The organism is Vibrio sp. Y176, assembly GCF_033438945.1.
The window spans coordinates 1-115,343 of the sequence record NZ_JAWOQS010000007.1 but is presented as its reverse complement, the minus strand read 5'-3'; the positions used below and the strand labels follow the sequence as shown (position 1 = coordinate 115,343).

At 44.4% G+C, this 115,343-nt stretch carries 98 protein-coding genes, 3 tRNA genes and 1 other RNA gene; 45 read left to right on the top strand and 57 right to left on the bottom strand.

The features are described 5' to 3' along the window. Positions 1 to 755: 755 nt before the first annotated feature. The 12 genes from R7O13_RS17860 to smpB all read right to left on the bottom strand — a co-directional run bounded on the left by R7O13_RS17860 (position 756) and on the right by smpB (position 15,990). On the bottom strand, positions 756 to 1,457 hold the full coding sequence (locus tag R7O13_RS17860; RefSeq protein ID WP_285339271.1) for a M48 family metallopeptidase: 702 nt from the start codon (positions 1,455 to 1,457) through the stop codon (positions 756 to 758). A 31-nt stretch (positions 1,458 to 1,488) separates the two neighbouring features. Next, positions 1,489 to 4,860 carry a type I restriction endonuclease subunit R gene (locus R7O13_RS17855; protein WP_285339272.1) on the bottom strand — a complete coding sequence of 1,124 codons (3,372 nt, stop codon included), beginning with the start codon at positions 4,858 to 4,860 and terminating at the stop codon, positions 1,489 to 1,491. Positions 4,861 to 4,961: 101 nt separating this feature from the next. Continuing rightward, positions 4,962 to 6,119: a restriction endonuclease subunit S gene (locus R7O13_RS17850; RefSeq protein WP_285339273.1), complete on the bottom strand. Its 1,158-nt coding sequence runs from the start codon at positions 6,117 to 6,119 to the stop codon at positions 4,962 to 4,964. 2 nt (positions 6,120 to 6,121) lie between these two features. Then, the gene (locus R7O13_RS17845; RefSeq protein WP_285339274.1) at positions 6,122 to 7,786 is read right to left on the bottom strand and encodes a type I restriction-modification system subunit M; all 1,665 of its coding nucleotides are present in this window, start codon (positions 7,784 to 7,786) and stop codon (positions 6,122 to 6,124) included. 105 nt (positions 7,787 to 7,891) lie between these two features. Further along, positions 7,892 to 8,332, bottom strand: a complete 441-nt coding sequence (locus R7O13_RS17840; RefSeq protein WP_029861036.1) for a hypothetical protein — start codon at positions 8,330 to 8,332, stop codon at positions 7,892 to 7,894. Positions 8,333 to 8,348: 16 nt separating this feature from the next. Next, positions 8,349 to 9,617: an N-6 DNA methylase gene (locus R7O13_RS17835; RefSeq protein WP_029861035.1), complete on the bottom strand. Its 1,269-nt coding sequence runs from the start codon at positions 9,615 to 9,617 to the stop codon at positions 8,349 to 8,351. A 4-nt stretch (positions 9,618 to 9,621) separates the two neighbouring features. After that, positions 9,622 to 10,215: a restriction endonuclease subunit S gene (locus R7O13_RS17830; RefSeq protein ID WP_049879909.1), complete on the bottom strand. Its 594-nt coding sequence runs from the start codon at positions 10,213 to 10,215 to the stop codon at positions 9,622 to 9,624. 225 nt (positions 10,216 to 10,440) lie between these two features. Then, positions 10,441 to 12,846, bottom strand: coding sequence for a hypothetical protein (locus R7O13_RS17825; RefSeq protein ID WP_285339275.1), 2,406 nt, complete (start codon positions 12,844 to 12,846; stop codon positions 10,441 to 10,443). Between the two features lie 137 nt (positions 12,847 to 12,983). Next, the gene (locus R7O13_RS17820; RefSeq protein ID WP_025506824.1) at positions 12,984 to 13,262 is read right to left on the bottom strand and encodes a helix-turn-helix transcriptional regulator; all 279 of its coding nucleotides are present in this window, start codon (positions 13,260 to 13,262) and stop codon (positions 12,984 to 12,986) included. A 398-nt stretch (positions 13,263 to 13,660) separates the two neighbouring features. After that, positions 13,661 to 14,887, bottom strand: a complete 1,227-nt coding sequence (locus R7O13_RS17815) for an integrase domain-containing protein (RefSeq protein WP_285339276.1) — start codon at positions 14,885 to 14,887, stop codon at positions 13,661 to 13,663. Between the two features lie 183 nt (positions 14,888 to 15,070). After that, positions 15,071 to 15,438, bottom strand: a transfer-messenger RNA (tmRNA) gene (gene ssrA, locus R7O13_RS17810). A 66-nt stretch (positions 15,439 to 15,504) separates the two neighbouring features. Next, entirely contained in the window at positions 15,505 to 15,990 is a 486-nt protein-coding gene (gene smpB, locus R7O13_RS17805; RefSeq protein WP_005381642.1) for an SsrA-binding protein SmpB, read from the bottom strand. A 119-nt stretch (positions 15,991 to 16,109) separates the two neighbouring features. Here smpB and R7O13_RS17800 point away from each other — a divergent pair, with 119 nt between their 5' ends. Next, positions 16,110 to 16,553 carry an SRPBCC family protein gene (locus R7O13_RS17800; RefSeq protein WP_005381641.1) on the top strand — a complete coding sequence of 148 codons (444 nt, stop codon included), beginning with the start codon at positions 16,110 to 16,112 and terminating at the stop codon, positions 16,551 to 16,553. Then, positions 16,543 to 16,902, top strand: coding sequence for an RnfH family protein (locus tag R7O13_RS17795; protein ID WP_005383746.1), 360 nt, complete (start codon positions 16,543 to 16,545; stop codon positions 16,900 to 16,902). The genes R7O13_RS17800 and R7O13_RS17795 overlap by 11 nt, the downstream gene beginning before the upstream one ends. Positions 16,903 to 17,002: 100 nt before the next feature. Here R7O13_RS17795 and bamE read toward each other — a convergent pair whose 3' ends face one another. The 5 genes from bamE to nadK form a co-directional block, all read right to left on the bottom strand. Then, a complete protein-coding gene (gene bamE / locus R7O13_RS17790; protein ID WP_005383748.1) occupies positions 17,003 to 17,362 on the bottom strand; it encodes an outer membrane protein assembly factor BamE in 360 nt (119 codons plus the stop codon). 242 nt (positions 17,363 to 17,604) lie between these two features. Continuing rightward, complete coding sequence (locus R7O13_RS17785; RefSeq protein ID WP_005381636.1) at positions 17,605 to 18,087, bottom strand: GNAT family N-acetyltransferase; 483 nt, start codon at positions 18,085 to 18,087, stop codon at positions 17,605 to 17,607. 21 nt (positions 18,088 to 18,108) lie between these two features. Continuing rightward, the gene (gene recN / locus R7O13_RS17780; protein ID WP_005383750.1) at positions 18,109 to 19,773 is read right to left on the bottom strand and encodes a DNA repair protein RecN; all 1,665 of its coding nucleotides are present in this window, start codon (positions 19,771 to 19,773) and stop codon (positions 18,109 to 18,111) included. Positions 19,774 to 19,939: 166 nt separating this feature from the next. Further along, positions 19,940 to 21,130, bottom strand: a complete 1,191-nt coding sequence (locus R7O13_RS17775; RefSeq protein WP_005383752.1) for a DUF3103 domain-containing protein — start codon at positions 21,128 to 21,130, stop codon at positions 19,940 to 19,942. Between the two features lie 265 nt (positions 21,131 to 21,395). Beyond that, the gene (nadK, locus tag R7O13_RS17770; protein ID WP_005381631.1) at positions 21,396 to 22,280 is read right to left on the bottom strand and encodes an NAD(+) kinase; all 885 of its coding nucleotides are present in this window, start codon (positions 22,278 to 22,280) and stop codon (positions 21,396 to 21,398) included. Between the two features lie 146 nt (positions 22,281 to 22,426). Here nadK and grpE point away from each other — a divergent pair, with 146 nt between their 5' ends. The 4 genes from grpE to dnaJ all read left to right on the top strand — a co-directional run bounded on the left by grpE (position 22,427) and on the right by dnaJ (position 28,330). After that, positions 22,427 to 23,023, top strand: coding sequence for a nucleotide exchange factor GrpE (gene grpE / locus R7O13_RS17765; RefSeq protein ID WP_021034134.1), 597 nt, complete (start codon positions 22,427 to 22,429; stop codon positions 23,021 to 23,023). Positions 23,024 to 23,441: 418 nt separating this feature from the next. Next, a complete protein-coding gene (locus tag R7O13_RS17760) occupies positions 23,442 to 24,716 on the top strand; it encodes a dicarboxylate/amino acid:cation symporter (RefSeq protein WP_005381625.1) in 1,275 nt (424 codons plus the stop codon). A gap of 347 nt (positions 24,717 to 25,063) precedes the next feature. After that, a complete protein-coding gene (gene dnaK / locus R7O13_RS17755) occupies positions 25,064 to 26,977 on the top strand; it encodes a molecular chaperone DnaK (protein WP_005381623.1) in 1,914 nt (637 codons plus the stop codon). Positions 26,978 to 27,181: 204 nt separating this feature from the next. Beyond that, positions 27,182 to 28,330, top strand: coding sequence for a molecular chaperone DnaJ (gene dnaJ / locus R7O13_RS17750; protein WP_005381620.1), 1,149 nt, complete (start codon positions 27,182 to 27,184; stop codon positions 28,328 to 28,330). Positions 28,331 to 28,399: 69 nt separating this feature from the next. Here dnaJ and R7O13_RS17745 read toward each other — a convergent pair whose 3' ends face one another. Further along, positions 28,400 to 28,831 carry a type IV pilin protein gene (locus R7O13_RS17745; RefSeq protein ID WP_053302986.1) on the bottom strand — a complete coding sequence of 144 codons (432 nt, stop codon included), beginning with the start codon at positions 28,829 to 28,831 and terminating at the stop codon, positions 28,400 to 28,402. 103 nt (positions 28,832 to 28,934) lie between these two features. Between R7O13_RS17745 and R7O13_RS17740 the strand changes: the two genes are divergently transcribed. From R7O13_RS17740 to tadA, 6 genes are all read left to right on the top strand, one after another. After that, positions 28,935 to 29,441 carry a GspH/FimT family pseudopilin gene (locus R7O13_RS17740; RefSeq protein WP_017635698.1) on the top strand — a complete coding sequence of 169 codons (507 nt, stop codon included), beginning with the start codon at positions 28,935 to 28,937 and terminating at the stop codon, positions 29,439 to 29,441. Next, positions 29,422 to 30,012, top strand: coding sequence for a PilW family protein (locus tag R7O13_RS17735; RefSeq protein ID WP_017635697.1), 591 nt, complete (start codon positions 29,422 to 29,424; stop codon positions 30,010 to 30,012). The genes R7O13_RS17740 and R7O13_RS17735 overlap by 20 nt, the downstream gene beginning before the upstream one ends. Further along, entirely contained in the window at positions 30,009 to 31,319 is a 1,311-nt protein-coding gene (locus R7O13_RS17730) for a hypothetical protein (protein WP_053302988.1), read from the top strand. Before R7O13_RS17735 ends, R7O13_RS17730 begins: the two co-directional genes overlap by 4 nt. Continuing rightward, complete coding sequence (locus R7O13_RS17725) at positions 31,309 to 31,722, top strand: prepilin-type N-terminal cleavage/methylation domain-containing protein (protein WP_017635696.1); 414 nt, start codon at positions 31,309 to 31,311, stop codon at positions 31,720 to 31,722. Before R7O13_RS17730 ends, R7O13_RS17725 begins: the two co-directional genes overlap by 11 nt. Before the next feature lie 394 nt (positions 31,723 to 32,116). Further along, on the top strand, positions 32,117 to 33,676 hold the full coding sequence (locus R7O13_RS17720; RefSeq protein ID WP_017635695.1) for an AbgT family transporter: 1,560 nt from the start codon (positions 32,117 to 32,119) through the stop codon (positions 33,674 to 33,676). A gap of 252 nt (positions 33,677 to 33,928) precedes the next feature. Then, positions 33,929 to 34,438 (top strand): tRNA adenosine(34) deaminase TadA, encoded by a 510-nt coding sequence (gene tadA, locus R7O13_RS17715; protein WP_412125718.1) that lies wholly within the window; start codon positions 33,929 to 33,931, stop codon positions 34,436 to 34,438. 588 nt (positions 34,439 to 35,026) lie between these two features. Here tadA and mltF read toward each other — a convergent pair. Beyond that, complete coding sequence (gene mltF / locus R7O13_RS17710) at positions 35,027 to 36,604, bottom strand: membrane-bound lytic murein transglycosylase MltF (RefSeq protein ID WP_181881277.1); 1,578 nt, start codon at positions 36,602 to 36,604, stop codon at positions 35,027 to 35,029. 299 nt (positions 36,605 to 36,903) lie between these two features. Between mltF and purL the strand changes: the two genes are divergently transcribed. Together purL and R7O13_RS17700 are read left to right on the top strand one after the other, a co-directional pair. Beyond that, positions 36,904 to 40,797, top strand: a complete 3,894-nt coding sequence (gene purL, locus R7O13_RS17705) for a phosphoribosylformylglycinamidine synthase (protein WP_182039812.1) — start codon at positions 36,904 to 36,906, stop codon at positions 40,795 to 40,797. A 279-nt stretch (positions 40,798 to 41,076) separates the two neighbouring features. After that, positions 41,077 to 41,385, top strand: a complete 309-nt coding sequence (locus R7O13_RS17700; RefSeq protein ID WP_025998700.1) for a DUF3622 domain-containing protein — start codon at positions 41,077 to 41,079, stop codon at positions 41,383 to 41,385. Between the two features lie 90 nt (positions 41,386 to 41,475). On the opposite strand, the gene R7O13_RS17695 is transcribed toward R7O13_RS17700, so the two are convergent. The 3 genes from R7O13_RS17695 to R7O13_RS17685 form a co-directional block, all read right to left on the bottom strand. Next, entirely contained in the window at positions 41,476 to 41,916 is a 441-nt protein-coding gene (locus R7O13_RS17695; protein WP_213866988.1) for a DNA-directed RNA polymerase subunit beta, read from the bottom strand. Positions 41,917 to 42,034: 118 nt separating this feature from the next. Next, the gene (locus R7O13_RS17690) at positions 42,035 to 44,221 is read right to left on the bottom strand and encodes a TonB-dependent receptor domain-containing protein (protein ID WP_213866987.1); all 2,187 of its coding nucleotides are present in this window, start codon (positions 44,219 to 44,221) and stop codon (positions 42,035 to 42,037) included. Between the two features lie 263 nt (positions 44,222 to 44,484). After that, positions 44,485 to 45,552, bottom strand: coding sequence for a succinylglutamate desuccinylase/aspartoacylase family protein (locus R7O13_RS17685; RefSeq protein ID WP_017820600.1), 1,068 nt, complete (start codon positions 45,550 to 45,552; stop codon positions 44,485 to 44,487). A gap of 330 nt (positions 45,553 to 45,882) precedes the next feature. Between R7O13_RS17685 and R7O13_RS17680 the strand changes: the two genes are divergently transcribed. Further along, complete coding sequence (locus R7O13_RS17680) at positions 45,883 to 46,422, top strand: DUF3332 domain-containing protein (protein ID WP_318304351.1); 540 nt, start codon at positions 45,883 to 45,885, stop codon at positions 46,420 to 46,422. A 64-nt stretch (positions 46,423 to 46,486) separates the two neighbouring features. On the opposite strand, the gene R7O13_RS17675 is transcribed toward R7O13_RS17680, so the two are convergent. Continuing rightward, a complete protein-coding gene (locus R7O13_RS17675; protein WP_053350265.1) occupies positions 46,487 to 47,959 on the bottom strand; it encodes an aminoacyl-histidine dipeptidase in 1,473 nt (490 codons plus the stop codon). 1,023 nt (positions 47,960 to 48,982) lie between these two features. Between R7O13_RS17675 and R7O13_RS17670 the strand changes: the two genes are divergently transcribed. The 14 genes from R7O13_RS17670 to pgpA all read left to right on the top strand — a co-directional run bounded on the left by R7O13_RS17670 (position 48,983) and on the right by pgpA (position 61,859). After that, positions 48,983 to 50,272 (top strand): NCS2 family permease, encoded by a 1,290-nt coding sequence (locus tag R7O13_RS17670; RefSeq protein WP_005381592.1) that lies wholly within the window; start codon positions 48,983 to 48,985, stop codon positions 50,270 to 50,272. Between the two features lie 264 nt (positions 50,273 to 50,536). Beyond that, on the top strand, positions 50,537 to 51,001 hold the full coding sequence (gene tet(34), locus R7O13_RS17665) for an oxytetracycline resistance phosphoribosyltransferase domain-containing protein Tet(34) (RefSeq protein ID WP_005381590.1): 465 nt from the start codon (positions 50,537 to 50,539) through the stop codon (positions 50,999 to 51,001). A 91-nt stretch (positions 51,002 to 51,092) separates the two neighbouring features. Then, the gene (gene frsA, locus R7O13_RS17660; protein WP_005381586.1) at positions 51,093 to 52,340 is read left to right on the top strand and encodes an esterase FrsA; all 1,248 of its coding nucleotides are present in this window, start codon (positions 51,093 to 51,095) and stop codon (positions 52,338 to 52,340) included. Positions 52,341 to 52,455: 115 nt separating this feature from the next. Beyond that, positions 52,456 to 52,845: a sigma factor-binding protein Crl gene (gene crl, locus R7O13_RS17655; protein ID WP_005381584.1), complete on the top strand. Its 390-nt coding sequence runs from the start codon at positions 52,456 to 52,458 to the stop codon at positions 52,843 to 52,845. Positions 52,846 to 52,966: 121 nt separating this feature from the next. After that, a complete protein-coding gene (proB, locus tag R7O13_RS17650) occupies positions 52,967 to 54,106 on the top strand; it encodes a glutamate 5-kinase (RefSeq protein WP_005383771.1) in 1,140 nt (379 codons plus the stop codon). Positions 54,107 to 54,123: 17 nt separating this feature from the next. Continuing rightward, positions 54,124 to 55,374 (top strand): glutamate-5-semialdehyde dehydrogenase, encoded by a 1,251-nt coding sequence (locus tag R7O13_RS17645; protein WP_104978847.1) that lies wholly within the window; start codon positions 54,124 to 54,126, stop codon positions 55,372 to 55,374. A 206-nt stretch (positions 55,375 to 55,580) separates the two neighbouring features. Further along, positions 55,581 to 56,030, top strand: a complete 450-nt coding sequence (nrdR, locus tag R7O13_RS17640; protein ID WP_005381578.1) for a transcriptional regulator NrdR — start codon at positions 55,581 to 55,583, stop codon at positions 56,028 to 56,030. Between the two features lie 7 nt (positions 56,031 to 56,037). Then, complete coding sequence (ribD, locus tag R7O13_RS17635; RefSeq protein WP_318304348.1) at positions 56,038 to 57,165, top strand: bifunctional diaminohydroxyphosphoribosylaminopyrimidine deaminase/5-amino-6-(5-phosphoribosylamino)uracil reductase RibD; 1,128 nt, start codon at positions 56,038 to 56,040, stop codon at positions 57,163 to 57,165. Positions 57,166 to 57,173: 8 nt separating this feature from the next. Next, the gene (locus R7O13_RS17630) at positions 57,174 to 57,827 is read left to right on the top strand and encodes a riboflavin synthase (protein ID WP_005383626.1); all 654 of its coding nucleotides are present in this window, start codon (positions 57,174 to 57,176) and stop codon (positions 57,825 to 57,827) included. 173 nt (positions 57,828 to 58,000) lie between these two features. Next, positions 58,001 to 59,110 (top strand): bifunctional 3,4-dihydroxy-2-butanone-4-phosphate synthase/GTP cyclohydrolase II, encoded by a 1,110-nt coding sequence (gene ribBA, locus R7O13_RS17625; RefSeq protein ID WP_005381573.1) that lies wholly within the window; start codon positions 58,001 to 58,003, stop codon positions 59,108 to 59,110. 169 nt (positions 59,111 to 59,279) lie between these two features. Beyond that, complete coding sequence (ribE, locus tag R7O13_RS17620) at positions 59,280 to 59,750, top strand: 6,7-dimethyl-8-ribityllumazine synthase (protein ID WP_005381572.1); 471 nt, start codon at positions 59,280 to 59,282, stop codon at positions 59,748 to 59,750. Then, positions 59,750 to 60,217: a transcription antitermination factor NusB gene (gene nusB, locus R7O13_RS17615; RefSeq protein WP_005381571.1), complete on the top strand. Its 468-nt coding sequence runs from the start codon at positions 59,750 to 59,752 to the stop codon at positions 60,215 to 60,217. The genes ribE and nusB overlap by 1 nt, the downstream gene beginning before the upstream one ends. 78 nt (positions 60,218 to 60,295) lie before the next feature. Then, positions 60,296 to 61,261: a thiamine-phosphate kinase gene (gene thiL, locus R7O13_RS17610; RefSeq protein WP_005381570.1), complete on the top strand. Its 966-nt coding sequence runs from the start codon at positions 60,296 to 60,298 to the stop codon at positions 61,259 to 61,261. Between the two features lie 91 nt (positions 61,262 to 61,352). Next, positions 61,353 to 61,859: a phosphatidylglycerophosphatase A gene (pgpA, locus tag R7O13_RS17605; protein WP_031780838.1), complete on the top strand. Its 507-nt coding sequence runs from the start codon at positions 61,353 to 61,355 to the stop codon at positions 61,857 to 61,859. 49 nt (positions 61,860 to 61,908) lie between these two features. On the opposite strand, the gene dxs is transcribed toward pgpA, so the two are convergent. Genes dxs through xseB form a run of 3 tightly spaced genes read right to left on the bottom strand, consistent with a single transcriptional unit; the run spans position 61,909 to position 64,943 of the window. Further along, positions 61,909 to 63,774, bottom strand: a complete 1,866-nt coding sequence (dxs, locus tag R7O13_RS17600) for a 1-deoxy-D-xylulose-5-phosphate synthase (RefSeq protein ID WP_318132294.1) — start codon at positions 63,772 to 63,774, stop codon at positions 61,909 to 61,911. Between the two features lie 20 nt (positions 63,775 to 63,794). Then, positions 63,795 to 64,679, bottom strand: a complete 885-nt coding sequence (gene ispA, locus R7O13_RS17595; protein ID WP_005383621.1) for a (2E,6E)-farnesyl diphosphate synthase — start codon at positions 64,677 to 64,679, stop codon at positions 63,795 to 63,797. A 21-nt stretch (positions 64,680 to 64,700) separates the two neighbouring features. After that, complete coding sequence (xseB, locus tag R7O13_RS17590; protein ID WP_005381566.1) at positions 64,701 to 64,943, bottom strand: exodeoxyribonuclease VII small subunit; 243 nt, start codon at positions 64,941 to 64,943, stop codon at positions 64,701 to 64,703. Positions 64,944 to 65,206: 263 nt separating this feature from the next. On the opposite strand from xseB, the gene pomA reads away from it, so the two are divergent. The 7 genes from pomA to rlmM all read left to right on the top strand — a co-directional run bounded on the left by pomA (position 65,207) and on the right by rlmM (position 72,101). Continuing rightward, the gene (gene pomA / locus R7O13_RS17585) at positions 65,207 to 65,968 is read left to right on the top strand and encodes a flagellar motor protein PomA (protein ID WP_005381564.1); all 762 of its coding nucleotides are present in this window, start codon (positions 65,207 to 65,209) and stop codon (positions 65,966 to 65,968) included. Positions 65,969 to 65,982: 14 nt separating this feature from the next. Beyond that, a complete protein-coding gene (locus R7O13_RS17580) occupies positions 65,983 to 66,930 on the top strand; it encodes a flagellar motor protein MotB (protein ID WP_005383619.1) in 948 nt (315 codons plus the stop codon). Positions 66,931 to 67,141: 211 nt separating this feature from the next. Further along, a complete protein-coding gene (gene thiI, locus R7O13_RS17575; protein ID WP_005383617.1) occupies positions 67,142 to 68,590 on the top strand; it encodes a tRNA uracil 4-sulfurtransferase ThiI in 1,449 nt (482 codons plus the stop codon). Between the two features lie 510 nt (positions 68,591 to 69,100). Then, positions 69,101 to 70,021 carry a transcriptional regulator GcvA gene (locus R7O13_RS17570; RefSeq protein ID WP_005383616.1) on the top strand — a complete coding sequence of 307 codons (921 nt, stop codon included), beginning with the start codon at positions 69,101 to 69,103 and terminating at the stop codon, positions 70,019 to 70,021. Next, complete coding sequence (locus R7O13_RS17565; protein WP_154204797.1) at positions 70,002 to 70,625, top strand: alpha/beta fold hydrolase; 624 nt, start codon at positions 70,002 to 70,004, stop codon at positions 70,623 to 70,625. The genes R7O13_RS17570 and R7O13_RS17565 overlap by 20 nt, the downstream gene beginning before the upstream one ends. Continuing rightward, positions 70,615 to 71,013, top strand: a complete 399-nt coding sequence (locus tag R7O13_RS17560) for a DUF423 domain-containing protein (protein WP_154204796.1) — start codon at positions 70,615 to 70,617, stop codon at positions 71,011 to 71,013. Before R7O13_RS17565 ends, R7O13_RS17560 begins: the two co-directional genes overlap by 11 nt. Continuing rightward, entirely contained in the window at positions 71,010 to 72,101 is a 1,092-nt protein-coding gene (gene rlmM / locus R7O13_RS17555; RefSeq protein WP_017820611.1) for a 23S rRNA (cytidine(2498)-2'-O)-methyltransferase RlmM, read from the top strand. The genes R7O13_RS17560 and rlmM overlap by 4 nt, the downstream gene beginning before the upstream one ends. Before the next feature lie 108 nt (positions 72,102 to 72,209). Here the strand turns inward: rlmM and xni are convergent, their stop codons facing one another. The 5 genes from xni to queF form a co-directional block, all read right to left on the bottom strand. Next, a complete protein-coding gene (gene xni, locus R7O13_RS17550; RefSeq protein ID WP_005381982.1) occupies positions 72,210 to 72,992 on the bottom strand; it encodes a flap endonuclease Xni in 783 nt (260 codons plus the stop codon). Positions 72,993 to 73,051: 59 nt separating this feature from the next. Continuing rightward, positions 73,052 to 74,428 (bottom strand): nucleotide 5'-monophosphate nucleosidase PpnN, encoded by a 1,377-nt coding sequence (ppnN, locus tag R7O13_RS17545; protein WP_318304343.1) that lies wholly within the window; start codon positions 74,426 to 74,428, stop codon positions 73,052 to 73,054. A gap of 291 nt (positions 74,429 to 74,719) precedes the next feature. Next, positions 74,720 to 76,285, bottom strand: coding sequence for a sensor domain-containing diguanylate cyclase (locus R7O13_RS17540; RefSeq protein ID WP_005381978.1), 1,566 nt, complete (start codon positions 76,283 to 76,285; stop codon positions 74,720 to 74,722). Positions 76,286 to 76,383: 98 nt separating this feature from the next. Further along, positions 76,384 to 78,666 (bottom strand): tetratricopeptide repeat protein, encoded by a 2,283-nt coding sequence (locus R7O13_RS17535; protein ID WP_017635678.1) that lies wholly within the window; start codon positions 78,664 to 78,666, stop codon positions 76,384 to 76,386. A gap of 164 nt (positions 78,667 to 78,830) precedes the next feature. Continuing rightward, positions 78,831 to 79,676 carry an NADPH-dependent 7-cyano-7-deazaguanine reductase QueF gene (gene queF, locus R7O13_RS17530; protein ID WP_318304341.1) on the bottom strand — a complete coding sequence of 282 codons (846 nt, stop codon included), beginning with the start codon at positions 79,674 to 79,676 and terminating at the stop codon, positions 78,831 to 78,833. A gap of 108 nt (positions 79,677 to 79,784) precedes the next feature. Here queF and syd point away from each other — a divergent pair, with 108 nt between their 5' ends. Both syd and R7O13_RS17520 read left to right on the top strand, forming a co-directional pair. Next, on the top strand, positions 79,785 to 80,330 hold the full coding sequence (syd, locus tag R7O13_RS17525; RefSeq protein ID WP_213868800.1) for a SecY-interacting protein: 546 nt from the start codon (positions 79,785 to 79,787) through the stop codon (positions 80,328 to 80,330). Between the two features lie 2 nt (positions 80,331 to 80,332). After that, positions 80,333 to 81,109, top strand: a complete 777-nt coding sequence (locus R7O13_RS17520) for a Zn-ribbon-containing protein (protein WP_158157279.1) — start codon at positions 80,333 to 80,335, stop codon at positions 81,107 to 81,109. Positions 81,110 to 81,235: 126 nt separating this feature from the next. Here the strand turns inward: R7O13_RS17520 and R7O13_RS17515 are convergent, their stop codons facing one another. From R7O13_RS17515 to metN, 3 genes are read right to left on the bottom strand one after another with little or no spacing between them, the layout of a single operon-like run. Then, on the bottom strand, positions 81,236 to 82,045 hold the full coding sequence (locus R7O13_RS17515) for a MetQ/NlpA family lipoprotein (protein WP_005381966.1): 810 nt from the start codon (positions 82,043 to 82,045) through the stop codon (positions 81,236 to 81,238). A 32-nt stretch (positions 82,046 to 82,077) separates the two neighbouring features. Next, positions 82,078 to 82,755 (bottom strand): methionine ABC transporter permease, encoded by a 678-nt coding sequence (locus tag R7O13_RS17510; protein ID WP_005383604.1) that lies wholly within the window; start codon positions 82,753 to 82,755, stop codon positions 82,078 to 82,080. Next, a complete protein-coding gene (metN, locus tag R7O13_RS17505; RefSeq protein WP_005381962.1) occupies positions 82,745 to 83,779 on the bottom strand; it encodes a methionine ABC transporter ATP-binding protein MetN in 1,035 nt (344 codons plus the stop codon). The genes R7O13_RS17510 and metN overlap by 11 nt, the downstream gene beginning before the upstream one ends. A gap of 341 nt (positions 83,780 to 84,120) precedes the next feature. Here metN and gmhB point away from each other — a divergent pair, with 341 nt between their 5' ends. The 4 genes from gmhB (at position 84,121) to treC (ending at position 89,068) form a co-directional block, all read left to right on the top strand. After that, positions 84,121 to 84,672 carry a D-glycero-beta-D-manno-heptose 1,7-bisphosphate 7-phosphatase gene (gene gmhB / locus R7O13_RS17500; RefSeq protein WP_005381961.1) on the top strand — a complete coding sequence of 184 codons (552 nt, stop codon included), beginning with the start codon at positions 84,121 to 84,123 and terminating at the stop codon, positions 84,670 to 84,672. 74 nt (positions 84,673 to 84,746) lie between these two features. Beyond that, entirely contained in the window at positions 84,747 to 85,694 is a 948-nt protein-coding gene (treR, locus tag R7O13_RS17495) for a trehalose operon repressor TreR (protein ID WP_256900435.1), read from the top strand. A gap of 176 nt (positions 85,695 to 85,870) precedes the next feature. Further along, on the top strand, positions 85,871 to 87,295 hold the full coding sequence (gene treB, locus R7O13_RS17490; protein ID WP_005381959.1) for a PTS trehalose transporter subunit IIBC: 1,425 nt from the start codon (positions 85,871 to 85,873) through the stop codon (positions 87,293 to 87,295). 87 nt (positions 87,296 to 87,382) lie between these two features. Then, positions 87,383 to 89,068 (top strand): alpha,alpha-phosphotrehalase, encoded by a 1,686-nt coding sequence (treC, locus tag R7O13_RS17485; protein WP_318304340.1) that lies wholly within the window; start codon positions 87,383 to 87,385, stop codon positions 89,066 to 89,068. Positions 89,069 to 89,157: 89 nt separating this feature from the next. Here treC and R7O13_RS17480 read toward each other — a convergent pair whose 3' ends face one another. From R7O13_RS17480 to R7O13_RS17470, 3 genes are all read right to left on the bottom strand, one after another. Then, on the bottom strand, positions 89,158 to 90,054 hold the full coding sequence (locus tag R7O13_RS17480) for a hypothetical protein (protein WP_213964611.1): 897 nt from the start codon (positions 90,052 to 90,054) through the stop codon (positions 89,158 to 89,160). A gap of 131 nt (positions 90,055 to 90,185) precedes the next feature. Beyond that, positions 90,186 to 91,706 carry a winged helix-turn-helix domain-containing protein gene (locus R7O13_RS17475; RefSeq protein WP_213880559.1) on the bottom strand — a complete coding sequence of 507 codons (1,521 nt, stop codon included), beginning with the start codon at positions 91,704 to 91,706 and terminating at the stop codon, positions 90,186 to 90,188. Positions 91,707 to 91,796: 90 nt separating this feature from the next. Then, positions 91,797 to 92,399: a YitT family protein gene (locus R7O13_RS17470; protein ID WP_017635671.1), complete on the bottom strand. Its 603-nt coding sequence runs from the start codon at positions 92,397 to 92,399 to the stop codon at positions 91,797 to 91,799. 347 nt (positions 92,400 to 92,746) lie between these two features. Here R7O13_RS17470 and glyA point away from each other — a divergent pair, with 347 nt between their 5' ends. Next, the gene (gene glyA, locus R7O13_RS17465; RefSeq protein ID WP_005381985.1) at positions 92,747 to 93,997 is read left to right on the top strand and encodes a serine hydroxymethyltransferase; all 1,251 of its coding nucleotides are present in this window, start codon (positions 92,747 to 92,749) and stop codon (positions 93,995 to 93,997) included. A gap of 461 nt (positions 93,998 to 94,458) precedes the next feature. On the opposite strand, the gene lipA is transcribed toward glyA, so the two are convergent. From lipA to leuS, 12 genes are all read right to left on the bottom strand, one after another. Next, entirely contained in the window at positions 94,459 to 95,424 is a 966-nt protein-coding gene (gene lipA / locus R7O13_RS17460; protein ID WP_005384139.1) for a lipoyl synthase, read from the bottom strand. Continuing rightward, positions 95,421 to 96,083: a lipoyl(octanoyl) transferase LipB gene (gene lipB, locus R7O13_RS17455; RefSeq protein ID WP_005384137.1), complete on the bottom strand. Its 663-nt coding sequence runs from the start codon at positions 96,081 to 96,083 to the stop codon at positions 95,421 to 95,423. The genes lipA and lipB overlap by 4 nt, the downstream gene beginning before the upstream one ends. A gap of 176 nt (positions 96,084 to 96,259) precedes the next feature. Continuing rightward, positions 96,260 to 96,538, bottom strand: coding sequence for a DUF493 family protein YbeD (gene ybeD, locus R7O13_RS17450; RefSeq protein WP_005384135.1), 279 nt, complete (start codon positions 96,536 to 96,538; stop codon positions 96,260 to 96,262). A gap of 139 nt (positions 96,539 to 96,677) precedes the next feature. Further along, the gene (locus tag R7O13_RS17445) at positions 96,678 to 97,856 is read right to left on the bottom strand and encodes a serine hydrolase (protein ID WP_005384132.1); all 1,179 of its coding nucleotides are present in this window, start codon (positions 97,854 to 97,856) and stop codon (positions 96,678 to 96,680) included. A gap of 91 nt (positions 97,857 to 97,947) precedes the next feature. Then, positions 97,948 to 98,751: a septal ring lytic transglycosylase RlpA family protein gene (locus tag R7O13_RS17440; RefSeq protein ID WP_017635670.1), complete on the bottom strand. Its 804-nt coding sequence runs from the start codon at positions 98,749 to 98,751 to the stop codon at positions 97,948 to 97,950. A gap of 2 nt (positions 98,752 to 98,753) precedes the next feature. Continuing rightward, a complete protein-coding gene (gene rodA / locus R7O13_RS17435) occupies positions 98,754 to 99,875 on the bottom strand; it encodes a rod shape-determining protein RodA (RefSeq protein ID WP_225492190.1) in 1,122 nt (373 codons plus the stop codon). Next, a complete protein-coding gene (gene mrdA / locus R7O13_RS17430; protein WP_005384126.1) occupies positions 99,875 to 101,791 on the bottom strand; it encodes a penicillin-binding protein 2 in 1,917 nt (638 codons plus the stop codon). The genes rodA and mrdA overlap by 1 nt, the downstream gene beginning before the upstream one ends. Before the next feature lie 29 nt (positions 101,792 to 101,820). Further along, entirely contained in the window at positions 101,821 to 102,291 is a 471-nt protein-coding gene (rlmH, locus tag R7O13_RS17425) for a 23S rRNA (pseudouridine(1915)-N(3))-methyltransferase RlmH (protein WP_017821762.1), read from the bottom strand. Between the two features lie 4 nt (positions 102,292 to 102,295). Continuing rightward, positions 102,296 to 102,613: a ribosome silencing factor gene (gene rsfS / locus R7O13_RS17420; protein WP_005373015.1), complete on the bottom strand. Its 318-nt coding sequence runs from the start codon at positions 102,611 to 102,613 to the stop codon at positions 102,296 to 102,298. 88 nt (positions 102,614 to 102,701) lie between these two features. Next, positions 102,702 to 103,721 (bottom strand): DNA polymerase III subunit delta, encoded by a 1,020-nt coding sequence (holA, locus tag R7O13_RS17415; RefSeq protein ID WP_005384123.1) that lies wholly within the window; start codon positions 103,719 to 103,721, stop codon positions 102,702 to 102,704. 5 nt (positions 103,722 to 103,726) lie between these two features. After that, the gene (lptE, locus tag R7O13_RS17410; protein WP_005384122.1) at positions 103,727 to 104,266 is read right to left on the bottom strand and encodes an LPS assembly lipoprotein LptE; all 540 of its coding nucleotides are present in this window, start codon (positions 104,264 to 104,266) and stop codon (positions 103,727 to 103,729) included. 152 nt (positions 104,267 to 104,418) lie between these two features. Continuing rightward, positions 104,419 to 106,992 carry a leucine--tRNA ligase gene (gene leuS, locus R7O13_RS17405; RefSeq protein ID WP_115385791.1) on the bottom strand — a complete coding sequence of 858 codons (2,574 nt, stop codon included), beginning with the start codon at positions 106,990 to 106,992 and terminating at the stop codon, positions 104,419 to 104,421. 153 nt (positions 106,993 to 107,145) lie between these two features. Here leuS and R7O13_RS17400 point away from each other — a divergent pair, with 153 nt between their 5' ends. After that, entirely contained in the window at positions 107,146 to 107,616 is a 471-nt protein-coding gene (locus tag R7O13_RS17400; RefSeq protein ID WP_005373024.1) for a zinc ribbon-containing protein, read from the top strand. A gap of 84 nt (positions 107,617 to 107,700) precedes the next feature. Here R7O13_RS17400 and lnt read toward each other — a convergent pair whose 3' ends face one another. From lnt to miaB, 5 genes are all read right to left on the bottom strand, one after another. Beyond that, a complete protein-coding gene (gene lnt / locus R7O13_RS17395; RefSeq protein WP_054576929.1) occupies positions 107,701 to 109,218 on the bottom strand; it encodes an apolipoprotein N-acyltransferase in 1,518 nt (505 codons plus the stop codon). Positions 109,219 to 109,251: 33 nt separating this feature from the next. Beyond that, a complete protein-coding gene (gene corC, locus R7O13_RS17390) occupies positions 109,252 to 110,151 on the bottom strand; it encodes a CNNM family magnesium/cobalt transport protein CorC (RefSeq protein WP_005384118.1) in 900 nt (299 codons plus the stop codon). Between the two features lie 105 nt (positions 110,152 to 110,256). Next, complete coding sequence (ybeY, locus tag R7O13_RS17385) at positions 110,257 to 110,721, bottom strand: rRNA maturation RNase YbeY (RefSeq protein ID WP_005373030.1); 465 nt, start codon at positions 110,719 to 110,721, stop codon at positions 110,257 to 110,259. 2 nt (positions 110,722 to 110,723) lie between these two features. Next, the gene (locus R7O13_RS17380; protein WP_005373033.1) at positions 110,724 to 111,821 is read right to left on the bottom strand and encodes a PhoH family protein; all 1,098 of its coding nucleotides are present in this window, start codon (positions 111,819 to 111,821) and stop codon (positions 110,724 to 110,726) included. A 73-nt stretch (positions 111,822 to 111,894) separates the two neighbouring features. After that, positions 111,895 to 113,319, bottom strand: a complete 1,425-nt coding sequence (gene miaB, locus R7O13_RS17375) for a tRNA (N6-isopentenyl adenosine(37)-C2)-methylthiotransferase MiaB (RefSeq protein ID WP_005373038.1) — start codon at positions 113,317 to 113,319, stop codon at positions 111,895 to 111,897. A 257-nt stretch (positions 113,320 to 113,576) separates the two neighbouring features. On the opposite strand from miaB, the gene R7O13_RS17370 reads away from it, so the two are divergent. After that, the gene (locus R7O13_RS17370) at positions 113,577 to 114,755 is read left to right on the top strand and encodes a 2-octaprenyl-3-methyl-6-methoxy-1,4-benzoquinol hydroxylase (protein ID WP_115385793.1); all 1,179 of its coding nucleotides are present in this window, start codon (positions 113,577 to 113,579) and stop codon (positions 114,753 to 114,755) included. Positions 114,756 to 114,890: 135 nt separating this feature from the next. Here the strand turns inward: R7O13_RS17370 and R7O13_RS17365 are convergent. The 3 genes from R7O13_RS17365 to R7O13_RS17355 all read right to left on the bottom strand — a co-directional run bounded on the left by R7O13_RS17365 (position 114,891) and on the right by R7O13_RS17355 (position 115,238). Then, positions 114,891 to 114,975, bottom strand: a tRNA-Leu gene (locus R7O13_RS17365). A gap of 53 nt (positions 114,976 to 115,028) precedes the next feature. Further along, positions 115,029 to 115,103, bottom strand: a tRNA-Gln gene (locus R7O13_RS17360). A 50-nt stretch (positions 115,104 to 115,153) separates the two neighbouring features. Next, a tRNA-Leu gene (locus tag R7O13_RS17355) sits at positions 115,154 to 115,238 on the bottom strand. Positions 115,239 to 115,343: the final 105 nt, after the last annotated feature.

Genomic DNA, 115,343 nt, shown 5'->3' with positions numbered 1-115,343 from the left:
TCGCAATCTTAAAATAGTAAAGATTGGTTATTTGAATAATCAATAAAAACTGTGTAGAAGAACAATGTTCCGAATGATAAGTAGGAGAATCTTCCTTTTAATAAACTAGGCTTCCAGAGTTAATCATTAAAACTCAAGAGATAATCTTCTAAAAATAGAATTAATTAAAGAACCTGAGAACAGTATTACAATTAATAATAAAAAGGCCGAGATAAACTCGACCTTTTTATCCAACGCTTAACCGCCAGTTGGCGCGGAAGTGTAACCATCTATTAGCGGATAAAATAGTGATACATTTACTTGTATTAAAACTAATTTTTCTTTAAGCCACCAGTGAGGTGGAAGGAATTACTTTTACTGTTAAAGTTGAAGTAATATTAGTTTAAATATATCTTTAAGCCACTTTCTAGATAGAAGCTCTGCTTCTTGCTACGGGATTTAATATATTAGATTGTTTTTTCTTAATCAAGAGTTTTTTCAACTTGACTAAAAAGTTTTTTATGTATAATGAAAAACATTAAAAACTATATTGAATTAAAATTTGTTAGTTGAGTGGTTTTAATTGGTGTGTATGTATCATAAACCTATTTGAACACCTAAGTTTGATACTGCGAGAACATTGTTCTCGCTAGGTTCCTAAAAGATGAAAGTTATTCAATTAAATTAGCGAATAAAAAGTCGTGAGTAGAGGGCGAGTGAAAGATTGAGATCAATGGGCAGTGCCTCCTGACATTTTTAAAGTGCAGTAGACTCCGCTAGATCCCCATCCCTGAACGCTCTACCTCTTCATGCAGCTCTTTCCAGTCAGGACAATACTTGGCGACTAGTTTCCAAAAGTTTTTGCTATGGCTTTTTTCTACGGTATGACATAGCTCATGAAGGATTATGTAATCCATCACCTTATTGGAAAACTCCATGCAACGAGGGTGGAACTCCAGAACATTGTTCTCGGTGCAGTTAGCCCAACGTGCATCAAACTTTCTTATGTGGAAAGTTGTGGCTTGCATACCCGTTTCCTGCTGCCAATAGCGTAAGCGAGAAGCAACTTTCTCTAGGGCTTTCTGTTTGTAGAAACGCTCCAACGCTGGTTTGAATCGCTCACGGCTGACGAAGTGGCCTTCGGGAGAAAGAACTTTAAAACGGCTTTGGTTAAACTTTACTTCTACCGTCGATAACTCTGGCGCTGGGATCACTTCACAATAGAAAGAACGGCCACGATAAGGCGCTCGGCTACCTGTGACTATTTCTTCTTTTAACGGTTGATTGACTTCCGCTAAGCGCTCTTTAATCCATCTTGCTCTGTAACGAATCAGCTCACGTTGCTCATCCTCAGAGACACTTGGGCCTCTGAGAAGAACAGTCTTACCTCGTTCTACAGTAACGTAGTGGTGACTGAGTTTTGAGTCGAGCTTAAATTCCCACTCGATTTCAGTTGTACCGTATTGAAAAATTGGCATGTGTTTCTTTCGTCATTGATGAAGCAAAGGATCAGTTGTTCAGCATAATACTGAAAATTTCAGCAGAGTGCTGACGTGCTACTGTCATATCCCAGCCTCCAAGACCACGTAAAATCGTTCTGATTGTTTTTTTGATCTCATTATGAATATCAGTCTGCTTTTTCCATATCGGTGACAACATGACTTCAGCGATATCAGGGTGGCTAAAGATGCCTTTAGTCCATGCTAGAGCTTCAGCTTCCTCTACCTGTTTTTCCAGATAGTTGAACACGGCTCGCTCTGTTGCTGTACCCAAGCCCATTTCAGATGGTTTCGCATCTTTATCACGTATACGCTGAGCAAAAAGCTCTAGCTGTTCTAGGAATAGTGCTTGTTCAATACGTCCTTCACGTTCATCTTGGATAAGCTTTTCTAGCTCTTCTTCCAAGTCACCAAAGAAGGCAGGATCTTTACCTTTACCCGTCTTAATGGTGTGCTTGAGTTTGTTCTTCATGACTAATGCTGCACTCCCTGCACTTTTTTGTTTGCGGAGTAGATCCATATCCGCAGCATCCAGTATTGAAACTTCACGGCCTAACAAGCTCTTAACTTCACTCGCTTCTATATGCTCGTCGAGCATGTTTTTAAGCAGCTCAGATTCAGATGCGGTGATGCGAACCGTATCAGCACTCTCAGGCATTTTGTTGCGCAGTTGGAGTTTTATCTCATTCAGCACTTTGAAGTAAGGCTGATATTTAGATGCGCGTTCGTCGGGTAACACGATATCTAAGCGGCTATTGAATCCAGCGAGAGCAACGAGGAAGTCTTCAACAATATCTAGGCGAGTATCTGGGTCTAGGTAGAGATCGGCATCCTCTTTGTAAGGTTCTGGTTGCTTCACGGGATTGTGCTTTTTCGGAAGAATGTCTAACACTTTTGTCAAAGCTGATTGAAGACGTGGTAACTCCGCTTCGACGTCCGTCCATACTTGATCGGGTTGTACGTCACCCCCATAAACTTTCAGCGCTTCATCTAGGTACTCAACCACCCCGAAGTAATCGACAATATAACCCGCTTTCTTGCCTTTTCGAGTTCGGTTTACACGAGCAATAGCCTGAAGCAAAGTATGTTCTTTGAGCGGTTTATCCAAATATAAAGTGCTGACAATAGGCGCATCCCAACCAGTTAACAGCATGTCCGAAACGATGATTAACCCAATGTTGTTAAACTTGGTTTCTTCTTTGGTATTAGCGGATTCATCACCATAAGGCAGCTTAAATTCATCATTCACCAAGCTTGGGATCTTTTCAGACGGTACGGCTATCGGTGTTTGGCCTTGTTGGAGTTCCCGCTTGATACGCTCTTCGATAGTTTCAAGTTTTGAGGTTGAGCCTGATGCATAGTGAGCTTGTTGTTCACTTATACCTGTGCGCTTATCTGTCATACTACCGAGAGAGATAATCACTCGGCTTTCAAAGGTCGGCAGACCTTTGTTTTGACGTTCCTGCATGATTTGGTTTAGTACGTCTTTATAGCGAACAGCCATATCACGCCCGTCACATACCAGCATGGCTTTAAAGCCGCGAGGCTTCACACTTGATAGAAAATGTTCGACGAGATGGCGAGCATTCTCCTCAATACGCCCGATAGCACCACGACGTTTTTTGAGTAACTCTTGCTTTAGCTTTTTCTTACGGGCTAAAGGTTCATTACCAAATTCATCCTCAAAAGCTTGTTTTAGCTTTCCGTCGCTACCCCATTGCGCCATACCTTCAAGATATTTAATAGGCAGTGTCGCGCCATCTGCAACCGCCTCGTCGAGGCGGTAAGTATCGATGTACTCTTTACCGCCGAATGTACCCAAGGTTTCTTTATCGTCTTTAAAAAGCGGGGTGCCAGTAAAAGCTATGAACTTCGCATTAGGTAAAGAAGCACGCATGAATGCAGCAAGGAATCCATACTGACTTCGGTGAGCTTCATCAACCATCACGAAGAAGTTTGGCTTGGTACTCAGAACTCGAAAATCAACTTTCTCTTCACTCACGAGTTCCCATTTGGCTTTTTTAGGGTTGCCATTGGCATCACTTTGGCCGTGAAGAACATTGTTCTCCTTTAAAATCCAGCATTGTTCTTGCCCAGAGTCATCCTTCCTCAAAACGCGTCTGACACGACTTTTAGAGTCTGCAATGGAATCCTCATCTTCAGACTCTTTTGCGGCCTGTATCTGCTTACCATCGCTTTCTTGAAACTTTTGAACGGTCGAAGTGAAAATCGTGCCGTAGTCATTGCTGAGCATGGCTTCTAGCCCAGCGACGGAATCTGCTTTAATCGATTCAAGGCCGACATTAGTAAAGGTATTGTGGATCTGACGGTCAAGGTCAGTGCGATCGGTAAGAATCAAAATACTTGGGTTATTGAAACCAGAAATTTCGGCTCGCATTAAACGGGCAAGTAGTGCCATCGTCAGTGATTTACCACTCCCTTGCGTATGCCAAACCACGCCGCCAAGTTCTTGGCCTAATAGTTGTGGGTCTTTACCCTGTAAACGGAGCAGCGTCTTCTCTACGGCACGCCACTGCTGGTAACGTGGAAGCTTCTTGATCATGACGCCTTTTTCTATTTCATACATAGGGTAGAAACAGACTAAGCGCACGAAGCGGGAAGGCTCGAACAATGCCCACAGTAGCTTATCTTGCTCTGTAGGTTTCTTTCCTAATTGATTTTCTAATTCGGTAAGAACAATGTTCTCGTCAGGCTTTTTCGGATCAAATTTGTAAGTCAGATAGAACTGTTCTGACGCATAGATAGCGCCATACTTGGCTTGGCTACGATTAATGGCAGCACAAACCATATTAAAGGCAAAGTGTTGAGTAAAAGTGCCTTGGTAGCCATCAATTTGTGCAATGCCTTTGCTGAGCTTAATTGAGCTGTTTTTACACTCAATCAAGCCAAGGGGTAAGCCATTAATGAATAAAAGTAAATCGGGTTTAAAAAGTTCATCGTTAGCATTTTTGCCAACGTACTGATCAACCACATGGAATAAGTTACCCTCGGCACCCGTTTGGTTAATGAAGCGGATGCTACGAGGTTGACCATATTTGTCTTTTTGTTGCAGGTTCGATTGAAACAGAACATTCTTCCAGAATGCATGGTTTGCCAGCATTAAGTCGCTGTTATGCTCAAACCATATGTCTCTGAGCTGTTTGATCGCTTTGTTTGCACCGTTCGGAACTTCGGCCAGCCAAGGGTTAAGGGCGTGTAACCTGTCAGTTAGCACAGATTCCAGAATAACAGGCTCGGTCTTGTGTGTTTGCTCTACATCTCGACCTTTAATGTGCTGGTAACCAAGAGTTTTTAACCATTCAATCGCTGGGCGTTCTACCCCGACGAGTTCTGGATTCGATGATTCAGCCTGACCTGACATACCTTGTTCCTTTATTTATTGTTATTCATTTTTTATTGTTCATTTAAATTACGTTTTTTGCTTTTTAGATGCCTTCGCTTGAAGGCATCATGAAGCAATCGCTAAGCGGCTTCAGTTTCCTCAACAGGAACTCGCCATTCACCAGTAAGTAGCTTCTGCATCAAGCCTTTTTTTAGTTGCTGGGTTTCAGCTTTTTGTTGTTCGAGTATTTGTTTTTTCAGTGAGACTGCATCCAAAATTTCAGTGATTTTTTCTTGTTCTATTAAAGGTGGAAAAGCTGCTTTTTGCCTATGAACAATATTTCTATTAAGAGTTGGGACGCCCGTTCCTGTTCCAAACCTTTTGAGGTTTAAGTTTTCTAGAAAGTAGAAGCAATATTTTTTACTGTTGCCTTTGAAGTCTTTAATATAAAGAGAAGTATTTAATGGCCAGAAACTACCTTCAGAAAAATAAACTTTCCCTAGAGTCCCAGATCTTCCTGTAATAACACCAGGCTCTTCTACTACTGCTTGAGAGTGATAACCTGCAATACCGTTCGAACCAATAATGGGAACACTACCGCCCATGCGACTCTGAACTGGTAAATCATGTCCTCTTTGAAGCTCTAAGAAGTCGATGACCTCTCCAACTTCCCATGAACTAGGCACAAGGTCAGAGGAAAACTCAGTATGTGGTTGCCAGTTCCCATTTTCGTCCTGAACCCCAACACCTTCTGAAAACAACTTTTGCATTAAGCTTGTTTTTAGCTTTTCGGTTTCTGCTATCTTTTGATCGATAAGGTCGATTTTTTTATCAACTGTCGAAAGGATATCTGCAATTTTCTGTTGTTCTTCGATTGTAGGGATAAGAATACTCATCTTCGCAATCATTTCCATTCGTACCGAATCTACAGAACCTTTTGCACTCATTCGTGATACACGCTGAAAAAAGCGATAGCGAAAAAACTGGTAGAAATACCTTCCTAAAACGTGAGGTTTAAAGTTATGGATGTTATAGACACGTTGATGGTAGTGAAATTTCCCATTCACATAGTGATAAATCTTACCAACTCCTACACCATCACCTGATGTCAAAACTCCCTCTCCATCAAACGTATATTTGTTTACTCTTTCAATAGTGTTTGAGCGTACAAAAAAGGGATATTTACCACCATCTTCTCGGTCTTGAGTATCTCCAGTGCCTGTTTTTATCGATGCAAAGTCTTCGATGTGCTCAACTTTCCATCCATCAGGAATGTTATTAATCTTATTACCAAGCATAATTAACCCTGTTTAATGATGGATGACAATTGTTTAGATAAAGATTGATCAACCTCAGCTAGTTTCGAATCAATATTTGTAAGATTGTTCAGTACATCTTGTATATCTACAATTTCTTCGGGTTCTGAAGTATCTACATATCGACTGATGTTGAGATTAAAGTCATTCTGTTTTATTTCTGCAATATCGACAACGCGTAGATATTTATCAACCGAGACAGAGTCCAGCAACTTAGAAAGTTTATCTTCCGTTTGCTCTCCTGCATCAACTAAAGTTTGTTTCGCTTTGCTGTACTCGGTCGTGATGCGCTTGATATCGCCTTCGCGAAGGAAGTTCATCGCTTTACCTTCGCCAAACTCGGCGGAAGCATCAACGAAAATAACCTTATTCTTCAGTGCGGCAGGTTTGTCTTTATTGATTATCAATACCGCAGCCGCGATGCCAGTGTTGAAGAAAAGTGCTGGCGGCAAACCAACGACACCTTCGATCAAGTCGCCTTTAAATTCATCGTTGCCGATAAGCATACCTTTACGAATTTTACCCTCATCACCTTCACGGAAAAGTACACCGTGAGGGACAACAACGCCGATGCGACCATCATCTTTCGTTGAGGCAACCATATGTTGAACAAAGGCTAGATCTGCTTTAGTCCTTGGTGCAACGCCAAGGCCAAATCGACCATAAGGATCTTTAAGGTCAGTGCTGTATTTAACATTTCTCTCTTTGCCGTTATCGCCAACTATCTTGCCGCCATTCAATTCCAACGGTTCCCACCAGTTTTTGATTGAAAATGGAGGGTTGGCAATCACACGGTCGAACGTTTGAAGGCCTTCGCCATCTTTATGTAATGGATTTACCAGTGTATCGCCGCGCTTAATGTCACCATCTAGGTTGTGCAAGAACATGTTGAGTTTGGCAATTGCCCATGTTCCTAGGTTCTTCTCCTGACCGTAAAGTTTACAGTTAGGTTTACCCATGATGGTGCCATTCTCGTAGTTCTCTTTGATGTGACGAGCGGACTCAACCAACATACCGCCACACCCACAGGTCAAATCGTAAATTTCATGACCTGGTTGTGGGTCAATCAGCTTAACAATAAGCTCTACCACTTCGTGAGGGGTGTAGAACTCGCCACCTTTCTTGCCTGCATCATCAGCAAATTTACCAATCAAATACTCGTATGCATCACCAAGTAGGTCGGCTTTGTAGAGGTTTTTATTGCCCAGCTTGTGTTGGTTAAAGTGGCGGAGCAGGCGAGTCAGTAGCTCATTGCTGAGCTTCTCTTTATCACCGAACTGAATGGCGGTAAGCACTTTTTCTAGTGATGGATTTTGATGTTCGATTTCAGCAAAGGCTTCATCGATGTACTCACCAATATTTTCCGTTCTTTCGATCAGCTTGTTCCAACGTGCATACACAGGAACGAATTGCTCTGGGTTATCTTCCTGAATGAGCGCCATTGCTTCTTCAGCGCTGCAACCTTCCTCTTCCATCACGGCTTCTACACGCTCGTCAAAAACGTCTGAAAGACGTTTTAAGAACAGGAGACCAAAGATATAGTTTTTGAAGTCTGAGCTATCTACGGTGCCACGCATGATGTTTGCGCTGCCCCAAAGCCATGTTTTTAGCTCTTCAAGGCTGATTTTTTCTACTGTTTCGGTTGTCATAGTATTCTGTCGTTCACTTCTCCGCGCTGCGGAGGTCATAGATGATTGTCGGTATTATACAGTAAGCAGCCTTGCTTAAGCTGCTTACTGTCATAAAGAGTCAAACTAAGGGTGTTTCGCTGCAAGCCATGCGTAGTAAACCAAAGCGTTCAAGATATACCAGCGCGACTTTGCATTCTTATCTTGCCTTACATCCTTAAACCAATGGAAAAACATTGACTTAACTTCAGGGGTTACTTTGAACGTCATCATCACGTTGTTATGACACAAGTACAGCTCTTCTGTTGCTTGAAGAGGACGTACACCCATAGCGCATAGGTAAGCCGCTTGTACGATTGCACTCAGAGCTTTTTTCCTCCTGCTTTGCTTTTCTCGTGTTCCTACATTCTCAAACTGGTGCTGAAAATCAGAAAAAAGCTTTTCTGGAACAGGGAGCCACTCAAAGGATTGATTCGCTGTTTTTATACGATAATGTTTGTTTCTTGCTAATGTATAAAACTCTGCTTTTGGTAGTTGTGTCTCAATAGATACAGTGATTTTTAACATTTAGTACCCCCTTACGTTATTGGTTTAGTAGTGCGAATAACTCCTCTTGAGTCTCTTCGAATTGTTGTTTTGATTGCTGAAGCGCCATCATCTGAACTTCAACGGAAGGCAATACAAGCTCTTCCTCAGCAGACAGGTAATGGGCTACATTTAGGTTATTGCCTGAGTTGTCATGCTCAAGTTGTCTGATTTCTCGAACCGTTACATTTCTTGCATTAGGACTATCTTCGGAACCATTCACAAGGCTTCGAGCTAACTTAAGATCCTCTGCATTTAAGGTGACTGTTGTTCTATTTCTATTGCCGATATCTCTCAAATCAACAAAACGAATAGGTGAGCCTTTTTCTTTAGATTTATCTAAGATCAGTAACACTGGCTCTATGCTGGTATGGTTTAGGGAACCAGATGGTAAAGCTACGACTTTGTCTACCAACTCGTTATCAAGGAGATACTCACGTACTTCAGCGTCATATCCACCTCTAAACAGACAGCCCTGAGGCAGCACTAGATAAGCTTTTCCTTTGCTCTCTAAATGATACAAAGCAAACTGAATCCATAATGCATCTCCCGCAGACGTTGGCAGTGCTTTATTCAAGTCAAGAACATATGGAAGTGTTGCTATCTGCTCTCTAATTTCACTATCTAACCGCAAGCCAAGTGGTGGCTCCATAACAACAAGGTCATACTTTTGTTTGGGATGGTTTAGCTCAAGTAAGCTGTTACCAATGGAAAGCTCTGCATTCTTGTTTTCGATGATCAAGAGGCGTTGAGCAAGGCTGGCAGTAGAAGCCACGTACTCTTGAAGAAAACTATGTTTTGTTTCAATCAATGAAGTCATACGTGCTAGGCCACAAGCTGCATCTAGTAGGCTCTTATCGTGAACATCGCCAATTAGTGCTGGCAACAATGCCTCTGTATAGCGAGAGCTGCCAAACTCTCCTGATGCTTTACCCACGTTCTCAGTCAACTCCTCTCGGATAGCCGATGCCAACGGTTTTAAGTCTTCTAATTCAGATAGCGTGTAAACAATATCAACAACAATTTGATCAGGTAGCCTCGATAAAGAGATGCTTGGTTCAAAGGTATGCGAGAGCACCCCATCAACCATTTTTTTAATTTCAGGAACCAGTGTACTGGCTCCCATATCTTTAATTTTATCGAATTGATCAGGTGCTAAGGATGCACCAGCGGCAATAGTCGCAATGACATCTAAACCATCACGTACCTCTACAGAACCTCGGCAGTGGTCTAACATTTTCCATAGTGATTTCTTATAGTTAACCATTACGTTATTCCTCCCACATCCAATTAAGAACCTTCGCCTGTACGGCTTTCTCTTGTTCCTCAATTAAAGACATTGCAGCTCTTTTCGCCTTTACATGCGAATGAAACAAAGTAGAGATTTGATGCTGTTTAACGATCGATGGGAAAGGTAGTTCCAGCTTCTTTAACGAGCCTAATGAAATACTCTTGACCGCATTAGTTGAAGAGGAAATGCTCGGACTATTTAAAGTTTGCTTTCCGATAGGAGAGTTAAAGTAAGTAACCAAAAACTCACCAGAATGCTCTTCCTTTAGGCGCAAGACTATGAAATTTGCAGTAACCACAAGGTTTAGTTTCGCTGCGTCTTCATCGACAATACAACAACGCATTGACTGACCACGAGCTAACAAGACGACATCCCCTGCTTTGAGCAGGAATTTACCTATCTGCTTCCCTTCCTTGATTTCGATATCTTGTAACCCTTCAGTCGCTATATAGCCATCCGAGCTAAGATCTGATGCGCGGAGTGCTTTATACGTTTCACGTGTTCCTGATACCTCTTTGTTGAAGAAAGAGTTGGGAGCGCCTGCAAACATAGCTGCACATTGCTTGGATAACATACCACCTCCTTGAATCGTAAATCGTTTAGTATTTATGTGTTAAAAGTATATTAGACATCACATTGCTAACAGTCAACTAATAAATACTAATTAAATTACGATTTTTTGTGTATGAATAATGATTGTGAGTGGGAGGCTCTCATTCGAATTAAGTAAGATTATGATTTGATAGGGGATATTCCCTGCTACCTTCTGAGTGTCGTGGTAGCAGGGCAGTGTTGGTTGTTAAGCTGCGGACTTGGTAGTTTCAGATGGGGCTGTATAGTAAGCATAATTACGAGCGTTTTTATGCATTTCTACTTTTGCTTTCTTGCTACTGCTGCGGAATGTCCCAACTTCGAAGCCTAATGAGTTTAAGAGTCTTTTCAGGTATGACGTCGCCTTGTTTGGTTTTGCCTCTTGATGAAGAGGCTTGCTAATGTGTAAGCCATCTTTAAAAGCCCAGTTTAATACCTCTTGCTTCAAATAGCAGGCTTTTACAATCTGGCGAACATCGTCTTTGTGAATCCAAAAAGCGTCGCGTTCGACAGAAAAGCCATACTTTCTCAAAATATTGTCATAGATGAACATCGCGGCACAATGGTGCTTGTCTTCGATTTCCACTTTGTCACTAGTGCGATTCACGAACGGGAATGAATCAAACACACTTCGATTAGCTAAGAACTTGAAGTGGAAGTTAACGTCATCTTCTGTAACTTTTTTCACTCCGTAATCCCGTTTGATCTGAAACTTAGTTAAAGAAGCGCTATCAGAAGATGTCCTTCTGTCTTTAGCCCATAACCAGGAAGCTTGCTCTTGAGTTAAATCAGGTGAGGATACAATCGCTTGCACTTCTAACTCTTTGTACGCTTTGGCTGCCAGAGTAGCACTCTTTTGAGCAAACAGTTGTGCTGTAAAAGAGGATGGGGCCGATGTAGTCATAAAACCGAGTTCTTCCAACGTTAAATGTAAATGCAAGGCTAAAGGAGCGAAGAAGCGCTTTTTAACGTTGTTGAATGCAATGTTCAACTTGTCAGTTGGTTGGACATGGACTGTTGGTTTGTACGTCGTCTCTTTGGCATGTGGCGTAATGAAATCTTTGTATGCATCAACGGCAAACCAAATTTGTTTTGCTGTACGAAATCGACGTGCAAAATTAATCAGTTCTAAGGGTGTCAACGTCTTATCGCAGAAAACCACAACTTTGTTAGTAAAGTGCGTAGTAATTGAGAATCCTGAACTTAAGCAAGGAGATGCCATGATTGCGTTATACTTATTAATCTCTTCGTTTGGATTCTCCAAAAAGGCTTTTTGAGCAGGCATGTCTTTATTGTGAGCGTGGATAATTAAGACACCGTCTTTTAGTGCTTCTTCTTCACTATCTAGCTTATTAGTATCTTTATAGCCTAGTGATTGGGTAACCTGACGAAGTGTGACGAGAGAATCAAACAGGAACACTTTATCTTCCTCAATGAGACGCTCTTTGAGATAAACGTTGGAGAGGTACTGGTTTTTATCTGTGATCACAGCTTTGATTGAAGAGTACGGATTTTCTTTACAATCCAATAGTGTCACTTCGCTTCTTAACTCTTTGATGTAACTCAAGCTAATATCTGAAAGATCAGCATCACCCACAATCAATTGTGGGACATTACGAATGGCTTCTGACAAGCTTTCAAAAACTTGTTGCTTTGGTAACTGTTTACTTGGTTCAGAACATACGACAGTCGTCAGTACTTTTTCGAACTCATCAATGATAAGGATATCCGCCTGATTAAGCACAGAGCGAATATGAGATTTCCAAATACTGTTTACAACAACCCCCATTGCATCCGCTTGTTCTAGTTCGCACAAATCTTGGTTGTAGCTGACTGCGAAATTGTCATTACAGTATTGTTCGACTAGGGCGGTCAGATAAGACAGGTAAACGATCTTCTTGCTTTTGCTACGAGCCGCTTTCGCTAATGGACCAAATAGATGCTTAGTCTTCCCTGTACCTGTTGCCGCTCTTACTGCAAGAGTTTTGCTGTCGTTGATAAGCTGTGAGCACAGCGGAGAACGCAATGAATCAACGGTGATGGTCTTAGTTTGAAGAGTTGGAGACATAAATTTTCTCACTCTATTGCGATTCTGTTCGAGTTGCTCATCAAGTGCAGCTCTCAATAACTCAATACTCTGAACGCCCTGTAAATCTGACAGAAAGGTGTTAACACATGCCTCGGTTGTGCTGTTTGTAAGCGGAACAGTACGAATCAATTGTCTGGAAAGCCACTGCGATGTCTCTTTGCACGGTGATAGAGAGTTGCAAAGGGTTAGATAAGTCACAGTGCTTCTAAAGTTCTCTAAGCTGTAGTAAATCCCTGTCGCGCTATCTAACATTGGAACACGACTTCCACAGTAGTTGCTTTTCATTAATCTAGCCGTTTGAGTCGGGAACAGCTTTGAATCGGCGACTAATGTAATCGTATAGCCAGCATCTAGATAATATCTGACGACATCCATCGCATTGCTTCTGTCGTTGCGTAGAGCAACGACTCGATGATCATTCGAGCGATGCTGAAGGCACGGGTCGAGCATAATGAAAACCGACTTAGCTTTTGAGGTTTGAAGTAGAGTGTGTTCTGTAGATTGAGATTGCGCGATGACGTTCATTTATTCTAATTCCTGCTTGAACGTAAAAGTGCAAAATTTCTAGATAATATATATAACTAAAAAATTCTGCACTTTTACCAGCATGCTAAAGCATGCAGTAAACAATTGATTTATTTGTGCTTAGTGAGAGTTTTTAGTTATGCGGCTAGTGCATAGAGACTGTTGTCGAAAAGAGACTGTCTTTGCTCAACAAGATGAGAAACGGTTTGATGTAGATCTTTGCCTAGTGCCATGGCTGCGATAATGGCATCGACCTCATGAGACAAGAAACCAACAGAGTTTGCACCAAGGGGAATTGAAGGTGGGAATGTTCCATCGTTAATTTTGCGGTGGAGAGTCGCTCTTGAGAAGGGTACGCGTTGTAGAACGTCAGATTTACGTACGATTTTTAGAAGAGGAGTTGTATTTACAGACATAACGATAACCTATGTTAATTCATGTCTAGCACCGCCTTCATATTCTAATACTTACACTGATCCACTGAAATTTAACTTCAGCAAAGCAATAATAACCTAGGACTGAAACCTTTATGTTGGTAACAGCCTCACCCTTCGCAACAGGAGGGAAGGTGTTGTGTATGTAATAAAATAAAGAAGTCTTAAAAAAAGACTCAGAAAATTAAGTTAGTGCTAAAACAATAAAAAATAGTTAAACCGAAGTTTAACGAGCATAAGGCTGTTGCCGCGGAGCGGACTTTAAATGTCTGTTTCCTATGTAAAAATTAAATATTTAGACGCGATTTAAAATAATGCGGGTGATTCTCATCGTCAATACAAAAACACCCGCATCTTATTGAAAGTGTGACTTGTATCACTTATTTTGATGGTTTTGCTATTGTGTTGGTGTTTTTAGAAGCATCAAGTATGAAATTACTCCACCAATCCATAATCTTTCGGCGTTCTTCCAAGTATTCAGCATTGTTGTAGATGTCACGAATCGTGTTCTTGTCTACGTGTGCTAGACACAGCTCAATAGCATCTTTGTTGAAGCCCTGTTCGTTGAGCGCTGTACTGCCGATGGAACGCATACCGTGACTTACCAGCTTTCCTTTCATTCCTGCACGTTTTAGAGCTGCGTTGACGCTCTGACTGTTCATGTGCTGGTCAACTGACTTTGAACTGGGGAAGACATAGCGTTGTCCGTAGGAGATGGGCTTCATAAAGTTTAAAAGCTGAATAGAAGCATCTGAAAGAGGGATTTTGTGGTCGCGCTTCATTTTCATTTTCTCTTTGCCAATGACCCAAAGTTTGTTTTCGAAATCAATTTCACTCCATTCAGCGGCAGCACACTCAACAGGACGGGTGAGGGTGTGGAGTTGGAATTCAAAAGCGCAGCGGGTAGCAAGCTTAATATTGGCTAACGACATCGCTTGCATAAGAGTATGAAGTTCGTCTGGGCTGATAGTACTCATGTGGTCAGCTTTTGGCTTTTTGAAAGCTTTGGAGATTTTTTCGAGCCGATTAACTTCAACTTTGCCACAGTGATGTGCATACGTCATAACTTCATTCAAGCGCTGACAGACGCGTCTTACTGTTTCTAAAGCTCCTTTCGCTTCAATAGGCCGTAATGTTTGAATCACTGTTGGAGCACTTAATTCGCTAACTGGCATATTTCCTAAATTAGGGAAAACATGAAGCTCAAGAGAGCGCCAAATGTCATCTGCATAATCATCTGATACATCATGTTTTTTCACTTCAAACCATTCTTCAGAGATAGCTCTTAACGTGTGAGACTGTGCTATCTGAGCATTAAAACGTTGGTTATCTCTGTGAGTCTTAGGATCTACTCTCTCTGCTACCAACTGTCGCATCTCTCTTGTTTTTTCTCTCGCGGACGCGAGAGTGATGTCAGGAAATGCACCAAGACTGATGTTCTTACGTTTTTTAGTCGTTGGGTGGATGTAGTTAAAAATCCAAAGTTTTGCACCATTCGGCTTTATACGTAAGTAAAGACCGTTGCCATCGGCAAGCGAATATTCTTTCTCTAAGGGCTTAGCTTTGGTTACTTGAGTTGGTGATAAAGGCTTGATTTGCTTAGCCATTTTAATAGTTCCTTTCTGATGTAACACCAATTTGTGTTGTTATTGGTTAGTGTTACGAGGAATGTTACTAAATGACTGAGATTAAGTGAATCTTGATGAGACGCCCTGAACCACTTAAAGCTAGATAGGACAAGGGCTTAGAAAAGAAAACGGGACGTCCTGAGACGTCCCGTTACTAGTGATTGGTGGAGCTGGCGGGAGTTGAACCCGCGTCCGAAAACCGTTCATCATTGGTACTACATGCTTAGTCGATCTTTAATTTCGCCACCCACCTGCGAACCGACACGCTAATGAATGACTAGCCTGAATTAAAATTCGCCGTTCATCTCTCAGGCGGGAGAATCCGGGCTAGCGCGTTTGGGTTTGATCCCTCGTTGATCCCCGTCTTACGTGCGGAAGCTAGGGCGAGAGAGCTCTTAGCAGGTTATTAAGCTGCTAGTGCGTAGTTTTCGTCGTTTGCGACTATTTTTTTGCGGTTTGTTAACGAGGCCTACCGCACCTCGGCATGCACCTCAGACTTCTGAATTCCCGTCGAATCCTAAATCAGCCCCAGGTAATATTCGCATAGTAACAGAAAAGCATTGGCTGTCCAGTACTATGCGTTTAAGTGGTCAAGATTAACGCAGCGCGCTCTTCATTACGCGTGCTTTTTCTCTTGCCCAGTCTTTTTCTTTTAGATCCGTACGTTTATCGTGCAGCTTTTTACCTTTTGCTACGCCAATTTTTAGTTTCACCCAAGAGCGAGACCAGTACAGTGAGAGGGCCGTTAATGTCATACCTTCACGGTTTACACGTCCGAATAGGTTATCCAGTTCACGACGACTCATTAGTAGTTTACGCACACGTGTGGGATTCGCCACAACGTGTGTCGATGCCTGATTTAAAGGAGTGATTGTCATGCCACTCACAAAGGCTTCACCGTCACGCATAAATACGTAACTTTCAGAAATATTGGCTTTACCTTGGCGAAGGGCTTTCACTTCCCAACCTTGGAGCTCCAAGCCAGCTTCGATTTCATCATCGATGAAATACTCGTGGCGAGCTTTTTTATTCAGCGCGATAGTATTGCTACCCGCTTTTTGTTTCGTTTTTTTCTTTGCCATAATAGCGTCATTATACGGGTTGGATATCGGATAGGAAATCCTTTTATTTGCGCAATCGTGGAATAAAAGTAAAATTGGCGAGTAGCTTTAAATCTGTACATGTATCGATAGGAGTATGTATGAAGCAAGTCAGCCGTTCTGCGCTTGTGTCTTTTAGCGCCGAACAGATGTTCAATCTGGTTAATGATGTTGCTAAATACCCTGAATTTCTGCCTGGTTGCTCGGGCTCTAGAATCATTGAGTCTTCGGGGAATGGTATGGTGGCTTCTGTCGATGTGGCGAAGGCTGGAATCAGCAAAACGTTTACGACTTCAAATGAGTTGATCCCCGGTCAGGCAATTATGATGAACTTGGTGGATGGCCCGTTTAAGACGTTGCGTGGTGGTTGGATTTTTACCGCGCTAGATGAGCAAGCTTGCAAGGTTGAACTAAAGCTTGAGTTTGAATTCTCAAGTAAAATGATTGAGATGGCCTTCGGTAAGATTTTTAACGAGCTTACTAGTAATATGGTAAATGCATTTACTAAACGCGCAAAACAGGTCTACGAGTGTTATGAGTATTGAGTCAGATATGATTCACGTTGAGGTTGTCTATGCTCTTCCTCATGAACAGCGTGTATTTAACTTAGTGGTAAATAATCACGCAACGGTAGAAGAGATCATTCGACAATCCGGTGTATTGGAGTTGTACCCTGAAATTGATTTGTCCAAGAACAAAGTGGGTGTGTTTAGTCGTAACGTGAAGTTGGATGTGACCGTTCGAGATCGAGACCGAATAGAGATTTATCGTCCGTTACTCGCCGATCCGAAAGAGATTCGCCGTAAACGGGCGGAGCAGGCTAAAGCCGAGGGAAGTGCAGACCCAGTCACCGGTGGCAAGCCTAGTTCTGTACGTAAAAATAAGCAGGATTAATATAAACCCAATAGCTCATGTGAGTTACTCAAAGTTTGACTAACGTGATTTCTATATAATAAAAAACCTCCCAAACGGGAGGTTTTTTGCAAAAGTCAGTTTACTGAATTTGCTCGTAAAATGCGTCACTTTTTGGAAAGTCACCACTGATGTCTGCGAGTGTGCCTTGGTCATTAAAGTTTACAATCAGATCTTTCTGTACTGGTTCGCCATGGCCAGGAGTATGATGATAGATGTAATACCAAGTGTTTGGATAGCCGTTTTCAATAAGCATTGGCGACCCTAATACGAAGCGAACCTGTGCTTTAGTCATCCCAAACTTTAATTTATCAACCGCACTTTGTTCTACATAGTTGCCTTGGTTGATATCAATACGATAAACCAGTTTTTCCAATACCGAACATCCTGTCAGCAATGTCATTGCTAATGGTACGGCAACTAACCACTTCTTTAATTGCATAATAATTTCTTAGTAACCTTTAAAATACTGCGCTGATAATAAACAAGCTCGACGCAGATGTAAAAAGCTATGCGTCGTATGGTAGACAATCTGACAACGAATTTTGAGTTGAGTTGCATTTATTCACCGATATTAGGCGGTAAATGTCACCACATGACGTATTAGTTAGGTGACGAAGAGCACATTTCAATCGGAGGTAGGGTGATGGACGCTTTCAGCGGTGAGCCAAGCCTAGTGACTCGTTAGTCGGTTTTGGCGAATTCGCGTAATGCATCACCTGAAAAACGATAATACTCTTTTTCATGAATTAGTGTTGCACCAATTGAGCGGTAAAACTGACCTGCGGTAGGGTTACTACTTTCAGCTGTCCAGTCCAACCTTTGGCATCCACACTTGATCGCCAAAGATGCCAGATACTTCATTAACTTGAGACCAACCCCTTTTCCTCGAACCTTCGAAGATACGAACAGATCTTTTAAGTACATCTGCCCTGAGAGTTTTGGGGCAGGGAACATGACGGTATAAGATGCAAAGCCTACGACGTCATCATTATCGTAAACCGCAATGATATTAACACCAGAATGTTCAGAGAAGACTTGGCTCTTTAGATAATGGACCAGATCGTGTTTTGATGAAGCTTTTTCTTTGAAGTAGTAATGTTCTAACTCAATAAAAATAGGGATGAGATCTAAGCAGTTGGTTTTGTGTATTGCTCTGATATCCATATCTCATCCCTTGTCGATTTATTAAGCGGCGATAAGCAGTTCTTTTGCGTTTGCCAACGTTGAGTCGGTTATTTGACTACCACCAAGTAAGCGAGCTAATTCTGCCACACGTTGTTGTTCATCTAATGCGTGCATTTGGGTTTCGGTTTGGCCTGCTTTGGTTTGCTTAGCTACAAACATTTGTTGATGGCCGCATCCGGCAACTTGAGGGAGGTGAGTGACACACAATACTTGAGTAGATTCGCCAAGCTTGCGTAGCATTTTGCCCACTACGGCAGCTGTTGGGCCACTAATACCTACATCCACTTCATCGAAGATTAAACTTGGTGTATCTACTTTCTGAGCGGTGATCACTTGGATCGCTAGAGAGATACGTGATAGCTCACCGCCTGACGCAACTTTTGCTATAGGTTGTAATGGTTGTCCCGGGTTGGTCGATACTAAGAAGCACACGCTGTCCATGCCAAGCGGCGATGGGTGCGTGTTGTCATTGCTAACTTCGATACTGAATACTGCTTTCTCCATGCTCAATTCGTGCATGCTTTGTGTGATCAGTTTGTTCAGTTCTTTTGCGTAACGGCTGCGTGATTTGTGCAGTTTTTCTGCTTGTGTTAGAAAGCTTTGGTACTTGTGTTCTACTTCTTGAGCAAGCTCATCTAAACGTTCATCGGAGCAATCTAACGCTTCTACTTGGGCCAGAAGATCTTGATGATGCTGGTAGAGTTCTTCTGGCATTACGTGGTGTTTACGAGCTACAGACATCACTTTAGAAAAACGTTCTTCTACATAAGCCATACGAGCTGGATCAACATCGATGCCGTCTAAGTAGCTGCGTAATTCATTCTTCGTTTCTTCAAGTTGAATCATCGCTTCTGACAGCATGTTAGGTAGCTCAGATAGCTTTTCATCTAATTCGGCTAATTGAATTAGGGAGTGATTGGCCGATTGCAAAATACCAAGCGCATTGACTTCTTCACCTTCGTAAATAAGTTCGATGGCTTGCTGACAGGTAGTGGCGAGTTCACCACTGTTGGATAGTCGTTTGTGCTCTTGCTCGAGCTCTGCAAATTCTTCTTCACCTAGCGATAACTCATTTAGTTCTTTGATTTGGTATTCAAGCAATTGTTTTTGCGCCTGGTTTTGCTGGCTATTTTCTTTTAGTTGCTTGAGGTTATTGTCTGCCTGACGCCAATGCTGGTAAGCACTTCGTGTGCTTTTTAGTAGGTTTAAATGCCCAGCATATTGGTCGAGCATGGCCATTTGGTGCTCACTTTTCATCAATTGATGATGAGCGTGCTGCCCATGGATATTGATAAGTAGCTGCCCTAGAGATTTGAGTTGTGATAGTGGAACAGGGCTGCCATTAATGAAGGCTCTTGAGCGGCCTTCTTTTGTGATAATACGACGCAAAATACACTCACTGCCATCTAGCAGATCGTTATCTTCTAACCAACGTGTTGCATGTAAGTTGTTGTCCAATAAAAAAGCGGCGCTAACTTCGGTTTTCTCTTCACCTTGTCGCACCATGCCGGCATCGGCTCGTCCGCCTAAGCAGAGCCCTAAAGCATCGATAGCAATGGATTTACCCGCGCCTGTTTCACCTGTAATGGTGGTCATGCCCTTAGAAAGCTCGAGTTGTAAAGACTTAACAATCGCAAAATTATTAACACTTAGATGAGCCAGCATTTTATTTACCTGTATAACTGAACAATACTGTATAAGAGAACAGTATATACTGTTTCTTTATACAGTAAAGTCAGGTGAGGCAAATTTTCTTTGTAGGCTGTTTTTTTGTGATGAAGTGGGAAAAATGAGCCGATGTGATTACAACGACTCATTAAAATTGAACAGGTTACGGACGAGTTGGGTTAATCGTTAGTGGTTCTAGTGTGACGACTGCATTCACACCTGCACCTGGGTGATCTACGTATGAAGTATCTTGCATTAGAGTGTAGTAAACGTCGACGAAGTCATCATCATTCGTGAGTACACCATCGGGGATAGTGTCGATGATCTTGTTCGTGATTTGCGGAATAATCGCGTAAGCCTGAACTTCTGGATCTGGAATCGCTTTCAATACTTCTTCGGCAACTTGAACAAGGAGTTTTGCCAATTGTTTATAGTCTGTGCCGTCATCTTGCTCCATGAGCACAATGTCTGCCGCACCCCAGCGGTAACGAGACCAGTGAATAATGATCTGATTTGGATAGTAATCTTGGTTATCGTAGTCTAAGTATGGAAGCTCCACCAAATCGAGAGTAGGTTCATCACGACTTGGATTGACGCCCGTTACGATAGCGTAGATTTCTGCCTTGCCAGAGATCCAAGGTTCTTTGTCATCGGCTAGACGGATCTTTTTCAACTGCGTGGTTTGAATTGGAGCCGCTTCGCCCACTGCGCTACTTGACAATAACGGTGTATTTTGGCGTTGTTCATCAGCAATATATGGTTGAACTAAAGCTGGTTGACCGAGTTTTTTCATCTCAGCTTGCATAGCTTGCAAGCCTGCTTTTAGCTCTGCAGAGCTATTGTTATCAACGACAAGTACAGGTACCTCAGGGAGCTGGTAAACATCGAGTTGATGGATGTTGCCATAAACATCAAATGCTTCGATGTATTGCCAATTCTCATCATCACCACTTGGTTCAAACGCAAATAATGGCTCGACCTCGCCACTTTGCCATGCTGTTATCATGGCTTCATTTGCCAAGCGAACTTCTAACAACTGATCTGAGTATTCAGAAATACCTTTCCAGCTACGAATTTGAGTGTCAGCTTGTACAAGCTGGCGGCTGAACTCTGAGTTAGGGTTTTGCTTAACAAATGCTGATACAGACACGTTAGTCTGTTGCGGAGTAATATCTCTTCTCAACATGGGTTCAATGGCAGCATAGTTCTCACTCAATTGTTGAGCTAGGGCACGCTTCGTCTTAGTGATATCTTCCGCTTTTGCGTTGGATACACTGTTGACTTGCGTTTCCTCTGATTGGCAGCCAATAAGTGCTAATGTACTGAGAACAGACAGAATGATGGTTTTCTTCATAATATGTCCTTTATTGATTGTATGAAATAGAGTTAATACTCTATTCATGGTGAGAATATCACCGGACATAGATCATTGAATTTGCTTTTCTATCTTTTGTGTAAAGTTTGCCCACAGGATCAAAATTTATAAGCTTCTCTTTAATGATGACAAATATCGTGTCGCCTCACTACTTTGTGTCTATTTCTTGTCTAAGAAAGCCAAAAGCCAGTAGCAATTGAGCTGCTGGCTTTTTTATTGAAGTTATTACCCTGAGTAACAAGTGTTAGAACAATTTACTAGACCAGCCAAGCTTATTCCGTAAGACGTGATAGTAGCTGTAGTCTTTTGGATGGATGAGCTTTAGTACATTTGGACTTTGATAGATGTGAATTTCGTCGCCAGGGGTAACTGGAAGTGAGACTTGTCCATCACAGCTAACTTCTTGTGTTCCACGGTTTTCTGGTGATACCACCAATTTAATTCGACGTTTTCCATCAACCACCAAAGGTCGACTCGACAATGTATGAGGGAACATTGGCACGAGTGAAATGGCATTCAAGCTAGGAGAAAGAATTGGGCCGCCGCCAGAAAGTGAATATGCCGTCGAGCCAGTCGGAGTGGAGACAATCAAACCATCGGCCCGTAAAGAGAAGGCGAAGCTTTCATCAATATACACTTCAAATTCAATCATATGAGCAATTTGCCCTGGGTGAAGTACGGCTTCGTTTAGCGCAGCGTTATGGCTCTTTATTTGTCCGTGGCGGTGTACTTCCGCCTCTAAAAGAAAACGCTCCTCTTCAATGTACTCACCGTCGAGTACCGCTTGCAGAGACGCTTGGAAGTCGTCTGGGTTCAAGTCAGTTAAGAAGCCCAAATTTCCGCGGTTCACGCCTATAACTGGTACATCAAATCGGGATAAAATTCTTGCTGCACCTAGCATGTTGCCATCGCCACCAACCACAATGGCTAGATCGGCATTTTTTCCTAGTTCAACTAAGCTAGCAAACTGACTCTGTGGGATATCATCCAGTATTGCGGCAAGGCGATCGTCAATGAATACTTTATAGCCCTCAGAGGTCAACCATTGGTACAACTCTTTATGAGTTTGAATTGCTTGTTGATCTCTTGGTTTTCCGATAATCGCGATCACGTTACATGGATTTTTCATAGCATTTCCGCATTAAAGAGGCTTGAATCAGGAATCTTCATCCCCATAATAATGGCAAGTCACCTAAATATGCGAATTTTTATGTGGTTAAAGCCCGCAAAAACGCGCATGGCTTTAAGGGCATTATGTTGAATTCTGGAGATATCATGAGCAACGAAGAAAACAAAGTTACAGAAGAAGAGCTTGATCAAATCATCGAAGAGGCTGAAAAAGTAGAAGCTGAAGCACAAGAAGTTGAAGCTGAGCTTGAAGAGCTTGGTGATGAGACAGACGCTAAGATTGCTCAACTAGAAGCGGCACTATTGTCTAGCGAGGCAAAAGTAAAAGAGCAACAAGATGCGGTGTTGCGTTCTAAAGCTGAAGTAGAAAACATGCGTCGTCGCACTGAGCAAGAGATCGATAAAGCACGTAAGTTTGCGTTGAACAAGTTTGCAGAAGAGCTGCTTCCTGTTATTGATAACCTAGAGCGTGCAATTCAAGCGGCAGATACAGAGAATGAAACTGTGAAGCCGTTCCTAGAAGGCGTTGAACTAACACATAAAACGTTTGTAGACGTTGTCGCGAAATTTGGCTTGAAAGCAATCAACCCTGAAGGTGAAGCATTCAATCCAGAGTTCCATCAAGCGATGTCGATTCAGGAGAGCCCTGATCATGAATCAAACACTGTTATGTTTGTTATGCAAAAAGGTTACGAACTAAACGGCCGTGTGATTCGTCCTGCAATGGTAATGGTTGCTAAGTAACTTTAACTCCCTGTTTTTTTAAATATAAAAGCGCCCATCATTTTTGATGGGCGCTTTTTTGTTTTAAACATAAATGACTGCATCGAACTTCGTTGTGTGTCGATAAATGAAAATTTGATCCCCTTCATATTTTTTCCTATTGGTTAATTATTTTCCTATAGGAGATTTTCTCTCATCTCGCTGCGTGTTTATTAACGGAAAGGGCTATAAGTGATTGTAATCATTCGCTGTGTGAATGTTTGTTCTGCATAGGAATGTAAATATAGTCATTTTTTCTAAAACAATTTCGTTAACAAAAATGTAAATTATCACTTTATTTTGTAACTTCGGTGTGTATGATTTGCGACTAATGCTTTAAAAGTAAGCATATATAACTACAAAAATGTAAATAGTAAACACAACATATCGGAGATTTATAATGGATAAATCGCTTTCTAGTAAGATTTTTATAGGCTTGTTTGCCGGCCTTGTGCTGGGGACAGCAATTCAGTACTTATTTAGCGGTATTGCGATTTTTGATACATACCTACTTGGAGCAGCAGAAGGTGTTGGCGGCATGTTCGTCTCACTGATCAAATTGCTTGTTGTTCCTTTAGTTTACGTTTCAATCGTATGCGGCATTGTTGACTTGAAAGACATCAGTGCATTTGGTCGTCTTGGTGGAAAAACCTTTACCCTTTACATTCTTAACACCATCATTGCGATTACGGCGGCTTTGACTGTCGGCTTGATCTTCCAGCCAGGAGCGGGTGCTAATCTAGCAGGAACGGTATCTGAGGCTGTACAACTGACAACGACAGAGACGCCGGACATTTTCTCTTTAGTTGTTAACATTGTTCCTAGCAACCCTGTACAAGCGTTTGCTAGCGGCGACATGCTGCAAATCATCTTTATGGCAATTTTGACGGGGCTTGCAATTCAAGCTTTGGATTCTCGTGGTGGCCCGGCTATTCGCACATTCAAAATGGCAAATGAAATCATGATGAAATTGGTTGGATTAGTGATGAGTCTTGCACCATATGGTGTGTTCGCACTAATGATTCAACTAGGTGCAACGCTAAACGCCAATACATTAATGTCCGTTGCCGGTTACGTGGCTTTGGTGGTTGCGATGTTGGTGTTCTGGATCTTCTTCTTCTACCCAATGGCAGTGAGTATTGCGACAGGAACCTCTCCAAAGACTTTCCTACGTGCAACTCGTGAGCAGATTCTTTTCTCTCTATCTACCGCGAGCTCAAATGCGACTATCCCGGTAACGATGCGCACACTGACAGAAAAGCTTCAGGTCTCTAAATCGGTTGCTGGCTTCGGTGTACCACTGGGCGCAACGATGAATATGTCTGGTGTGTCTATCTATATTGCTCTCGCAACGATGTTTGTTGCGAACGCTTTTGGCCAGCCAATTAACACCGCAGACATCTTTACACTTGGCTTAACTATTCTTCTGTTATCTATTGGTGCTGGCGGCGTTCCTGGGGGCGGCGTGGTAATGGTAGGCGTTTTGCTTCACCAGCTAGGTTTACCACCTGAAGGTTTGGCAATCATTGCAGCGGTCGACCGTATTAATGATATGTTCTGTACATCATCTAACGTTGTCGGCGACACGGCAGTGAACACCATTGTTGCAAAAACAGAAGGTGAGATAGGTAAAGAAGAAGGTGTTGATGCTGAGCCTGCTCAAGCGAACGCCTAATACCTTGAATAATTTATTTTAACCCTAATATTGAAGCGAGCTCTTATGAGCTCGTTTTTTATTTAGGAAGAGTCGGGCATAAATAAATTTATCTGGGAAATGACGTTTTGTTGCGCTACAGCAGTGTGACGAGTTCCCAACTAATCAGAAAGAAACACATAAATTTCGAAAAAAGACGCTTTTTTTTAATTCTGCCCTTGAAAAGCATTTTGCCGCCCTTATCTATGTGGCATAGAGAAGCAAACATTGATTATTTTTGTTTGTGAGCAAGGGTTGAAACCCGATTCTCCTCCCCCCACATTGGGGTTATAACCAAACGAAAATAGAATTTATTCGGAGATAGCCAGATGGGTAAAATCATTGGTATTGACTTAGGTACTACTAACTCATGTGTTGCTGTATTAGACGGCGACAAACCACGTGTAATTGAAAACGCAGAGGGCGAACGTACTACTGCATCGGTTATTGCTTACACTGACGGTGAGACGCTAGTAGGTCAACCAGCGAAACGTCAAGCAGTAACTAACCCAGAAAACACGCTATTTGCAATTAAGCGTCTAATCGGTCGTCGTTTTGAAGACGAAGAAGTTCAGCGTGACATCGAAATCATGCCTTACAAAATCGTTAAGGCTGACAACGGTGATGCTTGGGTAGAAGCGAAAGGCCAAAAAATGGCAGCTCCTCAGGTTTCTGCTGAAGTTCTTAAGAAAATGAAGAAAACTGCTGAAGACTTCCTTGGTGAGGAAGTAACTGGCGCAGTTATCACAGTACCTGCTTACTTTAACGATGCTCAGCGTCAAGCGACAAAAGATGCTGGCCGTATCGCAGGTCTAGAAGTTAAACGTATCATCAACGAACCAACAGCAGCTGCGCTAGCTTACGGTCTTGATAAGAAGGGCGGCGATCGCACTATCGCGGTATACGACCTTGGTGGTGGTACATTCGATATTTCAATCATCGAAATTGATGAAGTTGAAGGCGAGAAAACATTCGAAGTTCTAGCAACTAACGGTGATACTCACCTAGGTGGTGAAGACTTTGATAACCGTCTAATCAACTACTTGGTTGATGAGTTCAACAAAGAGCAAGGCATCAACCTTAAGAACGACCCACTAGCAATGCAGCGTGTTAAAGAAGCAGCAGAGAAAGCGAAAATCGAGCTTTCTTCTACTTCTCAAACAGACGTAAACCTACCTTACGTTACTGCAGATGCAACTGGTCCTAAGCACATGAACATTAAAGTGACTCGTGCAAAACTAGAATCTCTAGTTGAAGACCTAGTACAACGCTCTCTTGAGCCATTAAAAGTAGCTCTAGCTGACGCTGACCTATCAGTAAACGACATCACTGACGTAATCCTAGTTGGTGGTCAGACTCGTATGCCAATGGTTCAAGCGAAAGTTGCTGAGTTCTTTGGTAAAGAAGCGCGCCGTGACGTAAACCCTGACGAAGCAGTAGCAATGGGTGCTGCAGTTCAAGGTGGTGTACTTGCTGGTGACGTTAAAGACGTACTACTACTAGACGTAACTCCACTGTCTCTAGGTATCGAGACAATGGGTGGCGTGATGACTAAGTTAGTTGAGAAGAACACAACTATCCCAACTAAAGCGAACCAAGTTTTCTCTACAGCGGAAGATAACCAGAGCGCGGTAACTATCCACGTTCTACAAGGTGAGCGTAAGCAAGCGATGTACAACAAGTCTCTAGGCCAATTTAACCTAGAAGGCATCCAGCCTGCACCACGTGGTATGCCACAAATCGAGGTTACTTTTGACCTTGATGCGGATGGTATCCTACACGTGTCTGCGAAAGACAAGCAGACTGGTAAAGAGCAGAAGATCACTATCCAAGCTTCTGGCGGTCTAAGCGATGAAGACATCGAGAAAATGGTTCAAGAAGCAGAAGCTAACAAAGAAGCGGACAAGAAGTTCGAAGAGCTAGCGACTGCACGTAACCAAGCTGACCAAATGATTCACGGTACTCGTAAGCAAGTCGAAGAAGCTGGTGAAGCGCTACCTGCAGAAGAGAAAGAGAAGATTGAAGCAGCAATTTCTGAGCTAGAAACAGCACGTAAAGGCGAAGACAAAGAAGCTATCGATGCTAAAGTTCAAGCACTAATGACTGCTTCTCAAAAGCTGATGGAAATCGCTCAACAACAAGCTCAAGCGCAGCAAGCACAAGGTGCTGACGCAGGTGCACAGTCTAAAGAAGACGACGTTGTAGATGCTGAGTTCGAAGAAGTTAAAGACGACAAGAAATAATATTTCTTAACCAGATGGCTGCATAGCCATCTGGGGTCGATAAGACTTCGTGTGCGGGCGTTTGGGGCAACTCTTACGCCCGTCTGTTTGTAAACGCTGTCTTTCTAGTTAAGTATGTTGCAGACAAGTGCACTTACCTAGAACGATACAAATACCAAGCGGTGAATCGATGCCGTTTGTAGTAATTAACTGGTGACGAAGAACATGTCAAAACGTGATTTTTACGAAGTATTAGGCGTAAGCCGTGATGCCTCAGAGCGCGATATCAAAAAGGCGTATAAGCGTCTAGCGATGAAATTCCACCCAGACCGAAACCAGGGTGATGATTCTGCGGCGGACAAGTTTAAAGAAGTAAAAGAAGCGTACGAAGTTCTGACCGACCCTCAAAAGAAAGCGGCGTACGACCAATACGGTCATGCTGCTTTTGAACAAGGCGGCGGTGGTTTCGGTGGCGGCGGCTTTGGCGGCGGCGGTGCTGATTTCGGCGACATCTTTGGCGATGTATTCGGTGACATCTTTGGTGGTGGTCGTCGTGGCGGTGGTGGCCACCGTGCCCAGCGAGGTGCTGACCTACGTTACAACATGGAATTAACGCTAGAAGAAGCAGTTCGTGGTGTAACGAAAGAGATCGAAGTACCGACACTAGTACACTGTGATACCTGTGATGGTAGTGGCGCGAAGAAAGGTTCATCTGCTGAAACATGTGGTACCTGTCATGGTCATGGTCAAGTACAGATGCGACAAGGCTTCTTCGCAGTGCAACAAACCTGTCCTACCTGTCACGGTAAAGGTAAAATCATTAAAGACCCTTGTAATGAGTGTCATGGTCAAGGTCGTAAGCAGAAAACAAAAACACTTAACGTTAAGATCCCAGCAGGTGTTGATACTGGCGACCGTATTCGTCTATCTGGCGAAGGTGAAGCGGGAGAAATGGGGGCGCCTGCTGGCGACTTGTATGTACAAGTGCACGTGAAAGAGCACCATATCTTCGAGCGTGATGGCAACAACCTATACTGTGAAGTGCCAGTAAGCTTTGCGATGGCGGCTCTAGGTGGTGAAGTTGAAGTGCCAACTCTAGATGGTCGCGTAAGCCTAAAAGTACCTTCAGAAACGCAAACAGGTCGTATGTTCCGCATGCGTGGTAAAGGTGTGAAAGGCGTTCGCGGTGGCGGTGTTGGTGATCTTATTGTGAAGTTGGTTGTTGAAACACCAGTAAACCTAAGCTCACGCCAAAAAGAACTGCTCAAAGAGTTTGAAGAGTCTTGTGGTGGTGAAGCGGCGACAAAGCACAAGCCTAAATCAGAAGGCTTTTTCAACGGTGTGAAAAAGTTCTTTGATGATTTAACCAGCTAAGACGTTAGTGAAAAGCACAAATACAAAGGCCTGCTAAAATGCAGGCCTTTTTGCATCTCGGTGTTCTTGCTAGTTCCAGCAATCACTTGGTTCTTCGACATTTGTTGACGTTAAAGTAATCGTTTTAGAACCAGTCAAGCACTCGTCGTCGTCTTGTCCAAGAGGTGATTTTGCTGTTGCTGTAATGGTATAGGCCGTACTTGCAGAGCTAGCAATATCGAAAGAAAATCTATTTTTGTCTGAGTCACATAGAGTGCATGTTCCTCCAGAGAGAATATGACTCCAGTCGTACCCACCATCATAAGATGTCTCTAGCTCTAGCTGAATTCGACTAAGATCGCTCAAGGCAACCGTCCTATGAGACTTGATTACATGATTAGTGTAAGAAGGGTAGGCGATCGCAGCAATGATCCCGACAATCACGACAGCTATCAGTAATTCGATCAATGTCATCCCTCTCAATCCTTTTTTGTAGCCGTTACAACGAGAAATTCGAATCATCACGAGTAGTTTCCTTTTCACTTTTCCGCCTATTTTTGGCAGGTGATAGCATCTGTGCAAGATGAATTACGGCCCTTTTGCCGTTTACATAGGAATTTGGGAAATGCCTCGCGGGTTTACGTTGTTGGAGCTTCTTATTACTGTTGCTGTCTTGTCAGTGCTACTACTTTTTGTCGCCCCAAGTTTTTCAAAAGTTAGCCAACACATGAAAATAGTGAATTTAGCCAACGAATTACAGGGTTTTTTGATCCAAGCGAAATCGGAATCGGTGATGAGAAATCAAGATTTTTGGGTTCATATTCAAGGCTTGCCTTCATCCACCGGAAGCTGGAAGCTCACACTCTCGAGTGTATCGAATGTCACTGACATTACTTCAATGAATACTGTTGCTGAGCTGCAAGGTCATCTATATCGGGGTCTGGTGGTGTCGAGTAATATAACTAGCGTCAAGTTTGATCGTGTTATGGGGAATCCCAAAAATGCGGGAAGTATTCACCTGAAGAAATCTCAAGCGGATACCAGTCCGATAAAAGTAACTGTTCATAACGGAGCAGGGCGAGTAAAAGTGTGCGCTATGAATAAGGCAAAATATGGCTTTGAACAATGCTAAACAGCAGGGTAGTACACTTGTTGAGTTTATGATTGCTGCGTTGTTAGGACTTGTCGCTTTGGGCATTGTTGGCGCAGTGTTTCTTTCTAACCAAAAAACAGCTGTGCAGCGAAGCAAGGAAATAATGCTACTTCAGCAGATGAGTAGTGTAATTCAACAAGTGAAAGAGGATATTCAACGAGCAGGGTTTGATGGTATTACGACAAAATCAATGATGCTTTCCGGTTCTCCTAGCGTTCTATATCAACAATCCGAAAAAATCGGTTATGTTTATCGAAACACAGCAAGCTCTGTGAGTAATACGATATATCGGTTAAAGGATAATATGTTGGAATATTGCCAGGATGATTCACCATCACCTTTAAGTGTCGTGTCTGCTGCTAGTGGATGTTTTGATCTTTTTGATCCTAAGCAAATTAAAGTAACTCAATTTGGTGTTAGTCGAACATTACTATCAGGTTCGTCAATAGAGAGTGCGTTTATTTCTATTTCAATGGCCGCTGAATTAAAAAATGATCCGGCAATTTCTCACGCCATTTTATTACAAGTTCAGCAAAGGAATTGGCAATGATACGTAAGCATCAACAAGGAGTGGCCACGTTACTTATTACTTCCATACTGCTCTCTGTCGCTTTGGTTGTGACGTTAGGGTCATATAAGAATCTATTTTATCAAATTAAGCGTGCGCAGAATGAAGTTAGTTCTCGGCAACAGCACTGGGAAGCGGAAGGGGGGCTTGAGTGTCTATTTGCTTATGTCACAGATGATGTATCCATAGTGAACGAGCTCATCCCAATTAATCACAATAATTTAAATACCTTATGTAAGAGGGAATTAAACCTTAGCCAGCTGAACGTTACTGATATAGGGGCAGGAGTCTATCGTATTAATTCTATATCTCACAATGGTTGGGCCCAGCTCAATAAAACTTTCAGTACACTAAGTAATCGTGGAAAAGGAGCGATACAAACCACATCCAAGTTAACTACTTATGGTGATTTAAAGGTTCATCCAGATGCGAAAGGTGATCTTAATTCTGACAATCTGTATGAATGCATATCACTGACTTATCGGTATAGTTATACCATGGAAGGCGGAAGCACAGGATCAAAATATAACACTGCATCAATAAGAGCGAATAGCTTATATGATGGTTCTCCTTCTGGAGGGTGTACCGCTGCAACGACAACCAATGTTACAGTAAAAGCTGGGAATGCAATTACGAAAACTAATAAACCTGAAACTTCTGATCCGCAGCTAAAAGGCGATTTTGTTTATGACTCTGAAGTCGATCCATTCCAAACCTTTTTTGATTACAAAAAAACACCGGAAAATATTGATAAAGTCAAAGCTTCATTTCCGAAAGCTGGGAAAATCAATTTGTCAAATGCGACACAGTGTAAATCAGCTATCGAAAATGCTTTTAAGGAAGTAGATAAGGTTTGGATTACTGGTGACTGCGCCATTCACGGGAATTTAGCACTTCAAGGCAACCATGAGAAATATACGTTAGTTATTCAAGATGGTATTTTTATCAATACTGGTTCAACAACATTTCAGGGTTCGCTTTTTCATTTAGTCGATAAAACTAAACCACAGTTTGCTCCTAATGAGTTAAAAAGCTATTGGGAAAGTTTGTTCTCGAATGCTGATGGCTCACCGACTAATTTTACCATTGGTAAACAATATACTGATCTTACACAAACTGTTTATGTTGATGCAGGGGCATTTCACGCAACGGGTGGTTATGGTTTTGATACTGATGGGTTAAAAACCTCAATTGCGGGCTCAATGGAGTTACTATTTGATTCCAGCAAAAGACCTACAACAAGGAGAAATGATGTTCGTTGGCAAGAGGGAAGTTGGAATGCCAAGTAAACAACATGGTTTTAGTTTAATTGAAATAATGATTTCTTTTATTTTAATTGGTGTCGGTGCTCTTGGATTGGTTAAGTTGCAAGCTTACATTGAGCTGCGGGCAGATTACGCGATGCATAGCATTGAAGCGCTAAATCTTGCTGAGCAGAAATTAGAGTGGTTTCGTACGCGTGGGGCTATTTCTGCAGTCCCCTCGATGCCCGCCGCTAATTTTGATACAAATATTGTCTCTGGGGAAGATACTACGCACCCCTTGTATACTTTATCTTGGTCTGTGCCAACGGCAACTCTGTCGGGCGCACTTAAAACGATACATATGGAAGCTCTATGGCAAGATCGCCACGGTAAAATACAATCGGTAGAGCTGAAAACCATGATCTCTAAACATAGCGAATTTGATTAAATAGTCTAGGTTCCTGTTTTATGCCGATTCAATCAAAACCGATTGGAGTTCTGGATAAGGTGTTCACTGTCCGCGTTGCCCTTTTTATATTGAAGAGAATTATTTCTTGCTTCTCATCACGTATAGTTTCTTTTCTTAAAACTATCTATTCATCGCTCTATGCAACCTCTGTTTTTGCCAGCTCGTTTACTAAATGTATATGTTGATTTTTCCATAATGTTTCAGGCTTGTATCTTTGGTTTTGTTTTTTTGCAAAATATGTCTCCAATTATGAAAAAAAATATAGAACCTTGTGCTTTCTCCATTAGTGTTTACTAGAATACTCGTTGGATAGTAGGCCGTCATAATTACTCAAATAGGCCTTGGCACCAACATCATTCACTATGGAGTTACCATGAGTAACCAAGCTGTAAATAAGGCACCATCATCGAAGCCGAGCGGGATGGAGCGCTTTTTAAACTTTATCGAGAGGACAGGTAACAAAATTCCTGATCCTGCGATTTTGTTCTTCTGGGCATTGATCATTACTTGGGCGGCGTCAGCACTTTTGTCGAATGTATCATTCGATCTTCCAAACCCTCGAACGGGCGAAGCTCTTACTATCACCAACTTACTTACGGGCGAAGCGCTAGCAAGTTTCCTTGCTAATATGGTGACGACGTTTACTGGCTTTGCGCCACTGGGTATCGTACTTGTCGCAATGCTAGGTGTGGGTGTTGCAGATTCTTCGGGCTTTATTACGACGGGTCTTAAGAAGATGCTGAACTTCACGCCAGCTAAGCTTCTTACTCCAATGCTTATTTTGGTTGCCATTGTATCGCATACTGCGGCAGATGCAGGCTATGTTCTGGTTATTCCTCTTGGCGGTATTATCTTCCATGCGGCAGGTCGTCACCCTCTAGCAGGTATTGCGGCAGCATTTGCAGGTGTATCTGGTGGCTTCTCTGCAAACTTTATCCCTTCAGGTATCGATCCACTACTAGCTGGCTTTACGCAAACTGCGGCGCAGGTTCTTGATCCTGAATATGTGGTTAACCCATTAGCGAACATCTTCTTCACTGGCCTATCCTCTATCATTATTGTGGGGATTGGTTGGTACGTGACAGAGAAAATCATCGAGCCTCGTTTATCAAAAATGCCAATTGATGATGATGCGGAAACTGCGCCAAACCTAGGCTCATTTACTGAACTGGAATCAAAAGCATTTCGTTATGCTGGTTGGGCAATGATGGCGGGTATTGCCTTACTTGTTGCAGCATTAATTCCAGAAACATCAGCGCTACGCTCGCCTGAAGGTGAAATTACGGCCTTCTCAGCACCGATAATGAAGTCTATCGTGCCGTTGATCTTTATTCTGTTTATCATTCCTGGTTACGTTTACGGTAAAGTGTCTGGAACGTTCAAGACCAGCAACGACATTATCAAAGCGATGGCTGATACCATGTCGACCATGGGCGCATACATTGTTATGTCGTTCTTCTGTGCTCAGTTCTTATCTGCATTTGCTCAGTCAAACATCGGTACGATGCTAGCGTTGTATGGCGCAGAAGGCTTAAAAGCGATGAACCTACCAGGTGAAGTGACCATCATCGGTATGATCCTTCTAACCGCGTCTGTAAACCTACTTATTGGCTCGGCATCGGCAAAATGGGCTTTAATTGGTCCAATCTTAGTGCCAATGCTAATGGCGGTTGGTATCTCGCCTGAGCTGTCTCAAGCGGCTTACCGTGTGGGTGACTCTGTATCGAACATCATTTCGCCTCTAATGGTATTTTTCCCTCTTGTAGTGGTTTACTGTCAGCGTTATGTGAAGTCGGCTGGTATCGGTACGCTTGCGTCACTAATGATGCCATTCTCGATCGCAATGCTGATCGGTTGGTCTATCTTCCTAGTTGCTTATTGGATGGTAGGTATCCCGCTAGGCATTCAAGCTCCTTACACTTACACCATGTAAAAACGTGTAGGGTGTGAAAGCCGCTAATTGGCAGCCAAAAAGCGCAGGTCTTCGATCTGCGCTTTTTTGTTCTCGCAAAACGAACATCGATAGGTCTTGTAACTAGGTTTTTTGGAGTTGCAAACTTTGTCTCGTGATGTGTTGCTGTAGTGAAACCGAAGTTGGTGATAAAATTCCTGACTTCAATCGTTTTTTGTTTCTTTGGAGCCTCCTTTGTCTAACCATCCGTTTACCCCTCAAGATGAATTGTTTATGCGCAGAGCGATGGAGCTTGCTGAGCAAGCAGAAGCTGAGGGGGAAGTACCTGTCGGCGCAGTGCTTGTCAAAGATGGTGAAATTATCGCTGAGGGCTGGAACCGCTCTATTGGCACCCATGACGCTACCGCACATGCTGAGATCCAAACACTGCGTAAAGCAGGCCAAAAGCTAGAAAATTACCGTCTTCTGGATACGACGTTATATGTAACACTTGAGCCATGCCCAATGTGTGCCGGAGCCTTATTGCATAGCCGCGTTAAGCGGGTTGTTTTTGGAGCGCCAGATTTAAAAGCTGGAGCTGCAGGAACAGTGCTTAATTTGTTTGAAAGCCAAGCAGCTTACCATTACGCCTTCGTTGAAAAGGGGCTGCTAGAAGATGAGTGCCGCACTCAGCTACAAGCGTTTTTTAAGCGCCGCCGAAAGGAAATTAAAGCGAAGAAGCAAGCACAAAAAGCATTAGAAAATGGAGAGAGCGAACAAGGTAGTAGGAGTAGTGAGGGCTAGCAAACACCTACAACGTGGTAGATGTTTGCTTGGACGCACTAGTGATTGACTAAATGTACAAAAACACGATTACGTGAACTTACTTTCTTTTTCATACATGTCAGTTTACGTTTACGTCGGATAGCAGCTACTGTGTTATTTAAACGCTTTGACTGCACTCTACGTCTTCTCAGATTCAAAACCTCCTGCAGACAAGACTTATACCAGTAAAGCGCGGCTCATCGATGCTTGGCAATAGGCTCGATAATCGCACTAAACATTGTATGGTTTAAACGTTCTTCATTTGACTTCTGCATTGCACAGAGCCAGCAAACAATTTCAATACGATGCTTAATAATAGGAGTGACGTTATTTCGGCAGAGTGTAGCCGAAAGCGCCGCTTCATCAAGTGAGCTAAACCATGTGGTTGTAAAGTAATCTGTTACAAAGCAATCAGTTTTACTAACGATGAAGAAAAGGCGACCAACCAAAGGAATGGTTGAGTGTGGTTGGTGTCACTCAGAATATTGGAGTCTAGATAAGTTTTCGTTAGGACTCAACAAAAATGACGAGCTTCATAGGCTCGTCATTTTTTAGTTTACCGCGGGTTTATTCTTCAATGCTTTCTTGTTCGGTGTCTTCTTCAACCGTGACGTCAGAAGCGCCAGAGACTTGTTCTACGACGGTCTCTACTGCGCCCGATATCAAAATGTCGGGGTTGAGCGGCGGAATCACTTGCAAGTCATCGCTATTCTCATCAATCGCTGGCTGTTGGCTGACATGACCAATGATGGATTGGTAGTAACGTCGAATATTTTCTACGTAATTACGCGCTTCATCGCCTCTGGCGTACCCATAGCGAGTTTGACTGTAATAGCGCTTCTGACGCAGTAAAGGCAGCCTGTCTTTTACATCAGCCCAAGCGTTCGGATCGCCACCTTGTGCTTTGGTGAGTCGTCGTGCGTCCATCATGTGGCCGTAACCAATATTGTATGAAGCTAACGCAAACCATATTTTTTCATGCTCGTTAATGCTATCAGGCACGCGACTTACAATACGACGTAAGTACTCGACACCACCACGAACAGATTGCTCAGGGTCCAAACGGTCAGTCACCCCGACGCTTTTCGCCGTTGGCAGAGTCAGCATCATCATCCCCCTAACACCCGTTGGCGATTTTGCTGTTGGTTTCCAGTGTGACTCTTGATAAGCCAATGCTGCAATTAATCGCCAGTCGAACTCTTCGCTGTATTTTTGGAATAAAGGTGCCCATTTAGGCAATTTGTCATCCAGAGCTCGAATGAATGCGCGAGTATCAACGTAGTCAAATGCTTCAATATGACCAATGTACTTTTCTTCGAGGGTGGACAGTTCTCCTGATTGTTTGATGTTACCGAAAAACTCTATCAGCATTGCATACAAGCTTTCGTCTTCAGAACGTCGAGTAAACCAAGACACAGGTTGATCTTCTGTAAGTTCGAACGCGAGCGCAAGATCGGGGTAAAGGCGTTGAGCTAGGGAAAGTTCCACCGAATCAGTCACAGTAAAACGTAACTCACCCTTCGATACGTATTTGAGTAAGTCTCTCGTGTCAGCATCACCAACAATTTCAAACTGAAGTTCTGGATACTGCTTCTTTAACGCTGTTAGGGTCGGAACATATTGCGATTGTTCAACGATCTTTAATGTTTGAGCGCCTGCATTTGTATCTTCGTCGGACTCGTCGTCTTTCGAGGCTTGGTATTCAATGAGTTGTTCGATATCACGTGGTCGAAGTTGCCCTTTTTTATATACCACTTGTTGGCTTACATAATAATAGGCAGGGCCTGGTCTAAATCGTTTGACTGCTTGTGACGTTTGATTTAAACCCGTAGCGATGATATCGATATCTCCTTTCTTAAGAGCAGGAAAAAGCTCAGCCTGGCGAAAGGCTGGTTTAATCTCGAGTTTGACGCCGAGCTGCTCCGCAAACTGACGCGCCAATTCGTAATCCAACCCTGCGGGACCATCGGGACCTATGTAGTAGGAAAGCTGATTGTTTAGCGTGCCAACACGAAGCACACCACGTTCTTGAATTTTTTCAAATTCACTTTTGGGCTCCGACTCAATCTGGCAAGCAGAGAGTAAAAGAACAGAAACTAAAATTAGAGCACTGCGCTTGAGCCGGTTGAAGTGACTTATTTGCATTAATAGGTACATCTTGGAAAATTTCTATTTGCCTTTATATCAAAGCGAGCTCATGGGGCAAAGTGAATCACACACTTATAACGTGACATTGTGTGTTTTATCGACATTTTAGTTGTAATTCAAATTTGACAAAAAAAATGACGCAAACGGTTGCTTTTGATGTTACATCACAAAAACAATTACTATATAATGCGCTCGCAATGACGAGGTGGAATCGGCATAGGTTCGACAGGGCTTATTTTAAGTGTCTGAATTTATTCCAATATCACCTTAATCAATTGCATAAGAGACCTAAGCACATGAGAATTTTGCGTGGCTCCCCAGCTCTTTCTGAGTTTCGTGTTAATAAACTACTGGAACTTTGTCGTGAACAAGATCTGCCTGTAACTAGCATTTATGCCGAGTTTATGCACTTTGCCGATCTAAAGTCAGACCTTGATGACCAAGAGTTAGAAAAACTTGAAAAGTTACTAACTTACGGCCCAACCATCGAAGAGCATGAGCCTGAAGGTCTTCTACTTCTTGTCACGCCTCGTCCTGGCACTATCTCGCCTTGGTCTTCTAAATCTACCGATATCGCTGTTAACTGTGGTCTGGATAAAGTGAAACGTCTAGAGCGTGGTACGGCTTATTATGTCGAATCTTCAGTTGTTCTATCAGAAGCTCAAGCTGACGCTGTTAAAGCGTTAATTCACGACCGCATGATGGAAACAGTATTCACAGAATTTGAAGCCGCATCAGCATTATTTACTGTTGCAGAGCCTAAGCCTGTAGCACATGTTGATATCTTAGCTGGCGGTCGTCTGGCGCTTGAAGAGGCAAACGTTTCCCTTGGCTTGGCACTCGCAGAAGATGAAATTGATTACTTGGTAGAGAACTTTACTAAGCTTGGGCGTAACCCAAACGACATTGAATTGATGATGTTTGCTCAGGCGAACTCAGAGCATTGTCGCCACAAAATTTTTAACGCAGATTGGACTATCGACGGGGTAGATCAACCTAAGTCTTTGTTCAAAATGATCAAAAACACTTTTGAAACGACACCTGACTATGTGCTGTCTGCATACAAAGACAACGCAGCCGTTATGACAGGTTCTAAAGCGGGGCGTTTCTTCCCTGACCCTAAATCTCGTCAATACACGTACCACCATGAAGATACGCACATCTTGATGAAGGTAGAAACGCACAACCACCCAACGGCAATCTCTCCGTGGCCGGGCGCATCGACTGGCTCAGGCGGTGAAATTCGTGACGAAGGCGCGACGGGTATCGGCGGTAAGCCAAAAGCGGGTCTGGTTGGTTTTACAACTTCTAACTTACGTATTCCTGGTTTTGAACAGCCATGGGAAACCGACTTCGGCAAGCCGGGTCGTATTGTGAATGCGTTAGACATCATGCTTGAAGGCCCTCTTGGCGGCGCGGCATTCAACAACGAATTTGGTCGTCCAAATCTATTGGGTTACTTCCGTACTTACGAAGAAAAAGTCACTTCTCATGCGGGTGAAGAAATTCGTGGTTACCACAAACCAATCATGATTGCTGGTGGTATGGGTAACATCCGCGATGAACACGTACAGAAGAAAGAGATCCCTGTAGGTGCGAGCCTAATCGTACTTGGTGGTCCGGCAATGAACATCGGTCTTGGTGGTGGTGCGGCATCTTCCATGGCATCTGGTCAGTCAGCAGAAGATCTGGACTTCGCTTCGGTACAGCGTGAAAACCCAGAGATGGAACGTCGCTGTCAGGAAGTGATCGACCGTTGTTGGCAGTTAGGCGACGATAACCCAATCGCATTTATCCACGATGTGGGTGCAGGCGGTATCTCTAACGCATTGCCTGAACTTGTCGACGACGGTGAGCGTGGCGGTAAGTTCCAATTACGCGATGTACCAAACGATGAGCCGGGCATGAGCCCACTGGAAATCTGGTGTAACGAATCACAGGAACGTTACGTTCTAGCGGTAGCGCCAGAAAACATGGAAGCATTCGACGCCATCTGTAAGCGTGAACGCGCACCGTATGCAGTGGTGGGTGTGGCGACAGAAGAGCGTCATCTAACGCTAGAAGATTCTCACTTCGACAATACGCCAATCGATATGCCAATGGATATCCTGCTTGGTAAGCCACCGAAGATGCACCGTGACGCAACCACACTAAAAGTGGAAAGCCCTGCCATTGTTCGTGATGGTATTGAGCTTAATGAAGCGGTGGATCGCGTACTTCGTCTTCCTGCTGTTGCAGAAAAAACATTCCTAATTACTATCGGTGACCGAACAGTTACGGGTCTGGTTGCTCGTGATCAAATGGTTGGTCCTTGGCAGGTACCAGTAGCAAACTGCGCAGTAACAGCGGCAAGCTACGACACTTACTATGGCGAAGCAATGTCGATGGGTGAGCGCACGCCAGTGGCATTACTAGACTTTGGAGCATCGGCTCGCCTAGCCGTTGGTGAGTCACTAACGAACATTGCGGCAACAGACATCGGTGATATTAAACACATTAAACTGTCTGCGAACTGGATGTCTCCAGCGGGTCACCCAGGTGAAGATGCGGGTCTTTACGAAGCAGTGAAAGCGGTTGGTGAAGAATTGTGTCCTGCTTTAGGTTTGACTATCCCAGTTGGTAAAGACTCCATGTCGATGAAAACCAAGTGGGAAGAAAACGGCGAGAGCAAAGAAGTCACTTCTCCACTGTCGCTAGTTATCACGGCATTTGGTCGTGTGGAAGACGTACGTAAGACCGTGACTCCACAACTACGCACTGACAAAGGAGATACCTCTCTAGTTCTTGTTGACTTGGGTAACGGAAAAAACCGCTTAGGTGCGACAGCATTGGCACAAGTATACAAACAGCTGGGTGACAAACCTGCTGACGTAGATAATGCAGAGCAGCTAAAAGGCTTCTTTGATGCAATGCAAGCGTTAGTACGTGATGACAAGCTAGTGGCTTACCACGATAAAGGCGACGGCGGTCTTTTTGTTACACTGGCTGAGATGGCGTTCGCGGGTCACTGTGGCGTAAAAGCGAACATCGCAAAGCTGGGTGACGATGCGCTAGCCGTTCTATTTAACGAAGAGCTAGGTGCGGTTGTTCAAGTTAAGAATGATGATCTAGATTCAGTTCTATCTACTCTGGCGGCAAACGGCTTAGAGGCATGCTCACATGTGATTGGTTCTGTTGAAGCTTCAGACGACTTTGTTATCACTTCTGGTGATGCAGTTGTGCTTGAACGTTCACGTACCGAACTACGCGTTATCTGGGCTGAAACAACGCATAAGATGCAAAGTCTACGTGATAACCCATCGTGTGCAGACCAAGAGCATGAAGCTAAGAAAGACAACTCTGACCCGGGTCTAAACGTTAAGCTCAGCTTCGACGTAAATGAAGACGTTGCAGCACCGTACATTGCGAAAGGTGCTAAACCTAAGATGGCAATCCTACGTGAGCAGGGCGTTAACTCCCACGTCGAAATGGCAGCAGCGTTTGACAGAGCAGGCTTTGAAGCAACCGACATCCATATGAGCGATATCCTAACGGGCCAAGCGGTACTGGATGAATACCATGGCCTAGTAGCTTGTGGTGGCTTCTCTTACGGCGACGTACTAGGTGCGGGTGAAGGTTGGGCTAAGTCTATCCTGTTTAACGCACAAGCTCGTGAACAGTTCCAAGCCTTCTTCAACCGTGAAGAGACGTTCTCTTTAGGTGTATGTAACGGTTGTCAGATGCTATCAAACCTGAAAGAGCTGATCCCAGGTGCAGACTTGTGGCCACGTTTTGTGCGCAACGAATCTGAGCGTTTTGAAGCGCGCTTTAGTCTAGTTGAAGTTCAGAAATCTGATTCTGTATTCTTCGACGGCATGGCTGGTTCGCGTATGCCAATCGCGGTTTCCCACGGAGAAGGGCGTGTAGAAGTACGTGATGCAGAGCACCTAGCAGCGATTGAAGCATCAGGTACGGTTGCGGTTCGTTACGTGGATAACCTCGGTAACCCAACACAACAATACCCGAACAACCCGAATGGTTCGCCAAACGCGATTACCGGTTTAACAACAGCAGACGGTCGCGTAACTATCATGATGCCTCACCCAGAGCGCGTATTCCGCACAGTTGCAAATTCTTGGGCTCCGGAAGGTTGGGGTGAAAATGGCGCTTGGATGCGTATGTTCCAAAATGCCCGTAAGAATATCGGTTAATTAACCAAAGGTTAATCTAGCTTAAGTAAAGCGTTGGTTGAGAGACCAGCGCTTTCTTTTTTCTTCGTCGCTCTTTCTAGTGACTTGGCGAAACGTTGCTTTGTTCTGTCTCTTCTTTGTCATCTATTATCTAGCGTAAAAAACTTGCAGCGTTTAGATTACTTTTATGCTCTAATACCGCGCTTACCAAGGGATGGTGTTAAACAGCTCAGCTTAGATGGAGTTATCAAGTTGACCGAATCCCTGATTGATCCCTAAATCCCTTAGGAAATGAAAGAAATGTCTAAGAATCCAAAATTTGCTATCCGCGTCACTGAAAAACGTAACGGCTGGAGCGCAGAAATCACTCGCCAAGTGACATCTCGTAAGACTGTAGTATCAAAGCGTGAAACAGGCTTTGACAGCGAAGAGAAAGCACAAGCTTGGGCTGAACAAGAACTGGCTGGGTTTATCCAAAATCAAGTGGTTCGTAACGAGCGTAAAGCAGCGCAACGTCAAGAGCGTGAAGCAGAACAACTAGCGGCAAAAGTTCGTAAAGAAGAAGCCCGCAAAGCACGTGAAACCGAAGTAGACACTGACGAAGAATAAGTTTAAATCGGTGAGATGGTGACGTTACCCATCAAACAAATAGTGAAAATGCCCTGAGTTTTGTCTCAGGGCATTTTTTATTTATATCGGCTAAAAACAATCCGACGATACGGACAGGCTAAACGTGCCGTCTTCAGGGGCGGCAAATTGTTTATTGCCAGGAAGAAGGTGAGGGTTATTAGCATAAGTGCGATGTGTCGATTTGACCTTTGCAGAATGTCTCTCTGGTAAATCAAAGTGTTGTAAGCCGTCAGATAGATCGTTTGCTTCACCGTAGTCGAAATGTGTTGCGACGTCTTTGGGCTGCTTGGCGTAACGACAGTGATCCGGCTTACCATCTTCGTGCCAAGTTAAAGAGTTAGTTTTTGCATCTAGATTCAGGTTATTTGCTGCTGGCTGTGCGTAAAAATCTTCTGAAACTTGGTGCTTGCTTTGTTCTTGTAAGTAGTCTGCAATGTTCTCAGAAGCTTGCGCTAGGCTACCTACAGGGAAGAAGCAAATCAGAAGAAGCCGTGTTTTTAGATTGTTCATAATGTGTATGCAAGCAAAAGGAAATGATAATACTGATAAATAAAACAGCGTGCAATTATGGCCATTGGATACGATATAACAGGGCAGTTAATGTCTGCCCTGCATCTTTTAGGTATGGTTAGTATTGATAAGTGAGGTGCAGTTTGACTTCGCGACCAGGCGAAGGCACGCCATTAGATAGGTATGCTTCGTAGTAACGATCGGTTAAGTTTTTCACAACCGCGCCAATGCTCAAGCCTTCGACTTGTTGTATTTCCCAAACCACGTAAGCGTTTTGTAGCGTGTATTGCTCACTTGGCGATTTCACTTTTAAATTGTTACCGCTTGCCTTGGTTTTGGTTTGCGCATCATACCAACGGACTTCCCAGCCCGTACGTAAACCAGGAATCCATTCGTAACCTAAACCCAGATTAATGTTTAATGGCGGTACATCAGGATGATCATCATCTGAACCTGTAGAGTCAGATAGGCTACCTTTGTTTTTGCCGCGAATGTAACTTGCTGAGAAATTACTGTAGAAATCTTCAATCCGGTATTGTGAAATTAGCTCAAAGCCATAGTTTTTAAAGCCATCTAGGTTTGTATTCCAGCTTTGTAACTCAGTAGTATTTTTGTCGAGGTTTTCGCCCGTTCGTATATCAACTGTGTCGCTAACATCGTTATAGAACATAGTTAACTCTGTTGCGAGGTTATCGCGAGAGTTCACCAGCCCTTCCGTTAAGTTGATAACGCTTGCTTGATAAGCATGGATACGAGACACGTCCAGATTCAAAGCAGTAGCCGTAGCGGTAGCGCGCGCATATTGCACTGAGTAGATGTTATCAACGGTTGGTGCTTTTAGAGCGTAGGCGTAGGAGGCGTTTAAACGCGTATTATTGCTCGCATCAAAGTCGATATCCAAACGTGGGCTAAAGCCTTTATGCGTCGTTTCACCATAGTCATGTCCGGCAGCTGGATCATTATAATCCGGCGCTGCGTTCCCTTTTCCTTCACTCTTGATGTATTCGTAACGCAGAGAAGGTGTGATTGTTAGGCGGTCTGTTGCTTGATAGTGATCAGCAATGTAAGCGGCATAAATTGACTGCGTGCCAGATGGTTCGTAGTAAGGGGTGTACCAACCGTAGTTTTTCGCTTCATTACTGTCGTATGATGCGTTGAATACTAACGAGTCTCTATCGGTTTTTTGATATTGAAGCCCAGTGACTAGAGTGTGGTCTCCGAATTGTGCTTGGTTAAACACATCAACGTAGTCACGCTCGTAACTCAGCCATGACTCATGACCGTAACTGCCAACAGAAACGAACATTTTCTCGAATGCTACGTCAGGGCGAACCCAATGACGATCGTTTTCGGAACGTGCCATTTTGATATTGAAATCAATATACGGGTTAGTCGGCATGTAGTGGTAAGAGATGGTTGTGGTGTTGTCCGTGTATTTGTTATCGACGGTGTAAGCGTATTGGGCTTTTTCTAATGAGCCGTATTTCTTGATATTGTATTCGGTGATGTTAGGCATTTTTCCGCGACGGTTAGCCCAAGGTTTACGACCTTCATCTTTGTAGCGAGTATGGCTAATTTCAAACTCGTGATCGTTATTTTCATAACCGACCTTTACGAGCATGTTTTCTTGCTCATAACCTGAGTAATCTAGCGTTTCACCACCTCCGACTTTAATGTCATCAGAATCTTTTACCGAGCCATTCGCTAGAAAATAAAAACCAGTATCGTTTTTACCATAGAGTGTTAGCGTGTAGGCGTTCTCATCGCCGTTGGTGTTGTATGCACTTGAGATGCGAGCACCAAAGTTTCTTTCGCCGTACAGGAGATCATCGACACTTTTGGTTTTAATGCGAATGGAGCCACCAAACTTCCCGTTGAGTGCTCGATAGTCGTGCGCGCCCTTGATAATTTCTGCTTCGCCAATTAAGAACGGATCAAAAAAGAAGGTACCGTAGCGGTATTGTTGAAAGCCAATTGGAGCGCCATCGACAAAGACGGCGATATCGCTTGGATCATCAAAACCACGAATGTTAATACGTTCGCCACCAGAACGACCGCCACCATCTATTGATGCACCGGGAACGGCATCGATCATTGAGGCAAAATTAGAGTACTGTTGCTCTTCAATCTCTGACCAATTAATGGTGGTTTGCGCAGGCTCAGCAATGGTAATAGGTTTGGCATAACGAACGCCTATGACTTCAAGCTCTTCATTTGGCGCTGTCTCGGCATATGAATAAAGAGGGAAGAGCAAAGCCAGTGAAATGAGATTTACTTTGAATGGATGACTTTTTAATCGTTTCATATTGATGATTTATAGTGTTTTTATGAAGCTGGGATTATAAGAACATTATTACGATTAATAAATGATAATGAGATTAATTATCAAATGTGTTTTTGCGACGGATTGTAAAGTTTTTTATCCATTCGTGGAAACTACGATAAGTATCGTTAGCGTACATAAAACAAAAAGCCCAGCATCATGGACGCTGAGCTTATTGGCTTTAAACAAGATAGTGCGAGCACTGTTGCTCCTTTTGAGCTAATCAGGCGCCTATTTGATAGGAATTACTGAGTTTCTAACGGTATCTGTCCGGTTGTCAGCGGCTCGGCATCGAATTCAGTGAGGCCTTCAATATAGCTTTCGACTGCTTGCTCTAAAGCATTATCACCTTGGTTAAAATAGGCAAGGTGGAAAATTGCATCGCCTTCGTTCACCAATGGTAATGTTTGTTGACCGATAACCAAACCACGCTTCGGGGCTTTTAGTTCTATCTCATCATGACCAAGAGGAGAGCTAATATAAGCGAGCGTTTCCCCCTGTTCTACTTTGTCTCCCAGATTAACGACAGTACGCAAAATGCCGTTACCTGACGCGCGAACCCAGCTGGTGGACTTCGCTATGATAGGCTCAGGCAGCTTTTTCCTGCTCGCACGCAACATACCAATGGCTTGCATTACGCGCCGAACCCCGAGTACACCAGCGCTTATCGAAAGTGGATCAAAACGCAATGCTTCGCCAGCTTCGTAGGTGAGCACTGGAATATCGCATTTTTCTGCTTCACTGCGTAAAGAGCCATCACGCAATGCTGAATCAACAATCACTGGCGTCGCAAATGCTTGAGCAATACGTAGAGTTTCTGGGTTGCTTAAGTTTGCGCGAATCTGTGGCAAGTTCGTGCGGTGAATGGCTCCTGTGTGTAGATCCAAAATGTAGTCACAACGCTTGGCAATGTTGTTAAAGAACCCGTGTGCCATACGAGATGCAAGTGCGCCTTTTTCACTGCCAGGAAAGCAACGGTTGAGATCTCGTCGGTCGGGCAAGTAACGAGATTTATGGATGAAACCAAAAACGTTAACGATAGGTACTGCAATGACAGTGCCTTTCAGTTTTTGTGGATCCAGTTGGTTAATGATCTGACGAACGATTTCTACGCCATTAAGCTCATCACCATGGATAGCAGCATTCACCATTAACACTGGTCCTTCTTGTTTCCCATGGATGATTTCCACAGGAATAGATAAAGGCGAATGTGTATATAGCTTCGCTGCTTCAAATTCGATCTCTAATCGTTGTCCTGGTTGTATTTGATGTCCTAAGAGCTCAAACACTTTGCTTTTTTTACTTCTGGCCATAAACCATCTCTGTCAAATGCGTCATCAGCAATGTAACAATTGCTGCAAAATCGCACTAATCATTCTCATTAAGGACACGACAAATTACTTTAATCGTCATGCGTGAAATTTTGGTATGTGTGAAGTTTTTGTTTTCAATATGATCTTTTCTATCAGTTTAATACATAACAAGACATAGAGAAGAGTGCGCAATAATAGCCTTAAAAAATGTGACTGTATTAAAAATAATACTGTTCATGGAGGACAAAAAAACGGACTTTTAACCCTACTTTTTATCCGATAATATCCGCGCCGAATTTGAGGTTTCACACTTTCTAACTAGAGGTTTTGATGAAAAAGGCAATTGCTAAAATTGGTGCATTGACTGCGGTAGCAGTTCCACTTTCAGGTTGCGTAGGTAGTAATGCCGTGACAGGTTATGTTATGGGGTTTAACTTGAAAGCTGTTGACAACCGTTACGCTCGAGGTGGTCTAAATATGCTTTTAGCGCCTGTTTATGGTGTCGCGATCGCAGCGGATTATATCGTGTTTAACTCTCTAGAATTTTGGACGGGTAAGAACCCGTTAAATGGTAAGCCACATATCTTCGATACAAAGGTAGATACTTACATTGATGTCAATCACCAGTTAGATAAGTCGTTAACGACTGCACCAATCGCACCATTAGCGGATAACCGTGTCATTGAGCAGGGGCGAATGCAGCAAATCGATGAGAACACCGTTCAAATGGATATTACTTACAGTAACGGTGAAAAGGCGACACTCATGGGTGTACGCGATGGTGAGTTTGTTACTTACTACATTGATGGTGAAGTTGCTGCACAAACCTCAATGGATGAGTTAGCCGCTTACGCGCAAAACCGTGTGTAGTTGGGTTCAACTAAACCAAAAAAAGGGTGCCGTATGGCACCCTTTGTCGTTTTTCGTGATTGAATTATGCTTTCTCTGGAATCGCTTCTAAAAGCGCGACCATCTGTTCCCAGTACAACTGAACAGTATCAATCTTCACTTTCTCATCTGGAGAGTGAGGGAATTTTATTGTTGGACCGAAAGAAACCATATCCATGTGTGGGTATGGTTCTTTAAATAGGCCACACTCAAGACCAGCATGGATGACCATGATGTTCGGCTTATGACCGTAAATGCCTTCATACATATCACGGAAAATTGCCATGATCTCGGAATCTGCATCTGGCTTCCAGCCAGGGTAAGCGCCTGAGAACTGAATTTGTGCGCCTGCTAGCTCAGTAATCGAGCGCAGCATGCTTTCCACTTGGCTACGGCCAGAGTCAATGAGAGAACGAATCAAGCAAAGCACGGTGACTTTATTTTCTTCTGTGCTGATCACACCAACGTTTAGAGAAGTTTCAACAACGCCTTCCACCTCATCACTCATACGGATTACGCCGTTTGGACAAGCGTTAAGTGCCGCAATGAATCGTTGCTGATCGGCGATTGAAAATACTTGGGCGTCAGTCGTGATCACTTCATTAAAGGTTACGATACCTGTTTCGATTTTACCCAATTCAGTTTTAAGCAGCTCAGTGTAGTGGTTGAACAGCTCAGCAAGCTTGTCTTGGTTTTCGACAGGAAGCGCGACAGTAACAAACGCTTCGCGAGGGATTGCATTACGTAAGCTACCACCACGGAATTCGACTAAACGTAAATCAAGCTCTTGAGCATGACCGGCAAGGAAACGACCAAGTAATTTGTTGGCATTACCGCGACCTGTGTGAATGTCACAACCTGAGTGACCACCTTTTAGGCCTTTCAGCGTCAGTTGGCGTGTTACAAAACCTGCAGGCGTTGATTCTCGAGAAATATCGAAAGTCATGGTGCCATCAACGCCACCTGCACAACCCATGTAGACTTCGCCTTCTTGCTCAGAGTCTGTATTTAGAAGAATCTCACCCTCTAACCAACCAGCTTCAAGGCCAAATGCGCCAGTCATGCCTGCTTCTTCATCAATCGTCAGCAGAACTTCGAGTGGACCGTGCTTAATATCTTTAGATGCCAATACAGCAAGGCAAGAAGCCATACCAATACCGTTATCTGCACCAAGCGTCGTGCCTTTCGCAGTTACCCATTCGCCATCGATGTAAGGTTGGATTGGATCTTTGGTGAAGTCGTGTTCAGTGTCTTCGTTTTTCTGCGGCACCATGTCGATGTGTGCTTGAAGTACAACAGCCTTCTTATTTTCCATTCCTGGTGTCGCGGGCTTTTTGATGAACACGTTACCGGTTGGATCACGGCGAACGTCAAAGCCTTGCTCTGTTGCCCAGTTGATAATGTACTGTGCTAATGCTTCTTCATGTTTCGATGGATGAGGGATTGAACAAATCTTATCGAAAAACTGCCAAAGTGGAGCAGGTGATAAGGTACTGATCTCAGAATGGAACTCAGACACGGAGGACTCCTTTTGATGTGCTTTGCCAAATATATACCGTAAAAATATTGTCAAGGTAGCATTAAATGCTAGACGATTTGGCCTTCAAATTGCCGTTAGCATACCACCAGATAAGGAGTACGAGTAGTCGCGATCACAAGGATTTCTCTCAGAACTGTCACAGTTTGTGAATACAATAACAAGCACTATGTGTTCTCTATCATACATTCTGAAAGTGGCTTTATTTTTTAATTCATAAAATTGTAATTTAATTACACATAAACTTTGATAAAGGTCAATTTATGCATTTTTTGTGATTTCAATCACTAAAATGCTTGTAATTAAATTTCTTGGTGGTATATTTGTAACCAGCTTCTGAGAGAAGAATGAAATGCTCAAAGGATGAGTCCGTTTTATCGCCTCCAAGGAACCGAGAAATCAACGAATGTTTAATTGATTTAAAAGGTGATAGTTATGAAAGGTTTACCAAGTACAATGTTCTGGAATAGCAAGTCTGTTTACACCGGTAACTTTGTATACCCAACAAGCTTTGGCTACTAAGTGAAGTCAACGCATGTGACTCGAACAGTTTGTTCACCCCTATAAATTGGAATTTTTTTTCAGTGATAGTGCTGACATGATTCACCGCCACCCAAATTGGGTGGCGTTTTTTTATCTCTATTTTCTCTTCCTGACTCACTTATTGCCATCAAAGCCTTCTTCTATTCCCCATTCTTCGGTTTTATCGACTTTTCCATCAAATCTGTTAGATACCATGTTTAAAATGGGCCTTTTTCATCTGAAAGTTTAGTACATTGCTCAGTTTTTATTCTCTTTTAGAGAACTGTGTTATCTGGGTTACCTATTGTTTTATAAGAATATATTTCTTTGCTTGCTTTGATAGATTAGAGAATGTGTTTCATATCCAAAGAAAAAAAACGCATTAGAGTGAAGATTCTATCTAGAATTTGCTATTTGATAACTTTATAATTCCCGCCAATCGATTACGCAACCGTTTACTTTTTACCTTTACAGGATTCGATCATGCTCGAGAGGCTTTTTAAACTCAGTGAAAATGGCACAAATGTGCGCACTGAGATCATTGCAGGTGTTACGACCTTCCTAACTATGGCTTACATTATTTTTGTAAACCCAGCGATCCTGTCGGATACCGGTATGGACCGTGGCGCCATTTTTGTTGCGACTTGTCTTGCTGCCGCAATCGGCTGTTTTATTATGGGATTTGTTGCCAATTACCCAATCGCACAGGCACCAGGAATGGGCCTGAACGCATTTTTCACTTACTCTGTTGTATTGGGAATGGGTTATACGTGGCAAGTTGCGTTAGCGGCTGTATTTGTTTCTGGCCTTCTGTTCATTCTTTTAAGCGTATTTAAGATCCGTGAGTGGATTATTAACTCGATCCCGCATTCTCTACGAACAGGTATTTCAGCTGGTATTGGTCTTTTCTTAGCGTTTATCGCATTAAAAAATGCAGGTATCGTCGTTGATAACCCAGCGACATTAGTTTCTATGGGAGAGATCACATCATTGCCATCTGTATTGGCCGCGATTGGTTTCTTTCTTACGATTGCATTGGTTCACCGTGGTGTGAAAGGTGCGGTGATGATCGCCATTCTTGGCGTTACAGCGCTTGGTCTTCTATTTGGTGATGTGCAGTGGGGCGGTATTATGTCAACGCCACCAAGCATTGCGCCAACTTTCATGCAACTGGATTTCTCTGGTTTGTTTGAAGTAGGCATGATTTCCGTCGTATTTGCTTTCCTATTTGTCGATTTATTTGACACCGCAGGTACGCTCGTTGGCGTTTCTCAAAAAGCAGGCCTAACTGATGAGAATGGCAACATCCCTCGTTTAAACAAAGCGTTACTTGCAGACTCAACAGCAACGTCAGTAGGTGCATTACTTGGTACCTCCAACACGACATCTTATATTGAAAGCGTTTCTGGTGTAGCTGCGGGTGGGCGTACTGGTCTAACAGCCGTGGTTGTTGGTGTACTCTTCCTACTTGCTCTATTGTTCTCACCACTTGCGGGTATGATCCCTGCTTATGCAACGTCAGGTGCGCTATTCTATGTGGCGATCTTGATGCTGTCTGGGCTAGTAAGCATTGATTGGCGTGACCTAACTGAAGCGTCCCCAGTTGTTGTGACTTGTTTAGTTATGCCGCTAACATTCTCGATTGCAGAAGGTATCACGTTAGGCTTTATCGCATACGCGGCGATCAAGTTATTCAGCGGTAAGGGCCGTGAAGTGTCGATGAGTGTATGGGTGATGTCAGCCATCTTCATCGTTAAATACCTCGTCGGTTAATTTCTCGAGCAAAAAGCCAGTGTGGATTTATTCACGCTGGCTTTTTCTTTTTTTACGTTGTTCACAGAAGACGGTTTTTCTGCGGAATAGGCAGAGAATTTTGATATCACCGTTGGTATTAGCGGTGTGTTTCGGTAGAATAATCGTTTGCGCAGCTTGAAATCCTCGTCTCCAAACATTTTGGAGAAGTTAGTGAGCATTCCGCTTTTGAGTGACTTCGCTAGATTTTGAGGATGCATATTTTCAAATTATTAGGTTATTACAATGAGTAAAAAATTCATTATCACTTGGGATGCAATGCAGACTTACTGCCGTGAACTGGCTGAGAAACAAATGCCAGCTGAGCAATGGAAAGGAATTTGGGCGGTAAGCCGCGGCGGTTTGGTTCCTGGCGCTATTTTGGCTCGTGAACTGGGTATTCGTTACGTTGATACAATCTGTATTTCAAGCTACGACCATGATCATCAGCGCGATATGACGGTACTAAAAGCACCTGAAGGTGATGGCGAAGGTTACCTAATCGTTGAAGACCTAGTAGACAGTGGTGATACAGCGCGCAAACTACGTGAGATGTATCCAAAAGCGAAAATGATCGCTGTGTGTGCGAAACCATCAGGCAAAGAGCTGCTGGATGATTACGTTGTAGATATTGCTCAAGACACTTGGATCGAGCAGCCTTGGGATATGTCAATCCAGTATGCTGAGCCAGTAAACCGCAAGCAAAAATAAGCGCGGTTAAAGAATATTGAGAAATGCCCCTTTATAGGGGCATTTTTTTTATTATGATATTAAATCATGCTAATAGCCTAGGGTTCTTCCTATGTCTGAAGACGTCAGTAAAAATCTTTCCGAAACTTTGTTCGTGAAACATAAGCAAGCAAAAGAAACCTCCGCGCTTACCCAGTACATGCCGACCAGTAAAAAAATACTTGATGAACGAGAAGCGCAGGGTGATCGTGCTTGGTATCGTCATTTGCGTCGCTTGCAATGGGCTTGGCAAGGATTGTCTCCGATCGAAATGGAAGGCGTACTGTCCAAAATTGCTTCATCATCTCACTCGCGAACCAATGATGATTGGTTAGACACTGTAATGGGTTATCACAGTGGTAACTGGACATTTGAGTGGATCAAGCTTGGTATGGATCATCAGAAGCGAGCAAATGAAATGCAAGGAGAAGAGGCAGCGGATGAACTCTTCACTGCTTCTTTGTGTTTTAGTATTGCCGGCTACCCACATTTAAAAAATGACAACTTGGCATCGCAGGCTCAAGTACTGGCAAACAAAGCGTATTCTGACGGCGCAGAAAAAACTAAGTACACCATCAAGCAAATTGAAGTGCCTTACCAAAATCGCAAAATCATCGCGAACCTCCATTTACCAAGAACGGATAAACAGTTGCCTGTGGTCATGGTGAGCGCTGGTTTGGATACTCTACAAACCGACATGTGGCGTTTGTTCCGTAATCGTCTTGCACCGCGAGATATTGCGATGTTAACCGTAGACATGCCTTCAGTAGGGCATAGCTCTCATTGGCCCTTGACCGAGAATTCAAGTTGCCTACATCAAGCGGTATTGAATGAGCTTTACTCGCTACCTTGGGTTGATCATCACAAAGTGGGGTTAGTTGGGTTTCGTTTTGGTGGTAATGCCATGATCAGACTCTCTTTTGTCGAGCAAGAAAAGATCAAAGCTTGTGTCGCTCTAGGCGCACCCGTACATGATATTTTTACTTCCCCTCAGAAGTTACAAAAAATGCCGAAGATGTACCTAGATCTTTTGGCTTCCCGTTTGGGGAAAAATGCGGTTGATATTAATAGCATGGCTGGTCAGATGATGGCGTGGTCATTGAAGGTTCAGGGCTTCCTGAGCAGTCGAAAAACCAAAGTGCCTATTTTGGCTTTGAGTCTTGAAGGCGATCCAGTGTCGCCACACAGTGATAATCAACTTGTTGCTCTATTTAGCCAGTATGGTAGAGCGAAAAAAATCAGTTCCAAAACAATTACAAAAGGATATGAGCAATCCCTCGATTTAGCCATAAAGTGGCTAGAAGATGAATTATTAGGGTGACAATTCTCCTAAATTAGTTAAGAGTGATATATCTGAGCAAAAAATAAGCTCATGATAATTAAAAATAATAATCATTCTTGGGTGTTTACTTTTAACTATGAAAACGGAGATTCATATGTCAGAGACGACTCAGGGCCCGACTCACTTTCGCTTGATGTCAAAGTTGAAGGCGATAGGGCCTTACCTGCGCGAACCACAATCGCAAGAAGGGCGCTATTATTTTGATTGTTTATCTGTATGTGTAGACGACAAAAAATCGCCTGAGAAGCGTGAATTTTGGGGCTGGTGGATGGATTTGGAATCCATCGAGGGAGGCTTTACTGCTAAATATCATATTGGCAAGTACAACAAAGAAGGGCAATGGGTATCTGAAGCCCTTCCCAAAAAAGTGGTAGAGGAAGTGTATCTCACGCAGAGCACATTCCATCAAAAGCTGGTTGATACTTTAGAAGAACACTTCAAATTAGAAGTCGAATATCACACGGAGTCTTTCGATTTCGCTTAATTTGGTTGTTTTCATTTAATACCAAACAAAAAGGTGCGAAAACGCACCTTTTCTCTTGTTAATTCCCTATTTGATTGTTAAAACATCCTCTCTTTATTTGTTTTTCACTTCAGAAGACATCATGACAACGAATCAACAAAATGCAGTTGTTTCACAACCACAAACTGTCGTTGTGAAACTGGGTACAAGTGTGCTGACAGGCGGCACTCTGGCACTCGACCGTGCACACATGGTTGAGTTAGCACGCCAGTGTGCTGAGCTTAAAAAACAAGGCCATTCAATCGTAATGGTTTCGTCTGGTGCTATTGCAGCAGGCCGTGAGCATCTTGGTTACCCCGCATTGCCCAACGAGATGGCGAGTAAGCAGTTACTTGCCGCGGTGGGGCAGAGTCGCTTGATTCAAACATGGGAGTCTTTGTTTGGTATTTATGGTATCAAGATCGGCCAAATGTTACTAACCCGTGCCGATTTAGAAGATCGTGAGCGATTCCTTAACGCGCGTGACACTATTAATGCGCTCGTTGCGAACGATATTGTTCCTATCGTAAACGAAAATGATGCCGTTGCGACTAGCGAGATTAAAGTTGGCGATAACGACAACCTTTCCGCTTTGGTAGGCATTTTATGTGGTGCAGATAAGCTCTTGCTTTTAACGGACCAAAAAGGTCTGTTTACTGCTGACCCTCGTAAAGATCCGAACGCAGAGCTTATCAAGGAAGTAAAAACCATCGACGACACGCTGCGTAAAATCGCAGGTGGAAGCGGTACAACATTGGGTACTGGTGGTATGGCAACGAAGCTGCAAGCCGCAGACATCGCTCGCCGCGCAGGTATCGAGGTTATTATTGCTGCTGGTAGTGCGCCGAATGTTATCTTTGACTCTCTAAGTGCTGAACCTCAGGGCACGCGCTTCCTACCTTGCGCTGAAGCCTTAGAGAACCGTAAACGCTGGATTCTAGCGGGACCTGCGGCATCGGGCGACATCGTTATTGATGATGGTGCAGTCAATGCTGTGGTCGGCAAGGGGAGTAGCCTACTTGCTAAAGGGGTCATCAAAGTTAGTGGTGACTTCGCACGAGGCGAAGTGGCGCGTGTAACAAACGCTCACGGTAAGTTGGTGGCTCGTGGCATCAGCGCCTACTCAAGTGATGACCTAACTAAAATTACGGGCAAACACAGTAAAGATATCATCTCTATTTTGGGGCATGATTATGGCTCTGAGGTGATTCACCGCGATGATCTGGTCGTCATTCAGGAATAGAATTAGAGGGAAGCAAAGTGGATTTAACGAATATGGGTAAAGCTGCTAAAGATGCAGCTTTCGAATTAGCGACAGCGTCAACTGCGCAAAAGAACCAAGCATTAGCCATCATCGCTGATGAGCTAGAAGCAAACTCCGCTGCTATTTTGGCGGCAAACGCTAAAGACATCGAACTTGGCCGTGAAGCGGGTTTAACCGATGCGCTGCTCGATCGCCTTTTGCTTAATGAAGAACGATTGACTGCAATTGCGAATGATGTTCGCAACGTCATTAGCTTGAACGATCCTGTAGGCAGCGAAATAGACAGTAAGGTACTGGAAAATGGGATGTCACTGTCTCGTCGTCGTGTGCCGCTTGGTGTCGTAGGCGTAATTTATGAAGCGCGTCCAAACGTAACCATTGATATTGCAGCGTTGTGCTTGAAAACCGGCAACGCAAGCATTTTACGTGGTGGCAAAGAGACATTTTTCTCGAATATGGAATTAGTGAAGGTTATTCAGTCTGCGCTCGCAAAGGCGAACCTTCCAGCCGCTTCTGTGCAGTACATTGAAAAACCAGATCGTGAGCTTGTTTCTCAATTGCTTAAGTTGGACGATTACGTCGACATGATCATTCCACGCGGTGGTGCTGGCCTACACAAAATGTGTAAAGAAAACAGCACGATTCCGGTGATTATTGGTGGCTTTGGTATCAGCCATATCTTTGTCGACGAATCCGCTGATCTAGAGAAATCCCTGAATGTGGTTGAGAACTCTAAAGTTCAACGTCCATCTGCGTGTAACTCATTAGATACGCTGCTCGTGCATGAAAAAATTGCAGCGCAATTCCTACCAATGATCGTAGAGCGCATGAACGATAAAGTGACCTTCGTGACAGAGCCTAAGGCAAAAGCACTGATGGCTCAAGCAACACAAATTCGCGATGCTGTTGAAGGTGACTTTGATACGGAATGGTTGAGCTACACTCTTGGTGTAAAAGTTGTGTCTGATGTGAAAGATGCCATTGATCATATGCGTGTCCATAACGCGAGCCACTCAGATGCGATCATGACCAATAGTTTGGAAAACTCAGAACTGTTCATCAATTCTGTCGGTTCGGCGGCGGTTTATGTGAATGCTTCAACGCGCTTTACAGACGGTGCGCAATTTGGCCTTGGCGCAGAAGTCGCAGTATCTACGCAAAAGCTACATGCACGCGGTCCGATGGGCTTAGAAGAGCTAACTAGTTACAAGTGGGTTGGTAAAGCGAACTACTTAGCACGCAGTTAACACATTCGACGAGATCTTGAGTGAAAAAGGGGCCTTTGCGCCCCTTTTTGTTTTGTCTAACATACCAATTCCGCTACACTACATGAGCTTTTATTTCGGTTTGAAAGCGTTATACCCAAATAGCTTTAATAGAGTCCGTATAACCATGAACGCGTGGTTATCCGTGATTGCTCATGAGGTTATTTTGGTATAGATATGGAGGTGATATGCATTGTCCTTTTTGTTCCGAGAACGATACCAAAGTTATTGATTCCCGCTTAGTGGCTGATGGCCATCAAGTTCGACGTCGCCGTCAGTGCTTGGCGTGTAGCGAGCGTTTCACTACGTTTGAAAGCGCAGAGTTAGTGATGCCTAAAGTGATCAAATCGAATGGCAACCGTGAACCATTTGATGAAGATAAAATGGTTGGCGGTATTCAACGCGCTTTAGAGAAACGCCCAGTGAGTGCCGATTCTATAGAGTTAGCGATCAGTATGATCAAATCACAACTGCGTGCGACGGGTGAGCGAGAGGTTCCGAGTGAAATGATTGGTAATTTAGTCATGGACCAGCTCAAAGAGCTCGATAAGGTGGCTTACATTCGTTTCGCTTCCGTTTACCGAAGCTTTGAAGATATTCGCGAGTTTGGCGAAGAGATTGCCCGCCTAGAAGACTGAGTAGCTCATGACTCAACACACTCCTGAAAGAGCGTTTTCTGATTTAGATTTCGCCATGATGTCACGAGCTATTAAGTTAGCGAAACGTGGCATTTATACCACCGCCCCTAATCCAAATGTAGGGTGTGTCATCGTTCGTGATGAAGAAATTGTCGGTGAAGGCTATCACCATCGTGCTGGTGAGCCGCATGCCGAAGTGCACGCGATGCGCATGGCGGGTGAAAAAGCGGTTGGTGCAACCGCTTATGTGACGCTAGAACCTTGCTCTCATTACGGCCGTACACCGCCATGTGCCGAAGGGCTGATTAAAGCCAAAGTGGCACGTGTGGTTTGCGCCATGGTAGACCCAAACCCGAAAGTTGCAGGTCGCGGCATCCAGATGTTGCGTGATGCCGGAGTTGAAGTACAAATCGGCTTGTTAGAGCAAGATGCCCTTGCCCTTAACCCTGGTTTTATAAAGTACATGCGCACAGGCATGCCGTTTGTTCAATTAAAAATGGCAGCCAGTTTGGATGGGCAAAGCGCACTCAATAATGGTCAGAGCCAATGGATCACCTCCCCAGCGGCCCGCCAAGATGTGCAGCGTTATCGAGCAATGAGTGGTGGCATTCTTTCTACTAGCAAAACGGTGATTGATGATAATGCATCACTCAATGTGCGCTGGGATGACTTACCTAATAGTGTTCAAGCGCAGTATTTACAAGAAGAGCTTCGTCAACCAGTACGTGTAATCTTAGACCGTCAGAACCATTTAACTGATGCGCTCAAGCTGTTCCATACCGATGGAGAACGAGTTATTGTTCGCTCTGATGGAGACTGTATCCCTCTATTGGACAGCGCTGACCAAATTGACTTATCAACGACATTAAAACGTATCTCTGATGAGCACCATATCAATCACTTATGGGTTGAAGCTGGAGCTACGCTAGCGAGTGCGATGATAAAGGCTAATCTTGTAGATGAGCTCATTGTTTACCTTGCGCCAAAACTCATGGGCAGCGATGGTCGGGGGCTTATCGGTGCTTTAGGGTTAAGCGCTATGGCTGACGTCATAGATTTAAACATTACAGACGTTCGTATGGTTGGGGTAGACATTCGCATCACCGCCACCATAAAACGTAATGAAATTAGATAAGAAATAGTATGTTTACAGGAATAGTAGAAGCAGTGGGCAAGTTAGCTGCGATTACGCCGAAGGGCGAAGACATCACCGTCACGGTTGAAACGGGTACGCTTGATATGTCAGACGTTAAGTTAGGCGATAGCATTGCGACCAATGGTGTTTGCTTAACGGTAGTTGACTTCGGAAGCCACTATTACAGTGCTGATCTGTCATTAGAAACCTTGAAGAAAACTGGGTTTGCTGATTACCAAGTAGGCGATAAGGTGAATCTAGAAAAAGCCATGTTGCCAACAACGCGATTGGGTGGACATATCGTTTCTGGCCATGTCGATGGGGTTGGTGAAATTGTCGAACGCAATTCAGTTGGCCGTGCGATAGAGTTTTGGGTTGCAATGCCTGCGGAAATTAGCAAGTACGTTGCAGAGAAAGGCTCGATTACTGTTGATGGTATTAGCCTAACCGTCAACGACTTACGTAAAAATGCTTTTAAGCTGACGATCGTTCCTCATACGAGTGAAGAAACTACGATTGACCAGTTTCAAGTGGGGCGCAAAGTCAACTTAGAAGTTGATGTACTTGCGCGTTATATGGAGCGTTTACTGCAAGGACAACAAGAAGATAAGGCCGAGTCTCGTATCACGATGGACTTTTTACAGCAAAACGGTTTTGCATAAGTCTTGGGAGTGGCTGCGTGAGGCATGCGATAAAGAGCAGACTCACAGAACACCGCGAGATTCATTGACTTGCTTAATGCAAAGCTCAAACTATTGACCTAACTAGCATTCACTGCAACGTAATTTTTCATTGCTGTCGCAATAACAAATTTAGAATAACGGGATAACAGACTATGCCAATCAGTACGCCACAAGAAATTATTGATGATATTCGCGCAGGCAAAATGGTCATCCTAATGGATGATGAAGACCGCGAGAATGAAGGTGACTTGATCATGGCTGCCGAGCATATTACGCCGGAAGCCATCAACTTTATGGCAACCTATGGCCGTGGCCTGATTTGTTTAACCATGACCAAAGATCGTTGCGAAAGTCTAGGTCTGCCACCAATGGTGCAAGACAATAATGCGCAATACACCACCAACTTTACTGTTTCGATTGAGGCAGCAGAAGGGGTAACGACTGGTATTTCAGCCGCAGATCGCGCACGTACCGTTCAAGCAGCAGTCGCGCCAAACGCTAAAGCTGCGGATTTGGTGCAGCCTGGTCACATCTTCCCTCTCGCAGCTCAAGACGGCGGTGTACTGACTCGCGCAGGTCACACTGAAGCTGGCTGTGATTTGGCTCGTCTTGCTGGTTTAGAGCCAGCATCGGTGATTGTTGAGATCTTAAATGACGACGGCACCATGGCTCGTCGCCCAGATCTAGAGATCTTTGCAGAGAAGCACGGTATTAAATTGGGCACTATTGCCGACCTAATTGAGTACCGCAATAACACTGAGACAACGATTGAACGTGTGGCAGAGTGCAAGCTACCGACAGAGTTTGGCGAGTTCACGTTAGTCACGTACAAAGACACCATTGATAACCAAGTGCACTACGCAATGTGCAAGGGCGATTTGAAAGAAAAAGCGCCACTGGTTCGCGTTCATCTTCAAGACGTTTTTACCGACTTACTACGTAGCGATCGTAATGCAGAGCGCAGCTGGACACTAGATAAGGCAATGAAACGCATTGGTGAAGAGGGCGGTGTACTGGTTGTTCTTGGCCATGAAGAATCGACCGATCTACTTATTCATCGCGTGAAGATGTTCGAAGCGCAAGACAAAGGTGAAGCACCAACGCTTGCTAAAAAACAAGGCACGTCTCGCCGTGTTGGCGTTGGTTCACAGATTCTTGCGGATCTCGGTGTACATGATATGCGTCTTCTGTCATCGACCAACAAAAAGTACCACGCGTTAGGTGGTTTTGGTCTGAACGTTGTTGAGTACGTCTGCGAGTAACAACCGAACAATAAGTTCCTAGTCTTTGACGTGCTTAACTCGTCAATGGCTAGGAACCAGTGATTTGCCTCCAATTTCCATTAGATATTGCTCACAAATTTGTGCTAGAATCCGGCGATTCTCACTTGATGAACATATTTCACTTATAAATAGAGTTAAAGGAAAGCTTATGAAAGTGATCGAGGGTGGCTTCCCAGCGCCAAATGCAAAAATTGCTATCGTTATTTCTCGTTTCAACAGTTTTATTAACGAAAGCCTACTTTCTGGTGCGATCGATACACTAAAGCGTCACGGACAAGTAAGCGAAGACAACATCACGGTTGTGCGTTGTCCAGGTGCCGTAGAACTACCTCTAGTAGCTCAGCGTGTTGCTAAAACTGGCAAATTCGACGCTATTGTTTCTCTAGGGTCTGTTATTCGCGGTGGAACGCCTCACTTTGACTATGTTTGTAGTGAAATGAACAAAGGTCTAGCACAAGTGTCTATGGAATTCAGCATTCCAGTAGCATTTGGTGTTTTGACTGTTGATACGATCGATCAAGCGATTGAACGCGCAGGAACCAAGGCTGGTAATAAAGGTGCAGAGGCTGCACTAAGCGCACTTGAAATGATTAATGTACTATCTGAAATTGATTCCTAATGGGGGCCAGTGTGAAACCAGCCGCACGTCGTAACGCACGTCAATTCGCTCTACAGGCGATCTACTCATGGCAAATTACTAAAGAGAATGTTGCCAAGATTGAAGAACAGTTTTTGTCTGGCGACAAATACGATGAAGAAGAACTTCATGCATCTGAGCCAGCGCTTGCTGCTCCAGAGACAGACGTAGCTTACTTCCGTGAACTATTAAGCGGTGTTGTACTTAGCCACGCTGAGCTAGATAGCAAAATTCGTCCATACATCTCTCGTCCTATGCAGGATTTAGATATGATGGAACTTGCTCTTCTTCGCCTTGCTATGTACGAGATGACTCGTCGCGAAGATGTTCCTTACAAAGTTGTTATCAATGAAGCGATTGAACTTGCAAAAGTTTTCGCAGCAGAAGATAGCCACAAGTTTGTGAATGGTGTACTTGATAAAGCAGCACCTCACATTCGTAAGAAATAACGATTTCTTCAATGAAAAGGTCAGCACATGCTGACCTTTTTTGTATCAAAAGCTTTTACATCAAAAAGTAAGTGAATTATGTCTGGTGAATTTAATCTGATAGACAAGTACTTCGTCGGTCGTCAGAGCCAACGTAAAGATGTCCATCTAGCCGCTGGTGATGATTGTGCTTTGGTCAAAGCGCCAGCTAATGTTCAGATTGCGATTAGCACGGATACATTGGTAGCTGGAACGCATTTCTTAGCCGACGCGAACCCAGCATGGGTCGCACACAAAGCATTGGCTTCTAACATCAGTGATTTGGCGGCGATGGGCGCAACGCCTGCGTGGGTGAGCTTTGCATTAACGATGCCTGAGCCAGATGAAGAATGGCTTGCTCCTTTCTGTGATGCATTTTTCGAACTGGCTGATTACTATGGTATTCAGTTAATAGGCGGTGATACCACCAAAGGGCCATTGTGTCTGACACTCACGGTGCAAGGTTTTGTACCTGAAGACAAAGCGCTCACGCGATCCGGCGCAAAGCCTGGGGATTGGGTATATGTAACGGGAAACCTTGGCGATGCAAAAGCTGGCTTGGATGTGATTCTAGATGACTCTCTGCGCAGCAGAGCCGGCGCGGAAGCACTAGAGCGAGCTCATTACCTTAGTTCTCCGCGTGTGCTTGCTGGACAAGCTCTTGTTGGCTTAGCCTCGTCGGCGATAGATATTTCAGATGGTTTAATCTCTGATATTAAGCACATTTTACAGCGATCTCAGGTTGGGGTTAGTATTGATGTCTCTCAGCTACCGATCTCTTCAGAATTAGTTCAGTTTTTAGATGATAAGATCAGCGCGCAGCAGTATGCTTTAGCAAGTGGCGAAGAATACGAGTTGTGTTTTACCGTGCCGGAGCAAAATCGAGGCTCGTTACAAAGCGCTTTATCTCATACTGGCTGTAAGGTCACATGTATTGGTCAAATCCGACCAAATGGAACCTTCGAGCTGCATGATAACAATCAACCACTTGATTGGGACTTAAGTGGCTTCGACCACTTTAAATGATCTAAGCTAAGCTCTAGCCAAGAGCCTGTTATTATTGAGCAACTCACAGGCATGACGATTGAAACCAAACTAGCAGTATAGGTTTAAGGATATGACCAACCCTCTTTCTCTGATTTCATTAAAGAACCCGTGGCATCTATTGGCGACGGGTTTTGGCAGTGGATTATCCCCGTTTATCCCTGGAACAATGGGCACACTGGCGGCCGTGCCTTTCTTTTTGTTGTTGGCACAATTACCATTTACGGCGTATGTCATTGTTGTTCTGATTTCGTGTGTGATCGGCATTCAAATATGCCAAGTGACCTCTGCAGACATGAAGGTACATGATCATGGTTCAATCGTATGGGATGAGTTTGCAGGCTTTTGGATTACGATGAGCATTGTACCTGCACTGAATATTCCACTCACTGAATGGAAGTGGTTGATCACTGGCTTCATCTTATTTCGTTTTTTCGATATGGTAAAACCTTGGCCAATTGGGTGGCTAGATAAGCGAGTTCACGGTGGGCTGGGTATTATGGTTGATGATATCGTGGCGGGAGTTATGGCCGGTGTTGCCCTGTTTCTAGTCGCAAAATATGCGGGCTGGATGAATTAAACGTTGACCGTAAAAAAAGGGATGCTATGAGCATCCCTTTTTTTACATTCTATTTTGCTAAATAATCCAAGATGGATTTTTCAATTCCTTTTGCATCGAGACCAAGCTCTTCATGCAGTTCATCTTGTGTTCCCTGATGAATAAACTCATCTGGTAAACCTAGGTTCAACACAGGTTTAATGATTTTATCTTTCATCATGAACTCAACGACACCAGCACCAGCACCACCCGCGATAACATTTTCTTCTAACGTCACGAGCACGTCATGATCTGTGGCTAATTGACGAATTAATGCTTCATCGAGCGGCTTCACAAAGCGCATATCAGCAACAGTGGCGTTAAGGTATTCTGCCGCTTCTAGCGCGTTACCCAAGAAAGTACCAAAGTTCAGAATAGCAACTTTTTCACCTTGGCGAACCATGCGCCCTTTACCGATTTCTAACGCCGTAAACTCAGTTTCGATTTCTACGCCCATGCCGCTACCACGAGGGTATCGAACCGCACTCGGGCCAGAATGCTTATGGCCAGTGTAAAGCATTTGTCGGCACTCGTTTTCGTCGCTTGGCGCCATGATCACCATGTTCGGAATACAGCGCATAAAGCTTAGATCGAACGCACCTTGGTGAGTTTGACCATCTGCGCCAACGAGACCTGCGCGGTCGATAGCGAACATTACTGGTAAGTCCATGATCGCGATGTCGTGGATCAATTGGTCATAACCACGTTGCAAGAAAGTCGAATAGATAGCAACGATTGGATGATCGCCCGCAATTGCCATGCCTGTTGCCAGTGTTACAGCGTGCTGCTCAGCAATCGCCACATCAAAGTATTGGTCTGGGTACTCTTTTGAGAAACGCACCATACCCGAGCCTTCGCGCATCGCTGGCGTAATTGCCATTAGCTTAGGATCTTGGGCCGCCATGTCACATAAAAAGTCACCGAAGATCTTTGAGTAAGTTGGCTTACCGCCACTGCTCTTCGGCAGACAATTATGCGTTGGATCGAATTTAGGAACACCATGGTAGCCGATAGGATCTTTCTCGGCAGGCTCATAACCTTTGCCTTTCTTGGTCATGATGTGTAGGAACTGAGGACCTTTGAGCTCACGCATATTTTTCAGCGTTTTGACGAGTTCATTGACGTCGTGCCCATCAATCGGGCCAATGTAATTAAAGCCGAACTCTTCGAACAGAGTACCAGGCACTACCATGCCTTTCAGGTGCTCTTCCGTACGGCGAACCAACTCTTTAATAGGTGGAACACCAGACAGCACTTTTTTACCGCCTTCACGGATAGAAGTGTACAAGCTACCAGAAAGTACCTTCGCAAGGTGGTTATTCAGGGCGCCGACGTTTTCTGAAATCGACATTTCGTTGTCGTTCAAAATCACCAACATATCAGGATGAACGTCGCCAGCGTGGTTCATGGCTTCGAATGCCATGCCTGCTGTAATTGCGCCATCGCCAATCACACTGATGACTTTGCGACCTTTACCTTCTTTTTGTGCGCTGATGGCCATGCCAAGACCTGCACTAATCGATGTCGAAGAGTGGCCGACAGATAAGGTGTCATATTCACTTTCTTCACGCCAAGGGAAAGGGTGTAGACCATCCTTTTGGCGAATTGTTGGCATTTTATCGCGACGTCCGGTGAGGATTTTATGCGGGTAAGCCTGATGACCAACATCCCAGATCAATTTGTCGATAGGGGTGTTGTAAACATAATGCAGAGCGACAGTTAGCTCTACGGTGCCTAAGCCAGACGCTAAGTGTCCGCTAGATTGGCTCACTGAATTTAGCAGATACGTTCGCAGTTCATCACACAGATTTGGTAATGTTTCTTTCGGAAGAAGACGTAATTCTTCCGGTGTATTTGCTAACGCCAGTGTTGGGTACTTTGAAATATCAAGAGTCATATAAATGCGCGCTTATAGTGTTAATTTTTGCGCTCGATGACATATCGGGCGAACTCTTCGAGTAACTGAGTATTGTATGGGATAGCTTCCAATGCTTGAAGTGCTTCCTGTAACAGAGTGTGAGCTTTCTCTATGGCTCCCTCTAAACCCAGCAGGGAAGGATAAGTGCTCTTATTCAGACCTTGGTCGGAACCTTGAGGCTTACCCAGTGTTTCTGTGTCACTGATGATATCAAGAATATCGTCTTGAACCTGAAACGCCAAACCAATTGCTTTTGAGTAGCGCTCCAAGTGAGGTAGAACCTCGATACCTTTCTCACCAGCAGCTAATGCACCTAATTTTACCGCACAATCAATCAGAGCTCCGGTTTTTTTACGGTGTATCTCTTCCATTTCTTCAAGAGAAACTTGGCGATTTTCCGCGCCTAAATCTAAGGCTTGCCCTACACACATGCCGCTGGCACCAGAGGAATGCGCTAATGCTTTGATCATGTTGATGCGTTGAGCTTCTGCCGCCGGGCTTAATTGACCATCAGCAATAATAGTGAAGGCAAGAGTTTGTAGTGCGTCACCTGTCAGTATTGCGGTTGCTTCATCAAACTTAATATGACAAGTTGGTTGACCTCGACGCAGTTCATCATCGTCCATGGCTGGCAGATCATCATGAATGAGTGAGTAGGCATGTATACATTCGATAGCAGCGGCGGGGGTGTCTAAGTCTTCAGGTTTACAGCCGAGCATTTGACCTGTGATGTAAACAAGAAAAGGGCGAACGCGTTTTCCACCTAGCAAAAGGCCGTATTTCATTGCTTGAATCAATGGCTGCTCTTGATATGGAAGCTGATCGAGCCACAAATTCAATTGCTGATTGTTTCTTTGTTGAAAAGACGTCAATGTCTGTTGCATCACATTGCTCACTACTGATTGTTATTCTGAATCTGGTTTGAAGTCACTCAGTGGTGCTTCATCATCTTCACTAAGAAGAATACTCACGCGCTGTTCGGCGTCGCTTAATTTAGTTTGGCCTGCACGAGCTAAGGCAATGCCTCGTTCAAACTTACGCAGGGCATCATCTAGAGCAAGATCGCCATTTTCTAATTGATCAACCAAGCTATCAAGCTCTTCAATGGTTGCTTCAAAGGTCATGTTTTCTGGTTTCTTGACCGCCATCTTTTTTCTGCCTTAATCAAGCCTCGGGTAAGATGCACGAAAGTTACCTTAGCCTAGTAACTTGGTCAAATTTAACCTTATATAATTGTCACAAAATTAGCGTTCAACGAGTCTAAGCGGTGAAACCCCATATTTTGGTTGAGGTTGTTAGGTGTAATTTGTGATCCATTAGCTAAGATTTTTCTAAAAATTCTGCGCGAGTTGTCGATACAGGTAATAATCCGCCCAATGGCAGTATTTGAGTATAGCGTGAGGAGTGCTTTGTGGATTTAGCAACCCTATTAGGTTTGATTGGTGGTTTTGCATTCGTCATTATGGCGATGGTGCTTGGTGGCAGCATCGGCATGTTTGTCGATGTCACGTCGATCCTTATTGTCGTTGGTGGCTCAATATTCGTCGTGTTGATGAAGTTCACAATGGGACAGTTTTTTGGTGCGACAAAGATTGCTGGCAAAGCCTTCATGTTTAAAGCGGATGAACCCGAAGACCTGATCGCAAAAATTGTGGAAATGGCCGACGCGGCGCGTAAAGGTGGTTTTCTTGCTCTTGAAGAGATGGAAATAAACAACACATTCATGCAGAAAGGCATTGATCTACTGGTTGATGGCCATGATGCCGACGTTGTGAGAGCGGCACTCAAAAAAGACATCGCGCTTACGGATGAACGACATACGCAAGGAACTGGTGTATTTCGCGCCTTTGGCGACGTTGCTCCTGCAATGGGAATGATTGGCACCTTGGTTGGTCTTGTTGCGATGCTTTCAAACATGGATGACCCTAAAGCGATTGGACCAGCAATGGCCGTTGCACTCTTGACCACATTGTATGGCGCGATCCTGTCCAATATGGTGTTTTTCCCTATTGCGGATAAGCTTTCTCTTCGCCGTGACCAAGAAACGCTAAATCGCCGTTTGATCATGGATGGCGTATTAGCGATTCAAGATGGCCAAAACCCGCGAGTGATCGATAGTTACTTGAAGAACTACCTCAATGAAGGTAAACGTGCCCTTGAGATTGACGAGTAACTTGGAGAGTCGTGATGGATGATGAAGATAACAAATGCGATTGTCCGCCACCTGGCCTCCCGTTATGGATGGGGACATTCGCAGATTTGATGTCGCTGCTGATGTGTTTCTTTGTTCTTCTGCTCTCGTTTTCTGAGATGGATGTACTGAAGTTCAAACAAATTGCAGGATCAATGAAATTTGCCTTCGGTGTGCAAAATCAGCTTGAAGTGAAAGACATTCCCAAAGGCACTAGCATTATTGCCCAAGAGTTTCGACCGGGTAGGCCGGAACCTACTCCGATTGATGTTATCATGCAGCAAACCATGGACATCACTCAGCAGACGCTTGAATTCCATGAAGGAGAGTCTGATCGAGCTGGTGGCACAAAACGTGATGAAGGCAAGTTAACGGGTGGGCAATCGCCAGAAACGTCAACTCAAAACAATGAGTCTGCCGAAGCGGACATGCAACAACAGCAATCTAAAGAGATGTCGCAAGAGATGGAAACCTTGATGGAAAGCATCAAGAAAGCCTTAGAACGAGAGATTGAACAAGGCGCCATTGAAGTTGAAAACCTCGGTCAGCAGATTGTTATACGTATGCGTGAAAAAGGTGCATTCCCAGAAGGTTCGGCCTTCTTGCAGCCTAAGTTTCGCCCTTTAGTTCGTCAGATTGCAGAGCTAGTAAAAGATGTGCCAGGCATTGTTCGAGTATCTGGCCATACAGACAATCGACCGCTAGATTCGGAGCTTTATCGTTCTAACTGGGATCTCTCTTCTCAGCGCGCAGTATCAGTCGCGCAAGAGATGGAGAAAGTGAGAGGCTTCTCTCATCAACGTTTAAGAGTACGAGGCATGGCGGATACTGAGCCCTTGTTACCGAATGATTCTGATGACAATCGCGCACTTAACCGACGGGTTGAAATCAGCATTATGCAAGGCGAGCCTCTCTACAGCGAAGAAGTGCCGGTAATTCAATAACTAGGCTTTAGTTTTAAGTCAGTAAAGAGATAAGAAAGCGAGCAGATTGCTCGCTTTTTTTGTTTTTCCAATCCGCTTGGGTGTATAATCTTGCGCCTTAAAAGTGAGCTCAGACTACTTTTTGTGACTGAAACGCGGTTTTACTGCGTATGAAGTATTGAAGTTGAGTGTCACTCTTTGTTGATTGCGAAACTAACCTGCGAATTAGACTATGAAATTTATTGTAAAGCCCCATCCAGAAATTTTTGTAAAAAGTGAATCTGTGCGTAAGCGCTTCACAAAGATTTTAGAGTGCAACATTCGTAACATCATTAAGAGCCGCACGGAGTCTGTCGCGGTATTTAACCGTCGTGATCACATTGAAGTGACCTCTGAGAGTAACGAATTCCACGCTGAAGTTCTTGAGGTTTTGACTCATACACCAGGCATTCACCACGTACTGGAAGTGAAGCAAACTGAATTTAAAGACTTGCACGATATCTTCGAGCAAGTGCTAGAACTCAACCGTGCTGCACTCGAAAATAAAACCTTTGTTGTACGTGCAAAGCGTCGTGGCAAGCATGACTTTACCTCTATTGAACTAGAGCGTTATGTAGGCGGTGGTTTAAATCAAGCGATTGAAAGCGCTAGTGTTAAGCTACGAAACCCAGACGTGACGATCAAGGTAGAAGTCTCGAACGACAAGCTAAACCAAGTGTTGTCTCGTCATAAAGGCCTAGGTGGTTTCCCACTGGGTACGCAAGAAGACGTGTTAAGCCTGATCTCGGGTGGTTTCGACTCTGGTGTTTCAAGCTATCTTCATATCAAGCGTGGTTCAAAAGTACATTACTGCTTCTTTAACTTAGGTGGTCCAGCACACGAAATCGGCGTTAAGCAGGTTTCTCACTACCTATGGAACAAATACGGTTCTTCAGCAAAAGTACGTTTTATCTCAGTTGATTTCGAGCCTGTGGTTGCGGAAATCCTAGAGAAAGTCGATGACGGCCAAATGGGCGTGATCTTGAAGCGTATGTTCATGCGTGCAGCAGGCATGATCGCTCAGAAGATGAAGATCGAAGCATTGGTAACAGGTGAAGCGCTAGGTCAAGTATCGAGCCAAACGCTAACCAATCTACGCCACATCGACAACGTAACAGACACGCTGATTCTGCGTCCGCTTATCAACTGGGATAAAGAAGACATTATCAATCTAGCACGTGAAATCGGCACAGAAGATTTCGCGAAGACAATGCCAGAATACTGTGGTGTTATCTCTAAGAAGCCAACCGTGAAAGCGGTGAAAGGCAAGCTAGAAGCTGAAGAAGAGAAATTCGACTTTAGTATCCTTGAGCAAGTGGTTCAAGAAGCTCGCATGATGGACATTCGTGATATCGCGAAAGAGTCTGAGCAAGCCGCACCAGAAGTAGAGCAAGTTCAAGCGGTAGAAGAGCACGCGGTTGTGCTAGATATTCGTAGTCCTGAAGAGGAAGACGATAACCCACTTGAAATCGAAGGTGTGGATGTGAAACATATCCCTTTCTACAAGCTGGGTACACAGTTTGGTGACTTAGACCAGTCTAAGACATACTTACTTTACTGTGACCGCGGTGTGATGAGCCGTCTGCAAGCGCTTTACTTGCAAGAGCAAGGCTTCAGCAACGTAAAAGTTTACCGTCCATAGCTGACTGATAAAATACGTTAAAAGGCGCAAATTGAGACATCAATTTGCGCCTTTTTTGTTTTTGATCGCGTTACAGACAACCATTACTTAGCATAATGTTGAGGCTTATCGCAAAGCCATACACTTTGTGTTGATATAACGATAATTAATCCGAAAGAAGAGTAATAAAGTGATATTGCTGCCAGATATGCGGATGAGATTTTTGATAGATAAAAAAACACCGCCTAATTTAGGCGGTGTAACAAATTTGACAGACAGGTCAAAAATAAATACAGGAAGTATATGTTTTGTCACAGGGAGTGTGGACAAAACATTATGGTAGAAATCTACCTAACTCGAAATACGAGTTTGCAAACACAACATCGCAACAACGAAGCCAATTGATTTCCAAAGAAATCAAGCCGTTCAGGCCCGTGTTGCGGGGTGAAATATAGAATTTATCTGGCTGTTCGACAACGGACATTTTATAATGTTTCAGATTAAAAAAACTAATCCTATTAGAGGTCCCATATGTCTCGCAGATTGCCTCCATTAAATTCGCTTCGAGTCTTCGAAGCGGCTGCTCGTCATCTCAGTTTTACACGAGCAGCAGAAGAGTTATTTGTTACTCAAGCCGCGGTCAGTCACCAGATTAAAGCGCTTGAAGAGTTCTTATCATTGAAGCTCTTCCGTCGACGTAATCGTTCTTTGTTGTTAACAGAAGAAGGCCAAAGTTACTTTCTCGATATCAAAGATATTTTCACCTCGATTGCGGAAGCGACAGATAAGGTGTTGGAACGTAGCGAAAAAGGGGCATTGACGATTAGCCTACCGCCGAGTTTTGCTATCCAATGGCTTGTACCTCGTTTGGCCGATTTTAATGCTCAAGAGCCCGATATCGATGTACGTATTAAAGCCGTAGATATGGATGAAGGCTCACTGACTGATGATGTTGATGTGGCGATCTACTATGGCCGTGGGAACTGGCCAGGTTTGCGAGCAGATAAATTGTACCAAGAGTTTTTGATCCCACTTTGTTCACCTTCATTACTTTTGGGTAACAAACCATTAGAATCTTTAAGTGACCTCAAATTACATACTTTGTTACACGATACTTCGCGTAAAGACTGGAAGCAGTTTGCTCGTCATTACAACATTGAAGGCATCAACGTAAACCACGGTCCTATTTTTAGTCACTCAACGATGGTGCTACAGGCTGCTGCGCACGGTCAGGGGGTCGCGCTCGGTAACAACGTACTCGCCAAACCTGAAATGGAAGCCGGGCGACTCATTGCACCATTCGACGAGGTGTTGATATCTAAGAATGCATTCTATGTGGTGTGTCATGAACAGCAGGCAGATATGGGCCGAATCGCAACGTTTAGAGATTGGATGTTAGCAACCGCGAGAAAAGAACAAGAGGAAGTATTGGATGAATCACTGGATAGCTGAGGGACCTGAAAACGGACCGCTGTTTATTTTTGCTCACGGCGCAGGTGCGGGGATGGAGCATGACTTCATGACAGCGGTCGCCAAAGGATTAGTGGAGCAAGGTATTCGTGTAGTGCGTTTTAATTTCCCTTACATGGTGAAACGTTCGGAAGATGGCAAAAAGCGTCCGCCCGATCGCGCGCCAAAGTTGCTCGAAGCATACAGCGAAGTGATCGCTCACTTTACTTCTTCTCCCGTGGTTATTGGTGGTAAGTCAATGGGCGGTCGTATGTCGAGCTTGTTGGCTGAAAATGAGCTGGTGGCGGGCATTGCCTGTTTAGGGTTTCCATTTCACCCGCCGGGAAAGCCAGAGAAATACAAAGGCGAGCACTTAGCAACCATTGAGAAACCTACGCTGATTCTGCAAGGGGAACGAGACACCTTTGGTAAGCGTGAGGAATTCGATGATTTCGTCCTTTCGTCACAAGTAACGGTGAGCTTTTTACCTGATGGTGACCACAGCTTCAAACCGCGCAAGATCTCAGGTCATACTGAAGTGGGTAACATTGCACTCGTGATAGAGCAGTTAGCGGCGTTTATAAAAGAGGTGTACAGTGAAAAGTAAGTGGTTACTCTCATTCTCTGGTTTTTCTGGGCTGCTTTCGGTCGCTCTTGGAGCATTTGCTGCTCATGGGCTAAAAGCGACACTGGCCCCTTATTTGCTCGGTGTATTTGAGACCGGAGTTCTGTATCAATTTATTCACACGTTGGCGATTGTGTTTTGTGCCATTCTGCTTCTGCTCAATTTGGGACAAAAAGCACAAAAATATTTTTTCATTGCGGCGATTTGCTTTATTATCGGCATCTTTTGTTTTAGCGGCAGTCTTTACGCGCTGGCGCTGACGGGCATTAAGTGGTTTGGGCCAATTACTCCTGTGGGAGGATTACTGTTCATGATTGGTTGGTGTCTGTTCTTTTTTGCTGCGTTCAATATCAAAGAGGTCTCCAAGTGAAACAACTAATGCTCTATTGCCGTTCTGGCTTTGAGAAAGAGTGTGCTGGTGAAATTCAGGACAAAGCGACACAGTTGGAAGTGTATGGCTTCCCTCGTGTGAAGAGAAACTCAGGTTATGTTGTCTTCGAGTGTTACCAAGATGGAGATGCCGACAAACTTGCGAGAGGTTTAGACTTTAAGTCTTTAATTTTTGCTCGACAAATGTTTGCGGTAGCAGCTGAGTTTCAATCGTTGCCAAGTGATGACCGCATTAGTCCAATTTTGAATGAACTAGCAGACATTGAAGCATTCCCTCGTTGTGGTGATTTGAGAATTGAAACGCCAGATACAAATGAAGCGAAAGAGCTACTGAAATTCTGCCGTAAGTTTACCGTCCCAATGCGTCAAGCGTTGCGCGGCAAAGGCTTAATGCTGAACAAAGATAACGCGAAAAAACCAGTACTGCACATTTGCTTTGTTGAGCCTGGCCACTGTTACGTTGGTTACTCTTACACTGACAACAACTCACAGTTCTTCATGGGTATCCCTCGCCTTAAATTCCCAGCAGACGCTCCAAGTCGTTCAACACTTAAACTGGAAGAAGCATTTCATGTCTTTATTCCACGTGAAGAGTGGGATGAGCGTTTAGCACCAGGTATGTGGGGTGTGGATTTAGGTGCATGTCCAGGCGGTTGGACGTACCAATTAGTGAAGCGCTCAATGTTCGTTCACTGCGTTGATAACGGCATGATGGCAGACAGTTTGATGGAAACTGGCCAGATCAAACACCATATGGTGGATGGCTTTAAGTTCGAACCAGACCGCAAGAACGTAACATGGATTGTTTGTGACATGGTGGAAAAGCCAGCTCGTGTTGCTCACCTGATGGGACAGTGGCTGTTAAAAGGTTGGGCAAAAGAGGCTATCTTTAACCTTAAGCTGCCAATGAAAGGGCGTTATGACGAAGTGCTGCAAGACCTTGAAAATCTGAAGCAGTTCCTCATTGATAATAAGGTAAAGTTCAAGCTACAAGCTAAACATTTGTATCATGATCGTGAAGAAATCACGATTCATATCCAATGTCTGTCGAATATTTCACCTTACTAACTTTATTCCCTGAGTCTTTTGGGGATAGTGATTAGAATAGAAAAAGCGCCTTCAAATGGCGCTTTTTTAATATCTGAGGGTTTCATGGTGTGAAACTACCATCGGGCACTACTCCGCTTTGTTTGGCCCTAAAAAGCGAATATCTTGCAAGTTAAAGCCTAGTTCTATATCGCACTTTAAAGCGGCGACGCGTTTACATAAACGAGCAGACTCAATGTGCTCATCCAATTTTTTACGGTATTTCGGTACGAGATCTTCACTAGCGTAGGCAGCTTCAATACTCTCAAACTGAGTGAGAATCTCTTTCGCTGCTTTCGGGCCAATTCCAGGTACGCCCGGAACCTGGCTAGAGCTTATCCCTGTCAATCCCCAGTAATCCGCTAGTTGACTTGGTTTTACGCCGAACTCTTTTTCGATAAATGGTTCATCTAACCAACGATGTTGGAAATAATCACGGATTTGTAGGGTAGGGGAAAGTAGCTGGCAGTAACCTTTGTCAGTCGAAACGATGGTGACTTTTTCACCATGGCTGGCCACTTTCGTTGCGAGTGTAGCAACCAAATCATCTGCTTCATCGCCTTCAGACAGCAATGAATCAATACCTTGCTCCCACCACGCTTGTTGAATCGCATCTAACCCTTGCAGTAGTGGCAGAGGCATTGGTTTTCGGTTTTGCTTATAGTCAGGGAGAATTTCAGCGCGCCAACCTCTGTCTTGTTCGTGGTGATCAAAAACTGCGATGATGTGTGTCGGGTTGGCCTCTGACAGAATGCGAGTGAGGGTTCTTTGCGTTGTGGTTATGGTTCTTGCTATGTCGGTTGGATCTGGTTGTGCTGAGTGCACTCGGCGGATCAGGTTTAGGGCATCAATGATAACAAGATGAATAGACATAATGACTTAGCAATAAAAAAAGGGGCGTAATGCCCCTAGTGTAACGAATGCTAGCCTGACTATCGACCACCAATTTCCGGGTGAGCGATTCGATAACACGGTTCGTAGTCTGAACCGCCAGGTAATTTCATTCGGTGCTGTTCGACAAAGTCTTTTAGCAACTTATCGAGTTTTTTCATGAGGACTGCGTCTCCATGAATGGTGAAAGGCCCTCTACGTTCTATTTCTCGAATACCTTCAGCCTTTACGTTACCTGCCACTATGCCAGAGAAGGCTTGACGCAAGTTGGCCGCTAAAACTTGCGGTTCTTGAGCTAGGCTTAAATCCAATTGTTCCATCGACTCATGAGTAGGTTCAAATGGCAGTTGGAAGTTGGGCTCAATTTTCAATGACCAGTTAAAGCTGTACGCATCGCCTTTCTCTTTTCGGTGAAGGCGTACCGAGTCCATGGAGCGTTTCATAATACGAGCGACTTCTGCCGGGTCGTCAATGATGATCTCGTAGTGCTTTTGCCCTTCCTCACCAAGTGTGTCGCGAATGAACTCATCAATAGAGCGGAAGTACTCTTCACTTTCTTTTGGTCCTGTTAATACGATAGGCATTGGCTGATCGGCGTTATCCGGGTGCATCATGATGCCAAGAATGTACAGTAGCTCTTCCGCTGTGCCCGGGCCACCTGGGAAAATAACGATACCATGAGCCATACGGACGAAAGCTTCCAAGCGCTTTTCGATGTCGGGCATGATGACCAGCTCATTTACTATTGGGTTTGGTGGCTCGGCCGCAATAATCGAGGGTTCGGTTAAACCAAGATAACGTTGCTGAGTATAACGTTGCTTTGCGTGCCCAATTGCTGCACCTTTCATCGGCCCTTCCATTGCACCAGGGCCGCAACCTGTGCAGATGTTAAGTTCACGCAGGCCCAGTTCGTTACCCACTTCACGTGTGTACTGATACTCCACTCCATTGATAGAGTGACCACCCCAACATACGACAAGATTCGGTGCGATACCTGGAGTTAATGCTCTGGCATTACGAAGAATGCCGAACACGAGGTTCGTAATGTGAATTGGGTTAGTAAGGTTGAGCCGCTGGGCGTCTGCCAAATGCATGTTTACGTAAACGATATCACGCAATACGGAGAACAGATGCTCTTGGATACCTTTAATTATTTCGCCGTCAACAAAAGCGTGCTCTGGCGGATTAGTCAGCTCAAGCTTAATACCACGCTCACGACGCACGACGTTGACATCAAACGATTGGTATTTATCGAGCAGTTCTTTCGAGTTGTCGGTATGGCTACCGGAGTTCAACACCGCTAATGTGCAATTACGGTACAGCTGATAAAGTTCACTCGAGGCTGTGTTCTTTAAGCGCTCTACTTCTAGTTGAGATAGCAAGTCCATGCTACCAGCGGGGCTTATATGGGTAATCATAACGCCTCCTTGTGTTGCATTAATTTGAGGGAAAGTACCAACTTACCTTTTTGGTGTTATACGTATGGTTTGATGAAAGGTAGTTGGCCGATTTGGTTTTATGGTTATCAACTCCCAAGCAACCTCAAGATGATACATTTGCCTTTTATAAATACATCATCTTGAAGTGACTTGGGTTTTTACAGCTTAGCAGACTAAAAGGGAAGAAATGTGATAACTCGTTGAAAATGGGTGGTTATAAAGCGAAGATTGCACCAAACTTGGTTTGTTTGCTCGCTTTTTGTACGAATCTTAGCTCCAGTTAAGCTGGTTTGTTCCACGTTTTTTAGCGTCCGCAAGCATCTTGCCAAGACGATCGAGCACATACTCTGGCGTATCGGACTCTTTGAAAGACGTCGATACAGCAGCTAAGGTAATCATGATATTTTGCTCACGGAACTTAAAGGGTAATTGGCTAATATCACGCTGGATATGCTTAATAAGATCCAGTGTGTATTCTTCAGATTGTTCCGGGACGAGTAGAATGAACTCCTCGCCACCAAAGCGAGCCACTGTTTCCGTTTCTGATACGCGCTTGTTAATAGTACGAGCGATGATCTTCAGCGCTTTATCGCCAGCCGTATAACCATAGCTATCATTCACCGCTTTGAAATTGTCTACATCAAACAGCACAACACGAAGGTTTTGCTGAGAGCGAATCCAACGGCGATACTCTAGCTCTAGTCGATCGTTAAATGCAGTGCGGTTATAAACTTTAGTCAGCGGGTCGAGCAACATACGCTGAGCTTGGTCATCTAAGCGTCGACGATAATCTTGCGTAGTTTCAAATACCGCTTCGAGTTGGTTCTTACTGTAACTTAACCGCTCTTGCAGCGCTTGCTCTCGCTCTTCCGTCATTTTCAGTCGCTCTGTCAGCGACGCCATTTTTTCGAGAAGAGGCGTGATTTCTTTTTTCACAACCGCGATATCTTGAGCTTGATTAAGTGACTTTTGGCTCAATTCAACCAAGCTGTTCATTTCTGTGTTGAGCTCTTGGCGGTGTTCAAAGTAGGTATGATGCTGGTCGACGTTTTGATGAACGGTTTTTAGGTTACTTGCGAGAGAAGTGTTCAGCTGATCAAGGAATTGGCTAGACGCCTCGCGCTCGAACTTTGTTGCTTCGACAACCAGTTTCAGCGTTGAGAGCGTAAGCTCAATGAGAGACTCGGCACTCACGCCAAGGAGCAACTTAGCGCGAATATCCAGCAATCTATCGCCTGATTCTCCCTCGAAATCCAGCTCTGTAATAGTATGTTGAAGGTCGCTGGCCAAGCATTCAAGTTGAGATCTGTCAGGATTGTTTTCAAATTCACTAAGATGTAGACGTGAATTAGACGTGATGATTTTCAGAGCGCGTTCGTAAATACTCAGTAGCTTAGTGGCTTGATCAGCTTTATTGCTGGCGTGAACTTCAGAGAAACTCATCAGGTTCCGTAGTTCACGTTTTAACTGCGCAGGTAAGCCCGTGACACGTTGCAGTGTTTCACCACTGTGCTTGATTTGTTCGTCAAGGTAACCGTTCTGTTTATCCATCGTCTTCGACTGCTGTTTGAGCATCCTCTCTAATACCGCTAAACGCGGGATAAGAGTGCTGATATCTTTTTGATGTTGCAGCTCTTGTTGGATTTCAAATAGGTAGTTGGATACCTGAGTATTCGAACCCTGGCAAGCTGAAGACAATGATGCCACAACGCGTTTAAGAACTTGTTGTTCACGTTTGAATTTGAGTGAAGTATCACGATGAGTCAGTCTGAGTTGGTCAAGTTGACAACTCAGCTGATGCAGCTGCGACTGAATATCGGATTCCAAGATTCCCATGAAGTGACTACGGTTAAGTCCATGTACTACTGACAATTATCTGATAATAACAAAAAACTTTATAGCGTCATTAGTTATTACGTTCAACAGGCGTTTAATTATCCATTTTTTAATATTTTCTTGATGTCGTCCTCATTCTTGTAGGACGAATGGATCTTGATCAGGCCTTGGCTAATGGCATGTTGACAGGCAGTTCTTATGTTACCTGTTGCAAAGCTAGCAGCAGGCGCATTATCGATGGCTTTTAAGAACACCCAGTGGCTTTGCTTATCCTTCAAGCTGACTTCTCGTGCGATGTGAGTCGCAAGCAACAACAGATCGAGTAATTCCTCATCGTTAATTGCAGTGTAGGCTCGGGGTAAGAACGGATAATCGCTGATGCCCATACGAATAATACGATTGACGTTGTGCTGCTGAGCGAACTCATCCACCCAAGTCTGGAATTTTTCGAACATGACTTCGGCAGAAGCATCACGGTCAGCGTTCGGTTCTATGTAGAGTAAGTTCGCATCTGAGAAATGGTAAAGACGCGACGGTTTTTCTATTTTTTCCGCAAGGAAGTCGCCAAATGCACGTTCTAGTTCTAGACCTGCCTTATAGCCGTTATGGACGTACATGCTTCGTAAGAATGGCAAATCGATCATAACAAAGCGTAGGCGATCATTAAGTGGTTCGTGGATCAATTCACCCATTTGCCATTGCTCGAAAGTTTCGCTCGACTTTTTCAATGAGCGAGAAAGCTTAACATTCAGCATACGCAAGTTACGTAAACGAGAGCGAGAGTGGGTGAAGAGGTCGTTACGCAGTTTTTCGATTTCACTTGCTTGGCGCTGCATAATGACACCACGGCGCATAATGAACAAAAACATGACCAATACAGTAATAAACAATGCAAATGAGATTTTCTGGAATTTACGATGCTCTCTTTCCACTTGCTCTAAGCGTTCTGATTGACCGATGTAATGGATGGTTTGTTCGGCAAATTCTTTTTGCTGACGGAACGCATCCTCACTGATTTGGTTAAGCTGCTTTTGTTCTAGACGAACGAGGTTTGTGTATTTTTTATAAGCTTGCAGAGAAAGTTTGTATTCGCCTGCCTGCTCGTAACCCAACCCAAGTAAACGGTATGACTGCTGCTTAATGAAGTTGTTATTTTCAGGTGACTTTTCAGCAAGCGCTAACGCCAGCTTTGCGTTAGTAATGACGTCTTTACTGTCATTTTGATGATAAGCCAGACCTGACTGAAGCAGGGCAGCCTTTGCTTCAAGCTTAGGAATATTGGTGTATTCTAAAAGCTCTTTAGAGCGGTCTAAGTACTGCTCTGCTAGCGCGTAGTTATAGAGTTGTAGGTAGGTAGCCGCCAAGCTTAAGCGAATTTTAATGATTCTATTGATGTTCTTACTGGTACTTTCATGGTCAAGCACGTTGAAGTAATGCACTAACGCAAGGTTAAACTTACCCTGATAAAAGTAGATGTCGCCCATTTGCTCTAGGACGTCCGCTAGGATCGGAGAGCTAGGGTAAGAGTCATAAAAATCTGCGGCTTGAGATAAGTATTCGATCGCTTTGTCGTACACTCGTCGCTCCTGGAAGAGCCTAGCCAAAAGGCGATTCACTTTTGCTAACCTTGCACCACTGTTACTTTCAATAGATTGCCAATAACCGTATAGCAGTTCTGACAAAGCCAAATTGTATTTCTTGCTATTGAGGTAAAACTCGCCGACGGCTGTGTAGTAGTCGATCAAGGCTAACTCAGAGCGGCTATCGTCAAGCATGGTCTTTGCTTCAGAGTACAAGTTTTCCGCTTTAATGATATCGCCACTATGTGAAGCGAGGAGTGCTCTTTGCATCACTAGTCGGTAGCGAACACTGTCGGTGCGTTGTAATACGGCATCGGCTTCATCGAGCTGTTGTTCAATTTGGTTAAGCGTGTCTTCCGCTTTTGAGTAGTTTTCGTCGTACATCCAAATCATTTGGTTGCGCATCAGCTGGAGATCTAAGTCCATGTACGGCAATTGATATTCTTGCGCTAAGCGTTCCGCTTTATTTAGGTGCTCGATAGCCGAACGAACATTACCCATGGCGTAATCTGCCTGAGCGATAATCTTGTGCGCTTCGATGGTGCTGCTTGGTGTGCGAACGCTACGATCTGTTTCGTCGCGAGACATGGCTGAAGGGCTGTCACTTTCTTTGCGTTCTGTTAGTTCACGCTGTGACAAATAGTTGGTTGCCGCTTGTTTTGCTTGTGATGGCTCTATTTCCGCCAATTGTTGTGCTTCGTTGAGTAACGCGGACGATAAAATGGTTGCATGAAGTGGCTGTACAAACAGCAAGCAAAGAAAGCCAATCAATTTGAATAGACGCGAACTGTCCCAAAACATCCTTTCGTTCCCTCGAACTGTTTTTAGATATGGCGATAACGGTGAAAAGCCTCAATTAGCCGTTTAAATACGGGTTGAAGCCATTTGATATAGTAACATGCTTGGACAATAAAAACGTCCGGCAACCCTTTAGATTGCCGAACTTATTTCTGTTGCCTATGCGCTTACTGACGAGCCATACGGTGATTGTGAGCTGGCTTATCTTGTTCCGTTGAGCGGTAAGGGTTGATATCCAAGCCTCCACGGCGCGTATAGCGGGCAAATACGGTCAGTTTGCTTGGTTGGCAGTATTTCATTAGATCCGTAAAAATACGTTCTACACACTGTTCGTGGAACTCATTGTGCTCGCGGAAAGACACTAAGTAACGTAACAGCTTCTCACGATCTATTTTTGCGCCTTGGTAGCGAATTTCTACACTGCCCCAGTCGGGTTGGTTAGTGATCAAACAGTTTGATTTCAATAGGTGGCTATGTAGCACCTCTTCAACTTGTATTTCACCTGCCGCACCTTCAAGCAAATCGGCATCAAAATCGTAACTGGTGATGTCAATGTCTTGGTTATCTATACATTCACCGTCCATTGTCACGATAGGTTGATTGGTATAGTGGGTCACTGGATTCACCTCAACCAGCACCTTTTCACCTGCGCATTCAGAAAGGTCTTGTGTTAAACGCTCAGTCACTTCTTCCCAGCTTGCAAAGCGGGTTTGGTTATAGCTGTTTAAGTACAGTTTGAAAGACTTCGATTCAATCAAGTTTGCGCTGGTGGCTGGAATGTATACTTCGCCAACGGCCACTTGTGGTAAACCTTTACTATTTAACCAAGACAGTTCGTACAGCGTCCAAATGTCGTGCCCCATGAAAGGCAGAGTATCGCCTAACTGGAGGTCATCTCGGTTCAGGCTGCGAGGGACTGGTTGCAGCAAGCTTGGGTCATACTGGTTCGCATACTCGGTCGTTTTACCTAGTGTTAAGCCAGCAAGCTCTTTAGCGTCAGAATATTTGCTCATACTTTGTGGTCGTTTTCGATTAGAATGGCGAGAATTTTACTGAATCCGCTGGTCAATTGCCATCCGGCAAGTACGGCTATCTGATAAATAAGGAATGAGGAGACCTTCATGACCCAAAACGTTACTCAGGCGCTACAAGAGTTCAGCCTGCGCTACCAACAAGCTTGGCAAGCTAAGCACAATGAGTTGCCAAGCAGTGAAGAGCTTGCAGAGCTTGTTTCTCCTTGTGTCGAAGAGAAGCGTGATGGAAAGGTGCTTTGGAAAGCGGTCGCACGTGATGAAATTGCCGATTTCACCAATGTGGAAAATGCGATTGAGTTGTCACTGCAAGATGATGTTAAAGCCTTTTATGGTTCTCAATACTGCGCCGATATGGAGGCAACTTGGCAAGGTAATTCGTTGACGCTGCTGCAAGTCTGGAGCGATGACGATTTCGTGCGTCTACAAGAAAATATTCTTGGTCATTTGGTGACGCAGCGCCGCTTGAAACTTAAACCAACAGTATTTATCGCAGCGACAGATGAGGAAATGGATGTGATTTCTATTTGTAACCTCACTGGCAATGTGATTCTAGAGCGTTTGGGTACCTCTAAACGTGATGTATTGGCAGATTCATTGGTTGAGTTCTTGAATAAGTTAGAGGCTGCCGTCTAAGTATGTATGTTGTTGAGTTGCAGTTTGAGTGTTTTGATAACACCACCGTCAGCGCGGTAGACAAAGCCATTAATGGCTTGATGGATGCTCTGCGTTACAACGGCCAAGTATTAGGTCGTGAATTTCCGATAGTGATGGGAGAAGGTGAATTTTTCGTTCGTGTTGTTTGCCCAGAACAAGACAGCTTGCATCCACGTTATCACTCAGATTTCGTCAAAGTGTGCATGAACCGTTTGTCGGATGCGTCTTTGCTTGCTCCGAAAATGCGTATGCTGGGGCGTGATTTGAATTCAGAACAAGCAGCCGAAAAAGAGACACCTAGCTGGCAAGTGTTGTACACGACTTATGTTCATACGTGTTCGCCTTTGCGAAGTGGTGAAACCCTGTTGCCAATTCCTTTGTATCGTAATGAGCCAACACTTAATGGAGACCATAAAGCCGTCATTAAGTGGCAGACTGAGTGGCAAGCGTGTGATGAAATCCAAATGGCAGGGGGTTGCCGAGCGGAACATGCGGCGCTGCACGAAATTTGCGATGTGGATAGTGTGCTGTTTCGCCGAGGTTGGGACTTACGTGGCCGTATCGAATACATCACGAAGATCCCTACGTACTATTACCAGTATCGTGTCGGTGGTCAGTCGCTGGAGAGCGAGAAAGCGCGCAAGTGTCCAAAATGCGATGGCGAGTGGCTACTCGATGAGCCACTACATGACATATTTCATTTTAAGTGTGATGACTGCCGAATCGTTTCCAACATCTCTTGGGACCATCTTAAGTAGCGAATTGAAGCTACTTAAATGGGTAGATAGACAAATAGAAAGGGCTGATGTTTTCACATCAGCCCTTTTGTGTTTAGAACGTTTATGTTTAGAACGTTGTTTTCAGTCATGTTTTGAAAAGTGGGATTACCAACCTTTCACAACACCGCCTTTGAACAGCTCTTTTGCCGCTTCGTAAACTTCTTCCGTTTGGTAAGCTTTTACGAAGTTTTGTACGTTTTGCGCATTAACATTTTCTTCGCGAGCGACAATTAGGTTTACGTATGGTGAGTCTTTATCTTCAACGAACACGCCGTCACGCTCTGGCGATAGGTCGATAGAGCTTGCGTAAGTGGTGTTGATGATAGATAGCGTTACGTCATCCAGTGAACGCGGAAGCTGTGGGGCTTCTAGTTCAATGATTTCGATATTTTTAGGGTTGCCTACGATGTCACGTACTGTAGCGAGTAGACCAACGCCATCACGTAGCGTAATCAAACCTTGTTGCTCAAGAAGCAGTAGTGAGCGACCTAGGTTAGTTGGGTCGTTTGGTACTGCGATGCGTGCGCCATCTTGAATTTCATCAATTGATTTTACTTGCTTTGAGTAACCAGCAATAGGGTAAACGAATGAGTTACCCGCGATAGCCAGTTTGTAGCCGCGGTCTTTCACTTGTTGGTCTAGGTATGGTTTGTGCTGGAACGCATTCGCGTCTACTGAGCCATCATCCAGAGCGGCGTTTGGTGTTACGTAATCGGTAAATGTTACTAGCTCAACGTCTAGGTTGTATTTCTCTTTTGCTACTTTAGCGGCAACTTCGGCTACTTGTGCTTCAGCACCAGCAATAACGCCAACTTTTACTTTGTTTACGTCTACTTCTTTGTCGCCGCAACCCGCTAGAGCAAGAGCAGAGGCGGCCGTTGCTACAGTCAAAAGACCTTTAAGGCTAAATTTCATCTTTATCTCCTTATAATTTGTATTTTTGATGCTTATCTGTGGTCTACACGGCGCACCACTGCGTCACCGATAGACTGAATAATCTGTACTAGAACAATCAACATCACGACAGTCACGGCCATGATAGTTACATCGTAGCGGTGGAAACCGTAACGGATGGCTACGTCGCCTAGGCCGCCGCCGCCTACCGTACCCGCCATAGCTGAGTAGCTAACGAGAGTGACCAAGGTAATCGTTACTGAGTTAACAATAGTCGGCATTGCTTCAGGTAGTAGAACTTTTGTGATGATCTGTGTTGGAGTCGCCCCCATTGACTGCGCGGCTTCCACCAAGCCTGTCGGTACTTCTAATAAAGCACCTTCAATAAGACGAGCGACAAAAGGAATGGCGCCAATAGTCAGTGGGACGATTGCTGCGGTTGTACCGATAAAGGTTCCAACTAGCATTTTTGTCACTGGAATAATCGCAACCATCAGTACGAGGAATGGCACAGAACGACCAATGTTAACGATAGCGCCTAAGCCGCTATTTAGTTTGGTGTTTTCAAGTAGGCCGCCTTTCTTGGTAATATGGAGGATTACGCCTAATGGAATACCCACAGCAAAGCCGACTAATCCGGCAACCGCAACCATGTAAAGCGTTTCCCACGTTGCACCTAAAAGTAGTTTGCTGTTTAAGCTCAGCCATTCAGAAATCGTATTAAAGGACATAACCAAGTACCTCTACTTTTACGTTGTGCTTACGCAGGTATTCAAGAGCTGCGTTGTCATCTTCTTCATTACCAAATAGCTCTGCGACCATCATGCCGAATTTCACGCCACCAGCGTAATCAAGGTCGGAACTCAAAATACTCACATCAATATTGTATTTACGAGAAATTTGCGACATTAACGGTGCATCGACGGTTGCGCCAGTAAACTCTAAGCGAACCAACGGGTAGCTGCCATCAACACGCTCTGCTTGCAGACGTGCTTGGTAATCTTCAGGAATGGAAAGATCCAGCGTTGAGCGAATGAATTGGTGCGCTAGCTCTGTCTTAGGGTGCGCAAAAATATCGCCAACGGTGCCTTTTTCCACCAGCTCACCACCACCGATGATTGCTACTTCGTGACAGATACTTTTTACGACTTCCATTTCGTGAGTGATAAGTAAAATCGTGATGTTGAGTTTGCGGTTGATCTCTTTCAATAACTCAAGGATAGATTGAGTTGTTGCCGGGTCTAGTGCACTAGTGGCCTCATCACAAAGCAGCACGCTAGGATCGGATGCCAATGCACGAGCAATTGCCACACGCTGTTTTTGTCCGCCACTTAAGTTAGATGGGTAGCTCTCGTGTTTGTCGGCTAAGCCTACAAGCTTTAGCAACTCAGTTACTTTTGTTGTGATTTGCGATTTGTCTTTACCTGCCAGTTCTAGGGGTAATGCCACATTATCAAACACAGTACGAGACGAAAGCAGGTTAAAGTGCTGGAAGATCATGCCAATGTTACGGCGTGTTTCGACTAGTTGTTTTTTACTGAGTTTGGTTAGATCTACACCATCAACGATGATGGAACCAGAGGTCGGTGCTTCTAGCATGTTGACACAGCGAATCAGCGTACTTTTACCAGCACCTGATGAACCGATAACACCAAAGATGGTGCCTTTGTCGATGTGTAGGTTAATGTCTTTCAGGGCAAGGATTTCCTTACTGCCTTGGTAGAACACTTTATTGACGTTTTTTATTTCTATCATGTTTCAACCTGCCCAAAGATACGGGGAACTTCGCTGTCAAAAACGGCCTTTGACAGAACTTAATGTTGAGCTTTATCTCAATTTTCAGTTGATGCTATGGGTTAAGCAGAATGAAGTCAATAGATATTTTTACGTCTAGACGTCTAAATGTATGGATGTTCTGTTTTGAAACGAAGATGTATAGATAACAAGCAGGAGGTAGACGGCGGGGCACCCTCAGATTTACCGATTCTTGCCCAACAAATCAACCGTTTTGTCGAGGCCTAGAATGAATTAGATAGTGTTGAAGTTTATAAGGTATGTAATAATCTGATTAAACCGAGTTAATAGAGAAATACGTTTTGGCAAAACCTGCTGTTTTTATCGATCGTGATGGCGTGATAAACGTTGACCACGGCTACGTTCATGACGAACATGATTTTGAGTACATTGATGGTGTATTTGAAGCGACGAAAGCGCTAAAAGATAAAGGCTACCTTCTAGTGTTAGTGACGAATCAATCGGGCATCGCACGCGGTAAATTCAGTGAAGACCGTTTCTTGTCTCTGACTCAATGGATGGATTGGAACTTTGCTGATAATGGTGTTGAGTTCGATGGTATCTATTACTGTCCACATCATCCAGAACATGGCATTGGCGAGTACAAGCAAGATTGTGAGTGCCGTAAGCCAAAACCAGGCATGTTCATTTCTGCGCGTGACTTCTTGAAGATCGACATGGAGAAATCTGTGATGATCGGCGATAAAGCTGAAGACATGATGGCAGCAGAAGCGGCAGGCGTTGGCACTAAGATTTTGGTTCGCACTGGTAAGCCAGTAACGGAACAGGGCGAAGCCATTGCAACGGTAGTATTAGATAGCATTGCAGATGTGCCTGCGTACTTAAACAAGTAATCTTAATTACTGACTGAGATAAGGGAAGCCACTGCTTCCCTTTTGTTTGATTCCTTCTTTTAATCTGAACACTTATGAGCAAAAAACTCACCATTCTTGATATCGCAAAATTGGCAGGCGTGGGCAAATCGACAGTAAGCCGTGTGCTTACTAACGATCCAAAAGTGAAACCCCAAACGCGAGAGAAGGTTGAGCAAATCATTCGTGAATCTGGTTATGTGCCGTCCAAATCTGCGCAATCAATGCGTGGCGGCAGCCAAAAAGTTATTGGGGTTATCATCTCCCGTTTAGATTCACCATCAGAAAATCGCGCCGTTGGTACCATGCTCAATGCTTTGTATTCCGCTGGTTATGATGCGGTGATCATGGAGAGCCAATTCGATCGCGATAAAACCAATGAACATTTGGATGTGCTTAAACGTCGCAACGTCGATGGGGTGATCGTGTTTGGCTTTACTGGATGTGATGAGCGAGCATTGACGGAGTGGGGGAACCGTATCGTCGTGATCGCGATGGACACGCAAATGGTTTCCTCGATCAACTACGATAACCAAGGTGTGATAGACATGGCTTTGTCTCACCTTGAGCAGCAATCTTTATCTCGCATTGCTTATATTGGTGTTGATCCTGAAGACAAAACCACTGGCTTAGCTCGTCTAAATGCTTATAAAGCTTGGTGTCAACGCAAGCAAATTGCACCTTGTTTCCAAACGGGTAAGTTGAGCCATGAAAGTGCTTATCAGTTGGTAGACAAAGTCCTTCAATCTGATACTCAGGCCATCGTGTGCGCCAGTGACACTATCGCGTTGGGCGTGATTAAGCGTCTTCAAGAGTTAGGCCGTGAAGACGTGGTTGTGACAGGTGTTGGTGGTAATGAATTGCTCTCTTTCCTTTTCCCTAAAGTATTTAGTGTCGACCCAGGTTATACCCTTGCAGGTGAGAAGTCCGCTAACATGCTGATCAATCAATTAAATGGTGATGAGGAAGTGGTTCACTTTACTCAACAGCCTATCGTTTGTTAATCCACACTAAAACGATCTGCTCTAAAATTATACTGTGATCATTCTCAATTAATGGGACTGTTCCCATTTTGTTTTTTGTCTTCGAATGGCAATATTAAAATTAAGAAATGGGAATGTTCCCATTTATAAAAACAAAATGATGAATCGAATGTATCCAATACAGGGTGGACAAAGTTATGAGTAAGATTGCGCGTAAAGACGTGGAGCGTCTTATTGAGCTGGTCGGGGGGCCGGACAATATTGCCAGTGTAAGTCACTGTTTAACTCGCTTGCGTTTTGTTCTAAATGATACGGACAAAGCAGATACGAAACAGTTAGAAGCATTACCGATGGTGAAGGGCTGTTTTACCAACGCAGGCCAGTTCCAAGTGGTTATCGGTACTGAAGTGGATGAAGTTTACAAGGTACTGATCGGACTGACGGGTAAAAGTGAAGCCAGCAAAGACGAAGCGAAGAACGCTGCTCGTCAAAACATGAATATCGTTGAGCGTGGTATTTCCCACCTTGCAGAAATCTTTGTACCACTGCTACCTGCGATCATTACCGGTGGTCTTATTCTTGGCTTCCGTAACGTGATTGGCGACATCAAGATGTTTGATGGTCAAACGCTAACGGAAATCAGCCAGTTTTGGGCAACGGTACACTCTTTCTTATGGCTGATTGGTGAGGCGATCTTCTTCTTCCTACCGGTTGGCGTGTGTTGGTCGACAGTGAAAAAGCTCGGCGGTACTCCGATTCTGGGTATCACGCTTGGTGTGACATTGGTTTCGCCGCAGTTGATGAACGCCTACCTGATTGGTAAGCAAGTACCTGAAGTGTGGGACTTTGGCTTATTCGCCATCGAGAAAGTGGGCTATCAGGCGCAAGTGATTCCAGCAATGCTTGCTGGTATGGCTCTGGCGTTTATTGAAACCAACTTAAAACGCATCATTCCGTCTTACCTTTACCTAGTGGTCGTGCCGTTTGTCTCAATCATTGTGTCTGTGATTCTTGCGCACTCTATCATTGGTCCATTCGGTCGTATGTTGGGTGACGGCGTTGCTTTCGCAGCAAAAGCAGCCATGACGGGTGACTTCGCAATGATTGGCTCAACCATCTTCGGCTTCCTATACGCGCCATTGGTCATTACTGGTATTCACCACACTACCAACGCGGTAGACCTTCAACTGATGCAAGAGCTAGGCGGTACGCCAATTTGGCCTCTGATTGCACTTTCAAACATTGCTCAAGCGTCTGCGGTCGTCGGCATCATTATCATCAGTAAAAAACACGGCGAGCGTGATATCTCAGTGCCTGCGGCTATCTCTGCTTACCTTGGCGTGACTGAACCGGCGATGTACGGCATCAACTTGAAATACAAGTTCCCAATGCTGAGCGCGATGATCGGTAGTGCGTGTGCTGCTGCTATTTGTGGTAGTGCGGGCGTAATGGCGAACGGTATCGGTGTGGGCGGTTTGCCGGGCATCTTGTCTATCCAACCGCAGTTCTGGGGCATTTTTGCTTTGGCTATGTTAGTCGCAATGCTGGTACCTGCTGCATTAACGTTAATTCTTTATAAGCGTGCACAAGCCAAAGGTGAGCTTGAGCCTGCAAACGCGTAATTCTATTTGAGGCAGTGACTTGGCTGCCTCCTCCTATTTTTCTTTTCAAATTTTAAGTTTCCGATTACTGGTAAGTGAGTGTTAGAAATGGCTATGACCAAGCATGATGAGAGCTGGTGGAAAACCGCAACCATCTATCAAATTTACCCAAAAAGCTTTTGTGACAGTGGCAGTAAAGGCACGGGCGACATCAAAGGGATCATTTCTAAGCTGGATTATCTTAAGCATCTTGGTGTGGATGCGATTTGGCTGACGCCGGTTTACCAATCGCCAATGATCGACAACGGTTATGACATCTCCGATTACTACTCGATCAATCCACAGTTCGGCACTATGGAAGATTTCGATACTTTGCTAGCAGAAGCGCATCAGTTGGGCATTCGTATCATCATGGACATTGTAGTGAACCACACGTCGACAGAACACAAGTGGTTCCAATCCGCACTGGGTGATAAAAACAGCCCATACCGTGATTACTACATCTGGAAAGATCCGGTAGATGGTGCTGAACCAAACAACTGGCAATCAAAGTTTGGTGGCAACGCTTGGGCGCTGGATGAAAAAACAGGCCAGTACTATTTGCACCTTTTTGCTAAAGAGCAAGCGGACTTAAACTGGGAAAACCCAGTAGTGCGTGAAGAAGTGAAAGAAGTCATCAGCTTCTGGGCAGAAAAAGGAGTGGATGGTTTCCGTCTCGACGTTATCAACCTGATTTCCAAGCAGCAAGATTTTCCAAGTGACGATATTGGTGATGGTCGTCGTTTCTACACGGATGGTCCACGTGTGCACGAATACCTTCAAGAGATTAGCGAATCTGTGTTTCAAAAATACGGCAGCGTGACGGTGGGTGAAATGTCTTCCACTACGCTAGAGCACTGCCAGCAATATTCTTCGCTAGACGGCAAAGAGCTATCCATGGTGTTCAACTTCCATCATCTGAAAGTCGATTATCCAAATGGTGAAAAATGGACCAAAGCGCCGTTTGATTTCATTCAGTTAAAACAGATCTTCAATCATTGGCAAACGGGCTTAAATGGCAAAGGGTGGGGGGCGCTGTTCTGGTGTAACCACGACCAGCCACGCGTTGTGAGCCGATTAGGTAACGACGAGCAATACCGTGTTGAATCTGCCAAGATGCTTGCGGCATCAGTGCACATGATGCAAGGCACACCTTATGTTTACCAGGGGGAAGAGATCGGCATGACCAACCCGGATTATACCGAAATCAGCCAATATCGTGATGTTGAAAGTACTAACATGTACGACATCATGGTCAACCGTGATGGTGTATCTCATGACGATATGATGGCGATCTTGGCACAGAAGTCGCGTGATAACTCACGTACACCAATGCAATGGAACAGTGCAAAACACGCGGGCTTTACTGAGGGCACGCCTTGGCTTGAAGTGGCGAAGAATTACACTGAAATCAATGCTGAAGCTGCGGTTGCCGATTTAAACTCGGTGTTCTACTTTTACAAGCGTCTGATTGAACTGCGTAAACAGGTTCCAGTCATCACCGATGGCCGTTATGAAGATTTACTGCCAGAGCACAAACGTATTTTCGCTTACGCTCGTCAGAACGATAAGCAAACGCTGCTGTGTATCAATAACTACTACGCTGAAGAGGTGGAATGCGTTCTGCCAGAACGTTTTGATATGAGTAAAGCGAAAAACTTGTTATCTAACTATCAAAACTCAGCGAGCGCAGTCGCGTCAAACCATCAAGTGTTACGACCTTACGAAACTCGTATTTTGTTGATAGAAGAATAAACTCGGGTGTCATCACCCCTAGGATTGATATTCGAGATGAAGGCTTTGGTGTGCTCCCCAAAGCCTTCTTTTATTGAGATATCTCTAGCTTATTTTGTTTCAATCGCTGTTAGCTGCACTTTCTCTTCGTTGATTTGTACTTGTTGTACTTTCTGCAGTTCAATTTGTTCTATCAGACCTAAGCTCGGATTAAACCAACGTTCTGCCGAAGTGGCGAACTCCATTGAGTCCATGTCATCACAGTTTAGGTTGTAGATGTTCTCTTCCATCAGGTATGCCGCTTCAATTTTCTTGCCTGAGATCGAGAACGATTTACGCACGCCAGTTTCTCGGATTTGCTGTTGCCAAACCACTTGGCAAGATGCTGTCATAGGAAGGTTTTGTACCCACTCATGCTCTTCAAAACGGTCTAGAAGGTTGTGAACTGCGTAGCCTGTAAGAGTGGTTTGCAGAGACATAGTTTCTTCACCGATGTCAATATTCGGGCTTTTCTCTTTTACGTCGTCACCGTTTAGGCGGAAAATCGGACCGCTGTGCATAAGCATGGCAATAAACTGATGACCAATGAAATAAGCGTCAGTAATTTCATGGAGTGCACCATCTGATCCTGCAAAGTAAAGCGTATTGCTCTCGTCGTCGTTGTACTGCTCGTCTGAATAGTAGAACTGTTCGGCGCCGTAGTTCACCAAGTCATTAACCAACTGGACCATTGCCTCGCTGTTTGGGATTTGTGCCAATGCTGCCAATATTTGCTCGCTATCCATCGCTTGGAAGCTCAGTTTCATGTCGCCCTCTGGTTGGCCATCCAAGCTAAACGAATAGCTCAATTGTGTGTTTGGTACAGGAGCGAAAATGGAGTTGTGAATCGAGACGTCGAAACTTTCTTGAGGCACTTTGTTTGGATTCGCACTGCCAGAAGACGAACCTCCGCCACAGCCGTAAAGAGCCAGAGTTGCTGCTGCGATAAGCGTCATTTTGTTTAGCATGGTTTACATTCCTGATTGATAAGGCCGCTTCATGTTGGGCCGTTGCTTGAATGCGAGCATGCTAAGTTCAGTGAGAGAAAAAGGGCAAAAAACAAAAGATAACAGGGGTTAATGAAAGCTTAATTTTATATTTAGGTCTTTGTTTTATTTGGAGTTATTTCGTTGGCCACATTAGTGCAATACTCGTTAATGAGAGCTTTCCATCGGCTTATGATTTCTTGATCGGTCACACTAACATGCAACGTTTTCCACGGTTGGAGGCAAGTCTCTTTTGATTCAGATTGAGAAAGACGCTCAAACAAGGTTTCGGAAGGTAAAACGCGCAGCAGCGCCACCAGTGATTCCATGTAGTTGAGACGGAACTGTTCAAGTTTGTTCTGCTTATAAGCAATGTGAGACACAAAGGTATAAATCAGTGCGTTTTGGATACGTGAGTCGCCATCTGGTGTCGTTAACAGAGCTTTTGCCCTGTCTAAGTTACCTAATTTGAAATGCAATAGACCTAACCAGAGGCTCAGCTCATCTGGCAAAACATCAAACGACGATTGTACTTGAGTTAAATACGCTTCCAGCTTTTGATGTTCGTGCTCGTATAAGGCGAGATGTCTTGCCGTTGTTATAGCCGCAAACTCATCAGATTGTCGGAGAGGTTGGCTAGAAAAGGCATTCTCGAATAACATTTTTTTGTGAATATCCGAAAGCTGCCACGTACTTGCCGAAGGTGCAGGCAGATTGAAGTATTGCGCGACATCCGAGTGCATTTGGAAAATATCCGATTGTAGGTCAGATAAACGCAGTGTGTACTCATTGCGAAACGCCAGCTTGCCCGTCGCAGGATAAATAAGGTTCATCTGCGCTTTCAAGATGCCCTGTTTTGCGCCGTCTTTTAACTCGATATTGAGCTCGTAGTCGCTGGTCTGCATGTTTCGTGCGCCAGGGAAATATGGCGTATGACCGATAGGATCAAGAAAGTAACTGGGAGCATCTTGGTTGGCGATGTCGGTGTATGGATATTCGACCTGTTGTTGCAGCAAGATGGCTTTGACCAGTATGCGGTACTTTCGCGCCTGAGAGCCGATTGAATCGACACGTTTGAGTAGTAGCTCGACTTTGGGAATCAGTAGTTGATGACGTGTTTGTTGTGTTGAGATTTCTTGGCGTTGCCATAACAAGCTTGCGAGCGTCACGCTACAAACTGCAAGTATGGCACACAAGCTATAAGCAAAAATTAGCTTGAAGTTCTTACGGTTCGCAACTTGAGCTGTAATAGCACGTCGATGGTTTTTCTCTGGTGGCACTAAACGGATATTCGCTGGGTTTAGAAAGTAACCTTTGCGAGGATAAGTGACCAAGAGCTTAGTCGCATCGTACTCGGGGAGATGCTGTTGTAGCAGCGCACGTAAGGTGCTAATGCGGTTAGTGAGTACATTCTTAGAGATGAATTTGCTCTGCCAAATGGTTTCGATAATGGTATCGGCAGAGAGCGGATGTCCCACGCTTGTTAGCAGCAGTTCTAATAATTCAATGGTGCGAGGTTCAAGATCAATCGCGATAGCATCTTGATGAAGGGTCTGTGTCTTCGGGTTATAGATCAGCTCTCCAATCGCAATACAACTGTGAGTCTGTTTAGCTTGTTGCAGAAAGTCGCGCATACCGTACCGATCTATTTGGAAATCGCGAAGTATTATATAGCGATTGGAGCGCGAAATCTTATAAATCGCGCTTCAATCATTATCAAAAATTTATGAACCGTAGGTCACGGAATAGCGGTGCGGTTTGTGGTTCATCGCTAACACGAGATTGAGTGCAAACGCCCCCAAAATTGAAAGGCCAATCACTTCTGGTGTGACAAAGAAGAATGAAGCAAACAGGATACATGCATCGATTGCCATTTGGCTTTTGCCAACTGAAATGCCAAATTTGTCTTGGATAAACAAACACAGCACGTTAAAGCCACCCAAGCTGGAGCGATGTCGGAATAGGATCAGCATACCGAGCCCCATTAAAAGCCCGCCTGCGACGGCGCAATAAACTTCATTTACCGATTCGAGCGAGATTAGCAAATAAAGATGATCGGCAAAGATAGAAACCAACGCGCCAGAAATGGCACTATTAATGGCGAAATGACGGCCGAAGCGTTTCCATGCTAGTAAGTAAAAAGGACTGTTTGCTAAAAAGTACAGCACACCAAAGGTAAAAGGTGTAAATTGGCTAATAAGCAGAGCCAATCCAGTCGTGCCTCCCGTTAGAAGGTTAGCGGATTGGAGAAAGAAAACGCCTTGAGCTACTAAAAAGGTACCCGTGAGAATCGCTATCCAGTCTTCTTTTAATGAGTGTTTTTCCATCAATGTTGCAGTCATTAGTGATAAATAAGGCGTGCATAGTAGTAAAAAGATGATCTTTTCGGTAGCTAGAGGGTAAAATTTACGGTAAACCTATGTAATTGCTGTTTTACAGGGTGTAAAGCACAAATTTGACAGGCAATAGATTGTCGTTATGCGATTGCAATGTTGGCATGGTAAACATTGCTTGTCATCATGAAAAAACTGCATGAGAAAAATTGTAAATTTCTCTTTATGACCTAAATCAAATTATGTAGAATGCGCGCCATTAGGGTGACGAAAACGTTTGCGTCGGGTCATTCAACAGTTTTTTTGCAACTTTCAGTACTAATCTGAGTCAGGAGATACAGATGCTTAAGCGTGATATGAACATCGCAGATTACGATGCGGAACTGTTCGCAGCTATCCAGGAAGAAACTCTTCGCCAGGAAGAACACATTGAACTTATCGCTTCTGAAAACTACACAAGCCCACGTGTAATGGAAGCGCAAGGTTCTCAGCTAACGAACAAATACGCTGAAGGCTACCCAGGTAAGCGTTACTACGGCGGTTGTGAGTACGTAGATAAAGCTGAAGCACTAGCAATTGAGCGTGCATGCCAACTATTTGGTTGTGAGTACGCTAACGTACAGCCTCACTCAGGTTCTCAAGCAAACAGCGCAGTTTACATGGCGCTTCTTAACCCTGGCGATACAGTTTTAGGCATGAGCCTAGCACACGGTGGTCACCTAACTCACGGTTCACCAGTAAACTTCTCGGGTAAGCACTACAACGTTATCCCTTACGGTATCGATGAAGCTGGTCAAATCAACTACGACGAGATGGAACAGCTAGCACTTGAACACAAACCTAAGATGATCATCGGTGGTTTCTCTGCTTACTCGCAAATCGTTGATTGGAAACGCATGCGTGAAATCGCTGACAAAGCAGGTGCTTACTTATTTGTTGATATGGCGCACGTAGCTGGTCTTATCGCCGCCGGTGAATACCCAACACCAGTACCGCATGCTCACGTGGTAACAACAACGACGCACAAAACACTAGCAGGTCCTCGCGGTGGTCTTATCTTGTCAAATGCTGGCGAAGATATGTACAAGAAATTGAACTCAGCAGTGTTCCCTGGTGGTCAAGGTGGCCCTCTAATGCACGTTATCGCTGGTAAAGCAGTAGCGTTCAAAGAAGCGATGGAGCCAGAGTTCAAAGCTTATCAAGCTCGCGTAGTGAAAAACGCAAAAGCAATGGTTGGTCAGTTCCAAGAGCGTGGCTACAAAATCGTATCTAACGGTACAGAAAACCACTTGTTCCTTGTTGACCTAATCGACAAAGATATCACTGGTAAAGACGCAGACGCGGCACTAGGTGCAGCAAACATCACTGTAAACAAGAACTCAGTACCAAATGACCCACGCAGCCCATTCGTAACGTCTGGTATCCGTGTAGGTACGCCAGCGATCACTCGCCGTGGCTTCACTGAAGAAGATGCAAAAGAGCTAGCAAACTGGATGTGTGACGTTCTAGATAACATCGGCAACGAAGAAGTTATCGAAGCGACTAAACAGAAAGTGCTCGAAATTTGTAAGCGTCTACCGGTTTACGCCTAACTATTCTTCATAGAATGAGTCAATTTCGGTGTCGAACATACTCACTTGCTCGCGCAAACTCCGTGTGTTCTCCTAGAACTCGACTCATCTATTTTGAACATTGATATACTAAAGGTCCTCAATTGAGGGCCTTTTTGTTTGTCTGGCGTTTGGAATGAGATATAGCGAAGAGTGTGTGATAAGGAGATGGCTACCAACACTGTCCCTTTCAATATATCCAAACCGCGTCATTCCGACGAGCCTAGGCGAGAGCAGGAATCTTGTTGAGGCACACTCTTTTACTCAGCGTTTCCCAAAAAATCATCAGTACGTTGGAAACTGATTCTCAATCACGCTCGTTCCTCGCTGTTCAGAATGACGGTGGTAGAATGGCTTTTTATCATCATTTGACAGATACAAAAAAGGTTGGCACTGAGCCAACCTTTTCTCTTCAAAACAAGCTTTTCAAAACAAGCGAGAGCTTATTTAATCTCGATACCTTGAGCTTGCATATCGGCATGGTAAGAAGAGCGAACAAATGGACCACACGCTGCGTGCGTGAAGCCAAGCTCTAGTGCAACTTCTTTTAGCTCGTCAAACTCTGATGGCGGAACGTAACGTTCTACTGGCAAGTGGTGACGGCTTGGCGCTAAGTACTGACCTAGAGTCAGCATCGTTACGCCGTGTGCGCGTAGATCTTTCAGTACTTCGATGATTTCTTCTTTGGTTTCACCAAGACCCATCATCAAACCAGATTTGGTCGGTACATTTGGATGCTGCTCTTTGAACTTCTTAAGAAGCTCCAGCGACCACTTGTAGTTTGCACCTGGGCGAGCTTTACGGTAAAGACGTGGCGCTGTTTCTAGGTTGTGGTTGAAGACATCTGGCGGGTTATCTTTCATTAGATCAAGCGCTACGTCCATACGACCACGGAAGTCAGGAACCAGAGTTTCAATCTTAATATGCGGGTTTAACGCACGGATCTCGCGGTTACAATCGGCAAAGTGTTGTGCACCGCCGTCACGCAGATCGTCACGGTCGACAGAAGTGATTACTACGTATTTCAGCTTCATATCGGCGATGGTTTTCGCCAGTTTTTGAGGCTCTTCTGCTTCCGGTGGTAATGGGCGGCCATGAGCAACGTCACAGAAAGGACAACGACGAGTACAAATAGCACCTAAGATCATGAAGGTTGCTGTACCGTGGTTAAAACATTCCGCTAGGTTCGGGCAAGATGCTTCTTCACATACGGAGTGAAGTTTATTCTTACGCATCGCCGCTTTGATGTCTTGAATTCGTTGGCTGTCGGCTGGTAGCTTGATCTTCATCCAATCAGGCTTACGTAGCACTTCTTTCTGCTCTGTAGGCATGTTCTTTACGGGAATCAATGCCATTTTATCGGCGTCACGATATTTAACGCCTTTTTCCATCTGGATTGGTTTGCTCATGCTTTATTACCTTGAGAAGGTGCTTCTGTGCTGAATTCTACTTGCTCATAATCGAGCAAAGTAACGAGTTCTTCTATTAATTGTTTTTCTACGGCTTCTACATTGTCTGGGCCGCCAAATTGGCTGACCTGAACCATTTCCATACCTTCATAACCACAAGGGTTAATACGCAGAAACGGTGTTAAATCCATATTTACGTTCAAGGCTAAGCCATGAAACGAGCATCCTTTACGAATGCGTAAACCGAGAGAGCATATTTTCTTACCGGCAACGTAGACACCTGGTGCGTCAGGTCGCGCGGCTGAGTCAATATTGTATGCTTTTAGCGTATTGATCACGAGGTTCTCGATTGTGGTAACGAGATCTCGTACACCTAATTTTTTACGGCGTAGGTTGATCAAGAAGTAGGCGACCAACTGACCAGGGCCATGATACGTAACCTGGCCTCCGCGATCACTTTGTACAACAGGAATATCGCCAGTGTTAATCAAGTGCTCAGCTTTACCTGCCTGTCCTTGCGTAAATACTGGGTTATGTTCTACCAACCAGACTTCATCACGGGTTTCTTCTGTGCGTTGGTCGGTGAACTCATGCATCGCCTTCCATACAGGCTCATAGTCTTGGCGGCCAAGTCGTTTTACAACAAGTTGGTGTTGCATGGGAATTCCTGTTGCTAATATATAAAGTTTTTGGATTATAAACCGGATAACCCTGATGCTCTACCGCTGCGTAACAGATTTTTAACTGAAAGCGATGTAAAGCCTCGTTATCTCTTTGATAAATAAAAAGAAAGCAGCCAAGGCTGCTTTCAAAAAAAATTTAATATATCAAAAAATTATAGAACCATGCGTACGATGTCAATTTCACCTAACTCTTTGTACAGTGTCTCAACCTGCTCGATAGAGGTTGCAGTAATGTTGATTGACACAGAGTGGTAGTTGCCCTTAGCACTTGGTTTAACGGTCGGGCTGTAGTCACCTGGAGCATGGCGCTGAATAACTTCAAGAACAAGCTCTGGAAGTTCAGGCTTTGCATGACCCATTACCTTGTAAGTAAATGAACAAGGGAACTCAAGCAGGTCTTTTAATTTTGCATCAGAGTTGATGGTTAGCATATCGATAACTCCAGTAGATATTCGTTGCGGTGCGAAATAGTACAGTCAAATTAGGGGGAACTCAAGACGAGGAGCTCAAACTTAAAAAGCCGCCCATTCAGGCGGCTTTGCGAATAAGTTTGCTACTCTAACGTTCTTTTTAGAAGAAGCTCTTGAATAACAATACGATGTAATCCCACATGCGGCTAAATAGACTACCTTGCTCTACGGTTTCTAGTGCCATTAGTGGGTACTCGGCAATATCTTCACCATCGATCTGATAGTATAGCTTACCAACTACATCACCTTTATTAATTGGGGCTTCTAGCTCTTTTTCAAGGACGAAGCTTGCTTTTAAGTTTTTCGCTTCACCACGCGGTAGTGTTACGTAAGTATCTTGGTCAAGACCCAGTGCTACGGTGTCTTTGTTACCCATCCACACTTTTTCTTCTACGAACGTTTCACCTGCTTTGTGCGGTGCCACTGTTTCGAAGAAACGGAAGCCGTAGCTTAGCAGCTTTTTGCTTTCTGACTTACGAGCATTGGCATCTTTAGTACCCATAACGACCGCAACCAAGCGCATTTGACCTTCAGTTGCTGAACTTACTAGGCTGTAACCCGCATTACTTGTGTGACCCGTTTTGATGCCGTCAACGTTCATGCTCTTATCCCAAAGTAGACCGTTACGGTTGTATTGGGTGATGCCGTTGTAAGTAAATTTCTTCTCTGAGTATACTCGGTACTCATTTGGTACGTCACGGATAAGTGCTTTACCTAGCAGTGCCATGTCGTATGGTGTTGAGTACAATTCTGCGTTATCTAAGCCATGAACGTTGGCAAAGTGCGAGTTAGTCATACCCAATGTGTTGGCCCAAGCGTTCATTAGGTCAACAAACGCATCTTCTGAACCTGCAATATGTTCTGCCATCGCAACACAGGCATCGTTACCTGACTGGACGATGATACCTCGGTTCAGGTCACGTACTTTAACTGTTGTGCCTACTTCAATGAACATCTTTGATGAATCAGGGAAGTTTTTCGCCCACGCATTTTTACTGATGGTGACATCATCATCTTCTGAGATATTACCACGCGCTAGCTCTTGGCCGATTACATAGCTGGTCATCATCTTAGTCAGACTAGCTGGAGACAATTTTGTGTTCATCTCTTTCTCTGCCAGTACTTTACCTGAATGGTAATCCATCAGCACGTAGCCCTTCGCCGCGATTTGAGGGGCATCTGGAACAACGATAGGTGATGCAAGAGCAGATTGAGCGAAAGTTGCAGAAAGGGCAACCGAAGAAACGAGAATAGATTTCACAAACTTATTTTTATTCATGGTAATTCAAATTTTTGGGTTAACTGCAGACATCTTATCAGAATCCCTAGTTATGTAAGAGGGGGATCAAAGAGAAATTCATGACACGAGGTCATTTGGCAGTGTTGTGTTTTTTAATAAATGCAGACGAATAGCCGAGCAACTTTACTTTATCTAATGTGGCTTGCGTCAGGGAATAGTCAGTAAATGGCCCTAACAACAAGCGATAAGACTCTTTCGCACTCTCTAGGAAAGTTTCTGTATCCAATTTTTGACCAAGCTCGGTACCTAAAGTTCGCGCGCGTTCTTCATTTTTTGATGATGCCACTTGAATAACGTACCTAGGGTGCGCTTCTAATGACTTTTTATCCGTGGGCTGATTGATACTGATCACTTCAATTTCCACGTTCGCGGTGCCTGTTTTTATGACATCTAACTTGTGCGCGGCGGCATAGCTTAAATCAATGATACGGCCATCGTGAAAAGGACCTCGGTCATTAACTCGTACTATGGTGGTTTTGCCGTTGTCAGTATTGGTAACTTTTACGTAACTTGGTAACGGTAGCGTTTTATGCGCTGCCGTCATTGAGTACATGTCATAGATTTCGCCATTAGAAGTCAAATGACCTTGGAATTTTTTCCCATACCAAGATGCTCGGCCTTTTTCTTTAAAGCCTTTCGCATTGCGAACTATTTTGTAGTCTTTGCCACGTAAGTGGTAATCTTTGTTCCCACCTAGGCTGTACGGTTCATATTTAGGATGCGCATCCTCGATGTGTTCGACTGAAAGCGGTGTATCCGGTGCAACATCGGATTCGAGTTCGTAACGGCCTTCTTGTTCTTTTTGGCTAGTTGATGAACAGCCTGCCAAAATAAGAGCAGAGAAAACCAAGGAATATAAAGCGCGTTTTTGCATGTCTAGGTCGCCTTAGAGAATGCTTTTCGGTGCGTATGAATCGACATCAGAATACCAAAACCAGCCATCAAGGTTACCATTGATGTGCCGCCATAACTGATGAGTGGCAACGGTACACCTACTACAGGTAGGATGCCACTTACCATGCCAATATTTACAAAAATATACACGAAGAAGCTGAGTACAATACTGCCTGCCATCATTCGTCCAAATGCGGTTTGCGCTTGGCTGGCGAGATATAAACCTCGTCCAATAATAAATAGATAGATGGCTAAAAGGCAAAGGAAGCCAATCATACCCCATTCTTCAGCAATTACTGCAAAGATAAAGTCAGTGTGTCGTTCAGGAAGAAATTCTAGTTGTGACTGCGTACCTTGCAACCAACCTTTGCCGGAAATACCGCCGGAGCCAATCGCAATTTTACTCTGAATAATGTGGTAACCCGCTCCTAGCGGATCAGACTCCGGGTTAAATAGAGTACGAACTCGCACTTTTTGATACTCTCGCATCAAGAAAAACCACAGAATTGGAATGAAACCACCTAATGCAATCGCAGCACCAGCAATTATTTTCCAGCTAATGCCGGCGAGGAAGATAACAAAAATACCGGAAGCCGCGATCAGGATCGAGGTACCTAAGTCAGGCTGTTTTGCAATGAGAATGGTTGGTAAGCAGACCATAATCAGTGCAATAATGAGTGTTTTTAGCGTTGGTGGAAGGGGCTGTCTACCGACATAGCGAGCCACCATTAATGGCACTGCGAGCTTCAATAGCTCTGACGGTTGAAAGCGCACAAAACCGAGGTTAAGCCAACGCTGCGCGCCTTTCGATGCTTCACCGAAAAACAGCACGCCGAAAAGCAGTATAACGCCACCAACGAACATCAAAGGTGCCAAGCTTTCGTAAGTTCGTGGAGAAAGCTGCGCAAGGACGAGCATCACAACGAGTGAAAGCACCATTCGCATGGCTTGGCGATCCATCATCAGTAAACTTTGGCCACTGGCGCTGTACATGATCACCAGGCCAAACCCCATCAGGGCCAGTATGCCAAGTAGGAGTGGTAAGTCGATATGGAAGCGTTCAAACAGGGCGCGATTTTTACCTGTAGAGGGATCCATCTTCATTACTGTTTTACCTCTTTCTTCGCATTGTTTTCAGGCTCAATTTCTTCTGGACCAAGAACGACTCGGTCAAAAATTTTCCTTACTACTGGGGCACCGTTACTAGAACCACCACCGGCATTTTCTAGTACTACAGTGACGACCACTTTAGGATCATCAAATGGTGCAAAGCCAGTAAATAACGCATGGTCACGTAAGTGCTCGGCGATCTCATCGGCGTTGTATTCTTCGTTTTCACCCAGACCGAAGACCTGTGCTGTACCTGATTTACCCGCTGTTTCATAATTCATTTTGTAGAATGAGCGGCGAGCTGTTCCGCGCGTGCCATGGTTTACCCGACGCATGCCTTCTTTCGCCATATCCCAGTACTTTTTAGGCACATTCTTGATTGGTGGGTAAGTCACGTATTCTGTCGTTTGCTGCTCTTCGAAGTCGTTACCATTTTCTATCGTCGCTTTGAGCAAGTGAGGTGCGATCACTTCTCCCTCGTTTACTAATACCGAGGTTGCTTTGGCGATTTGCATTGGTGTTGCTGTCCAATATCCTTGGCCGATACCCACAGGGATCGTATCACCTTTATACCATGGGGTTTTATGGCGAGACATTTTCCAGTCACGAGTCGGCATGTTTGCCTTACTTTCTTCGTAGATATCAATGCCAGTGTAATCACCAAAACCGAACATCATCATCCAATTCGAAATACGGTCAATACCCATGTCATAAGCGATTTGATAGTAGAAGGTATCAACAGACTCTTCGATCGACTTAATGATATCGACGCGTCCGTGTCCCCAACGCAACCAGTCCCGAAACGGACGTGTGTTAGAGTTTGGTATGCGCCAATAACCAGGATCATTTCGCGTGGTGTTAGGTGTGACGACACCTTCTTGCAGCGCGGCTACCGCCATAAATGGTTTGATGGTAGACGCAGGTGGGTAAATGCCAAGTGTGGTACGGTTGACCAAAGGACGGTTTTTATCGTTCAAAAGGGCGCGATAGTCTTTACCCGAGATTCCGTGCACGAACGAGTTAGGGTCGTAGCTAGGGCTTGAAACCATAGCCAGTACGCCGTTGTCTCTAGGATCGATCACTACAGCACTGCCTCGGCGGCCGTCCAATAATTGGTGTACGTACAACTGCAAGTTGATATCAAGGTTTAAAACGATGTCTTTTCCGGGTACAGGTGGAACGTACTTTAAGGTACGAATTACTCGGCCGCGGCTGTTTACCTCGACTTCTTGATATCCGGCTGTACCGTGTAAGAGGTCTTCGTAGTATTTTTCAATACCCAGCTTACCAATGTCGCGAGTGGCTTGATAGTTTGCGTCTTTTTCTTCTCGGATCAGGCGCTGCATGTCGCGATCATTGATTCGAGAAACGTAACCAATCACGTGGGTTAAGACTTCGCTGAAAGGGTAGTAGCGCTTTAAGGTCGCACTTATTTCCACACCCGGAAAGCGGTACTGATTGACGGAGAATACCGCTACTTGTTTTTCGTTCAGTTGGGTCAGCAGTGGGACCGATTTAAATCGACGAGTCCGTTTACGCTCGTGGTGGAAACGTTCAATCTGGTCTGGTGTAATTTCCAGAATAGTTTGTAATTCTTGGATGGTTGCATCAATGTCTTTAATTTTTTCTGGGGTCAGTTCTAAGTTAAAGACGGGACGGTTCTCTGCCAGTAAAACACCATTTCGGTCATAAATTAGACCTCGGTTAGGCGCGATAGGCACTACTTTGATGCGGTTATCGTTCGAGCGGGTTTGATAGTCTTGAAACTGGTTCACCTGAATGTTGTACATGTTGGCAACCAGAGCTCCCATCAAGACAACAATGCCGATAAAAGCAACAATAGCGCGGCTGGCAAACAGACGCGCTTCGGCTTGATAATCTCGGATTTGACTGCGGCGTTTACGAATCATTAACGCTTGGCTCTAAAGTTAAACAACGATTATTCGCGATGATAAGGGTGGTTAGCGGTGATGCTCCACGCTCGGTATAAGCTTTCTGCCATTACGATACGCACTAGAGGGTGGGGTAGCGTTAAGGCAGATAATGACCAGCTTTGGTCTGCTGCAGCTTTGCATGCAGGAGCGAGTCCTTCGGGACCGCCGATTAATATTGATACATCACGGCCATCTAATTTCCAAGCTTCTAACTGCTCAGCGAGTTGAGGAGTGTCCCATTTTTTACCTGGGATATCTAACGTGACGATACGGTTGCCTTTTGGTACCGCCGCGAGCATCGCTTCTCCTTCTTTTTGCAGGATGCGAGCGATATCGGCATTTTTTCCGCGTTTGCCAGCAGAGATTTCAATCAACTCCAACGGCATATCATGCGGGAAACGGCGACGATATTCTTGAAAGCCTTCCTCAACCCATTTTGGCATTTTTGTACCAACAGCAATTAGTTGAATTTTCAAAAGATTAACCCCAGAGTTTTTCTAGCTGGTAGAGTTCGCGGTGCTCTTCTTGCATCACGTGAAGCATGGCGTCGCCCATATCAAGGACTACCCATTCACCTTCGTTTTCACCTTCCATTCCTAGTGGCTCAAGACCGGCTTTTTTCACCTCTGTTGCAACATGGTCAGCGATGGATGAAACGTGGCGTTTGGATGTACCAGTACAGATGATCATGTAATCTGTCACGCTTGATTTATCTTCCACATTTAGGACGATAATGTCTTCCGCTTTCATGTCGTCGGCTTTATCAGCTAAAAAGTCTTTCAGTTCTTCGCGAAGCACTCGGTTTTCCTCGGTTTGTCTCTTATCTCTACAGTGTTTTACATTCTTGCTTGCAAAACAGGTCGCGCACTATATCACGCTTTGATTTTTAAATTGCCAGCTTAATATCAGGAGAGCAGGTTTCTAAGCTCAACTGATGAATAGTTGGCCATACAGACTCGTCATACTGAGTTTTGGCTTTTATCTCGGCTTGAGCCAACAAGGAGAGCAATGCACAAATACGACTCGCTGATAAGCGGGTCAGTGCTGCGTTATAGAGTGGACGCTTGTTTTGCCAAACTCGATATTTCTCAAATACCTGGTTCATTCCCATTTGAGTTAAGTCTTGATGCATATTTAAAAGTTGGCTCAACTCTTTTTGTACACTTCGAATCAAGATCACGGTCTCAACCCCTTCCGCCTCAAGTTGGCGAAGAATACGTTGTGCACGGTTTGCTTTACCTGCCAGTAAGGCGTCGATCCAGTTAAAGGTAGTGAAGTGATTATGGCGACTTAGGGCTTCCTCTAAACGTATGATGGTCAGCTCACCATCTGGATAGAGTAGGGCCAATTTCTCTAAGCTTTGTGTCAATGCAAATAGGTTACCTTCATGCCATTGAGCCAACATTTGCAGTGATTGTTGATCGGGTTTTAGTCCCAACGTGCGGCAACGTGTCTGAATGAACATAGGTAGGCGTTGAAGGTCTGGCGACAAGCAGCTTACCCAATCGCCTTTTGAGCTTAATGCTTTGAACCATTTCGCATTTTCTTGGGCTTTGGTCAGTTTGCTACCAACAATGACGAGCATGATGTCATCATGAAGCATATCACACAGTGTTTGCAGCTCTTTGCTGACGGCGGTTGTCACGCCACTTTCAGGAATTTCAAGCTCAATCAATTGACGGTTTGAAAACAGGCTCATCGCTTGGAAACAGTCGTAAACTTGGTTCCAGTCGATGCTAGCATCCACCGCAAAACGGTGTTTTTCCTCAAAACCTTGCTGAAACGCTGCCTTTTGGATGGCTTGGCGGCTTTCTTGAATCAGTAACGGCTCATTACCAAAGATTAAGTAAACCTGTTTAACTTGTTTAGTTAAATGATCCGTTAGCTTATCGGCATAAATTCGCATAGTGACTAAGAGTTTTTGTTCGCTGGCTCAGAGATTTGTCCTGCTTCATATTCGGCACGAATACGGCCCAACTGGCGCATCATCTGTTTTGCAGCTTGCAAGCGCATCTCGTCTTCAATTACGTCACGCTCAACAGATTTTGCAAGTGCGGTCAACGGGTTGTCTAGGTAGTTGCGGTTTACTGTTGTCGTAAAGTTTTTAGAACCATAGCCAGGAATTGTCACACGGTATTTTACTACGTATGTCAGCTCTTTTTCTGCTGCACGGCTATTTTGATAAAGCGATAGTGTACGCTCATCGATTGTCGCTTCCGTCAAATGAAGGTTGGGTACCGTCGATGATGGTTGAACAAGTTCAACTTTGTTCAGTTCGAGTTGAGAGCGAACATAGCGAGTTAATTCACTGTATTCATCGTAGCTGGAGAAAGACATAGTGTGCAGCTCTTCCGGTACGGAATACTCGCCGCGAAGGTGAAAACCACAGGCAGAAAGAAGCCCCGCTAATACCAATACCACTGGTAGTTTAATCAAAGAGAAAAAGCGCATTGATTGTATTCATCCTAAATTGAAGGGGTTATTTACCTTAAACCACTCATGTGAATGGTTTGAGGTAAATAAACAGGGTAGAAAACTACCCTGTTTAATGACTCTTGGTTAACAAATAAGTTCGCTAAACAGAGACAAATTGACAGCTGCGATTAGTTTGCAACGATGTTCAGCAGTTTACCTGGAACGTAAATAACTTTACGAATAGTCAGGCCATCAGTGAACTTAACCACGTTTTCGTCGTTTAGACCAAGCTGTTCGATATCGTCTTTAGAGATATCAGCTGGGACTGTTAGCTTCGCACGTAGCTTACCGTTAACTTGAACAACGATAGTTTTTTCGTCTTCAACTAGCGCTTTTTCGTCAAACGTCGGCCATGCCGCGTTATCAATGTCTGTTTCACCTAGTGCTGCCCATAGCTCGTATGAGATATGCGGAGTGATAGGGTAAAGCATGACAACAATAGCTTTCAGTGCCTCGTCAAGGATTGCACGATCTTGCGCAGATTCTTGAGGCGCTTTCGCTAGTTTGTTCATCAGCTCCATGATCGCTGCGATCGCGGTGTTGAATGTTTGACGACGAGCGATATCGTCCGTCACTTTCGCGATAGTCTTGTGAACGTCACGGCGAAGTGCTTTTTGATCACCAGAAAGCGCTGCGGTATCTACTGCTTCTGCTGCGCCTTTCGCTGTGTGCTCTTTCACTAGTTTCCAAACACGTTTTAGGAAGCGGTTCGCACCTTCTACGCCAGACTCTTGCCATTCAAGTGTCATGTCCGCTGGAGACGCGAACATCATGAATAGACGTACTGTGTCAGCGCCGTACTTGTCTACCATTTCTTGAGGGTCGATACCGTTGTTCTTAGACTTAGACATCTTGATCATGCCTGAGTGCGTTACATCACGACCTTCAGTGTCTTTAGCAGAAGTAATGCGGCCTTTACCATCACGTTCAACGGCTACGTCTGTTGGAGCTACCCACTCTTTACCACCTTTCTCGTTCTCGAAGTAGAACGCATCAGCCAGTACCATGCCTTGACACAGTAGTTGCTTGAACGGTTCGTCAGAAGTTACGTAACCCGCATCGCGCAGTAGTTTGTGGAAGAAGCGTGAGTACAGTAGGTGCATACAAGCGTGCTCGATACCACCGATGTATTGATCTACTGGTAGCCAGTAGTTTGCTTTTTCTGGGTCTAGGATGTCGTCCGCTTGTGGTGAACAGTAACGCGCGTAGTACCAAGAAGATTCCATGAACGTATCGAACGTATCTGTCTCACGTAGAGCAGGTTCGCCGTTAAAGGTTGTCTTCGCCCACTCTTTGTCTGCTTTGATTGGGCTAGTGACGCCGTCCATTACCACGTCTTCTGGAAGAATCACTGGTAGTTGGTCAGCAGGTACTGGGTGAACTTCACCGTCTTCAGTCGTTACCATTGGGATTGGTGCGCCCCAGTAACGTTGACGAGATACACCCCAGTCGCGTAGACGGAAGTTTACAGTCTTAGTGCCTTTGCCCTCTGCTTCTAGCTTCGCTGCGATTGCGTCGAATGCCGCTTGGAATTCTAGGCCATCGAATTCACCTGAATCGAACAGTACACCTTTCTCAGTGTATGCTGCTTCAGAGATGTCTAGCTCGCTGCCATCAGCAGGCTTGATAACTGGCACGATGTCTAGACCGTACTTCGTTGCGAACTCGTAGTCACGTTGGTCGTGTGCAGGTACAGCCATTACCGCGCCTGTACCGTAGTCCATCAGAACGAAGTTTGCTACGTATACTGGTACTTCGCGGCCGTTCAATGGATGAATAGCAGTAAGGCCAGTAGCCATACCTTTCTTCTCCATTGTCGCTAGCTCAGCTTCTGCAACCTTGTTGTTCTTACATTCGTCGATAAACGCTGCAAGCTCTGGGTTGTTCTCTGCAGCAAGAGCTGCAAGAGGGTGGCCGGCTGCGATGCCCACGTAAGTCACACCCATTAGCGTATCTGGACGTGTTGTGTAAACTTCTAGGTCTTGTTGACCCTTAACTTCAAACTTCAGCTCAACGCCTTCAGAGCGGCCAATCCAGTTGCGCTGCATGGTTTTCACCATTTCAGGCCAACCTTCAAGCTTGTCTAGGTCGTCTAGTAGCTCTTGAGCGTATTCAGTGATTTTGATGAACCATTGAGGGATTTCTTTTTGCTCTACAGGCGTATCACAACGCCAGCAACAACCGTCTTCAACCTGCTCGTTTGCAAGAACAGTTTGGTCGTTAGGACACCAGTTAACAGAAGAAGTCTTTTTGTAAACTAAACCTTTCTCGTAAAGTTTAGTGAAGAACACTTGTTCCCAGCGGTAGTACTCCGGTGTACATGTTGCGAATTCACGGTTCCAATCGTAACCAAAGCCTAGAAGCTTAAGTTGGTTCTTCATGTATTCGATGTTTTCGTAAGTCCAAGGTGCTGGCGCAGTTTTGTTTTTTACTGCTGCGTTTTCTGCAGGTAGACCGAATGCGTCCCAACCGATTGGTTGCATCACGTTTTTGCCTTGTAGGCGTTGGAAACGAGATACTACATCACCGATAGTGTAGTTGCGCACGTGACCCATGTGCAGTCGACCACTTGGGTATGGGAACATGGACAGACAGTAGAATTTTTCTTTATTTGGGTCTTCACTTACAACAAAGGTTTTGTTGTCATCCCAGTGCTTTTGAACTTTTTGTTCAATATCTTGTGGGTTGTATTGTTCTTGCATCGATGGTATCCGTTATCTTGGAATTTGTGAGTTCGGTTAGAACAGACTTAAATAGATCGTCATAGAATACCTAAAGCTAGGGATCACAACAATAGCCAATCTGTACCCATGCGCCCTTAAGTGACGCAGGTAGGAGAAAGATGGAGGTCAGTTATGCCTAAACGTAAAACAGGTTATGAGGAAATGCTCGAGGATGTGATTGAAACCTTGAAGCACAGTCCGGAAGAAGTTAACAAAGCGATTGAGACGTCGGGCAAAGTGGTGGATGCTGCTAATGACTTGACCAAAGATGAATTGGCTTTAATCAAAGCGTACCTTAAAGCAGACTTAAAAGAGTTTTCAGAGAGTTACGAGGATAGCAAAAGCGGCCCGTTTTACTTAACGATTGCGGACTCGATATGGCAAGGGCTGTTAGAGATTACTGACCGAACTAAAGTTGAGTGGGTTGAGTTGTTCGATGACTTAGAGCATCAAGGGCTATATGAAGCAGGAGAGGTGATAGGCTTAGGCACTTTAGTCTGTGATGAGTGTGGTCACAAGACAACGTATAACCACCCAACTGTAATCATTCCGTGTATTAAATGTGGTCACAAAGGCTTTACTCGTCAGTCATTAAAGCCATAAATGGCGCGTAACGACAGTATAATGCTATGAATAAAAAAGAGGCTTAGTCGCCTCTTTTTTGTCTTTTCTACTTTCAAGCTGTTATCAGCTCTGTTTTCTTCTTAAGCCGAAAGCCAGAGCTAAACTTAACCCAACCCAAATATACAATGGCCAAGTACCAAGGACTCGATATGGCGTTTGTCCATTGGTTGGGGTGAGCTCTGCGCGCAGTACTGCAGTTTCAAACTGCGGTACTTGCTCAACGATTTTACCTTTGTGATCGGTTACCGCTGTTAATCCGTTGTTAGTCGAGCGGATGAGCGGTTTACCTAACTCTAAGGCACGCATACGGGCGATCTCCATATGCTGAAGAGGACCGATAGAGTGACCAAACCATGCATCATTTGAAAGCGTTAGAATGAAGTCTGTTTCGTCAGTCACATTTTGACGCACTTGCTCATTAAAGATGATCTCATAGCAAAGCGCTGGTGCCATGTGCATGCCATTCGCAACGATGTTTGGCTGCACAAAAGCCCCACGGCTAAACGACGACATCGGTAGGTTAAAGAATGGCGCTAATGGGCGCAAAATATCTTCAAATGGTACAAACTCACCAAATGGTAGTAGGTGATGCTTATGGTAACGTTCGCTTAAATCGAAGCTATAGTCACCGTATGGTGTGATGCCTAGGGACAGAATACTGTTGTAGAACTGTCGATCTTCAGCTTGGTTGACGACACCGGTGATGATTGCGCTGTTATTCATTTTTGCAGCGCTGTCGATATTGCTCAAAAATGAAGGCACTTCAATTTCAAAAGCGGGAATTGCTGCTTCTGGCCAAACGATAATGTCAGCGTCCCAGTTTTCACGAGTTAAGTCAGCGTACTTCATGATGGTTGGCCAGCGTTGACTTGGTAGCCACTTTAGGTTTTGGTCTACGTTACCTTGAATTAGTGCGAGCTTAGTCGTGTCTTCTGGTCGGGGTGTTACCCAATCGTAGTTGCGAATCCCAAAGCCAGTACTGAGTAGCACCGCAGGGATAATCACCATCAGCCACTGCTTATGAATCCAGGCATAGGCTAACGCCCCTGCGCTGATAAGGATAAATAGAGTAAGCAGTTCTACGCCGCCAATTGGTGCAAAGCTTGCGAGTGGAGCATCTATCTGGCTATAGCCTAGCCATAACCAAGGGAAGCCAGTCATCACCCAACCACGCAACCAATCACTGATCAGCCATAAAGCAGGTGCAGCGAGAAGTGCTTTTGTGAGCGTAAATTGAGGAAACAGCTTGTTGTTGAGCCAAGCAAATAAGCCTGAATAAACAGCCAAGTAGGCAACAAGCAAGCCCATTAAAAATAAATTGGCAATGAGCGGCATACCGCCAAAACCGGAGATACTTACGTAAACCCAGCTAACGCCAGTTGCAAATTGACCTAACCCCCAAGCATAACCAATCCATAGTGCGCGTTTCGGAGTTTGGTTAGCAAGAAGAATCAGTAGAATTGCAGGGCTAAGAATGGCAATAGGCCACAGCTGGTAAGGAGCGAAAGCGAGTGTAGTAGAGGCGCCAACAAAAGCGGCCACTAAGGGCCGCTTAAGGCGATGAAAGAGTTCATTCATCATTGTAATTTTCTGAGATTCCCAATGGGTATCGCGTTACTCTTGAGTGGCTTCAACCAGGGTTTCTTCGTCTGGGATCGTCACTTGGAGTTGAATGACACGACGGTTATCGGCAGCGGTGACTTTGAAGTTGTAGCCTTCAATTTCAACCAGTTCACCACGAGAAGGTAAGTGACCAAAGGCAGTCATGACCATACCACCAACGGTATCAACTTCCTCATCGCTGAAGTTGGTTCCGAATGTCTCATTAAACTCTTCGATGGTTGTCAGCGCTCTGACAGCAAACGTATGCTTGCTCAGCTTACGAATGTCCGTCTCTTCACTTTCATCGAATTCATCTTCAATATCCCCGACGATTTCCTCAAGGATATCTTCAATGGTCACAAGACCAGAAACACCACCGAATTCATCGACAACAATGGCCATATGATAACGTTCTTCACGGAATTCTTTCAGCAGTCGATCAACGCGTTTACTTTCCGGTACTACAACCGCTGGTCGAATGACTTCTTCGATATCAAATGGATTACTGCCTGAGCCTAAGTATTTAAGTAAGTCCTTCGCTAGAAGTATGCCTTCCACATGGTCTTTATCTTCGCTGATCACAGGGTAGCGAGAGTGTTGAGCATCGGTAATCAAAGCAACCAAGGTATCAAGGTCGTGAGTACGCTCAACTGTAACCATTTGCGAACGCGGGATCATAATGTCACGCACACGCATTTCGGAGATTTCCATAACACCTTCAAGCATATCGCGAGTGTCATGGTCAATCAGGTCGTTAACTTCAGAGTCGCGGATAACATCCACAAGCTCTTGGCGATCTTTTGGTTCGCCCTGAAATAGTTGACCTAGACGTTCAAAGAAGGACTTTCTACTCGGACCTTCTGCCTTTTCTTTCTTATCTTCGTTAGAAGAGGGAGAATTATCTTCGTTCATTGTTTCTCAATTAAGTAACGCTATCAGAAGTGTGATAGCACACATAGAGAGGCGAACACGAGAGTCATTTAGGTGGTTCGCCTTTCCCTGTCGAGTGGCCAATAGCTACTCTTTTTCAGCAATGTAAGGATCTTCATAACCCATACCTTGCATGATTTCGGTTTCGAGGGACTCCATCTCTTCGGCTTCGTCATCCTCTATATGATCATAACCTAGCAGATGCAAGCTGCCATGTACAACCATATGCGCCCAATGTGCTAGCAGAGGCTTGCTCTGTTCAACCGCCTCTTTTTCAACAACTTGGCGGCAAATAATCAAATCACCAAGTAAATCTATTTCCATACCAGGAGGTGCTTCAAATGGAAACGACAACACATTAGTTGGTTTATCTTTGCCGCGATACTCATGGTTGAGCGTATGACTTTCTTGTTCATCAACAATACGAATGGTGACTTCGGCTTGTGGCTGGAAGAGAGGGATTGTCTTATCTAGCCACAATTGGAAATCTTGCTGCGAAGGCAGACCTTCTTCATTTTCGACTGCCAGTTGCAGATCAAGTTCAATCGCCATGATTATTCCTTAGTTGAAGCAACTTGTGCATTCAGTTCGGCTTTTGCTGCTTCTAGTAACTTCGCATCGCGTTCTTCACGACGGCGTTTCTCGAACTCTTTACGCTCTTTCTGGTCTTGTGCTTCCCACTTCTCGTACGCGTTAACGATACGAGCAACCACAGGGTGACGTACAACGTCGTCGGCTAAGAAGAAGTTAAAGCTGATGTCGTCAACTTCGCTTAGTACTTCAATAGCATGACGAAGACCCGATTTCGCACCACGAGGTAAGTCAATCTGCGTGACATCACCAGTGATAACCGCGCGAGAGTTAAAACCAATACGCGTTAGGAACATCTTCATCTGCTCAACAGTGGTGTTCTGACTCTCATCAAGAATGATGAAGGCGTCGTTTAGAGTACGACCACGCATGTAAGCAAGAGGAGCAACCTCAATCACGTTACGTTCAATCAGCTTCTCTACGCGCTCAAAGCCCAGCATTTCAAATAGGGCGTCGTATAGCGGACGTAGGTATGGGTCGACTTTCTGGCTTAAATCACCAGGCAGGAAGCCCAATTTCTCACCAGCTTCAACCGCTGGACGAGTAAGTAGAATACGGCGGATCTCTTGGCGCTCTAGTGCGTCAACAGCTGCTGCTACAGCAAGGTAGGTTTTACCTGTACCAGCCGGGCCAATACCAAAAGAAATATCATGCGTGACCATGTTAACCAAGTACTGCGCTTGGTTTGGCGTACGTGGTTTGATCACACCTTTCTTGGTTTTGACGAAGACTTCTTTACCATGCTCGATGTTAGACTCAGTATTCTGCTCAAGAACACCAGACTCTTTGATCGCTAGATGGATTTGCTCAGGCTCAATATCTGGGATCTCACCTCGTACAGGTGCGGTATCAACATATAGAGTTTTCAGGATATCCAGCGCAGCTGATGCGGTATGAGGTTTACCGACAATCGTAAAGTGGTCACTACGGTGGTTAATTTCAACGCCTAGACGACGTTCTAAATGCTTGATGTTGTCATCGAATGGACCGCACAGGCTAGCTAGTCGGCGGTTGTCTGAAGGTTCTAGGTTAATTTCTAGAGTTACGATTTTATTGCTCAATGTTGCCTCTCATTTTTTGCCACTTAGTGAGAGCCTGATAACGACCAGGCTCTCTATGGCTATTTATACGAGCTTACGGCGTAAAAGTAGCTACACCCAGCTCATCTTCGCGACGTGTTTTCGCCATCATCTGCGTTGGGGAAATCACACTACGAAGATCCATGTCTTTTTCAGTACGTACTAGCTCACCACGCAGTGAGTTTGCAAATACGTCTACGATCTTCACATCAACGAACTGACCAATTAGGTCTGCACTACCTTCAAAGTTTACTACACGGTTGTTTTCTGTACGAGCGCGTAGTTCCATTAGGTTTTTCTTCGAAGGACCTTCAACTAGAACACGTTGTTCTGTGCCAAGCATTAAGCGAGAGTAACGCATCGCTTGAGCATTGATAGTTTGCTGTAGTTCGTAAAGGCGCTCTTTCTTCACTTGTTCTGACACATCACAAGGGTAATCCGCTGCTGGCGTACCTGGACGTGGAGAGAAAATAAAGCTGAAGCTCATGTCAAAGTCTACATCTTTGATTAGCTTCATGGTGTCTTGGAAGTCTTTGTCTGTCTCACCAGGGAAACCAACAATAAAGTCTGAACTGATTTGGATATCAGGACGAGCTTTACGCAGTTTACGGATGATCGATTTGTATTCGATAGCGGTGTGAGGGCGTTTCATCATCGTTAGGATACGGTCACTACCACTTTGCACAGGTAAGTGCAGGAAGCTCACAAGTTCTGGCGTATCTTCGTATACTGCGATGATGTCGTCTGTGAATTCTAACGGGTGGCTCGTCGTGAAACGAATACGGTCGATACCATCGATAGACGCAACCAAACGAAGCAGTTCTGCAAATGAACAGATCTCACCATCGTGCATAGGACCACGGTACGCGTTTACGTTTTGACCCAGAAGGTTTACTTCACGTACGCCTTGTTCAGCAAGTTGGGCGATTTCGAACAGTACGTCATCCATTGGACGGCTTACTTCTTCACCACGAGTGTACGGTACGACACAGTAAGTACAGTACTTAGAGCAGCCTTCCATAATAGAAACGAATGCTGTCGCACCTTCAGCGCGAGGTTCAGGTAGGCGGTCGAATTTTTCGATCTCTGGGAACGAAATGTCCATAACTGGTGCATCATCGGACTGAGATTGTTTGATCATCTCAGGTAGGCGGTGCAAAGTTTGTGGGCCAAAAATAACGTCAACGTATGGTGCACGTTCACGAATATGGTCACCTTCTTGCGTTGCTACACAACCACCTACACCGATAACTACGCCAGGTTTTTTATCTTTTAGTGTTTTCCAGCGGCCTAGCTGGTGGAAAACTTTCTCTTGCGCTTTTTCACGGATCGAACAGGTGTTAAGTAGAAGTACGTCTGCTTCCTCTGGCTCTTCCGTCAGCTCGTAGCCGTTTGCAGCATTAAGCAGGTCGGCCATTTTTGATGAATCGTATTCGTTCATCTGGCAGCCCCAGGTTTTAATTAGCAGTTTCTTACTCATCTCACTTTCGCTCGTTCAGTTGTACTTAAATCGGAGAGCTATTGCTCAAATTATAGCCGCCATCACGGCGGTAAGCGGCGTATTGTACTGCTTTAAAAAGCACCTGACTAGTGATCTAGCTAATTCTCTGCAAAGCCTGATTAAATCTAGTTTTTCGCCCTATGCTGAACAAGGTTTTTTGTTAAACAATTTTGTAAAAGTAGCCATGGAAAGTACAATAAAAAACGCCAATTAATCAGCACGATGAAGAGTGAAAAATGAACAAGTATGACATCGCCGTGATCGGTGGCGGTATGGTCGGGGCAGCCGTCGCTGTTGGATTTGCCAAGCAGGGCAGAAGCGTTGTCTTGGTCGAAGGTACAAAACCTAAAGTTTTTGATGCCGCTCAGGCGATGGATATTCGTGTATCTGCAATCTCGCACCAGTCGGTGGAGTTACTTGATTCACTCGGAGCATGGTCAGAGATCAAGAGCATGCGAGTTTGTCCTTATCGGCGCTTAGAAACTTGGGAGCACCCAGAGTGCCGTACTCGTTTTCACTCTGATGAATTGTCATTGGATCAGCTAGGTTACATCGTTGAAAACCGCCTAATCCAATTAGGTCTTTGGCAAGTCTTCTCTCAGTATGAAAATCTAACCGTGATGTGTCCTGAGCGATTAAAAGCCATTGAGTTTGCAGATGTAAATCTTGTGACACTAGAAAGTGGGGCGCAGTTTGAAGCTAACTGGGTGATTGGTGCTGATGGTGCAAACTCTAAAGTTCGTCAATTGGCTGGAATTGGTGTAACTGCGTGGGATTACCGACAACACTGCATGTTGATTAATGTGAAAACAGAATTGCCTCAGCAAGATATTACTTGGCAACAATTTACACCTTCAGGCCCACGTTCATTTTTACCTCTGTGCTCTTTGAGTAACGACGATGGTCAAGTAGTAGGCCAAGGTTCTTTGGTTTGGTATGACTCGCCTAAACGTATTAAACAACTGTGTGCGATGGGTAAACCTCAACTAAGAGAAGAAATTTTACGTCATTTCCCTGCTGAATTAGGCGATATTGAAGTTTTACAGTTTGGCTCATTCCCACTCACTCGTCGTCATGCGCAAAGCTACTCAAGCAAAAATTGCGTGTTAGTGGGTGACTCTGCCCATACGATCAACCCGCTTGCAGGGCAAGGGGTAAACTTAGGCTTCAAAGATGTAGACGTTCTCCTTTCGGTAACAGAACAACAAGAAAAGCTGGAAGATACCTTACTCGCGAAATACGAACGCGCACGTCGACCTGACAACTTACTCATGCAGACGGGCATGGACTTTTTCTATAAAGGTTTTAGCAATGATCTTGGGCCATTGAAGTTCGTACGTAATGCTGCATTGAAGCTTGCTGAAAACTCAGGGCCAATTAAGGCTCAAGTACTGAAATACGCGTTAGGTATGTAGTAAGCTACTCAAATCACAGATAGAAAAAAAGCGAGCCATGAGCTCGCTTTTTTAATTCGGCAAATCTAATGATTTCCCGAGTCCAGAACCAAAAAAAGAAAAAACCCAGCAAAGTCATGCTGGGTTTTCCGATAATGGTGCGGAAGGAGAGACTTGAACTCTCACACCTTGCGGCGCCAGAACCTAAATCTGGTGCGTCTACCAATTCCGCCACTTCCGCAACTTATTCTGTAGATATCAAGATAATTGGTAAAATCTCAATATCATTGTATATGGCAGGGCTACCTGGATTCGAACCAGGGAATGGCGGCATCAAAAGCCGCTGCCTTACCGCTTGGCGATAGCCCTACAGCGTAAATAGTCAAATACTACTTAACCTCTCTTATCGAGAGAAAGAATGGTGCGGAAGGAGAGACTTGAACTCTCACACCTTACGGCGCCAGAACCTAAATCTGGTGCGTCTACCAATTCCGCCACTTCCGCGTATTCTGATAGTGTAGATTAATTTAAGATGGTGCGGAAGGAGAGACTTGAACTCTCACACCTTGCGGCGCCAGAACCTAAATCTGGTGCGTCTACCAATTCCGC

Coding starts and splice junctions, on each gene's coding strand:
- recN (WP_005383750.1), bottom strand. CDS start 19,773: ATGCTGGCTCATCTAAGTGTTAATAATTTTGCGATTGTTAAGTCTTTA.
- R7O13_RS17850 (WP_285339273.1), bottom strand. CDS start 6,119: ATGCTTGGTAATAAGATTAATAACATTCCTGATGGATGGAAAGTTGAG.
- lipA (WP_005384139.1), bottom strand. CDS start 95,424: ATGAGCAAACCAATCCAGATGGAAAAAGGCGTTAAATATCGTGACGCC.
- R7O13_RS17845 (WP_285339274.1), bottom strand. CDS start 7,786: ATGACAACCGAAACAGTAGAAAAAATCAGCCTTGAAGAGCTAAAAACA.
- purL (WP_182039812.1), top strand. CDS start 36,904: ATGAGAATTTTGCGTGGCTCCCCAGCTCTTTCTGAGTTTCGTGTTAAT.
- xseB (WP_005381566.1), bottom strand. CDS start 64,943: ATGGCGGTCAAGAAACCAGAAAACATGACCTTTGAAGCAACCATTGAA.
- R7O13_RS17775 (WP_005383752.1), bottom strand. CDS start 21,130: ATGAAGAAAACCATCATTCTGTCTGTTCTCAGTACATTAGCACTTATT.
- lnt (WP_054576929.1), bottom strand. CDS start 109,218: ATGATGAATGAACTCTTTCATCGCCTTAAGCGGCCCTTAGTGGCCGCT.
- thiI (WP_005383617.1), top strand. CDS start 67,142: ATGAAATTTATTGTAAAGCCCCATCCAGAAATTTTTGTAAAAAGTGAA.
- R7O13_RS17520 (WP_158157279.1), top strand. CDS start 80,333: ATGTATGTTGTTGAGTTGCAGTTTGAGTGTTTTGATAACACCACCGTC.
- R7O13_RS17855 (WP_285339272.1), bottom strand. CDS start 4,860: ATGTCAGGTCAGGCTGAATCATCGAATCCAGAACTCGTCGGGGTAGAA.
- R7O13_RS17565 (WP_154204797.1), top strand. CDS start 70,002: ATGAATCACTGGATAGCTGAGGGACCTGAAAACGGACCGCTGTTTATT.
- dnaK (WP_005381623.1), top strand. CDS start 25,064: ATGGGTAAAATCATTGGTATTGACTTAGGTACTACTAACTCATGTGTT.
- R7O13_RS17795 (WP_005383746.1), top strand. CDS start 16,543: ATGAGTATTGAGTCAGATATGATTCACGTTGAGGTTGTCTATGCTCTT.
- R7O13_RS17720 (WP_017635695.1), top strand. CDS start 32,117: ATGAGTAACCAAGCTGTAAATAAGGCACCATCATCGAAGCCGAGCGGG.
- R7O13_RS17785 (WP_005381636.1), bottom strand. CDS start 18,087: ATGGATATCAGAGCAATACACAAAACCAACTGCTTAGATCTCATCCCT.
- R7O13_RS17700 (WP_025998700.1), top strand. CDS start 41,077: ATGTCTAAGAATCCAAAATTTGCTATCCGCGTCACTGAAAAACGTAAC.
- dxs (WP_318132294.1), bottom strand. CDS start 63,774: ATGACTCTTGATATTTCAAAGTACCCAACACTGGCGTTAGCAAATACA.
- xni (WP_005381982.1), bottom strand. CDS start 72,992: ATGTCTATTCATCTTGTTATCATTGATGCCCTAAACCTGATCCGCCGA.
- miaB (WP_005373038.1), bottom strand. CDS start 113,319: ATGAGTAAGAAACTGCTAATTAAAACCTGGGGCTGCCAGATGAACGAA.
- treC (WP_318304340.1), top strand. CDS start 87,383: ATGGCTATGACCAAGCATGATGAGAGCTGGTGGAAAACCGCAACCATC.
- holA (WP_005384123.1), bottom strand. CDS start 103,721: ATGCGAATTTATGCCGATAAGCTAACGGATCATTTAACTAAACAAGTT.
- crl (WP_005381584.1), top strand. CDS start 52,456: ATGTCAGAGACGACTCAGGGCCCGACTCACTTTCGCTTGATGTCAAAG.
- ppnN (WP_318304343.1), bottom strand. CDS start 74,428: ATGATTACCCATATAAGCCCCGCTGGTAGCATGGACTTGCTATCTCAA.
- R7O13_RS17445 (WP_005384132.1), bottom strand. CDS start 97,856: ATGAATAAAAATAAGTTTGTGAAATCTATTCTCGTTTCTTCGGTTGCC.
- nusB (WP_005381571.1), top strand. CDS start 59,750: ATGGGGGCCAGTGTGAAACCAGCCGCACGTCGTAACGCACGTCAATTC.
- R7O13_RS17475 (WP_213880559.1), bottom strand. CDS start 91,706: ATGCGCGACTTTCTGCAACAAGCTAAACAGACTCACAGTTGTATTGCG.
- metN (WP_005381962.1), bottom strand. CDS start 83,779: ATGATAGAAATAAAAAACGTCAATAAAGTGTTCTACCAAGGCAGTAAG.
- ybeY (WP_005373030.1), bottom strand. CDS start 110,721: ATGGCGATTGAACTTGATCTGCAACTGGCAGTCGAAAATGAAGAAGGT.
- R7O13_RS17685 (WP_017820600.1), bottom strand. CDS start 45,552: ATGGCCAGAAGTAAAAAAAGCAAAGTGTTTGAGCTCTTAGGACATCAA.
- frsA (WP_005381586.1), top strand. CDS start 51,093: ATGTCTGAAGACGTCAGTAAAAATCTTTCCGAAACTTTGTTCGTGAAA.
- R7O13_RS17470 (WP_017635671.1), bottom strand. CDS start 92,399: ATGGAAAAACACTCATTAAAAGAAGACTGGATAGCGATTCTCACGGGT.
- R7O13_RS17510 (WP_005383604.1), bottom strand. CDS start 82,755: ATGTCCTTTAATACGATTTCTGAATGGCTGAGCTTAAACAGCAAACTA.
- nadK (WP_005381631.1), bottom strand. CDS start 22,280: ATGAAAAATCCATGTAACGTGATCGCGATTATCGGAAAACCAAGAGAT.
- leuS (WP_115385791.1), bottom strand. CDS start 106,992: ATGCAAGAACAATACAACCCACAAGATATTGAACAAAAAGTTCAAAAG.
- proB (WP_005383771.1), top strand. CDS start 52,967: ATGACAACGAATCAACAAAATGCAGTTGTTTCACAACCACAAACTGTC.
- treB (WP_005381959.1), top strand. CDS start 85,871: ATGAGTAAGATTGCGCGTAAAGACGTGGAGCGTCTTATTGAGCTGGTC.
- smpB (WP_005381642.1), bottom strand. CDS start 15,990: ATGGCAAAGAAAAAAACGAAACAAAAAGCGGGTAGCAATACTATCGCG.
- mltF (WP_181881277.1), bottom strand. CDS start 36,604: ATGCAAATAAGTCACTTCAACCGGCTCAAGCGCAGTGCTCTAATTTTA.
- R7O13_RS17740 (WP_017635698.1), top strand. CDS start 28,935: ATGCCTCGCGGGTTTACGTTGTTGGAGCTTCTTATTACTGTTGCTGTC.
- dnaJ (WP_005381620.1), top strand. CDS start 27,182: ATGTCAAAACGTGATTTTTACGAAGTATTAGGCGTAAGCCGTGATGCC.
- R7O13_RS17830 (WP_049879909.1), bottom strand. CDS start 10,215: ATGTTATCCAAGCAATGTGCAGCTATGTTTGCAGGCGCTCCCAACTCT.
- treR (WP_256900435.1), top strand. CDS start 84,747: ATGAGCAAAAAACTCACCATTCTTGATATCGCAAAATTGGCAGGCGTG.
- R7O13_RS17570 (WP_005383616.1), top strand. CDS start 69,101: ATGTCTCGCAGATTGCCTCCATTAAATTCGCTTCGAGTCTTCGAAGCG.
- nrdR (WP_005381578.1), top strand. CDS start 55,581: ATGCATTGTCCTTTTTGTTCCGAGAACGATACCAAAGTTATTGATTCC.
- rodA (WP_225492190.1), bottom strand. CDS start 99,875: ATGAAGATGGATCCCTCTACAGGTAAAAATCGCGCCCTGTTTGAACGC.
- ybeD (WP_005384135.1), bottom strand. CDS start 96,538: ATGCTAACCATCAACTCTGATGCAAAATTAAAAGACCTGCTTGAGTTC.
- mrdA (WP_005384126.1), bottom strand. CDS start 101,791: ATGATTCGTAAACGCCGCAGTCAAATCCGAGATTATCAAGCCGAAGCG.
- R7O13_RS17480 (WP_213964611.1), bottom strand. CDS start 90,054: ATGCTAAACAAAATGACGCTTATCGCAGCAGCAACTCTGGCTCTTTAC.
- bamE (WP_005383748.1), bottom strand. CDS start 17,362: ATGCAATTAAAGAAGTGGTTAGTTGCCGTACCATTAGCAATGACATTG.
- queF (WP_318304341.1), bottom strand. CDS start 79,676: ATGAGCAAATATTCTGACGCTAAAGAGCTTGCTGGCTTAACACTAGGT.
- R7O13_RS17815 (WP_285339276.1), bottom strand. CDS start 14,887: ATGGCTAAGCAAATCAAGCCTTTATCACCAACTCAAGTAACCAAAGCT.
- R7O13_RS17440 (WP_017635670.1), bottom strand. CDS start 98,751: ATGCAAAAACGCGCTTTATATTCCTTGGTTTTCTCTGCTCTTATTTTG.
- ispA (WP_005383621.1), bottom strand. CDS start 64,679: ATGCAACAGACATTGACGTCTTTTCAACAAAGAAACAATCAGCAATTG.
- lptE (WP_005384122.1), bottom strand. CDS start 104,266: ATGCGCTTTTTCTCTTTGATTAAACTACCAGTGGTATTGGTATTAGCG.
- R7O13_RS17735 (WP_017635697.1), top strand. CDS start 29,422: ATGGCTTTGAACAATGCTAAACAGCAGGGTAGTACACTTGTTGAGTTT.
- R7O13_RS17725 (WP_017635696.1), top strand. CDS start 31,309: ATGCCAAGTAAACAACATGGTTTTAGTTTAATTGAAATAATGATTTCT.
- grpE (WP_021034134.1), top strand. CDS start 22,427: ATGAGCAACGAAGAAAACAAAGTTACAGAAGAAGAGCTTGATCAAATC.
- R7O13_RS17800 (WP_005381641.1), top strand. CDS start 16,110: ATGAAGCAAGTCAGCCGTTCTGCGCTTGTGTCTTTTAGCGCCGAACAG.
- R7O13_RS17580 (WP_005383619.1), top strand. CDS start 65,983: ATGGATGATGAAGATAACAAATGCGATTGTCCGCCACCTGGCCTCCCG.
- pgpA (WP_031780838.1), top strand. CDS start 61,353: ATGACCAACCCTCTTTCTCTGATTTCATTAAAGAACCCGTGGCATCTA.
- R7O13_RS17630 (WP_005383626.1), top strand. CDS start 57,174: ATGTTTACAGGAATAGTAGAAGCAGTGGGCAAGTTAGCTGCGATTACG.
- R7O13_RS17860 (WP_285339271.1), bottom strand. CDS start 1,457: ATGCCAATTTTTCAATACGGTACAACTGAAATCGAGTGGGAATTTAAG.
- R7O13_RS17835 (WP_029861035.1), bottom strand. CDS start 9,617: ATGGTTAACTATAAGAAATCACTATGGAAAATGTTAGACCACTGCCGA.
- R7O13_RS17825 (WP_285339275.1), bottom strand. CDS start 12,846: ATGAACGTCATCGCGCAATCTCAATCTACAGAACACACTCTACTTCAA.
- R7O13_RS17680 (WP_318304351.1), top strand. CDS start 45,883: ATGAAAAAGGCAATTGCTAAAATTGGTGCATTGACTGCGGTAGCAGTT.
- R7O13_RS17370 (WP_115385793.1), top strand. CDS start 113,577: ATGAACAAGTATGACATCGCCGTGATCGGTGGCGGTATGGTCGGGGCA.
- R7O13_RS17820 (WP_025506824.1), bottom strand. CDS start 13,262: ATGTCTGTAAATACAACTCCTCTTCTAAAAATCGTACGTAAATCTGAC.
- thiL (WP_005381570.1), top strand. CDS start 60,296: ATGTCTGGTGAATTTAATCTGATAGACAAGTACTTCGTCGGTCGTCAG.
- ribD (WP_318304348.1), top strand. CDS start 56,038: ATGACTCAACACACTCCTGAAAGAGCGTTTTCTGATTTAGATTTCGCC.
- R7O13_RS17745 (WP_053302986.1), bottom strand. CDS start 28,831: ATGATTCGAATTTCTCGTTGTAACGGCTACAAAAAAGGATTGAGAGGG.
- corC (WP_005384118.1), bottom strand. CDS start 110,151: ATGAACGAAGATAATTCTCCCTCTTCTAACGAAGATAAGAAAGAAAAG.
- R7O13_RS17730 (WP_053302988.1), top strand. CDS start 30,009: ATGATACGTAAGCATCAACAAGGAGTGGCCACGTTACTTATTACTTCC.
- R7O13_RS17540 (WP_005381978.1), bottom strand. CDS start 76,285: ATGGGAATCTTGGAATCCGATATTCAGTCGCAGCTGCATCAGCTGAGT.
- R7O13_RS17400 (WP_005373024.1), top strand. CDS start 107,146: ATGCCTAAACGTAAAACAGGTTATGAGGAAATGCTCGAGGATGTGATT.
- R7O13_RS17535 (WP_017635678.1), bottom strand. CDS start 78,666: ATGTTTTGGGACAGTTCGCGTCTATTCAAATTGATTGGCTTTCTTTGC.
- R7O13_RS17515 (WP_005381966.1), bottom strand. CDS start 82,045: ATGAAATTTAGCCTTAAAGGTCTTTTGACTGTAGCAACGGCCGCCTCT.
- R7O13_RS17690 (WP_213866987.1), bottom strand. CDS start 44,221: ATGAAACGATTAAAAAGTCATCCATTCAAAGTAAATCTCATTTCACTG.
- R7O13_RS17840 (WP_029861036.1), bottom strand. CDS start 8,332: ATGTTAAAAATCACTGTATCTATTGAGACACAACTACCAAAAGCAGAG.
- ribBA (WP_005381573.1), top strand. CDS start 58,001: ATGCCAATCAGTACGCCACAAGAAATTATTGATGATATTCGCGCAGGC.
- syd (WP_213868800.1), top strand. CDS start 79,785: ATGACCCAAAACGTTACTCAGGCGCTACAAGAGTTCAGCCTGCGCTAC.
- ribE (WP_005381572.1), top strand. CDS start 59,280: ATGAAAGTGATCGAGGGTGGCTTCCCAGCGCCAAATGCAAAAATTGCT.
- R7O13_RS17760 (WP_005381625.1), top strand. CDS start 23,442: ATGGATAAATCGCTTTCTAGTAAGATTTTTATAGGCTTGTTTGCCGGC.
- R7O13_RS17695 (WP_213866988.1), bottom strand. CDS start 41,916: ATGAACAATCTAAAAACACGGCTTCTTCTGATTTGCTTCTTCCCTGTA.
- lipB (WP_005384137.1), bottom strand. CDS start 96,083: ATGCAACACCAACTTGTTGTAAAACGACTTGGCCGCCAAGACTATGAG.
- glyA (WP_005381985.1), top strand. CDS start 92,747: ATGCTTAAGCGTGATATGAACATCGCAGATTACGATGCGGAACTGTTC.
- R7O13_RS17670 (WP_005381592.1), top strand. CDS start 48,983: ATGCTCGAGAGGCTTTTTAAACTCAGTGAAAATGGCACAAATGTGCGC.
- tadA (WP_412125718.1), top strand. CDS start 33,929: ATGCGCAGAGCGATGGAGCTTGCTGAGCAAGCAGAAGCTGAGGGGGAA.